This is a genomic window from Paenibacillus sp. SEL3 (genome assembly GCF_054602585.1).
Genome location: NZ_CM137725.1, coordinates 5,037,060 through 5,152,402 on the forward strand (window position 1 = coordinate 5,037,060; position 115,343 = coordinate 5,152,402).

At 44.4% G+C, this 115,343-nt stretch carries 112 protein-coding genes, 1 tRNA gene, 1 other RNA gene and 1 pseudogene (2 of these 115 cut by a window edge); 82 read left to right on the forward strand and 33 right to left on the reverse strand.

Going from position 1 to position 115,343, the window contains the following annotated elements:
* Positions 1-499, reverse strand: the 5' portion of a protein-coding gene (locus ACYCS5_RS23245) for a helix-turn-helix domain-containing protein (protein WP_459760186.1). It extends 257 nt beyond the left edge of the window; the window shows 499 of its 756 coding nt (coding positions 1-499); its start codon is at positions 497-499; the stop codon falls past the left edge of the window.
* A gap of 228 nt (positions 500-727) precedes the next feature.
* Here ACYCS5_RS23245 and ACYCS5_RS23250 point away from each other — a divergent pair, with 228 nt between their 5' ends.
* From ACYCS5_RS23250 to ACYCS5_RS23260, 3 genes are all read left to right on the forward strand, one after another.
* Positions 728-1,606 carry a radical SAM/SPASM domain-containing protein gene (locus ACYCS5_RS23250; protein WP_039269916.1) on the forward strand — a complete coding sequence of 293 codons (879 nt, stop codon included), beginning with the start codon at positions 728-730 and terminating at the stop codon, positions 1,604-1,606.
* Positions 1,607-1,844: 238 nt separating this feature from the next.
* Positions 1,845-2,396 (forward strand): hypothetical protein, encoded by a 552-nt coding sequence (locus ACYCS5_RS23255; protein WP_256026103.1) that lies wholly within the window; start codon positions 1,845-1,847, stop codon positions 2,394-2,396.
* Between the two features lie 37 nt (positions 2,397-2,433).
* Positions 2,434-2,997, forward strand: a complete 564-nt coding sequence (locus tag ACYCS5_RS23260; protein WP_459760187.1) for an ABC transporter substrate-binding protein — start codon at positions 2,434-2,436, stop codon at positions 2,995-2,997.
* A gap of 97 nt (positions 2,998-3,094) precedes the next feature.
* Here the strand turns inward: ACYCS5_RS23260 and ACYCS5_RS23265 are convergent, their stop codons facing one another.
* From ACYCS5_RS23265 to ACYCS5_RS23285, 5 genes are all read right to left on the reverse strand, one after another.
* The gene (locus ACYCS5_RS23265; protein WP_069012187.1) at positions 3,095-4,231 is read right to left on the reverse strand and encodes a hypothetical protein; all 1,137 of its coding nucleotides are present in this window, start codon (positions 4,229-4,231) and stop codon (positions 3,095-3,097) included.
* A gap of 111 nt (positions 4,232-4,342) precedes the next feature.
* Complete coding sequence (locus ACYCS5_RS23270; RefSeq protein WP_256026104.1) at positions 4,343-4,588, reverse strand: DUF4183 domain-containing protein; 246 nt, start codon at positions 4,586-4,588, stop codon at positions 4,343-4,345.
* The gene (locus ACYCS5_RS23275) at positions 4,563-4,733 is read right to left on the reverse strand and encodes a hypothetical protein (protein WP_245231557.1); all 171 of its coding nucleotides are present in this window, start codon (positions 4,731-4,733) and stop codon (positions 4,563-4,565) included. The genes ACYCS5_RS23270 and ACYCS5_RS23275 overlap by 26 nt, the downstream gene beginning before the upstream one ends.
* 88 nt (positions 4,734-4,821) lie before the next feature.
* Positions 4,822-5,634: a DNA alkylation repair protein gene (locus tag ACYCS5_RS23280; RefSeq protein WP_459760188.1), complete on the reverse strand. Its 813-nt coding sequence runs from the start codon at positions 5,632-5,634 to the stop codon at positions 4,822-4,824.
* Positions 5,635-5,710: 76 nt separating this feature from the next.
* Positions 5,711-6,385, reverse strand: coding sequence for a Crp/Fnr family transcriptional regulator (locus tag ACYCS5_RS23285; protein ID WP_459760189.1), 675 nt, complete (start codon positions 6,383-6,385; stop codon positions 5,711-5,713).
* Positions 6,386-6,591: 206 nt separating this feature from the next.
* Here ACYCS5_RS23285 and ACYCS5_RS23290 point away from each other — a divergent pair, with 206 nt between their 5' ends.
* From ACYCS5_RS23290 to ACYCS5_RS23305, 4 genes are all read left to right on the forward strand, one after another.
* The gene (locus tag ACYCS5_RS23290; protein WP_459760190.1) at positions 6,592-7,674 is read left to right on the forward strand and encodes an ankyrin repeat domain-containing protein; all 1,083 of its coding nucleotides are present in this window, start codon (positions 6,592-6,594) and stop codon (positions 7,672-7,674) included.
* A 406-nt stretch (positions 7,675-8,080) separates the two neighbouring features.
* Positions 8,081-8,827, forward strand: coding sequence for a DeoR/GlpR family DNA-binding transcription regulator (locus ACYCS5_RS23295; protein ID WP_029516644.1), 747 nt, complete (start codon positions 8,081-8,083; stop codon positions 8,825-8,827).
* 2 nt (positions 8,828-8,829) lie between these two features.
* Positions 8,830-9,741 carry a 1-phosphofructokinase gene (gene pfkB, locus ACYCS5_RS23300; RefSeq protein ID WP_029516645.1) on the forward strand — a complete coding sequence of 304 codons (912 nt, stop codon included), beginning with the start codon at positions 8,830-8,832 and terminating at the stop codon, positions 9,739-9,741.
* Positions 9,742-9,808: 67 nt separating this feature from the next.
* Positions 9,809-11,737: a PTS fructose transporter subunit IIABC gene (locus ACYCS5_RS23305; RefSeq protein ID WP_029516646.1), complete on the forward strand. Its 1,929-nt coding sequence runs from the start codon at positions 9,809-9,811 to the stop codon at positions 11,735-11,737.
* 153 nt (positions 11,738-11,890) lie between these two features.
* Here the strand turns inward: ACYCS5_RS23305 and ACYCS5_RS23310 are convergent, their stop codons facing one another.
* A complete protein-coding gene (locus ACYCS5_RS23310) occupies positions 11,891-12,766 on the reverse strand; it encodes a LysR family transcriptional regulator (RefSeq protein ID WP_459760191.1) in 876 nt (291 codons plus the stop codon).
* 111 nt (positions 12,767-12,877) lie between these two features.
* Between ACYCS5_RS23310 and ACYCS5_RS23315 the strand changes: the two genes are divergently transcribed.
* The 8 genes from ACYCS5_RS23315 to ACYCS5_RS23350 all read left to right on the forward strand — a co-directional run bounded on the left by ACYCS5_RS23315 (position 12,878) and on the right by ACYCS5_RS23350 (position 21,337).
* Positions 12,878-13,264: a tautomerase family protein gene (locus ACYCS5_RS23315; RefSeq protein WP_165145314.1), complete on the forward strand. Its 387-nt coding sequence runs from the start codon at positions 12,878-12,880 to the stop codon at positions 13,262-13,264.
* On the forward strand, positions 13,261-13,596 hold the full coding sequence (locus ACYCS5_RS23320) for a carboxymuconolactone decarboxylase family protein (protein WP_069012182.1): 336 nt from the start codon (positions 13,261-13,263) through the stop codon (positions 13,594-13,596). Before ACYCS5_RS23315 ends, ACYCS5_RS23320 begins: the two co-directional genes overlap by 4 nt.
* Before the next feature lie 247 nt (positions 13,597-13,843).
* The gene (gene licT / locus ACYCS5_RS23325) at positions 13,844-14,701 is read left to right on the forward strand and encodes a BglG family transcription antiterminator LicT (protein WP_029516650.1); all 858 of its coding nucleotides are present in this window, start codon (positions 13,844-13,846) and stop codon (positions 14,699-14,701) included.
* Positions 14,702-14,884: 183 nt separating this feature from the next.
* Positions 14,885-16,765 carry a beta-glucoside-specific PTS transporter subunit IIABC gene (locus ACYCS5_RS23330; RefSeq protein WP_459760192.1) on the forward strand — a complete coding sequence of 627 codons (1,881 nt, stop codon included), beginning with the start codon at positions 14,885-14,887 and terminating at the stop codon, positions 16,763-16,765.
* Positions 16,766-16,839: 74 nt separating this feature from the next.
* Positions 16,840-18,249, forward strand: a complete 1,410-nt coding sequence (locus ACYCS5_RS23335; RefSeq protein ID WP_459760193.1) for a glycoside hydrolase family 1 protein — start codon at positions 16,840-16,842, stop codon at positions 18,247-18,249.
* 134 nt (positions 18,250-18,383) lie between these two features.
* On the forward strand, positions 18,384-19,286 hold the full coding sequence (locus ACYCS5_RS23340; protein WP_029516653.1) for a LysR family transcriptional regulator: 903 nt from the start codon (positions 18,384-18,386) through the stop codon (positions 19,284-19,286).
* A gap of 123 nt (positions 19,287-19,409) precedes the next feature.
* Positions 19,410-20,549: a 5-methyltetrahydropteroyltriglutamate--homocysteine S-methyltransferase gene (locus ACYCS5_RS23345; protein ID WP_029516654.1), complete on the forward strand. Its 1,140-nt coding sequence runs from the start codon at positions 19,410-19,412 to the stop codon at positions 20,547-20,549.
* A gap of 302 nt (positions 20,550-20,851) precedes the next feature.
* A complete protein-coding gene (locus ACYCS5_RS23350; protein ID WP_430023919.1) occupies positions 20,852-21,337 on the forward strand; it encodes a DUF1036 domain-containing protein in 486 nt (161 codons plus the stop codon).
* Positions 21,338-21,541: 204 nt separating this feature from the next.
* On the opposite strand, the gene ACYCS5_RS23355 is transcribed toward ACYCS5_RS23350, so the two are convergent.
* Positions 21,542-21,880: a helix-turn-helix domain-containing protein gene (locus tag ACYCS5_RS23355; protein ID WP_029516656.1), complete on the reverse strand. Its 339-nt coding sequence runs from the start codon at positions 21,878-21,880 to the stop codon at positions 21,542-21,544.
* Between the two features lie 717 nt (positions 21,881-22,597).
* Here ACYCS5_RS23355 and ACYCS5_RS23360 point away from each other — a divergent pair.
* Both ACYCS5_RS23360 and ACYCS5_RS23365 read left to right on the forward strand, forming a co-directional pair.
* The gene (locus ACYCS5_RS23360; RefSeq protein WP_014599622.1) at positions 22,598-22,696 is read left to right on the forward strand and encodes a hypothetical protein; all 99 of its coding nucleotides are present in this window, start codon (positions 22,598-22,600) and stop codon (positions 22,694-22,696) included.
* Between the two features lie 222 nt (positions 22,697-22,918).
* On the forward strand, positions 22,919-23,365 hold the full coding sequence (locus ACYCS5_RS23365) for a DUF6386 family protein (protein ID WP_459760194.1): 447 nt from the start codon (positions 22,919-22,921) through the stop codon (positions 23,363-23,365).
* A gap of 138 nt (positions 23,366-23,503) precedes the next feature.
* Here ACYCS5_RS23365 and ACYCS5_RS23370 read toward each other — a convergent pair whose 3' ends face one another.
* Entirely contained in the window at positions 23,504-24,634 is a 1,131-nt protein-coding gene (locus ACYCS5_RS23370) for a phosphodiester glycosidase family protein (RefSeq protein WP_459760195.1), read from the reverse strand.
* Positions 24,635-24,767: 133 nt separating this feature from the next.
* On the opposite strand from ACYCS5_RS23370, the gene ACYCS5_RS23375 reads away from it, so the two are divergent.
* From ACYCS5_RS23375 to nspC, 7 genes are all read left to right on the forward strand, one after another.
* Positions 24,768-25,241 (forward strand): DUF7716 domain-containing protein, encoded by a 474-nt coding sequence (locus tag ACYCS5_RS23375; RefSeq protein WP_029516659.1) that lies wholly within the window; start codon positions 24,768-24,770, stop codon positions 25,239-25,241.
* A 50-nt stretch (positions 25,242-25,291) separates the two neighbouring features.
* Positions 25,292-26,605, forward strand: coding sequence for a WD40 repeat domain-containing protein (locus ACYCS5_RS23380; protein ID WP_029516660.1), 1,314 nt, complete (start codon positions 25,292-25,294; stop codon positions 26,603-26,605).
* 154 nt (positions 26,606-26,759) lie between these two features.
* A complete protein-coding gene (locus tag ACYCS5_RS23385) occupies positions 26,760-27,383 on the forward strand; it encodes an SMI1/KNR4 family protein (RefSeq protein WP_069012174.1) in 624 nt (207 codons plus the stop codon).
* Between the two features lie 180 nt (positions 27,384-27,563).
* Positions 27,564-29,444 carry a molecular chaperone HtpG gene (gene htpG, locus ACYCS5_RS23390; RefSeq protein ID WP_459760196.1) on the forward strand — a complete coding sequence of 627 codons (1,881 nt, stop codon included), beginning with the start codon at positions 27,564-27,566 and terminating at the stop codon, positions 29,442-29,444.
* A gap of 157 nt (positions 29,445-29,601) precedes the next feature.
* A complete protein-coding gene (locus ACYCS5_RS23395; protein WP_449291694.1) occupies positions 29,602-29,871 on the forward strand; it encodes a bacteriocin immunity protein in 270 nt (89 codons plus the stop codon).
* Positions 29,872-30,185: 314 nt separating this feature from the next.
* A complete protein-coding gene (locus ACYCS5_RS23400) occupies positions 30,186-31,385 on the forward strand; it encodes a saccharopine dehydrogenase family protein (RefSeq protein WP_016819676.1) in 1,200 nt (399 codons plus the stop codon).
* Between the two features lie 8 nt (positions 31,386-31,393).
* Positions 31,394-32,533: a carboxynorspermidine decarboxylase gene (nspC, locus tag ACYCS5_RS23405; protein ID WP_029516665.1), complete on the forward strand. Its 1,140-nt coding sequence runs from the start codon at positions 31,394-31,396 to the stop codon at positions 32,531-32,533.
* A 195-nt stretch (positions 32,534-32,728) separates the two neighbouring features.
* Here nspC and ACYCS5_RS23410 read toward each other — a convergent pair whose 3' ends face one another.
* Positions 32,729-33,232 carry a hypothetical protein gene (locus tag ACYCS5_RS23410; RefSeq protein ID WP_341039181.1) on the reverse strand — a complete coding sequence of 168 codons (504 nt, stop codon included), beginning with the start codon at positions 33,230-33,232 and terminating at the stop codon, positions 32,729-32,731.
* Positions 33,233-33,543: 311 nt separating this feature from the next.
* On the opposite strand from ACYCS5_RS23410, the gene ACYCS5_RS23415 reads away from it, so the two are divergent.
* Both ACYCS5_RS23415 and ACYCS5_RS23420 read left to right on the forward strand, forming a co-directional pair.
* The gene (locus tag ACYCS5_RS23415) at positions 33,544-34,059 is read left to right on the forward strand and encodes a hypothetical protein (RefSeq protein ID WP_341039182.1); all 516 of its coding nucleotides are present in this window, start codon (positions 33,544-33,546) and stop codon (positions 34,057-34,059) included.
* Between the two features lie 70 nt (positions 34,060-34,129).
* Positions 34,130-34,648, forward strand: a complete 519-nt coding sequence (locus tag ACYCS5_RS23420) for a GNAT family N-acetyltransferase (RefSeq protein WP_342446122.1) — start codon at positions 34,130-34,132, stop codon at positions 34,646-34,648.
* Positions 34,649-34,662: 14 nt separating this feature from the next.
* On the opposite strand, the gene ACYCS5_RS23425 is transcribed toward ACYCS5_RS23420, so the two are convergent.
* Positions 34,663-35,103: an N-acetyltransferase gene (locus ACYCS5_RS23425; protein WP_449291696.1), complete on the reverse strand. Its 441-nt coding sequence runs from the start codon at positions 35,101-35,103 to the stop codon at positions 34,663-34,665.
* A 376-nt stretch (positions 35,104-35,479) separates the two neighbouring features.
* Here ACYCS5_RS23425 and ACYCS5_RS23430 point away from each other — a divergent pair.
* Positions 35,480-35,564, forward strand: a tRNA-Leu gene (locus ACYCS5_RS23430).
* A 92-nt stretch (positions 35,565-35,656) separates the two neighbouring features.
* Here the strand turns inward: ACYCS5_RS23430 and ACYCS5_RS23435 are convergent.
* Entirely contained in the window at positions 35,657-36,187 is a 531-nt protein-coding gene (locus ACYCS5_RS23435) for an NAD(P)H-dependent oxidoreductase (protein ID WP_029516670.1), read from the reverse strand.
* Between the two features lie 197 nt (positions 36,188-36,384).
* Here ACYCS5_RS23435 and ACYCS5_RS23440 point away from each other — a divergent pair, with 197 nt between their 5' ends.
* Both ACYCS5_RS23440 and fabV read left to right on the forward strand, forming a co-directional pair.
* Positions 36,385-36,741 carry a winged helix-turn-helix transcriptional regulator gene (locus tag ACYCS5_RS23440; RefSeq protein WP_029516671.1) on the forward strand — a complete coding sequence of 119 codons (357 nt, stop codon included), beginning with the start codon at positions 36,385-36,387 and terminating at the stop codon, positions 36,739-36,741.
* A gap of 169 nt (positions 36,742-36,910) precedes the next feature.
* Positions 36,911-38,092, forward strand: coding sequence for an enoyl-ACP reductase FabV (gene fabV / locus ACYCS5_RS23445; protein ID WP_341071873.1), 1,182 nt, complete (start codon positions 36,911-36,913; stop codon positions 38,090-38,092).
* A gap of 112 nt (positions 38,093-38,204) precedes the next feature.
* Here fabV and ACYCS5_RS23450 read toward each other — a convergent pair whose 3' ends face one another.
* The gene (locus ACYCS5_RS23450) at positions 38,205-38,408 is read right to left on the reverse strand and encodes a hypothetical protein (RefSeq protein ID WP_069011059.1); all 204 of its coding nucleotides are present in this window, start codon (positions 38,406-38,408) and stop codon (positions 38,205-38,207) included.
* A gap of 168 nt (positions 38,409-38,576) precedes the next feature.
* Between ACYCS5_RS23450 and ACYCS5_RS23455 the strand changes: the two genes are divergently transcribed.
* The 3 genes and pseudogenes from ACYCS5_RS23455 to ACYCS5_RS23465 form a co-directional block, all read left to right on the forward strand.
* A complete protein-coding gene (locus tag ACYCS5_RS23455; RefSeq protein WP_459760197.1) occupies positions 38,577-39,728 on the forward strand; it encodes a sn-glycerol-1-phosphate dehydrogenase in 1,152 nt (383 codons plus the stop codon).
* Positions 39,729-39,925: 197 nt separating this feature from the next.
* Complete coding sequence (locus ACYCS5_RS23460) at positions 39,926-41,032, forward strand: substrate-binding domain-containing protein (protein ID WP_459761335.1); 1,107 nt, start codon at positions 39,926-39,928, stop codon at positions 41,030-41,032.
* Between the two features lie 267 nt (positions 41,033-41,299).
* Positions 41,300-41,682, forward strand: a pseudogene (locus tag ACYCS5_RS23465) (ribulokinase); the annotation flags it as partial.
* Between the two features lie 206 nt (positions 41,683-41,888).
* Here ACYCS5_RS23465 and ACYCS5_RS23470 read toward each other — a convergent pair.
* Entirely contained in the window at positions 41,889-42,473 is a 585-nt protein-coding gene (locus ACYCS5_RS23470; RefSeq protein ID WP_007429779.1) for a helix-turn-helix domain-containing protein, read from the reverse strand.
* Between the two features lie 295 nt (positions 42,474-42,768).
* On the opposite strand from ACYCS5_RS23470, the gene ACYCS5_RS23475 reads away from it, so the two are divergent.
* The 17 genes from ACYCS5_RS23475 to ACYCS5_RS23555 all read left to right on the forward strand — a co-directional run bounded on the left by ACYCS5_RS23475 (position 42,769) and on the right by ACYCS5_RS23555 (position 62,144).
* Complete coding sequence (locus tag ACYCS5_RS23475) at positions 42,769-46,005, forward strand: hypothetical protein (RefSeq protein ID WP_459760198.1); 3,237 nt, start codon at positions 42,769-42,771, stop codon at positions 46,003-46,005.
* A 71-nt stretch (positions 46,006-46,076) separates the two neighbouring features.
* Complete coding sequence (locus ACYCS5_RS23480) at positions 46,077-51,053, forward strand: RHS repeat-associated core domain-containing protein (RefSeq protein WP_459760199.1); 4,977 nt, start codon at positions 46,077-46,079, stop codon at positions 51,051-51,053.
* Between the two features lie 114 nt (positions 51,054-51,167).
* Entirely contained in the window at positions 51,168-51,818 is a 651-nt protein-coding gene (locus ACYCS5_RS23485) for a hypothetical protein (RefSeq protein WP_069011062.1), read from the forward strand.
* A gap of 194 nt (positions 51,819-52,012) precedes the next feature.
* Positions 52,013-53,446: a polymorphic toxin-type HINT domain-containing protein gene (locus tag ACYCS5_RS23490; protein ID WP_069011063.1), complete on the forward strand. Its 1,434-nt coding sequence runs from the start codon at positions 52,013-52,015 to the stop codon at positions 53,444-53,446.
* Between the two features lie 69 nt (positions 53,447-53,515).
* Positions 53,516-54,160, forward strand: coding sequence for a DUF3885 domain-containing protein (locus ACYCS5_RS23495; protein ID WP_069011064.1), 645 nt, complete (start codon positions 53,516-53,518; stop codon positions 54,158-54,160).
* Positions 54,161-54,652: 492 nt separating this feature from the next.
* Positions 54,653-55,789, forward strand: a complete 1,137-nt coding sequence (locus ACYCS5_RS23500) for a polysaccharide deacetylase (RefSeq protein WP_459760200.1) — start codon at positions 54,653-54,655, stop codon at positions 55,787-55,789.
* A 210-nt stretch (positions 55,790-55,999) separates the two neighbouring features.
* A complete protein-coding gene (locus tag ACYCS5_RS23505; protein ID WP_029516680.1) occupies positions 56,000-56,425 on the forward strand; it encodes a phage holin family protein in 426 nt (141 codons plus the stop codon).
* 80 nt (positions 56,426-56,505) lie between these two features.
* On the forward strand, positions 56,506-56,793 hold the full coding sequence (locus ACYCS5_RS23510; protein WP_013309679.1) for a Dabb family protein: 288 nt from the start codon (positions 56,506-56,508) through the stop codon (positions 56,791-56,793).
* Between the two features lie 23 nt (positions 56,794-56,816).
* On the forward strand, positions 56,817-57,257 hold the full coding sequence (locus ACYCS5_RS23515) for a DUF86 domain-containing protein (protein WP_069011066.1): 441 nt from the start codon (positions 56,817-56,819) through the stop codon (positions 57,255-57,257).
* 8 nt (positions 57,258-57,265) lie between these two features.
* Entirely contained in the window at positions 57,266-57,913 is a 648-nt protein-coding gene (locus tag ACYCS5_RS23520; RefSeq protein ID WP_029516682.1) for a helix-turn-helix transcriptional regulator, read from the forward strand.
* 96 nt (positions 57,914-58,009) lie between these two features.
* Positions 58,010-58,333, forward strand: a complete 324-nt coding sequence (locus ACYCS5_RS23525) for a YtxH domain-containing protein (protein ID WP_069011067.1) — start codon at positions 58,010-58,012, stop codon at positions 58,331-58,333.
* Between the two features lie 208 nt (positions 58,334-58,541).
* The gene (racE, locus tag ACYCS5_RS23530) at positions 58,542-59,351 is read left to right on the forward strand and encodes a glutamate racemase (protein ID WP_069011068.1); all 810 of its coding nucleotides are present in this window, start codon (positions 58,542-58,544) and stop codon (positions 59,349-59,351) included.
* A gap of 117 nt (positions 59,352-59,468) precedes the next feature.
* Positions 59,469-60,689 carry a M14 family zinc carboxypeptidase gene (locus tag ACYCS5_RS23535; protein WP_459760201.1) on the forward strand — a complete coding sequence of 407 codons (1,221 nt, stop codon included), beginning with the start codon at positions 59,469-59,471 and terminating at the stop codon, positions 60,687-60,689.
* 136 nt (positions 60,690-60,825) lie between these two features.
* A complete protein-coding gene (locus tag ACYCS5_RS23540) occupies positions 60,826-61,092 on the forward strand; it encodes a hypothetical protein (RefSeq protein ID WP_029516685.1) in 267 nt (88 codons plus the stop codon).
* A gap of 140 nt (positions 61,093-61,232) precedes the next feature.
* Complete coding sequence (locus tag ACYCS5_RS23545; RefSeq protein WP_013370462.1) at positions 61,233-61,535, forward strand: iron-sulfur cluster assembly accessory protein; 303 nt, start codon at positions 61,233-61,235, stop codon at positions 61,533-61,535.
* A 23-nt stretch (positions 61,536-61,558) separates the two neighbouring features.
* On the forward strand, positions 61,559-61,780 hold the full coding sequence (locus tag ACYCS5_RS23550; protein WP_007429791.1) for a YuzB family protein: 222 nt from the start codon (positions 61,559-61,561) through the stop codon (positions 61,778-61,780).
* A gap of 94 nt (positions 61,781-61,874) precedes the next feature.
* Positions 61,875-62,144 carry a hypothetical protein gene (locus tag ACYCS5_RS23555; RefSeq protein WP_023987992.1) on the forward strand — a complete coding sequence of 90 codons (270 nt, stop codon included), beginning with the start codon at positions 61,875-61,877 and terminating at the stop codon, positions 62,142-62,144.
* A gap of 199 nt (positions 62,145-62,343) precedes the next feature.
* Here ACYCS5_RS23555 and ACYCS5_RS23560 read toward each other — a convergent pair whose 3' ends face one another.
* Positions 62,344-64,326 (reverse strand): LTA synthase family protein, encoded by a 1,983-nt coding sequence (locus ACYCS5_RS23560; protein ID WP_459760202.1) that lies wholly within the window; start codon positions 64,324-64,326, stop codon positions 62,344-62,346.
* Positions 64,327-64,514: 188 nt separating this feature from the next.
* The gene (locus ACYCS5_RS23565; protein WP_023987994.1) at positions 64,515-65,675 is read right to left on the reverse strand and encodes a THUMP domain-containing class I SAM-dependent RNA methyltransferase; all 1,161 of its coding nucleotides are present in this window, start codon (positions 65,673-65,675) and stop codon (positions 64,515-64,517) included.
* Positions 65,676-65,832: 157 nt separating this feature from the next.
* Here ACYCS5_RS23565 and ACYCS5_RS23570 point away from each other — a divergent pair, with 157 nt between their 5' ends.
* On the forward strand, positions 65,833-66,477 hold the full coding sequence (locus tag ACYCS5_RS23570) for an O-methyltransferase (protein WP_185156353.1): 645 nt from the start codon (positions 65,833-65,835) through the stop codon (positions 66,475-66,477).
* 113 nt (positions 66,478-66,590) lie between these two features.
* Here the strand turns inward: ACYCS5_RS23570 and ACYCS5_RS23575 are convergent, their stop codons facing one another.
* Positions 66,591-67,811 (reverse strand): MFS transporter, encoded by a 1,221-nt coding sequence (locus ACYCS5_RS23575; RefSeq protein WP_029516688.1) that lies wholly within the window; start codon positions 67,809-67,811, stop codon positions 66,591-66,593.
* A 235-nt stretch (positions 67,812-68,046) separates the two neighbouring features.
* Here ACYCS5_RS23575 and hemE point away from each other — a divergent pair, with 235 nt between their 5' ends.
* The 9 genes from hemE (at position 68,047) to ACYCS5_RS23620 (ending at position 78,359) form a co-directional block, all read left to right on the forward strand.
* A complete protein-coding gene (hemE, locus tag ACYCS5_RS23580; RefSeq protein ID WP_039269982.1) occupies positions 68,047-69,093 on the forward strand; it encodes a uroporphyrinogen decarboxylase in 1,047 nt (348 codons plus the stop codon).
* A gap of 31 nt (positions 69,094-69,124) precedes the next feature.
* Entirely contained in the window at positions 69,125-70,066 is a 942-nt protein-coding gene (gene hemH / locus ACYCS5_RS23585) for a ferrochelatase (RefSeq protein ID WP_039269983.1), read from the forward strand.
* A gap of 7 nt (positions 70,067-70,073) precedes the next feature.
* Positions 70,074-71,519 carry a protoporphyrinogen oxidase gene (gene hemG / locus ACYCS5_RS23590; RefSeq protein WP_459760203.1) on the forward strand — a complete coding sequence of 482 codons (1,446 nt, stop codon included), beginning with the start codon at positions 70,074-70,076 and terminating at the stop codon, positions 71,517-71,519.
* 137 nt (positions 71,520-71,656) lie between these two features.
* A complete protein-coding gene (locus ACYCS5_RS23595) occupies positions 71,657-73,138 on the forward strand; it encodes a CapA family protein (protein ID WP_459760204.1) in 1,482 nt (493 codons plus the stop codon).
* 81 nt (positions 73,139-73,219) lie between these two features.
* On the forward strand, positions 73,220-73,990 hold the full coding sequence (locus ACYCS5_RS23600; protein WP_459760205.1) for a glycerophosphodiester phosphodiesterase: 771 nt from the start codon (positions 73,220-73,222) through the stop codon (positions 73,988-73,990).
* A 38-nt stretch (positions 73,991-74,028) separates the two neighbouring features.
* Positions 74,029-74,652: a fumarylacetoacetate hydrolase family protein gene (locus ACYCS5_RS23605; protein WP_069011075.1), complete on the forward strand. Its 624-nt coding sequence runs from the start codon at positions 74,029-74,031 to the stop codon at positions 74,650-74,652.
* Positions 74,653-74,820: 168 nt separating this feature from the next.
* Positions 74,821-75,627, forward strand: coding sequence for a DUF92 domain-containing protein (locus tag ACYCS5_RS23610; protein WP_029516695.1), 807 nt, complete (start codon positions 74,821-74,823; stop codon positions 75,625-75,627).
* Positions 75,628-75,709: 82 nt separating this feature from the next.
* On the forward strand, positions 75,710-76,288 hold the full coding sequence (locus ACYCS5_RS23615) for a TetR/AcrR family transcriptional regulator (RefSeq protein WP_029516696.1): 579 nt from the start codon (positions 75,710-75,712) through the stop codon (positions 76,286-76,288).
* Positions 76,289-76,409: 121 nt separating this feature from the next.
* Positions 76,410-78,359 carry an ABC-F family ATP-binding cassette domain-containing protein gene (locus tag ACYCS5_RS23620; protein WP_459760206.1) on the forward strand — a complete coding sequence of 650 codons (1,950 nt, stop codon included), beginning with the start codon at positions 76,410-76,412 and terminating at the stop codon, positions 78,357-78,359.
* Between the two features lie 151 nt (positions 78,360-78,510).
* Here the strand turns inward: ACYCS5_RS23620 and ACYCS5_RS23625 are convergent, their stop codons facing one another.
* From ACYCS5_RS23625 to ACYCS5_RS23645, 5 genes are all read right to left on the reverse strand, one after another.
* Complete coding sequence (locus ACYCS5_RS23625; RefSeq protein WP_029516698.1) at positions 78,511-79,548, reverse strand: M42 family metallopeptidase; 1,038 nt, start codon at positions 79,546-79,548, stop codon at positions 78,511-78,513.
* 13 nt (positions 79,549-79,561) lie between these two features.
* Complete coding sequence (locus ACYCS5_RS23630; protein WP_340931884.1) at positions 79,562-79,984, reverse strand: LapA family protein; 423 nt, start codon at positions 79,982-79,984, stop codon at positions 79,562-79,564.
* A 56-nt stretch (positions 79,985-80,040) separates the two neighbouring features.
* Positions 80,041-81,837 carry an oligoendopeptidase F gene (gene pepF / locus ACYCS5_RS23635; protein WP_029516700.1) on the reverse strand — a complete coding sequence of 599 codons (1,797 nt, stop codon included), beginning with the start codon at positions 81,835-81,837 and terminating at the stop codon, positions 80,041-80,043.
* Positions 81,838-82,036: 199 nt separating this feature from the next.
* Positions 82,037-82,225 (reverse strand): hypothetical protein, encoded by a 189-nt coding sequence (locus ACYCS5_RS23640; protein WP_025715827.1) that lies wholly within the window; start codon positions 82,223-82,225, stop codon positions 82,037-82,039.
* A 7-nt stretch (positions 82,226-82,232) separates the two neighbouring features.
* Positions 82,233-82,466 carry a hypothetical protein gene (locus ACYCS5_RS23645; protein ID WP_013309704.1) on the reverse strand — a complete coding sequence of 78 codons (234 nt, stop codon included), beginning with the start codon at positions 82,464-82,466 and terminating at the stop codon, positions 82,233-82,235.
* Between the two features lie 227 nt (positions 82,467-82,693).
* Between ACYCS5_RS23645 and ACYCS5_RS23650 the strand changes: the two genes are divergently transcribed.
* The 5 genes from ACYCS5_RS23650 to ACYCS5_RS23670 all read left to right on the forward strand — a co-directional run bounded on the left by ACYCS5_RS23650 (position 82,694) and on the right by ACYCS5_RS23670 (position 87,100).
* Complete coding sequence (locus tag ACYCS5_RS23650) at positions 82,694-82,837, forward strand: cold shock domain-containing protein (RefSeq protein ID WP_311083471.1); 144 nt, start codon at positions 82,694-82,696, stop codon at positions 82,835-82,837.
* A gap of 208 nt (positions 82,838-83,045) precedes the next feature.
* The gene (locus tag ACYCS5_RS23655) at positions 83,046-84,461 is read left to right on the forward strand and encodes an MATE family efflux transporter (RefSeq protein ID WP_459760207.1); all 1,416 of its coding nucleotides are present in this window, start codon (positions 83,046-83,048) and stop codon (positions 84,459-84,461) included.
* Positions 84,462-84,698: 237 nt separating this feature from the next.
* A complete protein-coding gene (locus tag ACYCS5_RS23660; RefSeq protein ID WP_459760208.1) occupies positions 84,699-85,778 on the forward strand; it encodes a tetraprenyl-beta-curcumene synthase family protein in 1,080 nt (359 codons plus the stop codon).
* Between the two features lie 23 nt (positions 85,779-85,801).
* Complete coding sequence (pfkA, locus tag ACYCS5_RS23665) at positions 85,802-86,773, forward strand: 6-phosphofructokinase (RefSeq protein WP_029516704.1); 972 nt, start codon at positions 85,802-85,804, stop codon at positions 86,771-86,773.
* Positions 86,774-86,890: 117 nt separating this feature from the next.
* Positions 86,891-87,100 carry a DUF3906 family protein gene (locus ACYCS5_RS23670; RefSeq protein WP_013309710.1) on the forward strand — a complete coding sequence of 70 codons (210 nt, stop codon included), beginning with the start codon at positions 86,891-86,893 and terminating at the stop codon, positions 87,098-87,100.
* On the opposite strand, the gene ACYCS5_RS23675 is transcribed toward ACYCS5_RS23670, so the two are convergent.
* The 4 genes from ACYCS5_RS23675 to ACYCS5_RS23690 all read right to left on the reverse strand — a co-directional run bounded on the left by ACYCS5_RS23675 (position 87,097) and on the right by ACYCS5_RS23690 (position 91,242).
* Positions 87,097-88,467 carry an MATE family efflux transporter gene (locus ACYCS5_RS23675; RefSeq protein ID WP_459760209.1) on the reverse strand — a complete coding sequence of 457 codons (1,371 nt, stop codon included), beginning with the start codon at positions 88,465-88,467 and terminating at the stop codon, positions 87,097-87,099. The genes ACYCS5_RS23670 and ACYCS5_RS23675 overlap by 4 nt on opposite strands.
* A 197-nt stretch (positions 88,468-88,664) precedes the next feature.
* Positions 88,665-89,843 (reverse strand): putative glycoside hydrolase, encoded by a 1,179-nt coding sequence (locus ACYCS5_RS23680; protein ID WP_340955076.1) that lies wholly within the window; start codon positions 89,841-89,843, stop codon positions 88,665-88,667.
* A 216-nt stretch (positions 89,844-90,059) separates the two neighbouring features.
* Entirely contained in the window at positions 90,060-90,248 is a 189-nt protein-coding gene (locus ACYCS5_RS23685; protein WP_080658605.1) for a hypothetical protein, read from the reverse strand.
* Positions 90,249-90,420: 172 nt separating this feature from the next.
* Positions 90,421-91,242, reverse strand: a complete 822-nt coding sequence (locus ACYCS5_RS23690; protein WP_029516708.1) for a YitT family protein — start codon at positions 91,240-91,242, stop codon at positions 90,421-90,423.
* Positions 91,243-91,567: 325 nt separating this feature from the next.
* Here ACYCS5_RS23690 and ACYCS5_RS23695 point away from each other — a divergent pair, with 325 nt between their 5' ends.
* The 4 genes from ACYCS5_RS23695 (at position 91,568) to ACYCS5_RS23710 (ending at position 94,998) form a co-directional block, all read left to right on the forward strand.
* Complete coding sequence (locus ACYCS5_RS23695; RefSeq protein ID WP_029516709.1) at positions 91,568-93,157, forward strand: DEAD/DEAH box helicase; 1,590 nt, start codon at positions 91,568-91,570, stop codon at positions 93,155-93,157.
* A gap of 223 nt (positions 93,158-93,380) precedes the next feature.
* On the forward strand, positions 93,381-94,142 hold the full coding sequence (locus ACYCS5_RS23700; protein ID WP_459760210.1) for a YesL family protein: 762 nt from the start codon (positions 93,381-93,383) through the stop codon (positions 94,140-94,142).
* 58 nt (positions 94,143-94,200) lie between these two features.
* Positions 94,201-94,395: non-coding RNA, 6S RNA (gene ssrS / locus ACYCS5_RS23705), on the forward strand.
* Positions 94,396-94,605: 210 nt separating this feature from the next.
* Positions 94,606-94,998 (forward strand): DUF1499 domain-containing protein, encoded by a 393-nt coding sequence (locus tag ACYCS5_RS23710; protein WP_013309718.1) that lies wholly within the window; start codon positions 94,606-94,608, stop codon positions 94,996-94,998.
* A gap of 92 nt (positions 94,999-95,090) precedes the next feature.
* Here the strand turns inward: ACYCS5_RS23710 and tpx are convergent, their stop codons facing one another.
* Positions 95,091-95,609, reverse strand: a complete 519-nt coding sequence (gene tpx, locus ACYCS5_RS23715) for a thiol peroxidase (protein ID WP_029516711.1) — start codon at positions 95,607-95,609, stop codon at positions 95,091-95,093.
* Between the two features lie 119 nt (positions 95,610-95,728).
* Between tpx and ACYCS5_RS23720 the strand changes: the two genes are divergently transcribed.
* Both ACYCS5_RS23720 and ACYCS5_RS23725 read left to right on the forward strand, forming a co-directional pair.
* Positions 95,729-96,352 carry a rhomboid family intramembrane serine protease gene (locus tag ACYCS5_RS23720; RefSeq protein WP_029516712.1) on the forward strand — a complete coding sequence of 208 codons (624 nt, stop codon included), beginning with the start codon at positions 95,729-95,731 and terminating at the stop codon, positions 96,350-96,352.
* A gap of 97 nt (positions 96,353-96,449) precedes the next feature.
* Positions 96,450-97,388 (forward strand): LysR family transcriptional regulator, encoded by a 939-nt coding sequence (locus ACYCS5_RS23725; RefSeq protein ID WP_459760211.1) that lies wholly within the window; start codon positions 96,450-96,452, stop codon positions 97,386-97,388.
* A 78-nt stretch (positions 97,389-97,466) separates the two neighbouring features.
* Here ACYCS5_RS23725 and ACYCS5_RS23730 read toward each other — a convergent pair whose 3' ends face one another.
* Together ACYCS5_RS23730 and ACYCS5_RS23735 are read right to left on the reverse strand one after the other, a co-directional pair.
* Entirely contained in the window at positions 97,467-98,138 is a 672-nt protein-coding gene (locus ACYCS5_RS23730) for a zinc metallopeptidase (RefSeq protein WP_023988023.1), read from the reverse strand.
* Between the two features lie 42 nt (positions 98,139-98,180).
* A complete protein-coding gene (locus tag ACYCS5_RS23735) occupies positions 98,181-98,612 on the reverse strand; it encodes a MerR family transcriptional regulator (protein ID WP_049816952.1) in 432 nt (143 codons plus the stop codon).
* 295 nt (positions 98,613-98,907) lie between these two features.
* Here ACYCS5_RS23735 and ACYCS5_RS23740 point away from each other — a divergent pair, with 295 nt between their 5' ends.
* The 4 genes from ACYCS5_RS23740 to ACYCS5_RS23755 all read left to right on the forward strand — a co-directional run bounded on the left by ACYCS5_RS23740 (position 98,908) and on the right by ACYCS5_RS23755 (position 102,993).
* Positions 98,908-100,311, forward strand: coding sequence for an ammonium transporter (locus tag ACYCS5_RS23740; protein WP_029516714.1), 1,404 nt, complete (start codon positions 98,908-98,910; stop codon positions 100,309-100,311).
* Between the two features lie 48 nt (positions 100,312-100,359).
* Positions 100,360-101,442 (forward strand): DUF294 nucleotidyltransferase-like domain-containing protein, encoded by a 1,083-nt coding sequence (locus ACYCS5_RS23745; RefSeq protein ID WP_459760212.1) that lies wholly within the window; start codon positions 100,360-100,362, stop codon positions 101,440-101,442.
* A complete protein-coding gene (locus ACYCS5_RS23750) occupies positions 101,439-102,176 on the forward strand; it encodes an exonuclease domain-containing protein (protein ID WP_029516716.1) in 738 nt (245 codons plus the stop codon). The genes ACYCS5_RS23745 and ACYCS5_RS23750 overlap by 4 nt, the downstream gene beginning before the upstream one ends.
* Before the next feature lie 172 nt (positions 102,177-102,348).
* Positions 102,349-102,993: a TlpA family protein disulfide reductase gene (locus ACYCS5_RS23755; RefSeq protein ID WP_459760213.1), complete on the forward strand. Its 645-nt coding sequence runs from the start codon at positions 102,349-102,351 to the stop codon at positions 102,991-102,993.
* Positions 102,994-103,032: 39 nt separating this feature from the next.
* Here the strand turns inward: ACYCS5_RS23755 and cimA are convergent, their stop codons facing one another.
* A complete protein-coding gene (gene cimA, locus ACYCS5_RS23760; protein ID WP_340931888.1) occupies positions 103,033-104,649 on the reverse strand; it encodes a citramalate synthase in 1,617 nt (538 codons plus the stop codon).
* Positions 104,650-104,941: 292 nt separating this feature from the next.
* On the opposite strand from cimA, the gene ACYCS5_RS23765 reads away from it, so the two are divergent.
* The 3 genes from ACYCS5_RS23765 (at position 104,942) to ACYCS5_RS23775 (ending at position 108,316) form a co-directional block, all read left to right on the forward strand.
* On the forward strand, positions 104,942-106,222 hold the full coding sequence (locus tag ACYCS5_RS23765; RefSeq protein ID WP_029516719.1) for a DNA polymerase IV: 1,281 nt from the start codon (positions 104,942-104,944) through the stop codon (positions 106,220-106,222).
* Between the two features lie 158 nt (positions 106,223-106,380).
* Positions 106,381-106,623 carry a ferredoxin gene (locus tag ACYCS5_RS23770; protein ID WP_013309730.1) on the forward strand — a complete coding sequence of 81 codons (243 nt, stop codon included), beginning with the start codon at positions 106,381-106,383 and terminating at the stop codon, positions 106,621-106,623.
* A 268-nt stretch (positions 106,624-106,891) separates the two neighbouring features.
* On the forward strand, positions 106,892-108,316 hold the full coding sequence (locus ACYCS5_RS23775) for a L,D-transpeptidase (protein ID WP_069011087.1): 1,425 nt from the start codon (positions 106,892-106,894) through the stop codon (positions 108,314-108,316).
* 27 nt (positions 108,317-108,343) lie between these two features.
* Here ACYCS5_RS23775 and ACYCS5_RS23780 read toward each other — a convergent pair whose 3' ends face one another.
* On the reverse strand, positions 108,344-108,490 hold the full coding sequence (locus ACYCS5_RS23780; protein WP_023988033.1) for a hypothetical protein: 147 nt from the start codon (positions 108,488-108,490) through the stop codon (positions 108,344-108,346).
* Positions 108,491-108,708: 218 nt separating this feature from the next.
* Here ACYCS5_RS23780 and ACYCS5_RS23785 point away from each other — a divergent pair, with 218 nt between their 5' ends.
* Genes ACYCS5_RS23785 through ACYCS5_RS23795 form a run of 3 tightly spaced genes read left to right on the forward strand, consistent with a single transcriptional unit; the run spans position 108,709 to position 111,220 of the window.
* Positions 108,709-109,803, forward strand: a complete 1,095-nt coding sequence (locus ACYCS5_RS23785; RefSeq protein WP_459760214.1) for a quinone-dependent dihydroorotate dehydrogenase — start codon at positions 108,709-108,711, stop codon at positions 109,801-109,803.
* A gap of 34 nt (positions 109,804-109,837) precedes the next feature.
* Complete coding sequence (locus tag ACYCS5_RS23790; RefSeq protein WP_023988035.1) at positions 109,838-110,650, forward strand: GTP pyrophosphokinase; 813 nt, start codon at positions 109,838-109,840, stop codon at positions 110,648-110,650.
* The gene (locus ACYCS5_RS23795; RefSeq protein ID WP_318626729.1) at positions 110,651-111,220 is read left to right on the forward strand and encodes a DUF309 domain-containing protein; all 570 of its coding nucleotides are present in this window, start codon (positions 110,651-110,653) and stop codon (positions 111,218-111,220) included.
* 85 nt (positions 111,221-111,305) lie between these two features.
* Here ACYCS5_RS23795 and ACYCS5_RS23800 read toward each other — a convergent pair whose 3' ends face one another.
* A complete protein-coding gene (locus tag ACYCS5_RS23800) occupies positions 111,306-111,833 on the reverse strand; it encodes a thioredoxin family protein (protein ID WP_029516723.1) in 528 nt (175 codons plus the stop codon).
* A 163-nt stretch (positions 111,834-111,996) separates the two neighbouring features.
* On the opposite strand from ACYCS5_RS23800, the gene ACYCS5_RS23805 reads away from it, so the two are divergent.
* Together ACYCS5_RS23805 and ACYCS5_RS23810 are read left to right on the forward strand one after the other, a co-directional pair.
* Positions 111,997-113,661, forward strand: a complete 1,665-nt coding sequence (locus ACYCS5_RS23805) for an RsmB/NOP family class I SAM-dependent RNA methyltransferase (RefSeq protein ID WP_459761336.1) — start codon at positions 111,997-111,999, stop codon at positions 113,659-113,661.
* Positions 113,658-114,440: a pseudouridine synthase gene (locus tag ACYCS5_RS23810; protein WP_069011089.1), complete on the forward strand. Its 783-nt coding sequence runs from the start codon at positions 113,658-113,660 to the stop codon at positions 114,438-114,440. The genes ACYCS5_RS23805 and ACYCS5_RS23810 overlap by 4 nt, the downstream gene beginning before the upstream one ends.
* A 125-nt stretch (positions 114,441-114,565) precedes the next feature.
* Here the strand turns inward: ACYCS5_RS23810 and ACYCS5_RS23815 are convergent, their stop codons facing one another.
* Positions 114,566-115,343, reverse strand: partial view of a GGDEF domain-containing protein gene (locus ACYCS5_RS23815; protein WP_459761337.1) — the 3' portion only. The gene runs 404 nt beyond the window's last position; only the last 778 of its 1,182 coding nucleotides appear in the window; its start codon lies off the right edge, out of view — the gene reads right to left on this strand; it ends in the stop codon at positions 114,566-114,568.

Here is a 115,343-nt window from a genome sequence, read left to right on the forward strand (position 1 = left end):
ACAAGTAATGCAGGTCATTTTCAAATAATCGAGGTGGGGCAGGGCGGTGTTCAAATAGGTTTCCGGCAGTGAACTCTTGACCATTCTCCAATGCAAACCATAGCTTTAAATGACGGGGACCTAATCGTTTGACTTGATACTCATCGCCCTGCTGGGTCCGATTATTATATTCTTCTAACACTTTGTGAATAAACTGTTCATGCATCTTTAAGTTAGCTATTTCAGCTTGTACTTTTTGCAACGAATGCTCTAAAAGCTGGTTATAATCATCGGCAGCATAGGAAGTCATACATTCTTGAATCTGACCGACAGGGACATTTAATTTACGTAGTAATAAAATATGCGATAGCTGATAAATCTCATGAAGCCCGTACATCCGATATTGATTTTCTTCAGTATGTGATGGATAGAGGATTCCCTTTTCTTCAAAATATCGCAGTTGATGTACAGATACATTCATAAGCTGAGCAAGCTGGCTGATCGTAATGTGTTCTTTCAATGAGAGGACTCCTTACTGATATTTGAATAACTCCACTATAAACCTTAGGTCAGACCTAGGGTCAATAGAAAATATCAAACAAATCTTGGATAGGCGTAGGTGTCGAGCATTTGATGCCCACACCAAGGGGGAGACTGGAGAGTTTACCTGTCGGTGATAACCCGTTATAATCATAAGATTAGTGAGCATAAACAAGATGCTCAGGATGAAGGTTAGAATGGGGAAATCATGTTGAAAACTTTTAAAAAGGTATACATTGAGATAACGAGCATTTGCAATCTCGCATGCAGCTTTTGTCCTCAAACACAGCGTGTCAAAAAATTTATTGATCCGGAAGTCTTTCGAAATGTGCTTGATCAGGTCAAACCACATACAGATTATATCTATTTGCATGTAAAAGGAGAGCCGTTGCTCCATCCGAAAATTGATCTTTTACTGGAAAGTGCTCATGAGAAAGGCTTAAAGGTCAATATTACCACTAATGGTACCTTGCTGCCGAAGACCGGACATAAGCTGCTTGGGCAACCAGCGCTGCGTCAGATGAACTTCTCTCTCCATAGTTTTGACGGACATGAAGGCTCCGTGGATCGAGAAGGATATTTGGGTAATATTTTCACGTTTGTAAGAGAAGCGGTGAAACACAATGTCATTATTTCGTTCCGTCTCTGGAACTTGACTGAAGATAATTTGACTAATGTGCAGCGTCAGCGCAATCGGGAAACACTTGAACGACTGGAGCAAGAGTTTGGACTGGACTATCGGATTGAGGAAAAGGTGATACCGGGTAGTGGGGTCAAAATCGCACCAAACGTTTATTTGAATCAGGACCACGAATTTGAATGGCCGAGCCTCAGTGCCCCGGAAGATGACGGAAAAGGCTTTTGCCATGCACTCCGTAGCCAAGCAGCGATATTGGTGGATGGAACGGTGGTCCCTTGCTGTCTGGATGGAGAAGGTGTCATTAATTTAGGTAATGTGCATGAGCAATCTTTTTCCGACATTGTGGAAGGGGAGCGTGCAAACCGTCTGTACTTCGGGTTCTCCAAAAGAGAAGCGGTAGAAGAGTTATGCCGAAAATGCGGGTACCGCAAACGATTTGGAACATAGCCATACAGGTAGAGCTTTAATCGACAGTAGAATGAATCGCAAGAAAGATAGCCCTTTTGCAGGGCTTTTTTACTTATATTTTGATATATACATACATAATTAATGGTTTTAAACTATTCAGAGGAAGTTGGATATATTCGATTGCTTGTGAGAATGATTATCAATTATAATAAATTTAATTCTGATAGGACGGAATAAGAACTGAAGGAACGGTTTGGATGGGGGCTGAGCGGTAGTAATGAAGTTGAACGATCACATTTTGCTGTGGAATCATGTTTTTATACAGGTGATGGATGTTCGTCATAGGAAGATCGAAAAAGGAGAGGAGCTTCGAGCCTATCGACTTCCTGCCAGTGCGTTCTTATATGCCGTGCGTGGAAGTCCACGGGTACGGTTGGATAACAGTATTCACAGGATAGAGCGTTTCCATGTACTGCATGGCGGAAAAGGAATGTGCCTGAGTATCCTGGCGGAGGATGTGCTTGAATATTACATCATTTTGTACAGGGCGACGTTGGCCCTGCCTGATCGCAAAGAGATAGCACAATTGCTGGAAAAGGAAAATCCCTTTCAGAATCAGTATGCTTTCGCACCACATTACCCGCTGTCCCTGTACGAGAAAGTGAAGCTGTTGGAGCAAGAATGGCGTGGAGCTTCTGGACTTGGCAAACTGCATGTTAAAGCCTTGTTTCATCAATTTGTATACGAGTTGTTGCAGCAGTTGTATTGGCAGGGCATCGAACCTCTTAAGCCCGACCTTGTATCGCAGGCTCATGCACGGAAGAGTTAAAATAACGGCCATGATGATTATGCTGTGTTTATCATTGATGCTGGGAGCTTGCTCGGCTCCGACGAATACAAATGGAAGTTCGCAAACGAAGGCTAATCATACAGCGACAACATCCAACAGCGATGGACAAGCGGCAGTGCAAGCACTGGATAAATTCCGTAGAATCAGTGAAATCTTTGGCAAGCAGAAAGAAGCCGAGCAGTGGATTACTGAATACGAGAAGAAAGCTGCAGAGGCCAGAACGAAAATTCAAGGTATCGTTAAGGACGGAGAGACGGTTTCAATTGTACAAGTCGCCAATAAATCGATATATGTTTTGGCAGCGAAAGGCGGCAATTACGGAAGTCCGACCATTTATCAGATGCTAAAGCTGCCACCTACCAAGAAGGCATTGAATATGAAAGAAGGATTTGAAAATATTTCACTTGAGGTTTTACCCGAGTATATGGGAGATCACATCTTTGTATACGGTTCAGAAGATGAAGGGGCTAATCAGATTCTGCATAGTGAGCTATGGAAAGGCCTTCAGCTGGATACCATAGTTAATCTCTTATTAGCCCACAAAAAATTAAAGGATGTACAAGTAACATCTCCTATCTAAACAAGGGGAAGCTTTTAGAATTTCAAGCTGTGATAGTCATATAGACAAAATCCGCTTAACACAAAGATTCCTAAGTGTTTGGCGGATTTTATCATGTCTATATTTCTTCTTCTCTGTATGTTTTGGTGTATCTTTGAAATTCAGATTTTTGATTATCGTAATAATCAGCTCTCGTCCAAAAAATAATTTGAGAGAATGAGTCGGAATGTTCCAAATAAGTGATTAGATATACAATTTTTACTTTATCACTCTCTACCCATACTTCGTATTGCAAGCCTTGATTCCCGTTTATATTGACCTTTACTGGTCCTGTCGAAATAATCCCTTTTCCAGACCTTTTGAGTACTAATTGAGCTGAAAACTCAGCGTAATCTTTTAATGTGATCATTGAGGATTTCTCATACGGCAGTTCAGATTTCCAATCCTTGATGATCGTCATGTATGCATCGTTTTTTTCATACCAAGCTTGAATTAGCGCATCTGGATTAAGAATTAAACCAGTCTTCCATATATAAGGGAGACGAATTTGTTGCGTGGCATCTTCACTTTTAAATGTTTTCAAAATAGTTGTTGAGCGAAGGTCTGGCTTAACTTGTGAGTCGCTTAAGACTTTCAAGGAGCTGGCTATAGTTGCAAATTCGTGATGTTGTTCTACTGCAGAGCCTCCCCTTGAATAGATTAATACTTGAAGATAGTGCTGCTTACTCTCTAACATGGCACTGAAGTAATAGACCTGTTGGCCATTGTATTTCCCGCTATAATCGGCTGTTCTGGCGGTTGTGGAATCAATCTGGATTGGGGTAGTATCCACAGCCTTAAAGTTTTCTAGGCCCAATGCGGAGATTTCTTCACGTTGCTGTACGAATTCGTCGAGCGTCATATTATTTGCAAAAGCTGACTTGGGGACACGGAAAACCAGACCTACATTCTTTTTTTCTTTGTCACAAACACTAAGCACCGAATCCAGTTGTCCCTGTTTAAATTTACGCCAGCCAGCGGGAATGGTAAGAGCCACAAGATCCTTATCCGAGGTAACGGTATGAGGCAGCGACTCTGTGACGGGTAGAACAGGCTGACTTTCTTTGTCTACAACTGTTGTACTATGAGTCGCATTGTCTACATCAGAATTTGTTTGGACTGCAGTTGCAGCATTTTTTGAGGTGCAGCTGGTAAGCATGAGCACTGCGATCAGTGCAATAACATAAAATCGGAAATGCGCAAAATTGAATTTCATGGAAATAACTCCCTCTGTTTCATATTTACAAAGGAAATTTTACCTTTTTATAAAATTATAAAAAAGAGGCGTTTGTCCTGTTTTACGTAGCTCAGTCGCTTATGGTAGTCGTTACTGAACATTGTTGACAGAGGTTGAGGAGGCACTAGAGTTGAAATTAATAACTTCAACGACTACTGTCGCGCCAACAATCAGGCCTGTATTTATAATTAGGTTTGTAGCAGAAAGCGTTGTTAAGCCGCCTCGCTGCAACGTCCCATTTACAAAAACATTGTAGTATCCGCTACTAGTCGGAACAACAAGACTGTTTGCCGAGACTGAAGTACCACTATCATTTGTAAAACTTTGTGCTGGGATGGTGAGTCACTCCACCTAATATATTACCAAGCACGACAATAGCTGTGTAACGATTAACCACTGGAGTGACATTGATACTTGTTGTGATAGCAATGTTTCCAGATACGATACTGTCTGCTTCCAGATAGATTTGAATAATAGACATAGGAATTCCTCATTCCTAATACTCCAGATAAATATAATAGTTTATGTGAATACTCTAGATATGGATTGGATGGGGAGGAGTCTTCTAATTATTTCTCTTTGTTCAAGCTTCTTTGGGCCCGGGTTACTATTCGCTTCGTTTCTTTAGTATCCGAAGCCATCAGCCATGCATTACAAACTTGAAGAACCCATTCCGGGCTGGTTTTGCTGGCATCATTCAACCAATTGCCAACGGAGTCCTGGACATATTTGACCGGATCGGACTGAACAGCCTCCAAGAGCGGAAGAGCCAACTCGGGATGTTCTTTTAGTTCAGGGATGTGCTTGGCCCAAACGCCTTGTGGTCGGGTTAATTCAATGGCAAAACGACGTATGTTAGCATCCTCATCTCGCACCCAACTGTCTAACAGGGCAAGCCCTTCAAGCAGTTGCAAGGATATGGATTCTCTCACGGCCATCCAGGCTATTTCACGTACTCCGAAATGGGAATCCGCTGCAAAGGGGCGAATGCCAGCCAATTTTTCCTCTACACTTAAACAGGGATCAACCCCGATGATGTAGGCAGCCCAGCAGCGAATGCTGTCTGAAAGATGCGAGGCCATCGCATCAAAGATGCGAATACGTTCTTCTATCGCTTGTTGCTCAAACACATGAAGCCACGCTCGCGCGATTGCGGGTATCATTTTCATGATCTTCTTTTCCTTCAGCTCATTCAATTCGGTCAGGAAGACATCGGATGATTGCTGCAAGCCAAATTCATCAAGAGTATTTTGTAATAGTACAACATGATCGACAGCCAGCCATTCGGTGAGATTCACCGTCTGAAGCCGCTCTTGCTGTAGCAGCTGAAGCACATCACTAGGAATATCTGACCCTTTGCGAGCACCTTTTCGTTGTAACATTTCATCCACTCCATATCGTAAATTGTCTGATAGGTATACGATACTTTTTTGGGTTGGAGTATAGATGTAATGTAGTTTACAACTTCACTAACTTTTCGCGATGGATGTAAATCGTCTTAAAGCCGGTTTTAATGACCTTTTCTTTGACAAGCTCCTGAAGAGCAGCTGTTACAGCCTCACGGGTGGCCCCGACCAGATTCGCAATTTCTTGATGAGAGAGAGGGAAATTGATTTTGCAATACTCATCACGGCTTTGGAGGGCGAACTGATCGGACAATTTCAGAAGAATATACAAAATTTTATCCTGTAAATTTCCCAAAGCTAAATGCTGGGCCAGACTGCTCATTCCTGAAATTCGGTCACTTAACACCTTGATCATGTTCATCATGAACCTGGGATGTTCTATTAAAAAATGCTCGAATCGGTCTTTGTCCATACGGCAGATATCGCATTCTTCTATCGTTTCTATATACATCTCCCTTGTTCCTAGTGAAATCATATCCATTTCACCAAATACATTTCCCTCGCGGAGGATATCCAAAGTAAATTGCTTCCCGTCAGCATTTAGCTTATATAGACGTACTTTGCCCTTTTTCACAAAATAAAGTCCCTCGGAAAAGGCCTCTGGAGTTTGTATAAAGTTTTTTTTCGGTATAGTCGTAATGGAGGTCATTTGATCCATTTCAATTAAATCTTCTAATGAGAGACTATGAAGCAAATTAAATTGGGACAAATATTGAATGCTATTCATATGTTCTCCTTTTCGGTTGCACAGGGTATACAGAATCATAATACAATTATAGCTTCTATAAGGTATTTTGACCTCTATTACTCACTTGTTTGCGATAGAGTGAATAATGAATTTTGGGGAATCTGTTGGATTTATATAAAAGAGAGGTTGGTATAAAATAGATATACATGATTAATAGTAGATACATAAAGAGTGAGGTAATAACCATGATTAAATTAAAAGATGTAGGCAATTTCAAGGTTCTTCCTGAGATAGCGATGCATATCGTTCAAGGCAATATATCTGCTTTACGCCAGGCGCTGACCGAAGGCTGGGATATAGAACAAGGGATCGTACTCAGCAAATATACGACATTAAGTCCACTGGATATTACACTCATCACTGGGCAAATGGAAGTCTTGAAGCTACTGGTCGATGAGGGGGTTCAACTTAATGTAAAGGATAATCCCGCATTCCTGACGGCTGTTCGCTATGGTACCGAAGAGGTTGTCCGTTATGTGGTCGCCCATGGCGCCAAGCAGGACGGTAAAAATCATGTCAAATCTGGTGCTTATGAGCAAGCCTACTACGGTAACAAAAGTAATATGCTGCTTATCCATGAGCTGGGCCTCGATATGAAGCAGCATGCTGGAGCAACACTCCGCAACGCAGTTAGTGAGCATGACTTGAAAAAAGTAGCTTTACTATTGGAACATGGCGTAGATATTAATTTCAATGCCCCTAATATGGTATATCCATATAAAGCCACGCCTTTGACAGTGGCGGCGCGCAACAACGATTTTTCGATGGTGAAGTATTTGGTTCAGCTAGGCGCTGATGTGACGCTGGCAGAAAAAGATGGAGAACGGGCATATACAATTGCACTAAGTAATAAAAACGTAGAAATGGCTGAGTATTTAAAGTCTGTAGAGCCTCCGGCATTTCATAATCTGGAAAATAAACGACATGCTTTGAAAAGCTACAAGCTTCCGAAGGATTTAATAGCCTTTCTGACAGGGAATCAACTCCGTGTGAACCTGCCAGAAAATGATCTTGATATTCAATTTGTTGAGTTCTTTTCAATTATCGATACGGTTGAGATGAAGGTAGGTCGGCAAAAGCTGTTGCGTCTGTCTCTAAACGTAGATAATTACTCGGATATTATATTGGTGTGGAATCCAAAGCAGAAGTGCCTGGGTTATTATGACGAGGAGCATCAGGAATATGCGGATGTGTGCAGCTTTGCTGAGTTTCTTGCACAGCCGGAAGATTATCTGGAGAAGATTATTGAGGGTGAATATGTATCATAACAAGGTGAGCCATGAATGCGGTATGCACGCAGTCATGGCTCTTGTTATTTTAAAATACAGCGCTAGTGTACAAGGTGCCTAATGCTCATCAGGAATGGTTACGTATGAGCTGAATGAGGTTTCAGGGAAATTGGGACGAATTGTGCGCATAATGGTAAAATAGTACTGATGGAAGCTTTAGAACGTTTTTGAACGTTTACTGCTGAATTCCTATGTAAGAAGAATGAATTTACATAAAAGTAGATGAATTTTCTTTAAAATGTAAACGCAATCATGTCGATTAGAGCGGGAATTCACCATTTTGTAAAAAAATGAAGTTGGAATGAATTTTTTTGAATATTTTTGGAGAAAAATGATTGTTTTTTATCATGTTTGTGGTACGATATAAACAGTTGGGGGAATGAAGATGCTGACGGAGGAAAGATACAAGTTAATAATACAGCGCTTACAAGAACGTGGTGTTGTAAAGTTGCAGGAATTGGCTGATCTGTTGGGAGCTTCTGAATCAACAATTCGGCGCGATTTGATAGATCTTGAGGGCCGTCAGTTGCTAAAACGGATTCATGGTGGGGCAACCTTACTGAATCAGAAAAGTCAGGAACCTGGCATGGAAGAAAAAACATTCAAAAACGTTCAACAAAAAAACGCAGTCGCCCGCATGGCAGCCAAAGAAATTTTGGATGGCGAATGTATTTATCTGGATGCGGGAACAACAACGATGGCGATGATTCCTTACATTGAAGCTAAAGACGTGACGGTCGTGACGAATGGTCTATCCCACGTAGAAGCACTGGTAAGTAAAAGAATCAGAAGCTATCTACTGGGAGGGATGATGAAAATTCATACCAAAGCCGTAATTGGCAGTATTGCCCTACAAAATTTGGACAATTTTCGATTCGACAAGTGCTTTCTAGGAACGAACGGGGTGGATATGGAAATGGGGTATACGACTCCTGATCCTGAAGAGGCGCTAATCAAGCGGCGAGCCCATCAGTTGTCAGGCAAAACGTATGTGTTGGCCGATTCCAGCAAAATTGGAGAAGTAACCTTCGCCAAACTGTTCGAGCTCAAGGAAGCTATACTTATTACCGAATCGATGCCAGAACGCTCACGCCGATCCATCGCTCAGAAAACTAAGATAATCGAGGGATAACAATGATATATACAGTAACGCTGAACCCTTCCATTGATTATATCGTGGAAGTTGACGATTTGAAGCTTGGTGATTTGAACCGGATGAAACGTGATTTGAAATTGCCAGGTGGTAAAGGAATTAATGTATCACGTGTACTAAACCAGCTGGGAGCAGATAGCACGGCGATCGGCTTTCTAGGAGGATTCACAGGCAGGTTTATCGACGATACATTGCGGGAAGAATCCATTAAAACTGATTTTGTAATGATCGAAGATGACACACGGATTAACATTAAACTCAAGCATGGCGATGAAACGGAAATTAACGGTTTGGGACCTGTGATTCGTGAGCAAGAGGCCGATGCGTTGGTGCAAAAGCTGGCCGCACTCCAGAAAAATGACATTGTCGTCTTGTCGGGAAGTATCCCGCCGTCACTTGGAGGAGACTTCTATGATCGGCTGATTAGCGTATGCCAGCAAACTGGGGCTGAATTCGTCATCGACACCACAGGTGAGGCGCTGATGAAAGCACTGGTTCATAAACCGCTGCTCATCAAGCCAAATCACCACGAGTTGGCTGAGTTGTTTGGCGTAACTATTCATTCAAAGGAGGAGATCGTCACTTACGGTCGTAAGCTGCTGGAAGCAGGTGCAAAAAATGTACTGATTTCCATGGCAGGAGAAGGGGCTTTGTTCATTACGGCAGATGAAGTGTATCACGCAAATGTACCAGCAGGAACGGTTAAAAATTCTGTAGGCGCAGGTGATTCAATGATTGCTGGATTCGTGGGTACGCTGGCTCTTCATGGCGATCCGATCGAAGCATTCCGTGCAGGAGTGGCATCCGGAAGCGCAACTGCGTTTTCCGATGATCTGGCTACTAGAGAGAAAATTGAACAATTACGGCCGCAAGTCACGATTTCAAAACGGTAATCCGGCTGCATCATGAGCTTATTATGCGTGTATCGACACGCTGACCGAACTTAGGAGAGTGTGAAAAATGAGAATAACAGACCTGATGATTAAAGAAACGATGATCATGGACCTGCAGGCGACGACAAAGGACGAAGCGATTGAGGAACTCATTGCTAGCCTTGAAGCAAGTGGACGTATTAATGACCGTGCCTTGTTTAAAGAAATGATTTACAAACGTGAAGCAGAGTCCAGCACTGGAATCGGCGGCGGCATTGCGATGCCGCATGCCAAGACCAAAGCTGTGAATGAAGCGACTGTCGTTTTCGCCAAAAGCAGTAAAGGCGTAGAATTCGAATCGTTGGACGGTGAGCCGGCAAAAGTGTTCTTTATGATTGCGGCTCCAGAGGGAGCAGCAAATACGCATCTTCGCACACTGGCAGCCCTTTCCCGGCTCTTAATTGATACCGATTTTATCGGGAACCTTATGAAAACGCAAACACCGGATGAAGTATCTGTGTTGTTTGATACCAAGCAGGCGGAAGAAGAAGCTGCCAAAAAAGCAAAAGAGGCTAAGAAAGAGGCAGCCAAAGCGCAGCAAACGCCAGACGTTATCGTTGGCAATCCGAATTCTGACGAGTTTGTGGTTGCAGTGACCGCTTGTCCTACAGGCATTGCACACACGTTTATGGCTGAAGATGCTCTTATTAAGAAAGCGAAAGAAATGGGTGTAAATATCCGTGTAGAGACGAATGGCTCGGAAGGCGCACAAAACGTACTGACAGCGGATGAAATTCGTCGTGCCAAAGGAGTAATCGTCGCAGCTGACAAGAAGGTTGAAATGGCCAGATTTGACGGTAAACCTGTATTACAAAGACCGGTAAGTGACGGTATTCGTAAATCTGAGGAACTGATCCGCAAAGCGCTGAACGGCGATGCGCCAATTTATCGTAGTGAAGGTAAAGGCAGCGCTGAAGAGTCGAAAGCGGAGAAGAGCAGCGTAGGCAGCAAAATCTACAAGGATTTAATGAACGGTATTTCTCATATGCTACCATTCGTTGTAGGCGGGGGGATCTTGCTAGCCATTTCCTTCTTGATTGAACAGGTAGCGGGAGAAGATAATGTATTCTTCCAACTGTTACAAACGATTGGCGGCGGAACAGGTGCGTTCCACTTCCTGATTCCGATACTGGCCGGATTTATCGCGATGAGTATTGGAGACCGCCCGGCACTGATGCCAGGTATGGTTGGGGGTCTGATGGCTGTAAACTCCAATGCAGGTTTCCTTGGCGGTCTGGCAGCAGGTTTTCTGGCTGGTTATGTGGTGATCTTCCTGCGTAAAGCTTTTGCAGGTCTACCAAAAACGCTGGATGGTTTAAAACCAATCTTGTTATACCCGGTATTCGGACTCCTAATTACAGGCGCGATTATGTTCTACCTGTTTGATCCAATTTTCGGTGGTATTAATACGTGGCTTGTCAACGTTCTGAACAATTTAGGAACAGGTAATGCAGTTATTTTGGGTCTGATCCTGGGCGGAATGATGTCGATTGACATGGGTGGACCTTTCAACAAGGCAGCTTACGCATTTTCGATCGGTGTCTTTACTTCCAGTGGTAACACGAACGGAGCTATGATGGCGGCTGTTATGGCGGGCGGCATGGTACCTCCGCTGGCAATCGCATTAGCTTCGACGTTCTTCAAAAATAAGTTTACTGAGCAAGAGCGCAAGTCTGGCTTGACGAACTATGTACTTGGATTGTCCTTCATTACGGAAGGAGCCATTCCATTCGCAGCTGCTGATCCTCTGCGTGTCTTAACCTCTTGTATTGTAGGTTCAGCGATTGCTGGTGGTCTGACGCAGTTCTGGCAAATCAATCTTCCAGCTCCACATGGCGGAATTTTTGTAGCAGCTCTTGCCAATCATGCTTTGCTGTTCTTGCTTGCAGTGGTGATTGGTTCCGTAATTTCCGCGCTCATTCTGGGACTGTGGAAAAAACCGCTTGAAGCGAAATAACAGGTATGACAACAAGAGTATAAAAATAAAGAGAGGGCCACATTTTCTTAGGCCTTCAAAATAGTAAAGCCGCTAAACACCAGGTTTCTGAGTGTTTAGCGGCTTTTTCTTTATGCAAAGATGATATAACTTATTAGTAGTCTTGCATAGATGCTATAGCCTGCAAAGCTCCTTAACCAGCTGTATAAATAGCTTTCGGGCCGAAGACATATACTGCTGGTGATGGTTGTTTTGTAATAGTCCAATGGCAATATTAGGGTCTGTTAACTGGAGGGGGACGGTGACCAGTTCCTCCGGCAAAGGCATTGACGATAGAACCACTCCAACTGAAGGAATCGTTTTTACGAACGTGGGGATCGACGAGATTTGACTGACAGTATAAAAAAACGGCATCGACGGGAAGTGTGAAAGCTCTTTCTCCAGTGGTATATGGTACAAGCAGTTCTTACCTCCGACGATAAGCGGATACGCGTACAGATCTTCGAGCTGAAGCTCACTTTTTGCCGCGAAGGGATGATTACGGGACACAATAAAGGCGATGTGTTCGTGATATATGGATTCAAAGTGTAAGGAAGGAATGGAGTGAGGTTCCCCAGAGATAGCAAAATCCAGCTTACCATCCACCAAAGCATGTGCGAGTGCATCCGTGTTTCCAACTGTAAAATGACACGTAATATTCGGTTTATGCTCTCGAAACTGCTGCAGAGCCAAGGGGAGTAAGGTAGCCGCTACCGTTTCAAGCACACCGATATGGAGCGTGCCGATCTCCTCCTTTTTCAGCGACTTCGCCTGGTCCATTACAAAATTCCAATGCTGAATAAGTCCGTCTATCTCCTCGGCATATAGTTTGCCCGGGGACGTTAACTCCGCATCCCAACCCCTTTTAAAAAGTTGAAATCCCAGCTCTTTTTCAAGCCTCTGGATTTGGTTCGTGACTGTAGACTGAGCGTAGTTTAATTTAACAGCAGCTTTTGAAAACGTTCCTTCTTCGATTATGGTACGAAATGTAGTTAATTCTTTCAGATCCACGCTTGCTCATCTCCATCGATGAAATTGAATATATTTATGATTATTTTCAATTATACAGATGAAGGGTAGAGGAGTACAATCATCTTATCCCAACGGATAGGAGAGATGAACATGCCATTTGTACGAGTTGGCTACATGGAGCAACAATACACAGAGCAAGAGCTGCCTGACATTAGCCGCTGTATCATGAATGCTTTGATCGAACATTTTCAGGTCCCGCCCAAGGATTACTTTCAGGTTTTTCATGCTCATAAGCAAAGCGAGTTTTATTATAGTCCCGATTATTTGAATGTATCCAGAACAGACAAGCTGCTGTACATCCAAATTACGATGGGATCGGGTAGAACTACGGAACAAAAAAAGGATTTTTACCAAAGATTAGCCGAACTCATCTCTATTGAATGTAAAGTCCGACCGGAGGATGTTTTTGTGACACTGGTAGAGACTGAATTAGAGGATTGGTCCTTTGGCAATGGACTTGCCCAGATGATTGTATGAAGCATAAATTAATCAAATCGAGTGTTCGGGAAACGATAGGTGATTTTGCACCCGCTTTTGTAACCTATACGGAGGATGTTCTTTTTGGAGATGTATGGAGAAGAAGTGAGTTGTCTCTTAGGGAACGGAGTTTTATTACAGTTGCTGCTCTGGTGGCGGGTGAGCATGTGAATCAACTTCCTTATCATCTGAACCTGGCCAAGGAAAACGGGATTTCGGAGGAAGAACTGGTTGAAGTCATTACACAGCTTGCCTTTTATGTAGGATGGCCCCGGGCAGCCTCAGCCATTCAGGTTGCCAAAGAGGTGTTTTGCAAAGAGCAAGAAAGTTAAGCATGAACCTAAAAAACTGCTAAGCACAAAGGATTCCGAGTGTTTGGCGGTTTTTTGGCATGATTGTATTGTTATTCTGCATTGAAAGCGGTATAGTAAGAGTAATTGAATGAGGGGTGAAGTGCCCTTCGGGATTGTTACTGGTGAGCAGGCGATACCCAAATAATGACTAATTGATTTAGTCGTTATTTGGTTTTTTTTTTGTTATTACAAACTTTGTCATTACATCAATGAGGTGAGCAGATAAATGATCATCCGGCAAATTTTTAACAACAATGTTATCCGAGTCGAAAATCAGGTGGGTCATGAATTTGTTGTCATAGGGAATGGTCTAGGCTTTAAAAAGAAAAATGGCCAGAGGGTCGATGAGGACAAAATAGAAAAAACCTTTGTATTAAAGTCCGATAAAATTCCACAAAAATTAATAGATCTTATTGGGGAAACATCTGTAGAGTATTTAAAGGTGGCGGATGAAATTGTAGGCAGCGCAAAAAAGGAAATGGGAGATATTTTTAGTGACAATATCTATATTTCTCTGATTGACCATATTCAATTTGCCATCTCTCGATACAGAAAATCCGTAGGACTTAAAAATTCACTGTTATGGCAAATTAAAAAATTTTACAAAAAAGAATTTATGATCGGAATGAACGCATTGGACATCATCCATGCTCAATTTGGCATCCAAATGGATGAGCATGAAGCAAGCTTTATTGCTATGCATTTTGTAAATGCAAGACAAGACGGTCAGGGAATGAAACAAACGGTTGAGATTACCGAGATTATTGATGACATTTTCAACATTGTAACCGATTACTACGAGATTACACTGGATGAAACTTCGTTCAATTATTCCCGGTTTATTACTCATTTGCAGTACTTTGCCCAACGATTGCTGAGCAATGAACAAGAACAACTAGCTTCAGGGGATAATTTCTTGTATGACCAAGTCAAAGATAAATACGAGAAGGCTTTTCAATGCACCCAATTAATCAATCAATATTTAGAGTTAAAGCATGAAAGTGCTATGTCGATTGATGAAAAAGTGTATTTGACGATTCATATACAGCGTGTAACCTCCAGAAATGATATAGCTAGTTCTTAGAAAAAAAGCTTGCAAACGATTTCTAAGTGATTTATAGTAGGCTCACAACTTAAATATAAGGATTGTTACTGGTTAAGCAGGCGATACCTAAATGAATGGCAGTGATCATTTTCTTTGATCATACAGGCCTTTCGTTTAGGTATTTTTTTGTTTCCAGGCAATCTGCCCAAGAGGAGAATGAACATGGACCATAAGAAAATGGGCGAAGACATCGTACGTCTCGTTGGAGGAGAAGAAAATATCAATGGACTTGTCCATTGTGCTACACGACTCCGATTTGACCTGAAGGATTCACGAAAAGCCGAAAGAGAAGCGCTTGAGAAGCATGAGGGAATCATTACCGTTGTTGAAAGCGGAGGACAATTCCAAGTTGTTATTGGCAGCCATGTTGCCTATGTATATGCAGAGATCATGAAAAACAGGGATTTTGGATCGAATTCCCCTGCAGCCAGTGAATCCAGTGGGAAAAAAACATCGGTCATATCCACAATCTTTGAAGTCATTTCCGGTAGTTTCTCCCCATTGATTCCAGCGATGGCGGGCTCGGGAATGATAAAAGCACTCCTGACGGTTTTGACCTTGCTAGGATGGATGTCTGCAACAAGTGATACTTATATGATCCTGTCTGCTGCAGGGAATGCTGTGTTTTACTTCTTGCCGATTTTACTAGGGATTACGCTTGGTATAAAGCTGAAGGCGAATCCTTATGTAGCTGGTGTGATCGGTGCGGCTCTCATGGAACCCAACTTTACGGGGCTGATGGACAAAGGCTCTGATGTATCGTTTTTAGGAATACCGGTGGTCATGATGAACTACTCCGCCAGTGTTTTCCCGATTTTTATATCCATTAGCATCTATGCGTTGGTAGACAAGTTTTTGAAGAAGATCATTCTTAAGGATTTACAGCTATTTTTAGTTCCGATGCTGGCTTTAATGATTATGGTTCCGCTATCTGCGATGGCTTTTGGACCTTTCGGTACAGGGGTAGGAGATTGGATTTCTTCAGGTGTGACATGGTTAATCGGTGTAAGTGGCATTTTGTCAGGGATTGTTCTTGGCGGTTTTATGACCTTTATGGTCGTCTTCGGACTTCACTGGGGTTTTACCCCGATCACGATTCAAAATATCGGTGTTGGCGGTGATCCGATTGAGGCGATGGCTGCAGCAGCTGTATTTGCTCAAATTGGGGTCGCATTTGGTATCTTCCTGAAGGCGAGAAAAGATAAAACACTTAGAACTCTTGCCGGTTCCACGAGTATTACAGGATTGCTGGCTGGTGTGACAGAGCCGATTGTGTATGGTCTGGTGCTTCGCTATAAACGTGTCATTCCAATTGTCATTATCGCAGGTGCTCTAGGCGGTGCCATCAATGGACATTTTGGAGTGAAAATGACGGCGTATGTGTTTCACAACATTTTTGCGATTCCAGTGTATACGCCAACCTTGTTATACGTGATTGCCATTGCCTGCTCATTCGCGGCAGCAACCGCACTAACCCTTATTTTTGGGTATGAAAGCAAGGTGAAGGAGGAGACCCCAGAAACAGTTGAATCCGTGAAAACAGCAGAACCAGAACCTGTTGTTACAGCAACCAAGGCTGTTGACATCAAGAAAGAAACGATCTACAGCCCGATCACAGGCAAGGCTATACCATTAAGCCAAGTGAATGATTCGGCATTTTCTACAGGGGCGATGGGAAAAGGCTTAGCCATTGAGCCGTCTGTCGGTGAGGTCGTAGCGCCTATAGATGGAGTTGTAACCTCGCTGTTTCCCACAGGACACGCCATCGGCTTGACTTCAAAGGCGGGTACGGAGATATTAATTCATATTGGAATTAATACCGTTGCGCTGAAAGGGAAGCATTTTAATCCAGTCGTTCAAGAAGGAGATATCGTAAAACAAGGGGACTTGTTAATCCAATTTGATAGGGAGCAGATTATAGAAGCAGGATACGAAATCGTGACCCCTGTCATCGTCACGCTTACAAAAAATAAAGTGGATGTGTTTGAGACAAATCAGGAGCAAATTCAAAAAAATGAAGTATTGATAACGTTGGTTGTGTGATACAGGAAAGCCTATCATCACATTCATGAATTGCAAAATCAGAAGGATATAACGATAACTGGAGGGACTATAGCATGAAACATAATCAATTGAAGGCATTTCCTGAAAATTTTTTCTGGGGAGGTTCAACCTCCGCTTATCAAGTAGAGGGTGCATGGGACGAAGATGGAAAAGGCCCCTCTGTGATTGACATGGCTAACCACGTTGAAGGGGTCACTGATTTTAAGGTAACCAGTGATCATTACCATATGTTCAAAGAAGACGTAGCTCTGATGGCTGAAATGGGCTTTAAAGCATATCGTTTCTCGATTGCTTGGACACGTATTTATCCCCTGGGGGCAGGTGAAGTGAATCAGAAGGGAATCGCGTTTTACAGCTTATTAATTGACGAACTAATTAAATACGGGATTGAACCGATTGTTACCATGTATCATTTTGATCTGCCTTATGCTCTTGAACAACAAGGCGGTTGGTCGAAAAGGGAGACGATTGATGCCTTCGAACAGTATGCCAAAACATTGTTTGAGAACTTTGGAGACAGGGTGAAATATTGGTTAACCATTAATGAGCAAAACATGCTGATTCTCCATCCCGGTTCTATTGGTACATTGGATACAAGTCTGGAAAATCCGCAAAAGGTACTGTATCAACAAAATCATCATATGTTAGTCGCACAGGCGAAGGCGATGGTATTGTGCCACGAGATGCTGCCTGACGCGAAAATTGGACCAGCACCGAATATTGGGGTTATCTATCCAGCCAGTTCCAAGCCAGAAGATACACTCGCGGCCGATAACTATGCAGCCATTCGCAACTGGCTCTATCTGGATATGGCTGTGTTTGGCCGATACAACCATATTGCCTGGAGCTATTTGGTCGAGAAAGGCTATGAGCCTGTCATTGAAGAAGGGGATATGGATATATTAGCGAAGGGGAACCCGGACTTTATCGCATTTAATTATTATACCTCTCAAACCGTAGGAGAAAGTTTAGATGACGGGAATGATTTTTCACATACAGGAGATCAGCACGAAATTGTGGGTGAACCCGGAGCATATCGAGGTTCCGTCAACCCCAACCTGCAAACGACGGAGTTTGGTTGGGAGATTGATCCGGTCGGTTTTAGATCCACGTTACGCCAAATTTATTCTCGCTACCACTTGCCTTTGATCGTGACAGAGAACGGCTTGGGCGCTTTTGACAAGCTTGAAGAAGGGGATCTAGTGAAAGACCCTTATCGTATTGACTTTTTCAAGAAACATATTGAGCAGATTCAATTTGCTATTACAGATGGTGTAGACGTATTCGGCTTCTGTCCGTGGTCTGCAATTGATCTGGTGAGTACCCATCAAGGCTCCAGCAAGCGTTACGGGTTTATCTATGTGGATCGTGAGGAGTTTGATCTCAAGGATCTGCGTCGTATTCGTAAACAAAGCTTTTATTGGTATCAAAAGCTGATTGCCACAAACGGCGAAGTCCGTTAATTAATACAGTAGTGAAAAGCACCTCCTTGAAATGGATGTTACCATTTTGAGGGGGTATTTTTTAATTCCCTTTTTCAGGAGCATGGGCATGTATTATATAATAGAAGAAACACAAACGGAAAGGACATCATGCATTGACCCTACAACAATTAAAATATGTCATTGAGGTTGCCAATCGCGGTTCCATGAATGAGGCGGCAAAGCGGTTGTTCATTTCCCAGCCCAGTCTGTCGAACGCGATTCGTGATCTGGAGGAAGAAATTCATATCACCATTTTTGAGCGTACCAATAAGGGGATTTCTTTGTCCAAGGAAGGCGTGGAATTCCTCGGTTATGCACGTCAGGTCGTTGAGCAGGCGGAGCTGCTGGAAAGTCGCTATCTGGATGCCAAGCCTACACCACAGCATTTTGCTGTGTCCACGCAGCATTACGCTTTTGCCGTAAATGCATTTGTGAATCTGGTGAATCAATATGGTCAAGAAGAGTATGAATTGGCTTTGCGAGAGACCAAAACCCATGAAATCATACAGGATGTCAAAAGCCTGCGCAGTGAGATCGGAATCCTGTATCTGAACGAATTTAACGCCAAGGTCATTAACAAGCTGCTAAAAGATGCGAATCTACAATTCAACAGCCTGTTTACGGCCAAGCCACATATTTTTATCAGTGCCAATAATCCGCTATCCCAACAGTCCATCGTGACCATTGACCAGCTTTATCCGTATCCGTATTTGTCCTTTGAGCAAGGGGAGTACAATTCCTTTCACTTTTCCGAGGAGATTCTCAGTACGTTATCGCATCCCAAAAGCATTCGCGTCCATGACCGGGCGACCCTTTTTAATCTGCTCATTGGGTTGAACGGCTATACCATTTCTACCGGAGTGATCAGTGCCGATCTGAACGGTAACGACATTATTTCCGTCCCTCTGGAATGTGATGAGTCTATTAATGTGGGATGGATTTGCCATAAAAATGCTGCGCTCTCCAAGCTGGCCACTGTCTATGTAGAAGCGCTGCATGAGGCGATAGGGGAATAAAAAGTTGGGTATAGCCCTAGGCTATAACTAGCTATAGTTTATTGGAGTTACCTTATAACTGAAAATGTATGTTATCTTTCTTACAAGAACTTCACTATAGAAGCGAAAAAGGAGATAACCCTAATGAGCAGCATCCTTGATAATGCATCCCAACGTAAAGTGACCCCTTTTAGACATGATATGGTCGGCAGCTTTTTGCGCCCGCAAGCGATTAAAGACGCCAGAATTCAATTTCAAAATAATGAAATCTCTGCGGACGAGCTGAGAAAGATTGAAGATAACGAAATTATCAAGCTAGTGGAAAAGCAAAAATCCGTAGGACTTCAAGCCGTGACGGACGGTGAATTCAGACGCTCCTGGTGGCATCTTGATTTTATGTGGGGTCTGGACGGTGTGGAAAAGGTACAGCTTTTGAACGGCTACCAATTCCAAGGTGTGGAAACAAGAGCGGAAACTGCACGCTTGTCCGGTAAAATCGGACATTCCCGTCATCCTTTCATTGAAGATTTCAAATTCCTGAAGCAAGTAGCAGGTGAGGATGCGATCGCACGCCAAACGATCCCGGCACCTGCACAGTTCCTGGCCGAGCTATTGCGCGGAGAGAATAAAGAAACAACCGATACGTATTACAGCAATCTGGATGAACTGGTGACGGATATCGCCAAAGCCTACAAATCCGTGATTCAAGCGTTGTACAATGAGGGTTGCCGCAGCTTGCAACTGGATGATTGCACATGGGGTATGCTCTGTGATAAAAACTATTGGGAAGCTAGACAGCATGCGGGTGAAAATGTGGAAGATACCAAAAAGCTGTTCGCCCGTGTGAATCAGGAAACGGTGAAGGATCTTCCAGCCGATTTGGTCGTTACGACCCATGTATGCCGTGGTAACTACCATTCCACCTGGGCATCTTCTGGCGGCTATGAGCCTGTAGCCGAAACCCTGTTCGGCATCGACAACATCGACGGCTACTATCTCGAATTCGATACCGACCGTGCAGGCGATTTCACACCGCTTAAGCATCTGAAAGATCAAAAGCAGGTCGTACTGGGTCTCGTTTCCTCCAAAACGGGTGAACTGGAAGACAAGCAGACGGTCATTAATCGCATTAAGGAAGCGACTCAATTCGTCGACATCAACCACATCTGCCTCAGCCCACAATGCGGCTTTGCTTCGACAGAAGAGGGCAATATTCTGACAGAAGAGCAGCAGTGGAAAAAGCTTGCTTTCATTAAAGAGATTGCGGACGAGATTTGGAAGTAAGGTTTGGTTTAGGATATTTAAAAGGTTCTATTAGTTAAAGATATTTTATTGAAAAACACGTCATATATGGACGTGTTTTTTGATCTTTACAAGATTAGGTGGTGGTTTTCTTTTGATTGAATTCTATAACATAAACAACATGGTCATATGGTTTCGCCAAACTGACGGCGGGAAACTCTAAAAAAGCATAATCTCTGAGTATCCTAAAAAAGGCTAAGACTCTTTTATGTTTGTCCACTTCCTATTTACAACTCTTGCATACAATGGATTGTAGAATGGTATTAAGAGGGAGTGACAAAAAAATGAGTCTTTATTTTCGAAACAGCACCAATTCTACCGTACAGGTAGCCATTTTCTATCACGCGAGTAGGTGTGGGTTTGTCTTTGTGGGACAAACTGGTATATTGTCTACCTGGTACCGTTTGGCGCCTGGTCAAACGAGGGAAGTTGTTACTGGCAACGTAGGGGATAGAACAATATATTATTACGCTGAGAGCGTATCAAGAAATCTTGTGTGGTCAGGTAGTTTCCCCATACATGTTCCTAATTATAACTTCAGTGGATGTTGGATCTGGAATATTAATGGTAATCTATGCAATAATTGCAGAAGAGTTGGTTTTAAAACACTTAACATCCAACGCGGTTTCGTGAACTTTACAGTCAACCTTATTACAAATAGTGCTCAAAGAAAAACGAAGCTAAAAAATGTTCGTATGGTATTGCCCACAAAAAGGGTAAAAAGGAAATTTAAATTGAATGACCGCAAGAAACTACCTAGAAGCCAATAATTTCATAATGGCGGGAAATCCTTTGCAATTTCGTATTCGATTCGGTTCGCGCTTTTATATAAGAAACTTGAAATTAAGATAATACTGGATATATATATGTTATTTTAATGTTCGATAGGGTATTGAACTTACGTAAAACAATAGTGCAATAGGAACTGCCTTGTTAACTAAAGGTGGCTCCTTTATTTTTGCTAAAAAATCCTTTTATTTTGTAATCTCCCGTATCACATTCCTCGCCAAGCGTACTTTCTCTGGACTCGATTTTTGGAGTATTTTTACGATTTCTTGTATATCAGTTTCATGTTTTGTAACCTTAATATCCTCATTTACATAAGCAAAAAGCTGAATCAAATTAACATCCAGTGCATTAGCAATTTTAGCTATATTTATTAAAGATACGTTTTTTTCTCCACGCTCAATCTGCCCTATGTATGAAAAATGGAATCCACCTTTTTCCCCAAGCGACTCCTGAGATAATCCTTTTTCTTTTCGCAAAGCACGTATTCTGGCACCCACTAATTTAAGAACTTCTTTATCTTCCATCGTCTACACCTCACTATTCTAAAAGTGTAGACAAGATATCCAAACGAAAACATTGAATAATGAATATAATAAATAATAATAATATCTATAAGTATTATTTTGGAGTATAATAAGACTAATATTGAAATTCTCTGGAGGAATAGATATGAAAGAAGCTCCTTCTACCTTTATTCCAAGTCCCCCTCAACCGTCCAGACCCTCACAACACCTACATAATTCAATAACGGATTTTCACACTCTATCCCAATACCACATGAAACTAGCCCAAATCCTGTACAAGCACAATCAAGTCCAATGCTGCATTATCCTATGTGACTGGGCTTTGACCTCCATGTTAAAAGCACTATATATGAAAGAAAACAACAGCCGTTTCCCTCCCGGATTCCTGTCTATGACTGACCTGCTGCACTTATTACATACCGAAACCACCCTGGATTAGATGTTGTCGTATTTATAGGTACCACTCAATTTCTTTCATCCCAGTTAGAAACCCCGCTCCTTCAAATGATGAGGCACAAGGATGTGAGCAGGCTGTTTCGCAGAACTAACGATATTCTCTGCCAGTTGTCATCCAGAGTCATTAGCGATCTATCTCAAACGTATCAGTCCATTTTTTGAGTAGCCCTTCTATGGCAATAAACTTGCCGATTCGCCCTGTCGTTATCCACTTTTCTACATACGATAAGAGTAAGCTTTAATGCAAGGAGGGATTCAGACATGGGTGAAGTAGGTTACGGTGGAGCATGGACATCCACAGGAGCGATTTTGGTATTGTTCATTTTGTTGGTAATTATTACTAAGTCTTTTCTGATCTAACAGCAGGTTAGCATCGCTTAAATCACAAATCGGCCTTCTTTCACGACATCGTGAGGGAGGGCTTTTTATGCAGAATGGGTGTTAGTCCAACATGTTGTCTGGCCCTGCAAGCATTGTTATACTTTACATACAGGGAGATTTTCCCTCAAGTATATGGCAATACGGATAGCGTATGACGTGGAAAAACAGAAATTAGCTGACCAAAATCAGGAGGATCACATGATGAATACGGCAAGCAGTCCATTTCAATTTACAACAGATACGGCGACTCTTTGCCTATTTGATACGCAAGCTCTTAAGCATCGTTTGGACGATGATCCGGATTGGTGGTCCATTGAAGAGGACGAGCTGGGCGAGTTGAACAAAGGAAATGTAGCTTTTTTGAATCTGGGAGCGGACGGGACCTATGAGGTTTTGATGACAGATCATATTGACAAGCCTACTGTGCGGCTGTTTTTGAAGGTTCCCTCAGGCAACCTGTTTATTGGAGCGGGGGAGGAAGCCACAAGTGGTGGACTGGAGCCTGAGTGTGCATGGGGAGGGACGTTCCTATCTGTGCAACCGGGACTTTATGAATGCATGGCAAGCAGAGAAGACAACCGTATTTACCTTTCTATAAAAAAAGGAAGCGAAGGCAGCAATAGCTTTACAGGTCTGATTCGACTGTAGATTGCAGAATCAATACGTGACGGCCATACATGCCGCCTGAACAGGTGGAAGCAGGAACAACCGAAGCCAGGGGAAATGGAAAAAGGCTATCCCCACAGCTTACAGATCCGTGAAGACAGCTCTTTATCATTCTATTGGCTATTGATACTTTACAATAATGGCATTGCTGATTTGGCGGCCGGGTGTGGTGAGATAGGAGCCGTTGTAATACAGCCCGCTGGAAGCACCGCCGTCCAGATTCATGGCCTGATAAGCGCCGGCCTGCTTCATCATTTGGGCGAGCTGCGGTATAGTCGCTCCGTTGGTGGTCAGGAGGATCAGCTTATGATCCCGACTCATTCCGAGTGCGCTGCGGGCGCCGCCGCCTGTTAATATTTTAGGGTCCTTGAAGCCTTCGGCTTTGACATTTAGGGAAACCTGACCGTTCGTAACCAGACGAGGCCCGGCTTGAAGGGCACCTTTAACACTGCCTTGACTTAAGCGTTGTTCAAAGGCAGAACCTGACACCAGCTCGGATAAATGGTTAGCATCGTAGGTGAAGACCGTCCGTTGGTCGCCGGAGCTCTTTTTCAACATCTTTCCATGGCTGACCAGGTAGCCGTAAGGCGTTTTGTAGGAGCTTTTGGTATAGGCATCAAAGAATGTACCGTTTATGGCTACAACCGCTTGATTACGTTTGGCGAGACTGCTTAAGTCTTCCACTTTACCAATGGTATCGCCTGCTAGAGCCACGTCTAGGCTTACCTTGGGATGGAGCATAGAGATGGTGACCACCTTAGCGGAAAAGGTACGAGACCCGACCTTGAAGCTTTTATGAGCCGTTGTAATGGGGGTAGTATTTCCGGGTAGCTTACCAGTAAGTACCGGAAGCGTGACGGACGTTGTACCCTGCTTAATGCGTACAGCTGAGGTTTCCTTTTGCCATGAGACTTGCAGGTTTAGATATTGGCTGACGAACTGCAAGGGTACATAGGTCGAACCATTATCGGTAAAAGGAGCGTTTTGCAAACGGACCGTCTGGTTATTCACTTTGGCGGTAGATTGTCCGGTGAATAATGTGATCCGGGTATTGCCTTGCGCGATCTCTATTTTTTTGTCCGCGGCAGTCATGTTGAGTGTGATCCCTTCATAGCTGTTCAGGAGACGGAGCGGGATGAAGGAGTGGTTACTTTGATCCACATAGACCAGCATAGGTGCTGGGGCAGCAGCGTAGATCGGGGTTACAAGTAATAGCAAGGACAGGATAACAAGTGCGGTGATTCTTTTCATGAATAGATCAATCTCCTTATGTAGTCTTGACACTTTACGAGGTGCTTGTAGTTATATCGGATTTTGTGAGTTGTAAATGTATGTTATACGAATGTTGAGTGTTTAACTGATATAGGAAGCGGGGTGGCTGGGGATGAGCAGGTATGAGACGAGACTTGAGGATTACCGTCGCAGAGAGCGCCCGTCTTATCGTGTGTTTGAAGGATTGCAGGAATTGGTGCATAGCGTGGGGCAACTGCATAATAACTGGTTATATGTGAATGTAGATCAATGGGATCAGGACCCTGTTCACACACCGATTTATTATTGGGATGAGCATTGGCTAGAGGAATGTGCAGAGGAGGGTACAGCCGTAACCAACGAACATGACGAGTCTATTCCCAAGTGGGTGCCAGATCGTCAGGTTCAAACCTGGTTTGAGTTGGCGACCTTCGAAAGTATTGTGGAAGTCCTTAAGGCTGCTGGACAGCCAGTGACGCTTCAGATGGTGATTATAGCGGTAAAATACTATGACAAGCACGATGCCTATCTGGACTATGAAGAGGTGAAGGCAGTGACAGACCTGTGGTCTGTGCTGACAAAGGTGAGAAACCACCTAGCAGAATGAACAAGCCTGTAGATCAAACGGGGCATACATACACTGGATGGGGGAAGCGAATGAGTTGGTTGGATCATGAAATGGCAGCAAAGTGGCGACAGGAAGGAAAAAGGTATGCTGCAGATGTGAATGAATTTGTCAGAATCGGTATGGAAAGCCAGTGGCAGCAGGAGCAGCCAGAGCCAAAGCAAGACGAACGCTCCAAACTGGCTGAAGATATTTTTCGTATGATTCAGGACGCAAATCAGGCAGAGGAAACAGAGCAGTTACGTCGGGAAATTCCGGCTGCATCCTGGCCGCTTACAGCAGCGTTTGAGGAGGCTTTGCAAGCCGTTAGGCCGATAGCTTTTATGAATGGAGGCAATGAAGTCATTCTACATGCGGGCAATCCTCGGGAATGTGGAATGATCTATGTGGCGGGAAAAGATAGAATCTTGCAAATCCCCGGACTGCATCGAGTAGGCTGTTCGCCAGACGGGACTTATTTTGCGTTGGTGGATGGACAGGGGATTCGTATTGTTCGTCAACCGGACTTAAATCTGCAAGGAGAAGAGACAGCACATTTTCAGTGGAAGGATATACAAGGACGCTTAAAAGCATCCATTCCTGATTTGGAGTGCTTGGGAGATGAAGAGCATCCAGAGGATATATTAGATGAAGTGATTCCGTTTGGCGATGGACAGCGAGTTCTGCTGGTATGCGGTTACGGCGTTTATTTGTTGGCTGGTGATCAGGTGGATTTGATCCATCCCAAGACGTCTGAACGAAGAGAACTAGAGCTGGAAGACACGATTGTGGATATGGCCCATGGAGCTGTGTCGAGGGATGGACGCTGGATCGCTTACGGTAGCCAGATGAGTGAGCATATGCTTATGGATCTGTCCGATAAGACGGTGCATACATTGGAGCCAAATTCTAGTTATCCGCATTATGCTGTATTTTCCAAAGATGATTTGAATGTCTGGTACAATGCCTGTCATTTCTACAACGGCGCCACCATTCAAGTGTCGATTGCTGAGGTGGATCAGGGTCTTGCTCAGAATAAGGAAGAGTGGCCGATGATAAATGAAGAAATGCGAGTATACGCTGCAACAGCACTGACGCAAGGATCTATTTTGGGTGATGCCTACGGTTATCTCCGTCTGATTGACAGGGAGGGGCGTGAACTTTGGCGCTATTTTGTCGGCAGTACGATATCCGGGCTGGCAGTTACACCCGATGAAGGCATGTTGGCGGTTGGAACGTATGGTGGTATGCTTCATTTGATTGATTTGCAGAGCAGCACGAAGGACGAATATAGCATTGGCACCGCTCTAATTCACGAGACAGAACGTTGGATGATCTGGCGTAACTATGAGCCGTTGCGCTGGTAATACTAATATTCCGCAAATGGTGATAAAAGCAAGTTCTGATAAGCTGAACTTAAAAGTGCAGTAACACATGAATACAATGCTATTTTCATATAGAGAGCATTTGGCATAAACCCATGATGCAAAATGCGAATAGAGAGGAAAGAGGTGTGAGGACATGGACAAGAAAGCGGATATTCGTACATCTATGAAGGAACTATTTGCACAGATGGATGAAGCCTTTTTTATGGATGTGGAAGAAAATGTACCGATTGAAATGCGTGATGGGAATGTCGACGAGGAGGGATGGATCAAGTGGAAGCCTCTCCCTTCACAGATTACTGAACAGGAAATTCGGGAGATGGAGGAAAAATACCATTTTGAGCTGCCGCCCCTGCTAAGGAGTTTTATCATGTCCTACCATTATGTATCTTTACAATTCGATAATGAATCCATTCCGGGAGTATACTGGAGCGATTGTACGTTTGTTGAGTTCCCGCGTCTGCCTGTAGGTCAAGGCTTAAAGGCATTTTATGATTTGATCGATCAATGGTCACCTCTGCTGTCAGCAGGCTACATTCCTTTTGCAATAGCAGAGGACGACCAAGGTCCCGTTTGTTTAAATGTAGGTAGCAGACATAAGGACGGCGATTATCCTATTGTTTGGTTCTTTCATGAGGACCTACAGCATTTGGATGAGGATGAGCTGCGGATCAGGAGTAATCTGCTTCCCCATGTACAAGGGCTGTTTCCCTCCTCTGTCGAAATGTTTAACGTGATGTTTAAACACATTAGACACTAGCGATTTCCTAAAATGTAATTTTACTGCTCAGCCAACCGAGATATTGACATAAAAAATGAGGAATGTTATAAAAAAGGTAGGCTAGCACTCGAAAGATGGGAGTGCTAACAAAGTAGAATCGTTTGCATAGCTCATATCTGCTGGCCTTACATAGGTTTACATCTGAAAGGAGATATCCGAATGGAGAAAAAACAGTTTCAGGCTGAGTCCAAGCGTCTGCTCGAAATGATGATTAACTCGATTTACACGCAAAAGGAAATTTTTCTAAGAGAGCTGATCTCCAATGCAAGTGATGCGATTGACAAAATTTATTATAAAGCATTGACGGATGATCAACTGGTCTTTGACAAAGAAAATTATTATATCAAAGTAACTGCCAATAAGGATAATAGAACGCTAACCCTGCGTGATACCGGGATTGGTATGACTAAGGAAGAACTAGAAAATAACCTGGGTGTTATTGCTAAAAGCGGCTCACTGGCATTCAAAAATGAAAATGAATCCAAGGATGGTCATGACATCATCGGTCAATTCGGCGTCGGCTTCTATTCAGCTTTCATGGTAGCAGATGTGGTTACAGTGACTACCAAGGCTTTGGGAAGCGATACTGCATATAAATGGGAATCCACAGGTGCGGACGGGTATACCATTGAGGCAGCTGAGAAGGACGAGGTCGGAACCGAGATTGTTCTGAAAATCAAAGCAAACACCGAAGATGAGTCCTACGACGAATATTTGGACGAGTATCGTTTAAAAGCACTGATTAAAAAATACTCCGACTTTATCCGCTATCCGATTAAAATGGATATTACAGGCAAGCGGTTGAAAGAGGGAAGCGACAACGAGTTTGAGGATTACGAGGAAGAACAGCGTATCAACAGCATGGTTCCGATCTGGAGAAAAAACAAAAGCGAGCTGACCGACGAGGATTATCAAAATTTCTATGCGGAAAAACGCTATGGCTACGACAAGCCGCTCCAGCATATCCATGTCAGCGCGGACGGCGCGGTAGTGTACCAAGCTATTCTGTTTATTCCTGAGAATATCCCGTTTGATTTCTACTCCAAGGAATATGAAAAAGGGCTGGAGTTGTATGCCAACGGTGTGCTGATTATGGAAAAATCCCCTGATCTGCTGCCGGATTATTTTAGCTTTGTCAAAGGTATGGTTGACTCCGAAAGCTTGTCACTCAACATTTCCAGAGAAATGCTGCAGCATGACCGTCAGCTGAAGCTGATTGCCAAAAATATCGAAAGCAAAATCAAAGGCCAATTGCTGACCTTGCTCAAAAATGACCGGGAGAAATATGATCAATTCTACAAATCATTTGGCAGACAATTGAAATTTGGTGTCTACAACGATTACGGCAGACATAAAGAAACTCTGCAGGATCTGCTCATGTTCTACTCTTCTACAGAGAAAAAGCAGGTTACTTTGGACGAATACGTATCACGTATGCCAGAAGATCAAAAGTATATCTATTATGCTTCCGGCGAGTCCAACGAGCGTATTGAAAAACTGCCGCAAACCGAAATGGTGGCTGACAAAGGCTACGAAATTCTGTACTTCACTGATGATATTGATGAGTTCGCTATTAAAATGCTCTTAAGCTACAAAGAGAAAGAATTCAAATCTGTATCAAGCGGCGATCTGGGCATTGAGCCTGACGAAACTGAGAAAGAAACAGAAGCAGAACAAAACGACAACAAAGAGCTGTTCGAGTACATGAAGGGCTTGCTGGAAGGCAAGGTATCCAGTGTTAAAGCCTCTAAGCGCTTGAAGACACATCCGGTATGTCTGTCCGCAGACGGCGAGGTGACGATTGAGATGGAAAAAATCTTGAACGCCATGCCTAATAACGCTGATGTCAAAGCGAATAAAGTGCTGGAAATCAACATAAACCATGCCGTGTTCAATTCTTTGAAAGAAGCTTTTGCCGAGGATAAGGAGAAAGTAAACCTCTATACGGCATTACTGTATAATCAGGCTTTGCTGATCGAAGGCTTGCCACTGGAAGATCCAGTTGAATTCACGAACGATATTTGCAAAATCATGGTTTAACAAGCTTTATTACTATATAGAGCCGTTCCCGTACTGGGAGCGGCTTTATTTATCATAAACGTTTCCTAAAGCTTCATGATAGACCATATAGCGCTTACAGAAGAAGGGATGGGCCCACACATTGCCGATCATACTCAATACAAAGGAGGGCAATTATATGAGTCTGGATCAAGCCAACCAGGAACTCCAAAATTTAGACCGTTTAGAACGAAGTGAGCTTATACAGTTAGTAGAAAAAATCATCAGAGATGAGGGAACAGAAGAGGAAATCGACAGTATGTTGACCATAGTGATGCAAAATACGCCTCATCCGGGGATCAGTAATTTGATCTACTGGGATGATCGTGATTTGAGTGCGGCAGAGATCGTAGATGAGGCATTACGCTATCAGCCCATCATTTTACCACCCCATGAATCTTCTCCATAGGATGTGGAGGGGTGGTCTTTTGTTTAGAAATAAGATAGTATTAATTCTTTAGGGCTATGAGCATTATATTCAAAAAAACTTCCGTTAAACGTGTGCTGACTTCCCTGGGGTGTATGGGGTAATAGTTGTTTTCTGTTCACTTTACGGAGTTTTATGCCTAATTTTGGGTTTTGTAAAGTTTTTGTGACATGCTCCTGTGAATTTTGACACAGCAAATTATCGTTTTTCTTGATTATTTGGTGGGATGTCTTTATAATCATTTTGTTTGCAAGAATGATTAGCGATTAGCGTATGGAATAAGGAGGTTATTTATTTTGGGAAAAGCATTGATTATTGGCGCCGGTGGCGTGGCCAGCGTTGTGGTGCATAAATGTTGCCAAAACCCAGATGTATTTGAAGAAATTTGTATCGCAAGCAGAACTGTTGAGAAATGCGATGCGCTTAAAGAGAAGCTGGGTGGAGGTCGTACGAAGATTCAAACGGCTCAGCTTGATGCTGACAACACCGACATGGTCATTGACTTGATTCGAAGCTTTCAACCGGATGTAGTTATCAATGTGGCTCTCCCTTATCAGGATTTGACGATAATGGATGCTTGCCTTGAGACAGGTGTTCATTACGTTGATACGGCGAACTATGAACCGCCGGATACGCCGAAGTTTGAATACAGCTGGCAATGGGCCTACAAAGAAAGATTCGAAAAAGCAGGAATTACAGCTCTGCTGGGCAGCGGTTTTGATCCAGGCGTGACTGGAGTATTTACGGCTTATGCTCAAAAGCACTACTTTGATGAAATTCATACGATTGATATTGTGGATGCGAATGCAGGGGACCACGGATATCCTTTTGCAACTAATTTTAATCCGGAAATCAATATTCGTGAAATTACGGCGAAGGGCCGTTACTTTGAAAACGGAGAATGGATTGAAACTGAGCCACTTTCTGAGAAAAAGGTATACGACCTTCCTGAAATTGGACCGAAAAATATATATCTTTTGTACCATGAAGAACTGGAATCTCTTGCAGTGAATATTAAAGGCGTGAAAAAAATCCGCTTCTGGATGACGTTCTCGGACAATTATCTGAATCATTTGAATGTACTTCAAAACGTAGGCATGACTTCGATCGAGCCTATTGATTACGAAGGACAACAAATCATTCCACTGCAATTCCTGAAGGCTATTTTGCCAGATCCGGCTTCTCTGGGTCCAAGAACAAAAGGCAAAACAAACATTGGTTGCATCATCCAAGGTGTGAAAGATGGAAAACCAAAAACGTATTATGTTTACAATGTTTGTGATCATGAGGAATGTTATGCAGAGGTTGGCTCCCAAGCCATTTCTTACACCACTGGTGTTCCTGCCATGATCGGCGCCATGCTTATCATCAAAGGTCTCTGGAAAAAACCAGGCGTTTACAACGTTGAGGAATTTGATCCAGATCCATTTATGGAAGCCCTAAATAAACACGGATTGCCATGGCAAGAGAACTTTACGCCAACGTTGCTTGATTGAGGTCTGCGATGAATATTGATATTACAGGACTTCCATCACCTTGTTATCTTGTTGACGAAAGACTTCTTGTCAAAAACCTTGAGGTTTTAAATTCCGTTCAAGAACGGACAGGCTGCAGTATTTTGCTCGCTCTTAAGGGATTTTCGATGTTTTCGACCTTTCCTCTGGTTGGCAAATACCTAAAAGGGGTAACCTCCAGTTCGTTGTTCGAGGCTAGACTTGGTCGCGAAAAAATGGACAAGGAAGTTCACGTATACGCACCTGCTTATGTTGACAGTGAATTTGATGAGCTATTGGAGTATGTTGACCATATTGTTTTCAACTCCTTTGATCAACTGAAACGCTACAAAAGCAGAGTGCAAGGCGTAACTTCCAAAAAAATCGACATCGGCATTCGGGTGAATCCGGAATATTCGGAAATCGAAACGCCGTTGTATGATCCTTGCTACAACAACTCCAGAATGGGTGTGACTCTGGCTAACTTTAGACCTGAGGATCTGGATGGCGTGGACGGTATTCATTTTCATACGATGTGTGAACAGAATTCAGATACGCTAGAGCGCACCATTAAAGTCGTGGATGAGAAATTCGGGCCATACATTAAGAACATGAAATGGCTTAATTTCGGCGGCGGTCACCATATTACCAGAGAAGACTATGATCTGGACACGCTGGTACGCTGTATTCAATATTTTCAGGATAAATATGGTGTGCAGGTTTATCTGGAGCCAGGCGAAGCTATTGCTTTGAATACTGGATATCTGGTGGCTACTGTATTGGATACGATGAAGAACGGAATGGATATTGCCATTCTGGATACTTCGGCTGAATGTCATATGCCTGATGTGCTGGCTATGCCTTACCGCCCGAATATCATTGATGCAGGCAAACCTGGTGAGTATGCACATACTTATAGACTTGGTGGGCTTACGTGCTTGGCCGGAGATGTAATTGGTGACTATTCCTTTAAAGAGCCATTGAAGCCGGGAGACAAGCTTGTATTCTGCGACATGGCCCATTACACGATGGTCAAAAACCACATGTTCAACGGAGTCAACCTGCCAGCCATCGCCAGCTACAACGACGAAGAAGGCATTAAGGTAATCCGTCAGTTCTCCTACGAGGACTTTAGTTCTCGTTTGTCGTAAGAAATAGATGTGATCTAAATGACTGTACCGAAGAATGAATGAACTACAAAAGCCTCGCCCCTTGAGAAAGGGGTGAGGCTTTTTGGTGTAGTTAGGATTTTTTAGTTTTTATATGTGCCTGTTGCATGTATCCAATACGACAACGGGCATTAAATAATGATTCACTACTTGAAAAGTTACATAAATTTAATTAGTCTACCTTACAGCTTCAGAAGAGACTTTATAGTCAAATATATGTCCTCCAGGTTGAAGTCCTGGAAAAACCTCGACGGCTAGGTAGTATTCTTTACCTTTTTCAAGTTCTACATCTAAAGAATATTGACCATCTCTTGAACGTTTCATTTTACTACCAGTATTATCGTAAACAGTCATCTGCAACCAGGAATCTGAATATCTGTCTCCCTGAATTGTAAAATGAGCTTTTTGTGATTCAAAAGCCTTGATTTTATATACATCGTAGGCTTCCCAGACTCCAGGCACTCCCTCTGCACCAAGTCTTCCGATAACAGCATCACCTATAAAATAGTAGTTAGCCTGTTCAAAACTATCATTTGGTTCCTGTTCATGATATTCAAGTGCAGAGGTGAGAGTTGATTCCTTTGCGGCTGGTACGGAATTTGTTTCTTCCGCTAATGCGACACCAGCAGAAGTACTTAGCATAAGTGCAAAACCTAATGAAGCCAACAACGCTTTTTTCATGAATAAGAGCCCTCTCTTTTTTGGGATTTATATTCATTTATATGAATATATTAGTAACTGTTTCTGAGTTAATTGTATATCAATCACCAGGAAATTGGAATAATAAAAAGGAATATTTATCAATAAAATAAATATAATAGAATATTTTGTTACAGAATTTCATTTTGCATGTTCACAAGTTTGTCCCAGGAGTTCCGTTTAAAGGTCACATTTCTTGGAGGAAAATATATATGGTATACTCTTTAGATTAGGAACAAACTTGGACATGACTTGGGAAATAAATTGTAACGATAGGCAGAGGTGAATTGCACATGTTCGACCCGACCGTTTTTGATAATTTAAAAGTGGCTATAGAAAATGCTGTTTACGATCTGGATAATTTGGATTCACGTATTGACATTACACAGCGGATCGACAGATTGGAAATGTCTGTGATGTCACGTGAATTTGCTGTCCAATTCAGACTGAGAGAACACCCGAGTGTGACAGCAGAGGTTCAACTAAAGGCGGATTTAAACAACTTGGCTGCGGAAATTTTGGAAATCAAAGATCAAATTCCGGGATGTGTCTTGTTGTTGAGTTTTTACATGGAAATTCGTGATATTGAGTCACAATGCAGCCGGATTGAAAATATACTGACCGAAATTTGGAAGCCCGATCTTCGACCGGTACAAACGCTTAGTCAGATTTACGGAGAGAGGACATCTACATACCAAAACAGGATTGAACTCCGATTTTCCAGACAAATTAACGAAGATCAGATGGAAGACATTCCAGAGCTGTTGGAACACATATTGCTGACGCTTATGGAATTAAACAAGGTCTAAAGGGTTAGGACCGTAATGTAAATAACATTAGTAGACCAACAAGTTAACGTTAGAGGAGTTGAAAGTATAAATGAATGAACTTGAATTCTCTCAAGTATATGCGATTATGGAGGCTTCTTTTCCTGAAACGGAATGCAGGACATTCGAGTCACAGAGGGCTCTTCTTCATCATCCGTGTTATCGTTTACTTACCAAAAAAGACGAACAAGGGCAAACAATAGCTTTTTTGGCGGGCTGGGAGTTTACAGATTTTCGGTTTGTAGAGCATATTGCCGTAGATTCGGCTATACGGGGTGGCGGGTTAGGTAAAGAGCTTATGAGCAAGTTTATTTTACAGTCCGGTAAACCGGTAGTGCTGGAAGTTGAGCCACCAGTGGATGAATGGACTCAGAGAAGAATTGGTTTTTATGAACGTTTGGGGTTTCATCTGAACCATTTTGACTATGTACAGCCCCCTTTAAGAAAAGGACAGGCTGATCTGCGGCTTCAAATTATGAGCTATCCAGGTGCGTTGGCTGAACAGGATTTTGCTCCGTGTAAAGAGATTTTATATACCGAGGTCTATGGGTTAAATAAGAAGACTATATAGCTAAAGGTACTTCATTATCGTTCATGTTTTGTCCATACCATTACCAATTCTTTCTCGTCAGTTTCGGCATCCACAGATTCTGCTTGAACGGTAAATCCATTTTTAGTATAAAAGTTAAATGCTTTCGTGTTTGACTGATACACCTTTAATTGAATTTCGTCATGCTGCTTTTTCACCCAATCTAATAGTAGCTTGCCATAGCCCTTTCTTTGAGAATCAACACGTATAAATAGAGCCGCCAAGTATCCATCCAACATGGAAACGAAGCCGCCAATGCTATGATCATCTTGTATGATAACGTAGTTTTGAGCGAGAGGAAGGTACCTGTTTTCCATCTCGGTAACTTGGGATGTCCAATACTGCGGAGCAATAAAATGATGGGCTTCTATGGAAGCATCTAGCCAGATGGCTGCCAACTCGTTGAGCTCTTCCACATTTGCGGGTCTAATCGACATCGTGTCACCTCTTCACAGTACAGTATGTAATCTTATAGATGATGTTGAAATAAAAAAGACCGTCCGAGGACGGTCTTTTTACCCGTGGCGCTTAATTAAAGCTTTGATCCGTATCCCGCGCCTCCGTCAACTCTGTAAATTAGAGAATAACGGACCGGGTAAGGGATACGCTCAACATGTGATTATTGATGTTGACGCACCTCCTTTCCTGATGAATCCATTTTACCATATTTGGTTTGTGATATCCAGTGATTTTCTTATATTTACGGGAATGATTCATAGAAAATATAAGATAAAAATAGCTTGATTTTATGTTCTATGGAAGATATAATCTAAATTACCGTGATTGAAAAACATCGGTGTGAATACATAATATGCGGTCGTGGCGGAATTGGCAGACGCGCACGGTTCAGGTCCGTGTGGGCTAACCCCCCGTGGAGGTTCGAGTCCTCTCGACCGCATCATGCCTAACATTTACAGGTTCTTGGATTGGCTGGATGCCACCAAGAGCCTGTTTTTATATGGGTAAGATGCGTGTACTATTATAACTATTTTATTTATACTGAAATATATATTTGATATAATCCTTTGCACTCTGATTAATGTCTTCGTCACTTGCTTGAAACGAGGCTCCAAAGACAGCGAAATAGGGTAATGTTATGGCGCCAACATGTACTGCGCTTGCTTTAAAAGGTGCTATAACTTCATCAACAGTGAAAGAAACGGAACCAGTAGGTAAGTAATTTTCTTTTTTATCGCCAATGGACATGGCTATCCCTAGCTTCTTTCCTTTTAACTTATCACCTTGTGAACCATAAGCCCATCCGTGAGTAAAAACATCATCGAACCACTTTTTTAATAAAGGTGGGTAACTATACCAATATAAAGGGAATTGAAATATGATATTACTATGTGTTTCAAGTAACTTTTGCTCTCTCAAAACATCAATGCTCCAGTTTGGATACTCTTTATAAATCTCATGAATAGTAATTTCATTGGTATACTGAAGTAATTCTTGTTTCCATCTTTGATTTACTCTGGAATCTTCAATATTCGGATGTGCTAAAATCACGAGAGTTTTCATCATAAATCACCTTTCTTACATAGCATCATTTGTTTTTTGTTGGTACGTCTTATTATTCTGTACGCTATAAAAAAAGTAAATACACACAATAAAGTAATATAGTTACTAGAAAGTGTGCATGGTACTTAGAGTAAATATATGGGATTATAGAATTAATCAGATCAACTTAGTTATTTTAGCGTTGAAGAGGTGGTCGTATGAAACAATATAATTTAGGCATAGAAGCAACACTTGAGATCATCGGAGGTAAGTGGAAATCCTTAATCATATGCTTACTAATGTCTGGTAGAAAGAGGACAAGTGAATTACAGCGCAGTATTCCAGGCGTTTCTCAAAAGGTTCTTATACAGCAGCTCCGTGAACTTGAGAAGGATGGCATCATTGGCAGACATGTGTATAATCAGATGCCTCCAAAAGTGGAGTATTATATAACGGAATATGGTATAACAGCAAATGAAATAATTGATTTAATGTGTTCTTGGGGAAGAGCTAATATCAAAATAAGACAACAGCAAGGAGAAGATGTGATGTTGTTAGAATATGATTCAAAATGAATAGTGGAGTAAAAAAGCGTTATAGACTACGATGTTTGCGGCGGTTTTCTTCGGCTGCCTTCAAGTGCTATGTTATATGTTGAGCCACAAGCTGATTTGCTATATAGTAATGACTGGACAACCATTCCATCCATATTAAATGAATGCCAAAGTAGGGGGACCATTTACAATGATTATTAAACCGAAAATTCGTGGTTTCATATGTACGACTGCACATCCTGCAGGATGTGCGGCTCATGTTAATCGTCAGATCAACTACATCAAAGACAGTACATCAATACAAGGAGCTAAAAAGGTACTTGTGATCGGAGCATCTACTGGATATGGGCTGGCTTCTCGTATTGCTGCGAGCTTTGGGCTGGGAGCGGATACCATAGGGGTATCCTATGAACGTCCCGCATCAGAGGGGCGCACGGCTTCAGCAGGCTGGTATAATACAGTAGCCTTTGAAAGAGCGGCCAGAGCAGCTGGCTACATAGCAGAAAGCATTAATGGAGATGCTTTTTCTCATGAAATTAAGCAGGAGACATTGAAGCTGGTAAAGGAAAAGCTGGGCAAGGTAGACCTGATTGTGTATAGTGTCGCTTCACCGCGACGGACACATCCCGATACGGGTGAAACTTTTAATTCCGTTCTCAAGCCTATCGGACAGTCTTTTTCTAATAAAACAGTGAATACGAATACAGGTGTCGTATCAGAAATTACGCTGGAACCGGCTACGCAGGAGGAAATTGAGAACACCATCACGGTAATGGGTGGCGAAGATTGGTCCTTGTGGCTAAAAGCGTTGGAAGAAGCTGATCTGCTGGCTGAAGGGGTAACCACACTGGCTTACTCGTATATTGGTCCCGAAATTACGGAGGCTATCTATCGTAAAGGAACCATTGGCCAAGCTAAAAATGATTTGGAAGCTACAGCACATACTCTAACAAAGCAACTGGAACGTTATCATGGAAAAGCCTACGTTTCTGTGAATAAAGCTTTGGTTACACAATCCAGTTCGGCTATTCCAGTCGTACCATTGTATATTTCTTTGCTGTTTAAGGTCATGAAGGAAAAGGGACTGCACGAGGGATGTATTGAGCAGGCACAACGTCTGTTCGAGACGCTATACAGTGGGTCCACGGTGGAAACGGATGAAGAAGGACGCATCCGTCTGGATAACTGGGAAATGAGAGACGATGTACAGCAGGCTGTCAAAGCAGCTTGGTCCGAAATTACTACAGAAAATGTATCTGAATTGGGCGATCTCGAACAATACCGTCTGGATTTCCTCCAATTATTTGGATTCGGGTTTGATGAAATTGATTATGAATTAGATGTTAACCCAGAGGTAGACACGACTTCATAAGTGAATATGTGTAAAATAAAAACGGGTACTCTCAAGCGATGCAATTGGCTTAAGAGGCCCGTTTTTTTATATTCTAGCAAAATACAAGTTGCACTCGTTTCATTAACAGCATTTATCGAGAATTAGACGTGGAAAGCGACTTACGGTGCAGCAAGCGAAAAACGGCAATGGTAATGATAATCCCTGCAATGCCAAAGATTGCAACAGAAGTCAGGGCCCGGTAAGCTTGCCAGCCGAACAAAAATGCAATACCACTGCCAAACGTTGTACCTGCCAGTAACCCAAGTGCGCAGGCAATATCCGTTCCAAATTTCATAAACATGTTCCTTTCGAATGTATAAATTAAAAAGTAACTTGTACTTTTTCTCTGGACTTAGACACACACTTGTGCGTACAATTAAATAGTAATCGTTTTCAAACGGAATCTATTAATCATTATGTATCATTCTTGTGCAAATTATTCCTTTTTCAGGAGGCTGATGAAATGAATATGAATGAACAGATCAAGCTGTGGAACGAAGAGGCGCAGGCTAGTAACGCTGATCATCCTCACCGAAAGGTTGAATTGTTTATTGAGGTACGAGATGGAGCATTGGAGGCTGTTGTTCCTTATTTGAACCAACAGGATTATCGTCATGTAACTCTGGTAGAAGATGAGCATACTTCGGTTGCGGCTGGAAAAAAAGTAGCTGAGCTGATCCGGGAGGCAGGTTTGACAGTTGATGTAGTCCGTTTACCTCCGAATGCTGTAGGGGATGTCATTGCTGATGAAACCTACATTATGAAGGTGCTGCTGGGTGTGGCGGATAAGAGTCAGGCTGTACTTGCTGTAGGTTCTGGCACGATTCATGATCTGGTTCGCTTCGTATGTTATAAAATGAATCGTCCCTTCTTGTCAGTACCGACGGCTGCTTCGGTGGATGGTTTTACCTCCGCAGGCGCACCACTGATTGTGGACGGCAGCAAGCAGACATTCCAAGCAGTTCCGCCAGAGGCGATCTTTGCTGATTTGTCCGTGCTGGCAAATGCGCCACAGACGATGACTGCTGCAGGTTTTGGCGATATGCTTGGTAAGTTCACCTCACTAGCGGACTGGCATGTTTCCAGAGATTTGGGAAACGAGCCGTATTCGCCCGTGGCTAATCGCATTACCGAGGAGGCTTTGCGTGCCTGTGTAGAGCATGTCGATGAGATTTCGGCAGGCAGCAAGGCTGGTGTCGAGGTATTGATGAATGCGCTGATTGCATCCGGTATTTCGATGCTGATGATAGATCATTCCCGTCCAGCGTCAGGGGGAGAGCATCATATTTCCCACCGAATTGAAATGGATTTTATTGCAGAGGGACGCAAGCAAGTTTTGCATGGTGCCAAAGTAGGCGTAGCATCCGCATTGCTGTCTGACCTGTACAGGGATTTAGCATCCAGCCAGGATGTAGAGGCTTTTAAGGTGTATCAGGCTTTGCCTACGTCGGAGCAGATGCGTGCATGGCTGGCTCAGGTCGGAGGTCCATCTACCATTACCGAGCTTGGGGTTACGGAGGAACAGCTTGCTCGTGCATTGCGCACGGCTCATACCTTGCGTGATCGCTATACTGGGCTCAAGTATATGAACGAACATCAATTGCTTCGTTCGTAATGTGCAACATCTATACAAATTGTCCTTAGATATTCGGCCAGTTATGTGTGGCAAGGAAGGGATAAGTGAATGGGTTTACATTTCCGACAGCAATACGACGATATCCTGTTCCTGTAACATTTGTATGTACAAATGAACGGTATGCTATAATCGTGGAATATGAACAGGTACACGATATTGCAAGTACGGAGGAAATTATGGCGCCCAAATATATACAAGTTAAACAGGAAATTTTGTCCTGGATTCATTCATCCAAACTGGAACCGCAAAGCCAGCTTCCATCTGAGCATGAAATGTCTGAACAATTTGCTGTTAGTCGGCAAACGGTGCGTCAGGCGCTGGGTGAACTGGTGCAGGAAGGATGGCTGTTTCGAATGCAGGGCAAGGGAACCTTTGTCGCGACACGTGACAGTAAACAGCCCGAAGATCCAAAGATTATTGGAGTCATTACAACCTATATTTCGGATTATATTTTCCCTTCCATTGTACAGGGAATTGAATCCAAATTGAGTCGCCAGGGCTACAAGATGCTGCTGTCAAGTACAGGTAATGACCCTGAGCAAGAAAGTCAGTGCCTGGAAATGCTGTTAAGTCAACCGCTGAGCGGAATTATTATTGAACCGACCAAAAGTGGAGAGCGTAACCCCAATCTGAACTATTATTTAACCGTGGAAAATCGCCAAATCCCTTATTTGATGATCAATGCGCGTTATGAGGAAATGGATGCGCCATGTCTGCGAGTAGATGATGAAAAGGGTGGTTTTTTGGCGGCCGAGCATCTGATTAAGCTGGGACATCGACGCTTGGCTGGATTTTTCAAAACCGATGATATGCAGGGGATTCTTCGTATGAAGGGATTTGTGGCCGCTCACCGCAAATACGGAGTGACATTACACCCGAACGCAGTAACGACTTACCGGACAGAAGAAAAAAATGAGATTCCGCTACAACGTGCGTCGAGGCTGCTGGCGATGGAGGCGGGAGAGCGTCCTACTGGATGGGTGACCTATAATGATGAGTTGGCTGTTCGACTCCTGGATATTGTACGTTCGGCGGGTCTGAATATACCCAATGATCTATCGCTGGTTGGGTTTGATGATTCGTTTTTGGCGACAGCAACAGAAATCAAGCTAACGACAATTCGGCATCCAAAGGAAGAATTGGGGTTACGTGCTGCCGATACCATGCTGTCGATGATTGAAGAGAAGGGGTACCATGAAGAAGATCGTCAGTTAATTCTACCGCCTGAGCTCATCGTTCGTGAATCTACAGGGCCTGTCCAGGTCATGCCTGGAGAACACTAGGCTGGGAGATCAGTCACTTTTATTACTTAACATGTAAGGACAGGTTAGTAAGTATACAGCTGTAACGCTTCATATTTGATGGGCATGGTTCTCGCCATACCGAACAGTCTGTTTTCTGGATTGCAGAAATAGACTGTTATTGTTATATCTTTTCTGAAAATAAGTACATAAATCTATCGAAAAAACATAAAAAGGTTAGCTAAGTTGTACGTACAACTATATAATGAAAGCAGAACCAAGAATAAAGGGTCAATGCAATCGGTCTGTAACCGTTCTCTGTTGGTCGACACTAACCTGACAGGGCTTATTGTCGGGTATACGTTGCTGACGTAACCGGACGGGAATTTATTTAAGGTTGCAGCTTCCACCCAAACTCCTGCGCTGGGTGCGGCCATGTTCGCAGCAGTGGCTGCGGGAGCTGAAACTGGAGGATACAATGATATCATCGAAGCAGCGCGTCATATGGCACGTGTACGGGACGAGAGCTTCAAACCGATCCCTGAGAACGCGGCCGTGTATGATAAGCTGTACGAGGAATACTGCCGTCTTCATGACTACTTTGGACGTGGAGCAACCCTGTGATGAAAAAGCTAAAGTCCATTAAGGAAGAAGCGGGACGTTCAACTGAAGCGGTAAGCATTCATTCTTAAGATACTGATAAAATATAAGCAAGAAATATTTAAATGCTCTGTTATCTAAAAAGCACAGTACACCGAGGAATCGGTAGACTGTGCTTTTTGCATTTTATATTCTGTGAAATTACATGATGTGAAAGTCTCAGCGAATGAAAGATGGTAATGCGTTCCTTTCAAAGACTTTCATGAAAATTACAACCATTTCTCTTTTACGGACATTTTTACTTTTTCAGCATGGCATCAGCAAACAAAATGGATTTTGGAATACGGAAAAACTGTTCCGCCTGATCCTGGAAGGTTTGCGAAGGAACGGTACCCTGATGCAACCATTTCCGAAATGTACCGGGGTGAACGCCAATCCAATGACTCACATCGGTCACCGAAATATCATGTACCATGCATAGACCCGCCAAAATCCGATTTTTAACCGGAGAACGAGTCACAGTCCGTTTCATAAAACGGGACGGCGCTGGTTGACAGATGAGTGGTGAACGCCGGACAACCTCTTCATTAAATAGGATATGGTGCGGATAACCAAGTGTATTACATGTCTTTTCCAGATTAGTGTTGCCGGGAATGCGACCTTCATATACCCACGCACTGACACTACGGGAGGAAATGGAAAGCTCCTCGGCAAGTTGGGACAGTTTAATGTCATTAGCCATCAAAACGGCAAGCAAAACGCGATTGCGTACTTGACAGCGTGTTGGTTTACGAAAACGTTTGACACGCACGCCTTTTCCCAAATATTTGCGATTGATCAGAGACCACGCCTGAATGGAATGTTTATCTTGTTGTTTAGGCATATACCCTCCGATTTTTTTAAACACATACTACTATACCCGAAGGGGGGTTTGCAAGTGGCTCCTCTCCTGATTTTCTTTTAATCCCATGGGCTTAACCGGTTTATGGAAAATAAGGTCCATTTGACCTATAAAAATGGAAGTTTAAGGTGTCGATATATTAAAATGTGACATTTTTAATGGAAATGGAGGTAATATGTTCTTCTCTTACGATTGTAAGGATGTACAGAGAGAAAAGTGGGTCCTTGCAGCCCAACATGCATTTTTTTGACGAGAAAAAGGGAGGTTATACAGCTAGATGATTTGTAAAAAGGTAGTGGTATGGTTTCTGACGGCGATTTTAGCGATTAACACCTTGCTGTGTCTGCCTGTTGTAGCAAGGGCAGAAAAACAAGATGCAACGGGCGGGATACAACAAGACCATGCAGGTTTGGTACAGGAGGAACAGCTTTCTGATGGAACGGTTTCTTTCAAACCGCCCACTTCTGCGACAAACAGTGTTTATGACGCACTCATGATGAGTTTGGCAGCGGTGGAGTATACGTCAATTGTTATCGAACCTGGGGAAACCTATGAATTCGAGAATACAGATACGATCAGTAAGTCCATATATAGCAACGCTTCTCAATCAAAAGGCATTTTGTACGATAGTGTAAGTTACAAAGAGGACGGAGACATCAGCACTGTCCATATGGACTATGGCATAAGCCCCATTGGTGTTCCTGGGGGAGGCACAGCGTTTATTACGAATACAGGAACAGCAGCATTAACCGTAAAAGTAACGGACGTCTTCACCTACAGTACATCGGAGGACCCGGCACTAGAGCGAGTTACGGTCTCTAAAAATGAAAGCTATCGGATTGTGAATGAAGGATGGACTGCCCGTTCGATTCAGCATGATGGGTCAAATGCAGACAATCGCCGTTTTGATTACGCAAAATACAAGGCAGACGGAACTTTATCCGCATCTGATCTTAATAGCATTGCTCATCCCTCTTTGGGTGATGGCGAGGAACTGATTATTACAGGTTCCACTGCCAATGCGGTTACCTTCGGATTTCCATACGGTAAATACAGTATAGAAAGCACCGGCGAGCCGGCTTATGCGCGGGTTACCCTAAATCAGGGGGAAAGCTACCAATTTATCAATGTGGGAACCCGATTGGATACGGTGGAAAGTGACGGTACATCTAAAGATAAACTTGATTATGTTGTTTATCTGGCAAACGGAACAGAGGCTTCACGCGGCAGTGGCACTACGGCGAAGCCGCAGATTGCTGTGGACAGATACGCGGTAATTACCCAGGTCACTGCAAACCCGGTGACATACGGGGCTCCGTATCGCAATTTTATTGCCCGTCCAGTGGGTGGAGATGCAATCAGCCGTGTGGAGCTTGAGGTAGGCAAGAGCTACATTTTCCACAACAATGGTACGCTGATGAATCCGATCTACAATAACTCCAAAAAGGTAGGAAGCTTGTTCGACTATGCTATTTACAAGCCGGATGGAACGGTAAATTCCTCTGGTTTTAACAGCCAGTCTGGTCCCATGATCCCGCCTTCGGGATATGCCATTGTGACTGTGATTGGTCCGAATCCTATTATCTTTGATTATACAGATGATTTTTCCTGGGAAACGAGTAGCCATCCTGCTTTCTTGCGGGTAACACTTTCGAAAGGTGAAAGTTATGCTTTTACCAATATTAGTGATCATTTGAGGAATCTGCACAGCACAGCCAAAACTGTTAAAGGAAAATTTGATGTGGTCCTGTATAAAGCAGATGATACAGAGCAATCCAGGCGCAATACCGGGAACTCAACCTTTTTGGTTGGCGCAGGTAAAAAGGCTAGTGTGACGGTAACCAGTGACACGCCAATCACGTTTGGGGGTATCTATCGGAGCTTTAAGGCCAGCGAAGATGATAATGGTATTGGGCAAACGACGCTGGAGCCGGGAGATTCGTACATTTTCCGCAATCATGATAGCAAATCGAATTCATTGCGGCATGACAAAAGTAGTGGAAGTGCACGCTTTGATTCGGCAAGCTATCGAGGGCTTCGTTTACTGACATCAGATCATTTCAACAATACAGTGGACCCAGAGATTGTTGCGGGCGGTGAAGCCATTGTCACCAATGTATCCGATCGGCCAATCACCTTTATTTACAGCAGTAAGGTAGAGGCTATGCTTAACGCACAGGCAGCCTTCCATCGAATTACATTGAAACGCGGTGAAAGCCGGAAATTTATAAATGTTAGCACTTTGGACAAGGCCCTTGACGTCATTTCGGTCAACGGTATGAAATGGAATTACATTAATTATAAGGCAGATGGGACAGTGTACAGCCAGGCTAAGGATACAACTCAATTGCCATTGGTACAGGCCGGAGGTTATGCCATTGTAACGACGGTTTCGGATGTGCCAGTGACTTATGGAGCTGTATTAGGAATATTCGATGTTGAGGCTGCCGAGGTGCCAACAGGCAATCAGGTTACCATCAAGCAGGGAGAAAGCTATGTATTCCATAATATTGGCTCACAGGCTTCCTCATTAACCACAGATGCTTCAGACACAAGCCGTCTCTATGACTATGCCATGTATGGAGAAGGTAGCGGTGTGAATTCCAAGGTGGATAGAGCAGGTATGAGTGTTTCATTACCTGAGATCTCACTTGGAGCAGGAGGTACACTTGTTGTAACCGTCACTTCGCCGCAAGCTGTAACCATTCATTTCAACAATGACATTAAAGCAGATCCAAGCACAGAACCAGCATTATTAAAAACGTCTTTGTCTGGCGGCAAACAGGAAGTATGGATCAATCGCGGGAACCAGGAAGCACCTGTTTTGACGAATGCGAAAGCAACGGGTGGAACATATCAGTTCACTGTTGCAGATCATGCTGGAAAAGTGATTCGTGAACATAAAGAGGCGACAGACACTCAACAGCAAGTGCCAGCTAACGGAAATATTCATCTCGCCGTAGCTGCAACTACTCCTGCTGTTAACTTTGGAGCGCCTTATCGTGTGTTTGCTGTAAAAAATAACGATGACAGCAAGCTGGACGAGCTAATTGAGCTTATAGATAAGGAAGTTGACTTTACGGTAGGCCAACAAGGGAAATATCGGTTTACACCCAAAGAAGACGGGATTTACCGTTTTGCGATGAAGGAGAAATCCAACTTTGCTGCGCAGCAGCCAATTCTAGCCTTGTTTACGGACCCTGATTTTAGTAGTCAGCTTGTCTCCTCAACTGAGCAAGCACAAATATATGGTTGGGATTACACGGTCTTAGAGTATGAGATGAAGGCAGGTCAAACGGTTTATGTGAAGCTGTCAGAAATTAATAGCGGTGCATTGCAAACTGTAATTAAGGCAGCCCATATGGCGCTTGGCAAAGATACTTCATACGAATACGGCAAAGGAAACCGACTGAATAAAGTTATCTTATTCACCGGTGATCAAATTCAATTGGATTATGATTTAAACGGAAACATCATTAAACGGACAAAAAAGGTATTTCCTTTTACAGATTAAAAGGATGTCTTGGCTTCGAAAAAATATAACAGATCATTAGATGTATAGGCATTATTAATAGGGGTGAGCGAGTGTTTAAACGTTATATTTGTAGTCTACTATGTGTGCTGATGTTACTGGGTTCATGGAGCACATGGGCATATGGAGAAGCAGGTCGTGGAGAGGCAGCAACTTCTCAATCTTCTTCGTCTTCTACTCCGCAGATTATTACCAGAGCTTGGCTTGCACAGCAAACAGGTAAGGATCAGGCGTGGGTCAATGCACAGTTATCCAAAGGCTATACCTTATATGATATTTATAAAGCATGGCAAAAAGATGGTGGAGAAAATTCATTACCAGAACAAAGTCCAAGCTTGTGGGTACAGCAGAATGGACTGACATTGAGCACAAATACAAAGGTGGAACCATCCGATGAGTCGGCTGCACTGAAGGAGGGCGAAAAGCGCGCTCAGACCACCCAGGATGAAAAGGCAACTCAACATCCACTTGATAAGGAAGAGGGTAAAGAGCCGGCTCCAGACACGACTGAGATGGTTATCCCATCTATACCCCGAGTAAATGATTCCGTATATGCTCCGACTCCAGGAGAAAGCGGACTGATCGGGCAGGATTTATTTAAACAAAGTTTGTTGCAGGTATCAGCTACAACAGATGTGTATGCTCCTTTTGATCAGGCGGCGCTTGCACAAAGCAGGTTGAGTGATGATACGTCTCGTTATGGAATGGACTATGGTGACAACAGTGTGTCCACCGCTTCAGGACAGCTCGTTGTTCAAAATACGGATTTGGTACTGCCGGGGTCATTGCCCTTTGCATTGACTCGTGTGTATAACAGTTCATTGGCAAATAATCAGATTGGTGTGCAGCAAAATGAAGGGTTGTATACAAACACAAGTGCCATCCGCGAGGAAGAAGCAGCTTCTGGTCTGGGGAGAGGCTGGAAATGGGATCTTCCTCATATGCAGAAACAGGATGGTAAACGGTATTTGTATATTCCGGGAACAGGCTCCTATGAACTGAGAGATGATTTGCAGCTAGAAGGATATGCATACAAAGATCTGAAGATCAGTACAGATCAAAGCGCAAGTGTGCAGGGAGTAAGCAGTGCATACAAAATAGCAGTGCTGAATGGAAATGACTATTATATCGATCAGGACGGTTATTTGATTTTAATCCAGGATGCGTATAAGAATCGGGTGGAGTTTGATTATACAAGTTCTGGTGGAGTAAAGCTTATTCGATCGATTCGAAACAGTGATGGCAAAGAGCTTGACTTCACTTACAATGCCGGGCAAATTGTTGTTAAAGAGCAGGGCACGGACCATCAGTACACCTATCGCCAAAGTGGCGAGGGAAGCAGCAAGGTGCTGTCAGAAGTGTTGGATTCTCTTTCCAGAAGCACAAGCTATGCGTATACATTCATGGACGCTCCTTTTAATGTGGTCGTAGATGGTGAAGGAAAGACTGGAGCCCTACAGCAAAATGCATCGGCGTTGCTTACACGAATTGTACGACCTACTTCATCGATCACAGACATTCGTTATGAAGCATTTAACAAGCAGATAGGTGTATACGGTACACAAGGCGTGTTTAAGGTGGTTTCACGCGCTGATATGTACAGTACAACCGCAGGCAATCGTTTTTTAAATAAAATTGATTTCACCTATTCCGGAGAAGATCTAGCCAACTATGGGAAAAACGCTGAATGGACGGTAGTTGCCAAAGGGACACGTACAGCGGAAACCTTCCATTTTGGTAAAGTCTTTAGAGGAGATAACGCACCGGACAAGCTTGTTCTAAACAGCTATGATCAAGAGGGTGATTCTACCGGCTATCATATAGATTACAAGTATAATGTTGCCATGGACTGGAATTTGCCTGTGCAAATGCAAGAGTCGTATACGGAGGGAGGTTCTTCGTCAGAACCTGTAACCACCTCCTATGACTACAATGAATATGGTCTTCCACTAAAAGTATCCCAAAGTACTGGATTGGAGACTGTTCATACGTATAAAACCTCTAGTGAGCCTTTTTTCTGGATTCAACCTACCCAGACGGTTACTAAAATAAGTGAAGGAAAAACTGGAACGACAGTTCGAACTTATAAAGCAGAGGGTACATTGTATGAACTGAAAAACTATGAAGGTACAGAGCAAGGGAAGCTTTTATCAGATACCTATACTTTTTACAATGCAAAAGGGAATGTAAGTGGTCAGAAAGTTCTTATTGATGACAGAAACTATACGGATGTTTCGATTGATTATAAATCTCCCTATGGTTCTCAGCTCCCAACAAGACAGCTTTTGCCTAAAGGTGTTGAGTATACGTATGATTATTATCCGACTGGGGAAATCAAGTCCCAAACAGATGCCAAGCGCAAAACAGAGTCCTACGTATATGACGCTTTGGGACGTGTAACGAAGGTTACTTATCCGGATGGAACTCAGACGGTTGTGGTGTATAAGGATGATACGAACGATGTCACCGTCACCGGACCAGATGGAGTAAGTGCTGAAAGAATGTATAATCCATTCGGACAGATGCTCCAGCAGCAGGTGGGTGATGCGATTTACGGATATGGTTATGATGATCATGGAGATATGGTAGAAAGCACGGATGCTGAACAAGCAACCACTCGCTATGCCTATGATGCCTTTGGACGACCTGTGAAGACGACCTATGCGGATGGAACCACAGATACCGTGACTTATAACGCAGTGGATCGTACTGTTACTCAGACGGATGCGCCCGGTTATCGTGTGCGTGAAGTATCAGATGCTTTAGGTCGTGTGACTTCCACACAAGAAGCTAAAAATGGATCATTTCAGCCGCTGGAATCGTTAGCTTATAATTATGCGGGTATGGTCACTAGCCGTACAGATGGTAACGGTCAACGTATGATCTATGATTACGATGCTTTGGGACAAATGACCTCGGTCACTGATCCATCCGGACAGCAGGTCAGCTATGTGTATGATCTAGCCGGAAATTTGAAGACCGTTCAGTTTCCTGATGGGCAAAAGAATGTGTATTCATACGATGAGCTGGGCAGACGTACGTTACTTGAGAAATCAAGCGGAGGAACTACGTTAAATATTTACGATACAGATGGAAACATCACCCGTATGTTGACAGGAAAATCGGAGGCCATTACCTTTCAATATAACGCTGACGGATTAGTTACCGAAGCGGCGGGTCCCGATTTTAAAACCAATTACACCTATGACAGCGCAGGACGAAGAAAAAGCATGACTGATGGTCAGGGAACGACCTCCTATGCCTATGATCCATCAGATGGAGCCTTGACTGGGCTGAAGTACCCTGATGGTACGCACATCAGCTATGAATACAACAAGCAGTCTCGTACAGGCTATGTGCTAACAGATGCTGCTGGCACGTCTATGCACGTTCAATCCAAGCTGGACAGTGTGGGCCGAGTTACCCAAATGGACATTAGCGCTGGGGCCGGTGCGGCAAATGTACAGAGTTTGGGAGAAGCGAGTGCTGCTGCGGGCGGATCATTGGATCGAATGACGTTCGATTATGCTCCTAATGGTTTGCTGAAAAGCCAGTCTTCGAGCAGAGGGCTGAGTACGCGATTCAGCTACAACGGACTGGATTTATCCGGGGTTACGGTGGAGCACGGTGGTACGTCGCTACATCAATTTGGGTATGAACGGGATGGGAATAAAAACATCATCGGACGTACACAAAACGGAACAACAGACCAGTTTGGATATGACCCGTCAAACCGTATTGCCAGCGAAGCCGCTGGTGAAAAGAATAAGACCTATGTCTACGATCCGAATGGAAACCGAAGTGCTGAAGGCAGTGGCAAAGTGTTCGGCATGAAAAACGCTGAATATACGTATGATTCTGCCAGCCGTCTGACAAAGGTGACCGGTGAAGGCAAAGAGGTAGGGTACAGCTATAACGGAGACGGTCTACTGTACGAGCGTACAGAGGGCGGCAAAACGACTCGGTATTACTATGACGAAGAAGCGAAGCTGATTGCAGAAGCCGAGGTCCAAGGTGAAACAGCCAAGATCACTTACGCTTACGTGTATGACTTGTCCGGTCAACTGTGGGCCAGACAGGACAAGGCAAGCGGGCAGTTGCAATATTATCAGCTCAACGGTCACGGTGATGTGGTAGGTCTAAGTGATAGTTCGGGCAAGGAACTGAATAGCTACAGCTACGATATTTGGGGTGGACCGGAGAAGGTCAAAGAGACCGTTCCGAACGTGTTGCGTTATGCTGGTGAGTATTGGGACGATACGACCGGGCTACAGTACCTGCGGGCTCGCTGGTACGATCCAGGCACAGCCCGTTTTATGGGCGAGGATACGTACCAGGGCGAGATCAGCGATCCGCAAAGCTTGAACTGGTATACGTATGCAAATAATAATCCGTTAAAGTATATTGATCCAAGTGGGCATAAAGTTTGGCTAGTTCACGGTACTTTTGTTGATCCAAGTACATGGGATAATAGTAAAACGTATATTAAAAATGAGCTTTTTAATGAACCGACTGATACTCCGCGATGGAGCGGTAAGAATAATGATGGAGCCCGAGTTGAAGGTGCAGAAATTGTAGCGAATCAAATTTATAATTATCACAAAGCTCATCCAACAGAACCGATACGAATCATGGGGCATAGTCACGGAGGTAATGTTTCCATCATGGCAACTAATATGTTGGCTAAACGTGGGGTACATGTAGATACTCTTATCACTATTGCAACACCAGTAAGGGAATATAGACTGAAAACGAAGGTCGGTCAACATATCAATGTATACAACCATAATGATATTATTCAAGTTAACGGAGGGTTTTGGGGTTTAGGAGAAGCAAAACGCAAATACCCTGGTGCTGAGAATGTTGAAGTTAAATTATCCCCTTATTATTTTAAACATCCAATTGAAGCTCATTCTGTAATGCACAATAATCCCAATATTTTGGATAAATACGTAAAACCACGAGTGCTGTGGCACAACTTTTCTAAAGCCAGATATGAAAGTTATAAAAAGAATCAGAGTAGGTACTAATCACTAGAAATAATTGGTTTATTATGTATTTTAGGATAAAGTTAGTATTCGAAATAGTGAAGTATCAGTTTTTGAAATGTGAGTAAACATTTCAGTGAGACTGGAGGGAAGGAAATGAAAATGCCCATTTGGTTTAAAATCATATGGATGATTCCTATTGTTATTAATATAGCGGCGTTCATATGGTTTATTTTAGGCTCAACAGGGGGCTTTCAACGTGGACATGATATCTTGGCAACTGCTACATTAGTCATATTTGGAGTCCCGTCTATTATTATTGTATTAATATCATTAACATATATATGGCAAGGATGGCCACCATTTAATGGTGTGAAATATTTAGTATCAGCAATATTGATGGGATCTTTATTATTTTGTTCTTATTATTTGGTTGACGGGACTCCTACACGTGGATGGTTGTATGATAACGTTGATAGTGATCCTGTACGGTTAACTTCAGATCAAAAATATGAATACCGTATAGATTTAATTAATCCTTTCCAGAGGAATAGTAGAGAACAATTGCACTTGAAAAATATTTCAACAGGAGAAGAAAAGAATATCCCTATTTCAATTAGAAAGGAAAATAGTGGCTACTCAGGTGGTGATGGAGATAATTGGGCTTGGGGTATTTTAAAACCAACAAAAGTACCAAATCAATACGAGTTGTCTACATTGGATGAGTATAACAACGGTATGTATGGCATGGATCCGAGAGTTTTTTTAATTGATGTAAAAGCTGGAACTGCACAAGTATTGAAGTAGAATTTGAATTATTTAACCACAATACGAGATAGTTTCGTATTGTGGTCTTTATTTATTATTAGTTCTGAACTAATAATAAATAGCTAAATATTCTCGATACTGTGCTACACGGGCTGGTTACTGAATCTGCAGGTACAAAGGATAAGACTTACAACTACGTTTCAAAAGGAAACCGAAGCTTCGAAGGTAGGGCAGTGAAGATTACATACGCTTACGTGTTGTATGACTTGTCCGGTCAACTGTGGGCCAGACAAGACAAGGCAAGCGGACAGCTACAATATTATCAGCTCAACGGTCACGGTGATGTGGTGGTCCTAAGTGATAGTTCGGGCAAGGAACTGAATAGCTATAGTTACGATATCTGGGGCGGCCCGGAGACGGTCAAAGAGACCGTTCCGAACGTGCTGCGTTATGCTGGCGAGTATTGGGATGATACGACGGGGCTCCAGTACCTGCGGGCTCGCTGGTACGATCCAGGCACAGCCCGTTTTATGGGCGAGGATACGTATCAGGGCGAGATTAGTGATCCGCAGAGTTTGAACTGGTATGCGTATGTGGCCAATAATCCACTCGGATATGTAGACCCTAGCGGGCATGAACTTATGCCTACGACTAAAGGCGGAATATTTTATACTAACCAGAAGACGATTATTCATTATCAAAGAGTAGGCATGGGGACATGCTGGAATGAGTTTAAAGCAGGAACTATTCAGGCATCCACGGCTGTAGCCAATTTCTTGATTGTAGATGATATAAACACGATACTTGATCCCAAATCGTCCGCATATGACAAAACACTTGCTCTAGCAGGATTTATACCTGTTGGTAAGTTTGTTAAAGGTGGAAAATTGATCATACAGCTGACGAGTAAGGAGGGAAGATATGTTGAACGTTCTGTTGAATTGACAGAAAAAAATCTAAAATCAGCCAAGGCACTCCCTTGTAATTGCTTTACGGCGGGGACTAAGGTTCAAACAGACGAAGGGGAGAAACCTATCGAGGAAGTCGAGGTAGGTGACAAGGTTCTAGCCAAAGACGATGAGACAGGTGAGATGGCTTATAAGGAAGTCGAATGGCTCTACCAACGTGATGTGGAAGAAACGTATAATATTACTGTTGGTGGAGAAGTCATAACGACAACTGATGAGCATCCGTTTTGGATTGTCGGCAAAGGTTGGGTCAAGTCTAAAGACCTCGAGGTGGGAGATGTTCTGACAACTTCGGATGGTAAGGAATTAGCCATTGAGAAGATTGAAGTTAAAAAGGGACATGACACTGTATACAATTTTAAGGTCAAAGATTTTCATACTTATTTTGTATCAAATTTGGGTGTGTGGACTCATAACGCTTGCGATATCCCGAATAAAACAACAAAATGGGATATAAAAATGAATGCAAAAGGAAAAGTCACTTACAAATTCCACGGAGATACAATTACAGCTTACCAAGATAACACAAAGAAAGGTTATTGGTGGGCGAAAGACACAACTGGACACGGCGGTTCAGCGTATAAGGTATTTGAAAAGAAAGGAAATTCACTTCATTGGATTACTGATGCAGATGAATATGGAAATTTCATAACAGGGAAACACAAGAGTACAACAGGTACAGTCATAAAGCTAAAATAAATATAGTTAAAAAAACGCCGTAAAGGGAACATAGATTTCCCTTTACGGCTACATGATGGGGATGATTGAATGGAACATAATCAAAATTTAAATGATTTTTTGTTGCGATACTTTGAAGGAATTTATTTAAAGAAACCTTTGTTTTATAATGCTTCAATTGCTATTAGGTTTGAAATGGGGGGAGGGACAGATACGCCTGGAAAAAGAGTAGAGCAGGTGAAACAGAGAGCGGTTGCTTTATTTGACGCATTAAATAGTTATGATGACGATGTTTACTTTGTACTATTCGTAGATAAATGGAGTAATGAGTCAATTAATGCCATTGAGAATGATGTCTTTAAAGAATTCAATAATTATATTAGTAAGATAGATTTTGGACATGTATTTAAACAAGAACAGGAGTACCGATATAAAGATTCCGACGAAACTGATGATATAGTAACTATTAGATATTGTATAAATGTGAAATCCCAAGATTTGAAGATTGATAGTCTGATAGAGGCGATTGCCAATCGAACACTTGGTTTAGAACCTAGTGTAGATGGTGACATATATTTAATAAATGACACGAACAAAACAATTTTTCATCTTTATGACGATAGAGGCTTGGATATTGTAGCGGAAAACAAGGAGACTCTAAGGATTGTTTATGAGCAGTATAATCATTGGATATTGGATTATGACCGAAATAAAATCGATGAAATATTTTCTTGAATGATCTTGAGGGCTGCAATCCCAAGGTCTTTCTTTATATTAATACCTAGTACCAAGTAAATGGTTGAATGACAATCCCATAGTCAATTAGAAACCCAAAATCTTCAGATACCACTGTATCTTGCTCAAAAGTACCTCATCTTCATTTTCTTCCGGTAGGTTCTAGTTCCGCCAAAAGAATCTACTACCCGCTTGTACCCTTCTTAACTCCTACTAATTTATTCACAACTTTGTAACTTTCTCTGGCAGGGGGGTTGCGAGATTGTTTTCAAATTGTTTTACTATATTTACCTACTATAGTCTGGTAATCTATTAATATATATAGGGGGAACGAAAAGACGTCCGGTTCAGTCGGTTTATATGCGTTTATGTTCTATATGTTGAGTGAATGTCTATATTGCCATGTCTATATCGTCATGTCTGTATAACTTCATAGACAAGCTAGAGATAGCTCCCGCACATTATAAAATACAGCACAGGATGGTGTAATGAATGAAGCTTTTAAAAGTAAAATGGATGGCTGTATGCTTGATGGTAATCTGTTGTTTGGGTTTGCTAGGTATACATACGAATACGGCGAGTGCACAAGCGAAGGCTCCTTTGCTGGGGGTCAATGATGTGTTACTAGATTCGAATACAATTCAGCCGGTAATGAAAAATGATAAGTTGTATGTTCCTATCGTTACATTAGGGCAAAAGATGGGGATTTCTACTTCTGCCAATGGAAATACATTGGTGCTGACTGGACATAATCGCAGCTTTACGCTGGATTTGAACAAGGGGGATGTGTTCGAGCGTGGAGGACGCACGATGGTGCCAATTCGCACTTTGACCAATGCATTCGGCTTCACTATTACGGTTCCTACAAGTAATCTGTATCGAATTCAGAATGCAAACGCTAGTTTGTCTGATGCTCAGTTCTTGAATACATTCGAGGCAAAAATTAAACAGTACGCGGCTGTTAAGCTAGGCAAAGCTAGCAATACAGGCAACAAGGGAACTGCCTCATCATCCAGCCGTACGATTTATTTGAGCTTCGATGATGGTCCTACAGCGCATACGTCGCAGCTGCTGGATATTTTGGACAAATATAATGCCAAGGCTACGTTCTTCATGCTGGGACCTGAAATTCGCCAACATAGCACAGTGATGAAGAGAATGGTAGACGCAGGGCATGGTTTGGGCTTGCATGGGATGACGCATCAGGTGAAGAAAATCTATGCATCTCCGGCAGCAGCATTGGCAGAGATGAATCAGGATAACGACATTTTATTTAAGGCCACAGGGAAACGCACTTCTTTGATTCGTACACCTTATGGCAGCAAACCGTATTTGAAGAAAGCATACCGCGATCAACTGACGGGTGCAGGCTATCATATTTGGGACTGGAACATCGATTCCAATGATTGGCGTTATACTAAAAATCCACAGCATTTTGTACAGACTGTCCTAAGTGATATAAAGAGATTGAAAAAGCAAGGCAGAACACCAGTCGTTCTTATGCATGATAAACCATCTACGATCAAGGTGCTTCCACAAATCATGGCTGCTTTGCAGAAAGAAGGCTATTCGTTCGAGCCGTTGAATGATAACATGACTCCGCTTAATTTTTGGAATGATCATCGTTAATTGAATAGCATGAAAGAAAAAAGACACCTTTTCAACCATTTATATAGTGGTTTGGAAGGTGTCTTTTTGTTGTATTTGCTCAAAAATGTGAAGTTTGCAGCATGGTTTATATGAATCTATGAATTCATGTCTATGCACAGGTCATACGACTTTACGGGTTACCACGTCGCTGCATATATTACAGTAACCGCCTCGAGAGGAGGAGCAGGTATGAATATTAATCCGAGTATGTTTAGTATGATTTGCGCTACCGCAGGAGCCTTTATTACGTTTGCATTTGGCGGCTGGAATCAGCTAATGGTGCTATTCACGGTTGCAATGGCTGTCGATTATGTGACTGGAGTCGCCGCAGCAATTAAGACTGGGCAAGGTTTAAGCAGTAAAGCCGGCTTTTGGGGGTTGGCGAGAAAGGCTTTAATGCTAATGGTAATTTCTTTGGCGCATCATGTGGACCTCCTGATGGGTACCGAAATCATGAAAGGGGCGGCAACGTATTTTTATTTATCCAATGAATTGATCTCTATTACGGAAAACTGTTCACGAATGGGTCTACCGCTCCCACCGAAGCTCAAGAATTTTTTTGCCCTATTAAAGGACAAGGAGTCTGATGGTAAAAATGGTGGAAAAGATCGCTAGAATTACAAAGTTTCTTTCCGTATGTGGGGCGTTATGATAAAATTTTCAAGAGAACATTTTAAGATAAGGAGCCTATACGCATGATTAAACATATTGTTTTGTTCAAATTGAAAGACCGCTCCCCCGAAAGCATTGAGCACACAGCATCCATTTTGCGCAGCATGAACGGCAAAATCAAAGAGCTGCTGTCACTCGAAGTAGGTACGGATGTGATTCGTTCGGAACGTTCTTATGATATTTCCCTTACCGCTGTTGTCGAAACACTGGAGGATTTGCAAACGTATCAGGTACACCCTGTGCACCAGGAAATTATTGTACACATGAATGAAGTGAAGGATGTATCTATCGCAGTTGATTATGAAATCTAAAGCGGTACTGGAGGTGCAGGACCTTGTATTATGTCAACCGGGAACAAATTGAGCTTCGACTAGGGGCTGTTCCCGACATTGTCGCCGGACTTCGCCAGACTTCTGCTTCCTGGAACGGCGATCTGTTGCAGGGGCTAGTGCAGGAGCGCTGTCTTCATCTGGCCATTGAGACGGTAACGGACGTAGGAAGCTATATCATCGACGGATTTATTATGCGTGACGCCAGTAGCTATGAGGATATTATCGGTATCATTCATGAGGAAGGTGTACTGGATGATACCGTATTTCATTCGCTAGTAGAGCTGGTAGGCTTACGTAAACCCTTAGTGCAGGAGTATTTCCATTGGGACCGGACAAGCCTTCACCCGCTTACAACAAAGCTGCCTGGGTTGCTGGAGCTTTTTGCATCTAACGTGCATGATTATTTAAATAAGGAATTGGGTCCCCAGCCCGAGGGAGTGTAAAGGCAAAAGTGACGGATAAGTATATCGTACCCGAAATGCCCACTAGGCGCATGATCATGACACTATTGAAAACCCAGGGACCTGTGGGCGTCGGAAGCTTGGCAGCTCAATTAGGCATTACCGAAATGGGAGTGCGTAGGCATCTCAAATTGATGGAGCAGGATGGCCTGATCGTGGCTACAATCGTGAGACAGGCTATGGGACGCCCGACGTTTTTGTACAGCCTGAGCGAGCAGGGAAGCGAGCAGTTTCCACGTAATTATGATCATTTGTTACTGGAACTGTTAGAGGAACTCGATGAAGAACAGGGAATGGAAGCTGTTTACTCGCTGTTTGATGGTAGAAAACGTAAAATGATGAAGCGATACGCCCCTCATATAGAGGGGGAGACTACACTGGCTTCACGTGTGGAAAAGCTTTCGGGCATCCAGAATGCTTCCGGATATATGGCAGAGTGGCGCGAGGAAGAGGATGGTAGCTACTCTATTGTGGAATACAATTGTCCTATCTCTCAAATTGCAGGCCGTTACCGCAAGGCTTGTGAATGCGAGCAGCAAATGTTTGAGGAGCTACTTGATGCCGAGGTTGTTCGTGAGGATTGTTTGGCAGATGGGGGCCGTTGTTGCCTGTATCGTATCCGCTCTAAAAAAAAGTGAAACTTTTCAGGCTTGTTTTCTGTGTCATGACAAGCTCCCCATGCTTATAATGCACTAACAGATGGGCATTCGCCCGGGCACAAGGGAGAGATGATGATGAAGGAGAACTGCAAAAGTTTTATCCGAGGCGCGTTGGCAGGCAGCATTGTTGGTTCGGTTGCTGCTTTATTATTTGCCCCTAAGTCAGGTCGTGAGCTGCGTCAGAATATTACAGATCAGGCGCGCAACGTAAGTGATAAGGGACAGGAGCTAGCGGGGAAAATTTCAGACACTTCAATTGAGTATACTGACAAAATTAAGGAGACAGCCTCAGCCGTCATTCATGAAATTGGGCAATGGCGTAAAAAGAGTGAAATGATTCCTGAGGTTAGTATTTCATCAGCGACTGCTCAAGAAGATACGGAAAAAGATGCGCTGTAACGGTCTGTAAAAAATAGGTGAAACACTGAATACAGTTTGAATTCGTGGCTTCTCCCGTTGGGATGGAGCCTTTTTATTGATCACTTCCTCGTTTTAGGGTAATCTTTTGGGGTACCTTTTACACTGATACGACATAAGGTATGTAGCAACGGATAGCTTTCCGAGATGAAATAACTCATATTTGAACAAAAAAGGAAGCGGTGTGTACGTGCAGCAAGCGATTGCAATATTGGATTCCGGTGTAGGAGGTTTGACGGTTGTTAAAGAAGTCATGCGTCAGCTTCCACGGGAAAAAATCATTTATTTTGGAGACACTGCGCGCACTCCGTATGGCCCCCGACCATCGGAAGAGGTTAAAAAATTTACAGAGCAAATGGTTGACTTTCTGATTCAATTTGATCCGAAAGTCATTATTATTGCTTGTAACACGGCTACTGCCGCGGCATTGGACTATATAAGCCAAAAGGTATCCATTCCGGTGATCGGAGTTATTCACCCCGGGGCTCGTGCTGCGATTAGCGCGACTGCTACCGGGCATGTCGGGGTGATTGGGACTGTCGGTACGATTCGAAGCGGAGCGTATACAGCTGCGCTCAAGCAATTGTCTCCTTACGTAGACGTGGTGAGCCATGCGTGTCCTGCGCTTGTTCCATTGGTGGAGCAAGGGTTATTTCGCTCTAAGACGACATCGCAGGTTGTGGAGGAGACATTGAGACCTATTCAAACGTATCCGATTGATTGTCTGATTCTTGGTTGTACGCATTATCCTTTTTTGAAGGAAACGATTCAAGAAGTCATGGGGCCTGCAGTAAAGCTCATTAGCTCGGCAGATGAAACGGCGCGTGAGACGAGTACCATTTTGTATAACAAAGACAAGTTGGAAGCTGGGGACGAAACGCCGGTACATCAGCTTTTTTGTTCCGGCGATCCTGAATTGTTCCAGCGCATTGCCGCACAGTGGCTCGGGGAGCAAATTCGCCAAACGCCTGTCGTCTGGCAAGTCACCAATTTGGATTAACGAGACAGCCGACTTTTTGTCATTGGACAAAAGAAGTCGGCTGTTTTGCTTTTCACTACATCAAGACACGCCGCGTTTGCATAACATGCAGTAAGGCAGATGGAAGGGGCGTAGAAGATGAGGGAATATATCGTTCAAAAAGGAGATACATTGCACCGGGTCGCCTCGGCTTTTAAACTATCGGCGGATACTTTGATCGTGGATAATCCGTGGGCCGCCACACAACCCTATCTGATTAGTGGTCAAGTGTTATATATTCGTCCGTCTACGGATCGTAAATACGTTATTCAGCCTGGTGAGTATGCAAGACAGATTGCCAAGCAGTTTGGTGTGGAGCTTGATGAGTTACGGCTAGCCAACCCCGGACTTGCGGAGCATGATTTTATGGAAGGAAAAACTATTGTTATTCCTGAGGAGCATCAGGATCAGATTGTACGATTACGTGGAGAATATGGATACGAAGATTTAAAGGAAGACCTAGCGGCCTTGGCCCGCAGATATCCGTTTATTGAAGTTGGTAGCATTGGAACCAGTGTCATGGGGAAGGATATTCCTTATGTACGTATTGGGCAAGGAACGCGTAAAATTCACGCCAATGCTTCAGTTCATGCTAATGAATGGCTGACGACGCCTTGTTTGCTGCGTTTTATAGAGCAATATGCACAAGGGATCGGTGGGACTGAAGAACATGTAGGGGCCACTCAATGGGTGTATGGAGGTTCTCCGCGGGATTTGCTGGAGCATACATCCTTATGGGTGGTTCCGATGGTCAACCCGGATGGGGTAGAGCTGGTGCAACAAGGTATACTCCCAACTCATCCGTTGTATCATGACCTCAAAAAGTGGAATGAAGGACGTGCTGATTATCGCGGTTGGAAGGCCAATATTCGTGGTGTCGACCTCAACGATCAATTTCCGGCATATTGGGAAGAAGAGGTGCGCAGACGCGGTAAAACAGGTCCGTCTCGACGAGACTATGCAGGGCCTGCACCTTTGTCTGAACCAGAGTCTAAGGCGCTTGCCGATCTAACGGAGCGCGAACAGTTCGACATGGTGTTATCCATACACAGTCAGGGACAGGAGATCTATTGGAATTATCGGGATCTAGAGCCTAAGGAGAGCCGAGATTGGGCCTTACGGCTAGCTGCCGCAACAGGTTACCGGGCGGTAAAGCTGGGTGGGAGCGATGCAGGGTACAAGGATTGGTTTATACAGCGATTTGGTAAACCGGGGTTTACCGTTGAAGTCGGTCTAGGCGTAAATCCGCTGCCCATGCGTGATTACGATGATATTGCAGCAGAAGTGAGCATGTTAATGGCAACAGTGCTGTCATGGTAAAAAATTCGGCCTACTGAAACGTATTGAATCATTTGCACGTATTAGGAGGAACACGTTTTTTATAAGTGTTCCTCTTTACATGTCCCTTCAATGGGGTATATATACTTAGGAGCATTGGAAATGGAGTGAACAACCTATGAAGTGGAAAAGATTACTATCTCTCCGTCAATGGTCACATGTATTTCGTCGTATGCCCCGACTGATTACTTCATCAAGGATTCCGCTGGGAGAAAAATTACTCTTTGCGGTGCCTGTGTTGCTCTATTGGGTATTACCTGATGTCATGCCATTTATGCCCATCGACGATATTGGTGTGACGTTATTGCTTATGAATTGGTTTGTGACCCGTGCCGAACGAAAATATCCAGATGTGCTTGAAAAGCAACATGTACGTGTTCGGTAGATAAGTTTATGAATTTCGTGATTGCGATTTTTCACGATTTTCTTTACAATAGGAATATTGCCTTTTGCTATGCTAAACATAATTGTGATTTATCCAATAAACCACATTTCATTTAATGAATATGAAGGAGATGAAGTTTGATGAACTGCAAAATTACTCGTAACGCAGCTAAAGTATTGAAACTTGAACTGGATAAGGAAGAGAACCAAGGGAAGAGCCTGCGCGTTGTTATTACTCATGCTCATGGAGATCATGCTCATTACGGGCTGGATTTGGACACGCCTAAAGAAACAGATACTGTCGTATCTACAGATAAAGGCATTGACGTAATTTTGGAAAGCGGCCAGCCGCTGCTGGATGGTGTGAAAATTGATTACTTGTACTTCCCCGAAGAAGGATTTGTCATTACTAACCCTTCCCAAGGTAATCACGGCGACCACTAAGCCGGAGCTCGGAGGGATGACAGATGGCCAACGATATTCGCGTATGTGATGAATGCAATCATATTCGCTTGAAAACAATCTTGCCCAAGTTGCAAAAGATGGCACCAGATGCCGAGATCAAAATCGGCTGCAAATCGTATTGCGGTCCTTGTGGGAAACGGGCGTTTGTGTATGTGAACGGACGTTATGTGAGTGCGGCTACGGAGGATGAAGTATTGGAGAAGGCTGCGCGCTTTATCAAATAGTTCCAGTACGCAGCATTCGCAATTTTTGAATAGTTCCCCTTCTTCTGATCCATGCTAATGGATGTAGACCACTGCCCAGAAGGAGGAGTGACTCATGGCCCAATATGATTCCAATCTCGACAATCACAGTGTTGAGGCTCAAACACAAAACTCGGTGGACAGGCTCCACAATGCCGTCTCTCAGGCATTGTCACATCCAGCTGAGCAACTGATTGAACAGGCGGAGCAGTCTCGCACTCATGCTGAACATGCCATACAGCAGGCGAAGGATAGCCTTGGTGACGACTCAGTAGAAGTTGCGGAGGATATGCTTGGTGAAGAGGTACAACGGCTTGAACAGGCCAAAAAAACGTTGCGTTCCTAAGCATTTGTGACTGGTAACAACGAGCGCAGTCGAGTGACAATCCATAAAAAAGCACGATCCACAGCACTTACAAGCCGATGGATCGTGCTTTTTTGTTATATACAGAGTAGTTATGCGGCGACATCGTTAAAGGGGTTTGGGAAGATGCTATATCAGCAACCTCCCACATAAAGTCTATTAGATACAGATACAGAAGGAGTTACTTCTTTGTTTGTGGTTCCCATTCGCGAATAAGATCGTATGTGATAACCTGATCGGATATGTTCAACCGATTGAGAGCTTCGGTATATCCCGGTCCGCAGGCGTTTACGTCTGTAGGCTGGCCTGTACTCAGGTTGTAACAGGTCCCTTTGGAGAATGTACCGTCCTCAGATGGAATGTAGTACACTCGTCCATCCGTGAAAGCACCAGTACGTAGCACAACCATACGAGGCTTCCCGCTAAACAGATCGTTTCCCATAAAATGATATGGTTTTGTAGAAATCCCAAGTAGGTGCATTACGGAAGGAGTCAGATCCAACTGACCTGCCGGTTCTGTATACGTGCCCGCCTGACTTCCGTCAGGAAGATGCACAAGCAATGGCACCTGATTCATGATTTTCTGCATGTCCAGATCCGTAAGTGGCTTGCCTAAAAATTTCTCATACAGTGCTTTGTCTTTAATAGAATTATCATGATCCCCATAAAACATCAGGATCGTATCATCCCACAGTCCGTCTTTCTTCATCTGATCTACCAATTCGCCTAGTGCTTCATCTACATAATGGACAGATTTTAGATAGTCTCCGAACATGGTACCTTCAAACTCGCCAACGTCTAAATCTACCGCGTCAGGTGACAGGTTGTACGGATGATGGCTCGAGATACCGACCATATAGGCATAGAACGGCTGCTTAACTTCGGTAGTGAGATCATTGAGCGTTTGACGGAAAAAGGATTTGTCTCCCAGGGACCAGCCCAATGGCTCATCAATTTTAAAATCTTTTTTACTGTAGAACTTGTCATAGTTCATTGCCTTATACATAGTGTAGCGGTTCCAGAAGCTGCTGTCATACACGTGAAACGCATTGGGACTATATCCAGTATCCTTCAAAATGGAAGGTAGCGTATCGAATTTATGGTCCGCATAACGGATAAATACAGAGCCTGTAGGGAGCGGATGCAGCGAAGCATGTGTAGAGAAGTCCGCGTCCGAAGTACGGCCCTGCGCAGTCTGGTGAAAATAATTGTTGAAATACATGCTTTCCTTCGTCAGTTTGTCAAAGTTAGGCGTAATCGCTGCACCGTTGATCTGTTTGCCGATAAAAAAGTTCATGAACGCTTCAGCTTGAATGACCATCACGTTTTTGCCCTTATACTTGCCAGATAGATCATTTTTTACCTGAAGCAACTTTTGGTGCTGATTAAACCATTCCTTATCCTTATCGGATTCCGCTTGAGCCAATGTAGGCTGAGGACCAAGGTGATCCTGACCATAGCGGTAGATGTCATATCCATGAAATCCGATCAACCCTGTTACATTGTACAAGGCCATCGACCACCAGTTGCCGACAAATATGCCAGTTGCCCACGTGGAGGTATAATATTTGATCGGCCCAAATGTTAATACATAGCCAATCAGGAAGGCCAATGCTCCTTTGGAGAAGCGAAGCAGGAACCTCTTTGTGAAGGAGCTTCGGGATGCTTTTAAATAAGTATCATTCGTGGTAAGTCGACGTCGTAAGGAAGCCACAAATATGACATACGGAATGAATAGAATCCAGTCTGCAAAAAAGAGAATGTCCCCCCAGTACATAAGGGATGCGATACTTCCGCCCAGAGAATCAACTTGTCCGGCTTGAAGTAAGACGGGAATCGTAATGAAATCCTGGAAATACCGATAATAAACCATGTCGGAATAAATGAGCGCGGTGAGCAACATATCGAGCACCACAAGAGCAATCAAACGTCCGCGACGTGGCAGCCATAAGGTCCAGAAGCTCACAAGTAAAAGCGAACCAATAGCGATGACATAATCCAGCGGATTCATGTCAATATTTTGGGCATGCAAGTTATAGTGAATCAGTACGAGCTTGCCGATCATAAGCACAAAAAACAGACCTAGTCCAAAATATCGAGACAGCAGCATTCTGCTGAACGTGTTACCAGTGCGACTTGCACTGGACGTGCGAATAACCAACACTTTACCCCCTCTGGCAGAAATGTTCGGCTAGTATAAATTACATATTAACGTAATGTTAAAACCGAAATGCCTTTAATTATTATAGCGCTCATCTCGCGCATTTCAATGATTAAGTAAAGAAAATACAGCACAAATCAGGCCAGAACAACGAACGGAGAGTTCGTTTCCTGGCCTAGGCTTCATCTTATTTAAGGCTGCAACGGCGAAGTATCTTTGCGGCGCGGAGGCAGAGGGCCTAGATACTGATAGTATTGGCATTCGATCCGGCCGTTAAACAACTTCCGGCGCTTGTCTGCTTTACGGCCCCAATAATGCTCAAATTGCTTGGTGGAGCTGATGGCAAAGAAGGACCAGGTCTTCATTTCGGCTGCCGTGCGTGCGAGTGAACGGATCAGCTTTTCCACCTCGGATTGTTCGCTCAGTCTCTCGCCATAAGGTGGGTTTGTAATCATCACACCATATTGTCCTTCGAGTCTGACTTTAGTTACAGGCATCACCTTAAGAGGGATGTCTTTAGCAAAGCCTGCTGCTTTTACAGCTGCCTCAGCAACTTGTATGGCATTTGGATCGATATCGCTACCTGCAATTTCAAAAGGAATGTCATCGCGGGTCAAATCCATCGCCTCGTCGCGAGCCTGATCCCATAATTCTCTGCCAATGACAGGCCAGTCTTCCGAGTTAAAGGTACGTCTCAGTCCTGGCGCAATATTCCAGGCTTGCATGGCAGCTTCGACCAATAAAGTACCGGAACCGCAGCATGGGTCATAGAAGGGGCGGTCCGGGCTCCAGCGACTAAGCTGAATAAGAGCAGAAGCCATCGTTTCTTTGAGGGGCGCCTCTGTAACGAGCTTACGGTAGCCGCGTTTGTGCAGTCCTGGACCGGTTGTATCAAGCGTCAGCAACGCACGATCATTCAATAGAATGACCTCAATGACGTAACGAGGGCCATCTTCAGCAAACCAATCTGTGTGGTAGGTTTCCTTGAGCTTCTCTACAATCGCCTTCTTGACGATTCCTTGACTGGCTGGTACGCTACTAAGCTGTGATTTGTGCGAACGTCCCTCTACGGGGAATTCACCATCTACAGGAATCCAATCCTGCCAGGGTAATGCTTTGGTACCCTCGAACAGCTCATCGAAGGTTGTTGCAGCAAATTCACCCATTTTAATAAGTACGCGGTCTGATGTGCGAAGCCACAGGTTACACCGGCATATATCCATATAATCTCCGGTAAAAACGACGCGGCCGTTTTCGACGGTTAGATCTTCGTACCCGAGTTCTCTGAGTTCTCGGGCCACGACGGCCTCAAGTCCCATTGGCGCAGTCGCAATTAGTTGCAGTTGAGTCATTAAACGTATTCACTCCGTCCCCATAATCATGTAAGCTTGGTTCAATCCCTATAGTATAGGTCATTGTACTCGAAGAGACAAATCATTAAGGTAAAAAATTTACGAAGGACACCACGTCCTACCTGCGTTATGATTAAGTAATAAGGAGAGATGAACCGTGGAAATTACACCCAATATGACGCCTGAACAATATGTAGACCAGCTGGTACAAGAGGATGAAGCACTTCGCAGTATTAGGGAGGCTATCGTTAAAGAAGGTATGCCGGAAGTATCCGTTGCCCATCCTTATGGAAAACTGTTGACCTTTCTAATTGAAGTATCTGGCGCACAGCATGTACTGGAAATCGGCGCATTAGGCGGCTACAGTGGATTATGTCTGGCCCGTGGGTTGGGAGAAAAGGGCCGTATTGTGTCACTGGAGCTGAAAGAAGCGTACGCAGCGCTGGCACATCGACATATGGAAAAAAATGGCTACGGTGACCGTGTCGAATATCGTATTGGACCCGCAGCGGACAGCTTGAAAGAACTTCAGGAAGAGGGAAGAACTTTCGATTTTTTCTTCATTGATGCAGATAAGGAAAATTACCCAGTATATCTGGAGTATGCGATTGCTCTGGCGAATCCAGGTGCCATTATTGCGGGAGACAACTGTTTCCTTCGCGGACGGACGCTGAATACGGATAAGAACGGCCCTGCCGTCCAGGCCGTGAGACGTTTTAACGAAACGATAGCAACAGATCCGCGGCTGGTCAGCACGCTTTTGCCAGCTTACGATGGATTGGCGCTAGCTCGAGTTAAATAGCGTTCATTCCCCATGTATAGCTATCTATACAAAAAAAGAACCTCCTTGTCCACTATAGCGTGAACAAGGAGGTTCTTGTCTGTTAAGGTGGGCTTGTCTTACCTGAAGGTTTCTTACCTGAAATCAGGCGTAGCCTTACGATCAAAAAGCTTCATGCGTACCCAGAATATGTTGACGATTAACAGGACACCTGACATGATAAACAGTCCTTCGATGCCGATAAACCCGGATAGCACCCCGCCAATGACAGCACCCAGCATATTCCCAAGCGCGAGCGAGCTGGTATTGAAGCCGAAAGAACGACTTTCCATTCCTTCCGGTGTATACGTGCGAATCAGCGCATTTACGCTTGGTAGCAGACCGCCCATAAATACACCCATGAAAAAACGGATAATGACAAGTTGCCACACTTCATTGACAAAAGCCTGCGGAATGAGCATAACCGCCGTTCCGAGCAGTGCAATGGTCAAGATCTTGTGCGCTCCTATCTTGTCACTCAATCTTCCAAGGAGTGGTGCAGCAATCATATTGGATACGCCTGTTATAGCTGTAACGAACCCGGCAATCAGTGCAATTCCTTCTGCCGACCCATATAGTTTTTGCACATATAACGGCAGCAGAGATACCGTACTGATCATGGCAAATTGGAGCAGAAACGTTACGGTGAACAAAGCCGGAAGCTGGGGCGTATGGCTTAGCTCCTTTAATCCGGCAAGAACCGAAATTTGCGGTGTGCGTGCGGCTTCCGCTTTACTGAAATTTTCTTTAACCAGAAACATTGCAATGAGCGAGGCTATAAAAATCAGAGCGCCTGTAATATAAAAGATCGGTCTGAATCCGACCCAATCAGCCAAAAATCCGCCTAGCAGAGGACCGAGAATCGTGCCGGCCATCTGACCGGATTGCATAATCCCCATAGCGAATCCGGTTCGCTCTTTGGGAGTGGTGCCCGATACTAGGGAAATCGATGCCGGATTGAAACCCGAAATCGTACCGTTCAGCAGGCGAAGCGCCAGCAGTTGCCACGGATGGGTGACCAAACCCATACATCCGATGACCAAAGCCATACCAAAGCCTGAGCGAAGCAGCATGACTTTACGTCCATATCGGTCAGCCAGCTTGCCCCACAAAGGCTGGAACATAAATGAGGTCAAAAAGTTAGCGGCAAAAATAACTCCAGCCCATAGACCAATATCGTGCTCTCCCTTCACATGAAGGTCCTGAGCCAGATACAGGGCGAGGAACGGAGTAATCATCGTAATACCCGCATTGACCAGAAACTGACCGAACCAAAGCACAATGAGATTGATTTTCCACGTCTCCCACGTTTTCAATGTGCTTTCACTTCCTTTCTGCCCATTCTCATCCTGTTGTAAATCCTACGTATCAACGCATAACTTCTCCGGAGCTTTAAAAAAAGCCATTTCTCTAGTATAGCACACTTCATTGAAACTTTATCCAAATGTCATGGGTTTGTCATGGTTTGTTCGAGAGCTACGGTTGTTACGACTCTTGAAAAAGGGCATAATTAAAATATAGTATTTATGATTCGAACTGGAGGCTGAAGTCATGACCTACAATGATACTTTTATCCGCGCTTGCCGCAAGCAAGCTGTGGATCATATTCCCGTATGGTACATGCGGCAGGCCGGAAGGTATGACCCTGAGTATCGCAAAATTAAAGAAAAATACACGTTGCTTGAGATATGCCGCCAGCCCGAGTTGGCCGCAGAAGTGACTTTAATGCCCGTGCGCAAGCTCGGGGTGGACGCTGCAATTTTATATTCTGATATTATGAATCCGGTGGCCTCGCTAGGGGTTGATTTTGATATTGTCAAAAATATTGGACCGGTTATTGATAATCCGATCCGGTCAGCTGCAGACGTAGACAAGTTGCGTCCAATTGATGTGGAACGCGATTTGGGCCATATTTTGGAAACGATCCGCATTTTGGACCGTGAACTGAAAGTGCCATTGATTACGTTCGCTGGAGCGCCTTTTACCATTGCAAGCTATTTAATAGAAGGAAGACCCTCCAAAGGATATATTCGCACCAAAGCGATGATGTATGGAGAGCCTGAGTTGTGGCATCGCCTGATGGATAAGCTAGGGGACATGGTTATTACATACGTGCGAGCTCATATCGCTAATGGCGGTAAGGCTTTTCAATTGTTTGATAGTTGGGTAGGTGCGCTCTCGCCCTATGATTTTCAAACTTTTGTGCTGCCGACTATCACACGTATTTTTCATGAATTATCTGATCTGGATGTACCTAAAATTTATTTTCCGGGCGTAAGCTCTGGTGAATTGCTCCCACACTTGAATGGGTTAAAAGCCGATGTGATTGGACTGGACTGGCGGGTAAGTATACCTGAAGGACGTCGTCGCTTGGGCAACGGTTTTGGTGTACAGGGAAATCTGGATCCTTATGTGCTTACTGCGCCAATAGATGTTATCAAGCAGTATGCGAAAACCATTGTAGATGAAGGTATCTTGGAGCCGGGTTACATTTTCAATCTCGGTCACGGTTTATTTCCTGAAGCCTCGCTAGATAAGCTAAGAGAGCTTACTGATTATGTACATGAGTATTCCCACTCGATTTTGTCAAAGAATTAAACCATTAGAAATGTTAAGAGGTGATCTGCTAATGAAAACCAAAGTGGGTGTACTGGTTATGTCCTACGGGACGCCAGAAAGTCTGGATCAGGTGGAAGCCTACTATACACATATCCGTCGCGGTAATGCTCCCTCGCCGGGACAGCTAAAGGAATTAAAGGATCGTTATGAAGCTATTGTGGGCGGTGTGTTTCCGCTGCGTCAGAATACGGATCGGCAGGTTCAAAACCTGCAGGAAACCCTAAATCGGGAAAATCGCAACCCGGACATTGAATTTGCCTGTTATCAGGGACTCAAACATGCGAAACCGTTTATTGAGGACGGTGTGGAAGCCATGGTGCAAGATGGCATTCGTGCTGCGGTGGGTGTCGTGCTGGCTCCGCATTATTCCGTTATGAGTGTAGGCACTTATATTAAGCGCGCACAGGCTAAGGCACAGGAACTGGATCTGGCCATATCATTTGTGGAGAGCTATTATCTTCATCCAAAGTTGATTAAGACGCTAACTGAGCGTGTGAACGCCAAGCTGGCGCTTTTTGAAGAAGCTGGAGCCAAGCGGGATGAGGTTCGTGTTCTATTTAGTGCGCACAGCTTGCCTGAGCGGATTTTGGCTATGGGTGATCCTTATGTAGAGCAATTAATGGCTACTTCGCAGGCTGTTGCGGATAAGGTGGGGATTACCAACTGGCAGTTTACGTGGCAAAGCGCCGGTCGTACAGCAGAACCATGGCTGGGGCCAGACATTTTGGATACCATGCACAGTCTTAAAGAGGAGCAAGTGGAGTATGTGCTGGCTGCACCAGTTGGCTTTGTTTCTGATCACTTAGAGGTGTTATACGATCTGGATATTGAAGCACAGGCGTTGGCGAAGGAATTGGATATGCGTTTTCAGCGTATTGATTCACTCAACAGTGATCCACTGTATATGGAGACGCTTAGTGATGTCATCATAGACCAATGGAAAAAGGGATGAGGACATAATGGAGCAAAGGTTACGTAATATTGTAATTGTAGGCGGAGGCTTGACCGGGCTTAGCACTGCTTTTTATACACGAAAAATGTACAAAGAAGCTGGCTACACACCTCGAATTACGCTGGTGGAGAAAGCATCCGTGCTGGGTGGAAAAATTGAAACACTGCATAAAGATGGTTTTGTGATTGAAAAGGGGCCAGATTCCTTTCTGGCCCGTAAAACGGCCATGATAGACCTGGCAAAAGAGCTGGAGTTGGATCATGAACTGGTGAGCACGAATCCTGAGGCTAAAAAGACATACATTTTGCATGAAGGACAGCTTCATCCGATGCCCCCTGGACTGGTGCTGGGGATTCCAACGGAGCTGAAACCCTTTTTGCGCAGCGGCTTGATCTCTTTAGGCGGGAAAATGCGGGCTATGATGGATTTTGTCATTCCGCCTCGCCGTGTACCGGGAGATGAGGCGTTGGGTGATTTTATTGAACGCCGACTTGGCAAAGAAGTGCTAGAAAATGTAACCGAACCACTATTGGCAGGGATTTATGCTGCCAACATGAAGACACTAAGTTTGCAAGCGACCTTCCCACAATTTGCTGAGGTAGAGAAGCAATACGGAAGTCTCATTCACGGAATGATGACAGGTCGAAAACCAGCTGAAACACATACGGGTACGAAAAAAAGCGCCTTTTTGACCTTCCGTCAAGGCTTGCAAAGTTTGGTGCATGCGTTACTGAATGATTTGTATGACTGTGATTTACGCACCGGTATTGCTGTTACAGAATTCACAAAGACACCGCCAAGTGAAGGCAGCCCATATCGCGTTATGCTGGACAATGGAGAGATGCTGGAGGCGGATGATATTTTTGTAACGACTCCCAACTTTGCTGCTGCGCCGCTATTGCGAGATCATGTCAATGTGGCTGCACTGGAAGCTGTTAATTACGTCTCCGTAGCAAACGTGGTCCTAGCCTTCGATAAAACAGATATTGAGAACGTCTTTGACGGTTCTGGTTTTCTGGTTCCTCGTAAAGAAGGACGCAGCGTGACCGCTTGCACATGGACGTCTGCCAAGTGGCTTCATACCAGCCCGGATGATAAGGTGCTGTTGCGCTGTTATGTAGGGCGAGCAGGAGCTGAAGACACTGTAGAGTTACCGGATGATGAGTTGATTGGACTGGTACGTAAGGATCTGAAAGAGATGATGGGAGTTACAGCGACTCCGTTGTTCACGGAAATTACACGTCTTCGCAATTCCATGCCGCAATATCCGGTAGGGCACCCGCAGGCTATAGCTGATTTGCGTGAAGAGTTACGCACTGAGATGCCGGGAGTGTATGTGTTGGGCGCTGGCTATGATGCAATTGGCTTACCGGATTGCATCCGTCAGGCTAAGGAATGGGCCTCCAATGCCGTCCAAACGACACAACAGGAAGCAGTCAAGGTACAGGTGTAAATGTTCGATAATGAACCCTTCGCGATCCAGGCGAGGGGTTCTATTTATATTGAAATTTGATATATAATGGAGAAGGTGTAAAGTTCGCCAGCTAATAAAGAAGTTATGCAAATGCAATAGCATAGAAGGAGTGAAGAATGTACCCTCCCAGATCACAGCGAAATGAAGGTCGCAAAAAAGCAAGAAAACCAAAAATAGGCAAGGCTTGGATCATTACAAATCTGGTCCTACTGCTTATGATTGTAGGTCTTTTCGGTTATTATTACATATTTGAACACGACAACAGTGGCTCTCTTGCGGAAAATGCCGGGTATTCGCAAACGGAGAAGAAAATCCAAACAGGATCTGCTAGTGAAGATCGGTCTACTCCCTCGGTCAGTGAAAATGTTACAGCCTTGTCAAATAAACAGCTGGATGAAGGCCCCCATGCAGAAAAGAAATTTGCTGACGATGAAACAAAGCAATCTGCTGCTTCAGACACAAGCAATCGTCCCGCGACAACGTCTGACACAGATGCTCCCGAAGGCAGTTCCACAGGAGCAAAATTGTCCTCGGGGAAAGACGGGCAAGCACAGAACGATACGTCCAATAAGGATATATACGACGGTAATCCATCCACCGATAAGGGAGGAACGGAGGATATAAAGAAATCCAAAACAGACGGTGCAGACTCTCCGACAGTCACGCTTCACTTTGTAGGGGATGTGCAGTTTTCCGGTAAAGTTGAGCAGCGTTTGGAGCAGAATGGGTTTGATTTTCCGTATCAATATCTCGGAAACTTGTTTCATAAAGACGATTTGACGATTGCCAATCTGGAAACGCCCGTGACAACGAATGGTGTGGGTGCGTTAAATAAAACGTATGTGTATAAATCTTCGCCCAAAGCGTTAACTGCGTTGGCTGCGGCAGGGATAGACGCTGTCAATTTGGCCAACAATCACATTTTGGATCAGGGCACAGGCGGATTACTGGATACACTGAAATACCTGGATGAAAAGGGTATAGCCCATGCTGGAGCCGGACGTAATGCAAAAGAAGCATATGCACCGCATTATTTTGAACGTAAAGGGATCAAAATTGCCTTGTTGGGGACTACACGTGTTATGCCTGAAGCCAACTGGAATGCGGGCGCCAAACAGCCCGGTGTAGCAGGAGCCTATGATTCGACCGCTATCGTAAAGTCTATCCGTGAGGCACGAATGCAGGCCGATCTGGTGATTGTCATTACCCATTGGGGGAAGGAGCGCGCAACTGCACTTGAGCCCCATCAAACCGAGTTATCGCACGCTTTTATTGATGCTGGAGCTGATCTTGTCATTGGCGGTCATCCACATGTGCTTCAAGGGATGGAGCAATATAAAGGTAAATGGATTGCATACAGCACAGGCAATTTTATTTTTTCTAAATCAACGGTGCCAGCCACTTGGGATACAGCGATATTTCAGGCAACCTGTACCCGTAATGGGGCTTGCGAGATGAAGCTGACCCCTTATCGGGCGGAGCTGGGTCAGCCGATCCCATTGAAGGATACGGAGGCCAGCAAAATTTTGCAGAGAGTGGCGGCACTGTCACCGGGAAATGTCTCGATTGGGACGGATGGTACAGTAAGTGCTCAATAGAATTTCGAAAGAAATTGTTAATATAAGAATTGACGGAATGAACGTATGAGGGACTCCTTTGTGGATGGAGGTCATAACAAGATGAATAATTTGTGTGTGGCTCACCGCGGTTTTTCGGGGATTGCTCCTGAGAACACGATGGCAGCCTTTCAGCTTGCGTTGGAGCAACCATTTGTACACTGGATTGAGCTGGATGTACAGCTGTCAAAGGACGGTGTTCCGGTGGTAATTCATGATTTTACGCTGGAGCGAACGACGAATGGTACAGGGAGAGTAAAGGATTCGGACTGGAAAGCATTGCAACAACTTGATGCTGGTAGCTGGAAAAGTGCAGAATACCGTGGAGAAATAATCCCCTCCCTCGCACAGGTACTGGATTTATGTCGTGGCCGCGTATCGCTCAATATTGAGCTTAAAACAGCGGGAGATATGTATCCAGGACTGGAGAAAGCCGTACTCCGTGAAATTGCGATGAGAGGGATGGAGGGAGAGGTGGTATTAACCTCTTTTGAGCGTGCTGCATTACGCCGGGCTAAGGAGCTGTGTCCTGAGATCCGTAGCGGATTGATTATTGACGCGCGTCCAGATGACTTGGCAAAGCAACTGGAACAGCTACAATGCACTTTTTTATCTATAGGCTATCCGCGTTTGGATCGAAACTCGATGAAAGATCTCACTGGACGCGGTATTACTGTCATGGCGTGGACGGTGGATGACCGCCGTATAATGCGGAAATTGGCCTCATTGCATCCTGAATTGATGATTTGCACCAATTGGCCGGATCGCTGGGAACGGGTTTTTTTGCTTTCCAAGCATCGGATGTGGCACTATATACGTAAACTTATACATTAATAATTGGACTACATACGCGGGAAGGGTGAAGGGTCGTAATGAACGTGGAAATTCGTAATGTTTACTGTGTTGGGCGCAATTATAAACTGCATGCGGAGGAGCTGGGTAATGAGGTTCCCGCAGAACCAATGATTTTTTTGAAGCCGTCTCATGCGGTTGTGCCGCTGGATGGCGCCACGCTGGAGCTTCCGCAGGGGCAGGGAGATATTCATTTTGAGACTGAGCTGGTTGTAGCTGTAGGACGTAAATACGAACCGGGCATGTCCGCAGATACGTGTCTGAACGCATTTGCATTCGGCATCGATTTTACCCTGCGTGATGTACAAAGTGCTCTCAAGAAAAAAGGCCATCCATGGACCGCCGCCAAAGGCTTTAAATCGTCTGCTCCCGTGACACCATTCCTGCCTTTAGAACAATTGGACATGCTGGAGCTGCAGGATTTTTCCTTGCTCAAAAATGGACAGGAAGTGCAGCGTGGACATGTCAAAAATATGATTTTTTCTATCCAGCACATCGTTGAATATATAGCGACTCATTATGGACTGGGCGAGGGAGATATTATTTTTACAGGTACTCCAGCAGGAGTAGGGCCTACAGCAAGCGGGGATCGCTTTGAGCTTTTCTGGGGGAGTGAGCGTCAGGGAAGCTTCACCATCGCATAAATTTGTGAACGGAATCCACAGAAGAGGATTAAAAAAGGGAATGTTTTGAAGGCCGTGTCCTGTGCCAAAGCATGGGACACGGCTTTTATATAAGCGTGGAGCGTTGTACAATAATATACAGAACGAATAAAGAAAAACGGAGATTCATTTCAAAAGCGGGGGTATATCATGGACTGGATCATCGGATTGCTTTGTGCTGCTGTGGTGGCGGGAGCTGCATTTTATAAAAAATCCTTAACCTTATCTGGCTTTGCTGCGGCTGTACTGATGGGAACCGTATATTATGGGGCGGGTAACCTGTTCTGGTTCGGCACATTGCTCTTGTTCTTTATCACGTCAACCCTCCTGTCGAGGTTCAAAAAGGAGCGCAAGGCTGAGCTGGAAAAATCGTATGCCAAAACCGGCAACCGGGATGCAGGCCAAGTATGGGCTAATGGGGGATTAGGTATGCTGTTATGCCTGGGTTATGCGATATGGCCCCATGTTACGTGGCAGCTGGCTTTTGTCGGTGTCATGGCTACGGTCACTTCCGATACGTGGGCAACGGAATTTGGCAGTCTGAGTCGTAAGCCACCCCGTTCAGTGCTTAACGGGAAGGTGCTGGCACCTGGAACCTCAGGCGGAGTATCTGTATTGGGAACGGCTGCGGCCTTGGCTGGGGGTGTACTGATTGGCATAGGTGCATGGGGCTTTGGACACGCCATAGGAACGCCGAGCTTGCCGTTATGGCTGTGGGCACTGGTTGGAGGTATCTCCGGTAGCGCCGGAGCCTTTGCTGATTCCTATCTTGGTGCTACGGTGCAAATGATGCGTTCCTGCACGGTTTGTGGACGGGAAGTAGAAGTAGACTCACATTGTGGACAAACGACAGTCTATGTACGAGGCTGGCGTTGGATGAGTAATGATCGGGTGAATAGCATTAGTTCTATTTTCGGAGGATTGGTCGCTCTTGCAGGTATTTTTCTTATACTCTGAACACGGAGCTGGGGATCGTTACAAGGGAATAATTATTATAAGAATTGACGGTGTTTCGATCCTTGTATAAGGAGGTGCTAAGATGGGCGATATACACGGAGATAAATATGAAGCCATTTTGGACGCCGCTTACACAGTCTTTGGCACCAAAGGCTTTTATGAAAGCAAAATTTCCGAGATTGCAGAACAAGCGGGAGTTGCCAAAGGCACAGTATACTTGTACTTTAAAAGCAAAGAGCAGCTATTTACAGCAGTCACACGTAGAGATTGCGAGCAATACCTAGCCGAAATGCAAGGCGCATTAATCAATCGTACTTTGGGAGAAGGTCTGCTGCGGATGGCAAATTTGCATCTGCACTACTATTTCAAGCGCAAGCAGCATACGAAATTATTTTTTATGACCCCCAACAGTGACCCCGATCTAATGGAGTTTATGCGGGGATTTATTCAGGACTATACTGATTTGGTCAAAAATAAACTGGCGTCAGAGGGTGTACAGCAGTCCGAGTTTCATGCGAAGGCATTCATTGGGATGTTGGAGCGCCTAAAAATGGATATTTTATTAAATAAAGATTTCCGAGAATGTGACGTGGATCAGACGGCTGAACTAGCAGCGAACTTATTTATGCATGGCTGTAAAGCCGGAATACAAAAATCCTGACATCTTATTGCTAAGAAACCGTACTGAATTCATTCAGATAACGGTTTTTTTAATCATTGGCTGTGTCTGTGTTAAAATAAACAGGATGCATCACAAAATTGGGGAAGAGTAGGGAATCCGTATGAATATTATGACCGTTGAACATATAACGAAAAGCTATGGCGAGAAAATGTTGTTTGAGGATGCTTCCTTTGGTATGGATGAACGTGACAAAATAGGGGTCGTTGGTGTAAATGGCACCGGTAAATCAACATTTTTACGCGTGATTTCCGGCTTAGAGCCGCCGGATGATGGCAATATTGCAGTGAACAACGATGTGCGAATTCAGTATCTAGCACAAAATCCGGAGTTTGATCCTGAAATGAAGGTACTCCAGCATATTTTTCATGGCAGTCAGCCTGAGATGAAAGCGGTCCGTGAATACACAGAAACCATGGAGTTGTTGGAATTAAATCCGGGTAGCGAGGAGCTTCAAAAACGTCTATTGCGAGCAAGTCAGCAAATGGATACGTTCCAGGCATGGCAGCTGGAGAGTGAGGCCAAAAATATACTTACCCGACTGGGGATCACCCAGTTTGAGTCTCGTATGGGCGTTCTATCCGGTGGGCAACGTAAGCGGGTGGCTTTGGCGGCGGCTTTGATCCAACCCTGCGAGCTGCTCATTCTGGACGAGCCCACAAACCATATTGATAATGAGTCCGTTGAATGGTTGGAGCAGTATTTGCAAAAAAGACGTGGTGCGTTGTTAATGATCACGCATGATCGCTATTTTCTGGATAGAGTTGCAAATGTCATGCTGGAGCTCGATCATGGTCGCCTTTTCCGTTATGAGGCTAACTATACCCGTTTTCTGGAGCTGAAGGCAGAACGCGAGGAGCGGGAAGCGTCTACGGAACAAAAAAGGAAGAACCTGCTGCGTAATGAGCTGGCTTGGATCCGCCGTGGAGCAAAGGCTCGTTCCACCAAGCAGAAAGCGCGTATTGACCGATATGAGCAGCTTAGGGATCAGCAACCGGAAGCTCGTTCTGGATCTGTAGATATGTCCGTCGCCTCCACACGTCTGGGTAAAAAAATATTGGAGATCGAGCATCTTTCCAAATCGGTAGATTCTCGTAAGCTAATACAGGATTTGAGCTACATTGCGGTTCCTGGTGATCGTGTTGGTATCCTAGGTCCTAACGGTAGTGGGAAATCCACTTTGCTCCAAATGATTGCCCAGCATATAGAACCGGATTCCGGCAACGTTGTGCTGGGACCGACGGTGAAGCTTGGCTATTTTACTCAGGAACATCAGGAAATGAACGAGTCTTTACGTGTTATTGAATATATTAAGGAAGAAGCCGAAGTGATTCGTACAGCAGACGGTTCGACGATTACAGCTGCACAAATGCTGGAGCGTTTCCTGTTCGCACCAAGCGCGCAATGGACGGTTATTTCCAGGCTGTCCGGGGGTGAAAAACGGCGCTTGTATCTGCTTCGTGTTCTGATGTCGGCACCGAATGTGCTATTGCTGGATGAACCAACAAATGATCTGGATATTCAAACCCTTTCCGTTTTGGAAGACTATCTGGATGAATTCCCGGGCGTGGTGTTTATTGTTTCTCATGATCGCTATTTCCTGGATCGAACAGTGGACAAAATACTGGCGTTTGAAGGGGATGGACAGGTACGTGTACATGTAGGCGACTATAGCGAGTATGCAGAATGGATTAGTAAAAATGCTCAATCTTCTGTGAATACGTCTGTCTCGACGAGTACGGCTTCCTCGAATCGCTCTTCCACGCCTAAGTCTGCGGGTCCTTCCGAGTCAGTCAAGGAGACAAGTAAAACCAAGCTTAAATTCACCTTTAAGGAACAGCGGGAATATGAGCAAATTGATGAGCTGATTGAACAAGCCGAACAGAAGTTGGCCGACATTCAGCGGCAGATGGAAGAGTCTTTTAGTGATTCAGCACGACTACAGGAGCTCATGGCTGAGCAAGCGAAGGCAGAACAGCATTTGGAGCACCAAATGGAACGCTGGACCTACCTTAATGAGCTGGCCGAGCAGATTGAACAAAGTAAATCTTAAGCAATGATAAAGCCACATTAATAGCATTCTGCCAGAGCTATTTCTTCATGTTGCTCAGACTAAAAAAGCAAGTATCCGAAAAACCGGAAGACTTGCTTTTTTATTTACTGATCTATTCGACGATGTAACAGGCTGATTGTCGTTATTCGAATTAAACTGTCACATAAGCTGCAAGCAGATGGGCAGTGTTCACCACGGCCTGCTTGTGCGTGCGCTCCATAGCATGGGAGGCGTGTACGCCAGGGCCGATCAACGCAGCACGGATGTTATTACCTGCTCGTAGTGCAGCCGAAGCGTCCGAACCGTAGTGTGGATAAATATCTACCGCATGCGGAATATTCAGCTCTTTGGCCAGCTCAATTAGACGGGTTGTCATAGTATAGTCGTAAGGCCCGGAGGAATCTTTGGCACAGATAGAAACATCCGTTTCCTTGCAGCTCAGATCTTCACCCATACAGCCCATATCGACAGCTATCATCTCACTGATTCCTTCAGGTATGTAAGCCGCTCCGTGCCCCACTTCCTCGTAGTTAGAAATGAGCAATTTAACGGTATGTCGAGGCTTCCAGTTTCCATGTACAGCAGATTCCAGTAAACCAAACAGCGCAGCTACACTAGCTTTATCATCCAGATGCCGTGACTTGATAAATCCACTTGGTGTTACGACTGGACGCGCATCGAACGAAATAAAATCGCCCACTGCAATACCGAGCTGAAGCACGTCTTCTTTTGACTCGACAAGCTCGTCAATCCGTACCTCCATATGGCTCTCCTTGCGCTCAAAGCTCCGTGCATCATCATAGACGTGCACAGATGGATGGCTGGACAGAATAGTGCCTGTATACGTTTGTCCGCTTCTGGTATGAATAAGGCAGTATTCATTCTCAATACTGTTCATCATGAAGCCGCCGACGGATGTCAGACGTAGGGTGCCTTGTGCTGTAATGGAACGCACCATTGCGCCCAATGTATCCACATGTGCGCTCAGCGCCACCGTATGGTCCGTTTCCTGACCTTCCAGAGTCAAGATGGCACCGCCTTTTGCATTCCATTCGATTTGTACCCCGAGGCTTTCCGCTTCTTGACGAATCAGCTCCATCACATGGTGTGTATATCCACTGGGACTGGGTGTGTTCAGTAGCTGATTTAAAAAGTTCATCATATAATTCTCATTTAATTGAATCGTCATTTGTTGCTCCTCCTCATTTGGACAACCGATCAGAGTTAGAGGACGGTTGCTCTATATCTTGGTCGGATGTAGACCCTGTGCTGGAAGAACCAGTCGTGTCATAGATCACATCCGCGTTTGCTTCTACCGTGGATGTGTGCTCTTCTTGTAGTGTATGAAGCTGAGTCGTCAGACGTTTAATCTCCCTCTGAAGCCTATATTGGCGGAAAATACCGAAAGAACCGACAATAAGTCCACCTAGAAGAGTGCAACCGAGAATAAGCAGAATCAAAGGAATGCTGACCATACTGAATAGAAGGTTCACTTGAACCGAATTCACATTAATAACAGCAAATACAGCTGTTAACAAAGCAATAACAAGAGCTGCGATCAAAGACCATTGTGTTTTCAAAATGCCACCTCCTTCCGTTACATTATAAAATCCCTTGCCCGCCATGGACAAGGGATTTATCCGTGCATCATTTCAATGCTGGATTTTAAGTGCGCACGGTTTTACTTTCCTTCAGTTAGCTTTTCCATTTCTGTGATGACTTCTTCGAATACGCTCATCGCTTCGCGAATCGGCTGCGGAGAGGACATGTCAACGCCAGCTTTTTTCAAAATATTGATTGAATAATCACTGCCACCGCTCTTCAAGAAGCCCAAGTAACGGTCAACGGCTGGCTGGCCTTCTTCCAGAATCTGTTTCGAGAAACTGGTTGCTGCCGAGAAGCCAGTAGCATATTTGTAGACATAAAAACTGTTATAAAAATGGGGGATTCGTGCCCATTCCATTTCAATGTCTTTATCTACCTTCATGCCTGGTCCGTGGTATTTCACATTCAGATCATAGTAAATCTCTGATAAAAGCTGCGGTGTGAGGGATTCCCCCTGTTCAGCGCGTTCATGTACAATTTTCTCAAATTCCGCAAACATGGTTTGACGGAATACCGTTGTGCGGAATTGATCTGCATAGTAGGTGAGAAGGTACATTTTCTCTTTTGGATCGGTTGATTTGTTCAGCAGGTAGTCCATTAGCAACGCTTCATTGGTTGTGGATGCCACTTCAGCCAGGAAAATGGTGTACTGTGCATCTCTATACTTCAATGCGTTGTCTGAATAGTACGAATGCAACGCATGCCCCATTTCATGAGCAAGTGTGAACATGCTGTTCAGGTTATTTTTATGATTCAGCAACACATAGGGGTGGGTACCATAAGCTCCCCAACTGTATGCACCCGTACGTTTGTTTTCATTCTCGTATACGTCGATCCAGCGCTCATCATAGCCTTTTTGCAACGAAGCCAGATAGTCCGCGCCCAGTGGCTTAAGGCCTTCCTTTGTTTGCTTTTTGGCGTCTTCATACGTAATGTCCATCTTGTATTCGTCCACAAGTGGAGCGAACAAATCATACATATGGAGCTCATCCACACCTAACAACTTCTTACGCAACTTCATGTAACGATGGAGCAGGGGCAAGCTTTCATGAATGGTGTCAATGAGATTCGTATACACTTCCTTCGGAATATTGTCACCGTATAGTGACATTTCCAGTACAGAAGGGTATTTGCGAACACGAGAATAAAAAATATTTTTGTTCACATTGGCACTTAGTGTAGAAGCAATTGTATTTTTATTTTTGGCATACGTGTCATACACCGCTTTAAAAGCACGTTCGCGTACTTCGCGGTGTGGACTTTCGAGGAATTGAATGTAGCTGCCATGAGTCAGCTCAACCTCTTTGCCGTTCTCATCCTTAATTTTTGGAAACTTCAGATCAGCATTGTTGAGCATGCCGAAAATCGTTTGCGGGGCTTGAGCCAGATTGCCAACCTGAGCGAGCAGCGCTTCTTCTGTCTTGCCCAAAATATGTGCTTTTTCCCGCTTCATTTCTTGAAGGGTGAACCGATAATCTGCAAGCTTCGGATCTTCAATGAAGGCATCGAGCTGATGATCTGGCAGTGCCAAAATTTCAGGTGTCACAAAAGAAAGAGACTCGCTAACCTCAACGCCTAATTTTTTGGCTTTTTGCGAAAGACCCTGGTATGTAGGTTCAGCTGTATCCTCATCATGATGCAGATGTGCGTACACATATACACGCTCGGTTTTGAGCGACAATTCATCTTCCAATTTAAAGCAGTTGCCAATCGATTCTGCTGAATTGAGCTTGCCTTGGAATTGTTCAGCCTTTTTGGCTAGTTGTTTGACTTCTTCGTATTCTTGATCCCATGCTTTGCGGTTGGGAAACAGATCTTCCAATTTCCATGTATTTTCCACTGGCGCATCAGCGCGTTTTACAATTTCACTCATGGAGAGCCTCCTCTGATCGAACGTAATGTGGGGTAGGGCTGCGGCAGTAAGGGACGGATGCCAAAACGAAGAAACCGCCACGCTTACCGTAAGCAGCAGGGCAAGAGGTTTTACAGGATGCATGTAACGGCAGATCCTCCTTATACCATGGCTTGTTATGCCATAGTATGACCTCTTACGCCCGAAAGTATAATTTTCCTTACTGTGGGTTGGAACCTATATTTAATAAGCTGTATACAATGAGATAAAAGGCAAGGCAAACCATGATTACAGCAGTGAGGGCCATCCACTTTTTGAGAGGAGTCGGTATCGTATCACGCTTCATGATCAGCACTCCGCCCAGCGTGAAGGCCAGAATAATGAAGATGAGATAGCTGTTGGACACCATGAATAGGCTAGACCTGTTTGAAAGCGTTCATGATCCGCTGCCACTCTTCCTCATTATCTTGAAAGGACTGCTTGGGAAACCGATTTTGAGCCCAATGCATCAGCGCCGGGCGGCTTAAAAACGTGTGGGCTTCCTCGCCCCAATCATCGGATATTTCCCGTAGAACGATGTAACGGCCCTGCACCTCGACAGTCATCATGTTCCAATTGTCTTTTTTGTATATTTCGTGTTTTTTCATCATATGCATGTCTCCGATTTTATAGATGTTTTGGTTCATGATACCGCAGTTTCCGCCGCAAAAGCAAATCATTCCAGCCCAAAAAACCCGGAAAAACATCAATTGCATTGTGAAAAAGCATGAAGTATAATATGGATATTCGCCATAGATGGCGGTATTTTTAGGAGGTTGTTCACTTGAAAGGTACAGTTAAATGGTTTAACGCAGAAAAAGGTTATGGCTTCATTCAAATGGATGGTGGCGAGGACGTATTCGTACATTTCTCCGCAATCCAAGGCGACGGCTTTAAAACTTTGGAAGAAGGTCAAGCGGTTGAATTCGAAATTACTGAAGGTAACCGTGGACCCCAAGCAGCTAACGTAATCAAACTGTAAGTGTAACTGAATTGTAAGAATGGTTCCGTTTCTACGGATGTCTTATATATTACGGTTAAACTATGAATTGAGAGCGCAGTTCCTTTATTTTAAGGGACTGCGCTTTTTTGCGTAAATACGTTTATGATATGAGAAGATTGAGCAGGAATAGGGTATTATACGTAATAAAACTAGGCAGAAGACATTATAGATTGAAGGAGTTGAGAAAATGAGTGCAGCAGAGGCTAGTCGTAAGCCTTGCTTGATTGAAGGTCCTATTGCTAAAACGCTGTTTATGTTCTCTTTGCCGATGCTGTTCGGCAACATTCTGCAGTCCCTGAATGGAACGATTAATTCGATCTGGGTTGGGAAATTTCTGGGGGAGGCCGCCTTGACTGCCGCTTCCAACGGAAATATTATAATGTTTTTTCTTATCAGTTCGATTTTTGGCGTCACCATGGCTGCCAGTATTATGATTGGACAAAATATCGGAGCAGGAGACGTAGCTGAAACCAAGCGTGTAGTAGGTACAAGTGCAGTCTTTTTTCTGGTGCTCGCTTTTGCTATAGGTATTATCGGATTTTTGAGTGCGCCTTGGATACTTCATGTACTCAATACCCCTGCTGAATCGGTAGATATGGCGATCACGTATACGCGTATTATTTTCGCAGGCATGCCCTTTTTGTACGGCTATAATTACATCATGACTGTAATGAGAGGGGCTGGAGATTCCAAAACACCATTTTATTTTCTGATCGTTTCCGTCGTACTGGATGTACTACTCAACCCGCTGTTCATATTCGGATGGGGACCGATTCCTGCTATGGGCATTGGAGGTTCCGCTACTGCTACCCTGATTGCTCAAGGGATCAGCTTTGTGTTGATTCTCATTTATCTATATCGTGTAAAATATTTTTTGCGCATTACATCTTCAGAGCTTCACTTACTTAGATTTGATTGGAAGATTATTTGGACCCTAGTCCGTAAGGGAGTGCCGATGGGGTTGCAAATGATTGCTGTCTCTACCAGTGCGATTGCTTTAATGAATCTGATTAACGGCTACGGGACAGTTGCAGCTGCAGCTTATACAGCAGCCAATAATTTGTCCAGCTATGTGCAGATGCCGGCAATGGCGTTAGGTGCAGCTGTTTCTTCCTTTGCCGCTCAAAATATCGGAGCCGGACGTTGGGATCGAGTGCGCACAACAACCTGGATTGGGATTGTGTATAATTTTGTGTTGACTGGTGGAGCAGTGGTATTGATTTACATGTTTAACCGTCAGGCCTTGCTCATGTTCCTTCCTTCTACGGGGGGTGCATTGGAATTGGGTATGCGGATTAATCTGATCACCTTGTGGTCTTTTGTTATATTCGGTATTACCAATGTCATTACAGGTGTTGTTCGATCAACGGGTTCCGTAATGGTACCGCTTTTAATTACCATTATTTCATTATGGGGCATTCGTATACCTCTGGCCTATGCATTTGTCGATGAGTATGGTCTAGATGCTGTATGGTGGAGCTTTCCTGTTGGTTTTGCTATCTCTGCCGTTGCAGTCATCTTCTATTATGCTTTCGGGAAATGGAAGCAGGCAAGCATGGGGGAGGGAATCCAAAACGTGAAGCCAACAGAGGACAAGGGTTAGGTAGGCCATTTATACTATTTGCGAATAAAGTCTTATAAGGATAGATTTTGTGTATCTCCTATTTTTGACTAATGAAACATTACAGGTGTAAAGTCTTTTTGTAAGAACAGCTCATTTTTCTTGAATTTTAAAGAAAAAAGTGAGGTTGTTCATTTGTGCTAAAAGGACGATCATATTATAATGAATATGGTTTGGATAGGTATAATTACGTAGACAACAATGTGGAGGCACCGTCATTTGAGTTATGTTGAGCAAGGACGTTATCAAGTACCGAGAGGCCCCATAGGTCTAATGAGCCGAATGTACAAGCACATTCTCCCTGAAACGAAACAAGAATTGAGTAACTGGAAGAGCAAGGCCGAACAAATTCCGGACCCGGAGCTGCGAAGCCAGGCGCTTGCGAGCATAGCGGATAAAACGTTTCACTGCGTGGGTGGGGCGGTTTATGCCGCAGCCAATATGTCTGCTCGGCAGACGCTAATTCCGCTGATCGTAGCGTATCAGACCATTAGTGATTATTTGGACAACCTGTGTGATCGCAGTACGTCCATGGACCCGGATGATTTCAGGCTGCTGCATCAGGCTATGCTGGATGCGGTTAATCCGAAGGCTATGCCAGTGAATTATTATGAGTTGCGTCGTGAGCAGGAGGATGGCGGTTATTTGACCGGGCTGGTGACAACCTGTCAGTCTTGTATAAGCAGGCTTCCGGGCTATGAGGCGGCAATGCCTTACGTTCAGGATTTGGCGCGATTATACACGGATTTGCAAGTATACAAGCATATTAAACCCGAGCTGCGGGAACAAGCGCTTTTGGACTGGTGGTCGCTTCATAAAGACCGTACACCAGAGTTGCGCTGGAATGAGTTTGCTGCGGCTACCGGTTCAACTCTGGGGGTCTTTATGCTGTTTCTTGCTGCCAGCGACCAGCATCTGACAGATGCGGGGGCTGCCTCAATACATGCATCGTATTTTCCACATGTGTGCAGTCTTCATATTTTGCTGGATTATCTAATCGATCAAGACGAAGACCGGAAGGGCGGAGATCTTAACTTTTGCAATTATTATGAAGATACCGACATGATGCTAAACCGGATCGCCTACGTTGTGAATCGGGCGCGGGCTGATATTGCAGATGTCCCTGCCAGCTCCTTTCACCGGATGATTATCGAGGGATTGCTGGCTTTATATTTATCCGACCCTAAAGTTAGCGAGCAGCAAGACGTTCGCGCTGTTTCGAGACGTTTAATGAAAAATAGTCCGCTCATGCGTTTGTTTTTCTTATTAAACAGTCGATGGATAAGAAGGCTTATATGATTATTTTGAGGAGGTCATAAACCATGACAGCAGTTAAGAAAATTGCAGTATTAACAAGTGGTGGAGATTCACAAGGGATGAACGCGGCAGTTCGCGCCGTCGTACGTAGCGGATTGTATTTTGGACTGGAAGTATTCGGAATTCAACGTGGTTATCAAGGCCTTTTGAACGACGATATTTTTCCAATGGATCTGAGAAGCGTCGGAGATATTATCCAACGTGGGGGTACTGTACTTCAATCTGCAAGATGCCTGGAATTTACGACTGAAGAAGGGCAGAAAAAAGGCGCGCAAATTTTGCGTGACCGTGGGATTGACGGCGTAGTCGTGATTGGTGGAGACGGTTCCTACCAAGGAGCTAACAAACTGACCAAGCAAGGCATTAAAACCATGTGTCTTCCGGGTACGATTGACAATGACATTTCCTTCACGGACTACACGATTGGTTTTGATACAGCGGTTAGTATCGTAGTGGACGCAATCAACAAGCTGCGGGATACAATGTCATCTCATGAACGTTCTTCCATTGTGGAAGTTATGGGACGTCATTGTGGTGATATTGCTCTGCATGCGGGTCTGGCTTCTGGCGCAGAAACAATTTTGGTGCCTGAGGTAGAATTTGACCTGAACGAAGTATCTGATCGTATGAAACAAAATTTCAAGCATGGCAAGCGCCACAGTATTATTATCGTTGCGGAAGGCGTAGGCAAAGGCGAAAATGTAGCAAAGGTAATCCAAGAAAACTGTCCGGATTATGAGCCTCGTGTTACAGTGCTTGGACACATCCAACGTGGAGGCACACCAACCGCGTTTGACCGCAACCTGGCGAGCCGTTTGGGTGACTTTGCTGTTCGCCAATTGATCGAGGGCATATCTGATAAGGCTTGCGGAACGATCGACGGTAAGTTGGTAGCTACAGATATTGACAAGGTTGTAAATACTAAAAAAGATTTCAACATGGAGCTTTATGAACTTGCTTTGCGTTTGTCCCAATAATAAGAGCCTTCTACGTACAGTAGATCGGTTCTGATATTGGAAAAGATCAAAATTATGCGGATGACCCGAGTCATCCGCTATTTTTTAGCTTTGAGTCCTATCAGGAGGTAGTCATACATGTACCTATTCAAAATCGAAGTGGATAGTTCGGAAGGAGCGCTGACTGTCATTCTCGCTGCTGAAAATGAAGAACAGGCATTTGAAGAGATTGAACAACATGTGGAGAGACACTTTCTATATCCTCCCAAGCTGAACGAAGTGGCTATTGTGGAGAAAAAACGAATAACTTTAGGCGCAGCATATGTAATCGAGACACGCAAAGGCTAAATAACCTCTGCGTGTTGTTTTTTTTCGGAGAAACGACGTTGTACTTTCACCAGACGCCAGAGAAGTAAAATAGCGCCTACTGCCAACCCTGTAATCAAACCGATCCAGTAGCCGTAGGGCCCCAATGAAGTCCAGCGTGCCAGTATATATCCTACAGGAAGCCCAATGACCCAATAGGAGAGGAATGTGAGCAAAAAGGCTGGATTGACGTCTTTATACCCGCGTAGCGCTCCTTGTGTAGGTGTAGCGACAGCATCAGATATCTGAAAGAAAATCGCATAGATTAGAAAATGCTGTGCCAACTGAATGACCTGCAGATCGGTGGAGTAAAGTCGAGCGACCTGTTCACTCCAGATAAGCAGTACAATAGCTGTAATCAGTGATAGACCTACTGCGCTGCTGATGCCCATTACACTATAAGCTTTGGCATCCCGCGGGCGAGTAGCTCCTGTTTCATAGCCAACCAGAATCGTAAGTGCCATACAAATGCTGAGTGGAATCATATATAACGTAGATGCAAAGTTCATCGCGGCCTGATGTGCGGCTATGGTAGCTGTATTATAGCTACTCATGAAGAGAGTGACGGCTGAAAAGACGGCAGTCTCAAAAAATATTGCAAATCCAATCGGTACTCCAATCTTGATGAGCTCTTTCAAAGCACTAGCAGCAATCCCGTATATTTTGCTGAAGATTCGGTATTCGGCAAATATTTTTCCCCGATGCGCAGTGATACCAGCGACCAGCATAATGATCCAGTAGGTGGTTGCCGTTGCCACCCCGGAGCCTACACCTCCCAGACGCGGAAAACCCCAGTTCCCATAAATAAGTAGATAGTTCAACAAGACATTGATGGGTAACGACATGAGCGTGATTAACATCGTAAAGCGGGTTTGTCCCAATGCATCCATAAAGCTTCGGAGCACCGTATAGGCAAATAGAGGCACAATACCGAAGGCCATCGCACAAAGGTAGTACAGAGCTACATTATGAACTCTCCATTCAAGATTCATACCATTTAGAATAGGCTTGACCAAAATGATGCCAGCAATCAAAACGACCATGGATAGGGCAAGAGAGAGCCAAAGTGCTTGAATGACATAGTAGGAGACTTTATCTTTGCGCTGTGCTCCCACTAATTGAGATACAATAGGTGTGATAGCCATAAGTATTCCGTTAAGGCCTGTTTGTACAGGAATCCACAGACTTACTCCGATGGCTACTCCAGCCAGATCGGCAGGGGAAAAGTGTCCCGACATATTCGTATCGAAAAAAGTCATGGCAGATAGTGCAAGCTGGGTAATCAGGATAGGGAGCAAAATGTATAAAAGCTGCTTCCATTTCTGCCCCGTTGTTGAAGTCAATTGCATTTTTGTTTTCCTCATTTACTAGGGATTGAATATTCGTATGTATCATAACATGTAAGTATTTATTGTAAGGGATACCGCCACATTTGAACAGTAATAAAAAAGACTGCACCCGTTCGCCAAACAACGGGACAGCCTTCGAAAAAAATTATATAATTTCTAAATTTCGTATTAGATAACGAGAAGTCCAGAGGGATAAATTATTTGTAAGTTACTCCGCTTGAATAGCGGTTTGTGGCATTCCAGAGTAAATATTCATCCACTTTCATATCCTTAAGCGCTCGAATTTGGTCCTCTACTTGAGTTTTTCCATACTTAGCATAATGTCCGCTTCCTAACCAACTTGCAGTAAAATCCTGGATCCAAGGACGAATAATTGGCTTTAGCTTGCCTGTCGGATCTAGCTTTTTGTGTGTATCGACCATGGAGCCTTTAATCGTCTGGTAGGGATTCTTATCAGGGTCTTTTACACCGAACCAGCCTGTGGTGTAGTGACTTGGATAAACCATGGGTGAAATGACATCCACATTTTCGGAAATTTTAGTGAAATCCTGTCCGATTCCCTCCGCAGCAGGAACGGATGCGGCATATCCAAAAATATCTACGGATACTCGTACACCTAATGGAGCAAGCTCTCTGCGGGCATATTGTACGAATTCAGCGACTGCATCCGAGCGGGATTGATCTGATTTGGTATATTTCAGCTTGTCTGCTCTTTTCTCAAAGCCTTCAGGGAAACGTACATAGTCAAATTGAATTTCCTTAAAACCAAGTTTGGCTGCTTCCTTAGCGATGGCTATATTATAATCCCATACTTCTTTATTATAGGGATTGACGAACCCGTCTCCCTTGCCGTTTTTCCAGACAGAGCCGTCAGGATTACGGAAAGACATCTCGGGATTTTTGTTGGCCAGTACCGTATCTTTAAATACGACAATACGAGCAATCGGGTAAACATTATGCTTTTTCAATCGGTCCATCAAACCGGAAATATCCCGAATGAATTTTTGCGGCTTGCCCAATTTGAGCAGCTCGGGATTGGACGTTGGATAAGTGATATAACCTGCATCGTCTTTAATATCAATAACCATGGAATTGAGCTCTGTCTTATCAAGCAGTTCAAGCAGCTGGGTCATACGCGAACCGCCTGCGCTATAAGCTGTGACATAGATGCCCTTGATAGCAGGAGTCGTCGGTTGTGGGTCAATTTTAACCGGAGGATTGGAGGCATCCACCTTCATCTTATTGTGCTGAGCCTGAATCATGGCGCTGCTAATTGTTGTTGCCACCGTATCTTTTACATTTGGAGTGTTGGCTGACTGGTCCCCGTTTCCGCCTATCCCCATCGCCAATAGCATAATTGCCCAAATCATATTCATTTCCTAACTCTCTCCCTTATGGATGTCGCTTACCTGATTATACGTAAAGTTATGTATCGAAAAACAACACGCTTGTAACCAATACTGGAATCATCAGGCACAGTCTTACATGATTAACCCAACTTATGTTTATTGAATCCATAAAAATGCATAAATAATGCCGCTCTCTTCGCAGTTGTAGATGCAACCGGAAGAAGCGGCACTTGGTAAAGAAATTTATTGAAGATAATTATTGTCTTGATGCTCGCAAATACTGTACTGAATAATTTCTAGCGCATCCGTTGGCTTGAGTATGGACATCCCGTCCCGAAGCACAATCATCGAGTTCAGCTCATCCTTTTTGAGAGAAGGGAGCATTTCCGGATACCATCTTAAGACAATGTCGGACAGTTTTACCGTTTCCATTTCCACAAAAATCACCCTTTCCTGCTCGGAATCATTCCAAAAGAATCATTCAATACGATTCGGAAAAGCAAAGTGCCTGTGAAATAGCAGGTAAAGCTGGTCTTTATATACTATGGGAACAGCGCACATATAGTGTACCACAGAAACTGTATTTTGACACTTGGGTTTGTGCTTATCTTCGGCGAAATGAACCCATCACCCCAACCGTTTCCACAATATTGACAAAAGCAGAAGGGTCCACTTCTTTAATGATCCGTTTTAATTCAACTAGCTCGTAGCGTGTCGTGACAGTCATCAGCATGTCTTTTTCAGTATGTGAAAATGCGCCTTCAATTTTTATTTTGCTAACACCGCGTGGTGTGGTTAACATCCGCTCCAGTAGCTTGTCGGTGTGTTCTGTAATAATGTAGACGGTAATCTTCGTGTGACTGACATAGATTTGATCTAACACTTTGCCAGTCACAAAAATAGATAGCATCGACGCAAGTGCAATATTCCAATCATCGTTCAAATATCCTGCTGCAAGAATGACCAGTCCATTCATGCCAACAAGTACAGTTCCTACGGGGAAGTCACGATAACGAGTGACGATGGAACCGATAATGTCAAAACCGCCCGTAGATCCCCCTACCCGAAAGGAAATTCCTGCTCCAACGCCGATCATCACTCCTCCAAAAACGGAGGCTAGCAGGGGGTCCGACACGACAGATCGCACCGGCACCAAGGCCAAAATCCATGTTGTAACGACAACGGATAAAATGCTCAGGCTAATAAAACGCTTGCCTAAAATAAACCAGCCTGTAATAAGCATCGGGATATTGATAATAAAATACATCGCGCTGATATCAAATTTTGTGAAGTAGCCGATTAACATGGAAAGCCCAGCTACTCCTCCGCTCAGCAAGTGGTGTGGCACGAGAAACAGATTAAAACCGCATGCAATGGCAGCGGCTCCAAGAATGACAGTTAAGCAGTTTAACACCATTTTTAACAACTTATTTTCACCTCATTTAAATTATACGGGAAGCAACTTGCTGGTATTCATGAATTGTTCTGTGCTATAATGCGATGTGGATATTCTTGAGTAGGGACCTATGTCCAGAGAAACACTTAAAATTTAAACTGTTTTAAAAAGGATAAATTCGTTTAAGATGTATCGGATAGGTTCCCCAAATTCATTACAGAAAGTTGCAGTTATAGGTCTAAATAAACTGTCACTGTATTGGGGAAAACTTATACAATAATATCGCTACTTAAGAATACAGACAACATTGTGGATTGTCCACCACATCCACCATTAAGAAGGAGTTTGAATAAATTTGACGACATTTGCAGAATTTGATCTTGAACCGAAAGTAATTCAGGCGATTACAGAACTGGGTTTTGAAGAAGCAACACCAATTCAATCGCAATCCATCCCGATTGCACTACAAGGCAGAGACATGATTGGCCAAGCCCAAACAGGTACTGGTAAAACTGCTGCGTTTGGTATTCCGCTGATCAACAAAATTTCTAGAAGCGACGAAAAAATCAGAGCTCTGATCATGGCACCAACACGTGAGCTTGCTATCCAGGTAGCTGAAGAAATCGAAAAACTCTCCCGTTTCAAAGGTCTTCGTACTTTGCCAATCTATGGTGGACAAGATATCGTACGCCAGATTCGCGCTTTGAAAAAGAAACCTCAAATTATTATTGGTACGCCAGGACGCTTGCTTGACCATATTAATCGTAAAACCATCAAGCTGGAAGATGTAAACACAGTTGTTTTGGATGAAGCAGATGAAATGTTGGATATGGGTTTTATGGAAGATATTCAATCCATTCTGAAGCAAGTTCCAGACGAGCGTCAAACGATGCTTTTCTCGGCTACAATGCCTCCTAATATTAAAAGATTGGCTGAACAATTCCTCAAAAATCCTGAGCATGTTTCAGTTATTCCTAAACAAGTTAGTGCTCCACTGATTGATCAGGCCTATATCGAAGTTCCTGAGCGTCAAAAATTCGAAGCATTGAGCCGTTTGATCGACATGGAATCCCCAGAACTTGCTATCGTATTTGGTCGTACCAAGCGTCGGGTAGACGAGCTGGCTGAAGCTCTGCAAAAACGCGGATATTCTGCAGACGGTTTGCATGGTGACTTGTCTCAAAACCAACGTGATGCTGTAATGCGTAAATTCCGTGACGGAAGCATCGATGTGCTCGTAGCGACTGATGTAGCTGCCCGTGGCTTGGACGTTTCCGGTGTAACTCACGTTGTGAACTTTGACCTTCCGCAAGATCCAGAAAGCTATGTTCACCGTATTGGACGTACTGGACGTGCAGGTAAAGAAGGGGAAGCTTGGTCTTTCGTAACGCCTCGTGAAATTGACCATTTGCACTTTATCGAACGTGTAACTCGTCACCGCATTCCACGCAAGCCGCTTCCAACGTTGGCTGAAGCTCTGGAAGGCAAACAACGTATCATTGCTGAACGTCTCCTAGAGGCTGTAGAAAGCGGCGAGCTGAACGAGTACAAAGGTTTGGCTATTCAAATGCTGGAGCAATATGATTCTGTGCAACTTCTCTCCGCAGCTCTGAAACTAATGACTGGTGAGAAGAGAGAAGCATCGATTGAGCTGACTCCAGAAGATCCGATCCGTGCAAAACGTCGTAAACCAGACGTGCGTTCTGGCGGTCGCAAGCCTTCCAACTACAGCGGTCGCAGCAACGGTGGTTACAATTCCAACCGTTCCGGTGGTAGCGGCGGAAGTGGCAGCAAAGGTGGATATGGCGGTTACAACCGTGGCAAAGAAGGCGGTGGCTACAACCGTGATTCCGGAAGCCGGTACAGTGGAGATCGCAAACCACGCCCGAGCAGCAATGGGGAAACTCGTCGTCCTGCAAGACGTGAAGATTCCTCTTCCGAATAAGAAATGAAATAATGAAAAGTCGAAGCAGATGAAGCTTCGGCTTTTTTGTTATGATTGAATCAGTATGTATGAACCTTTTAGCAATCTGCTTTAATGAGGCACTTATTGATTTCACTGGCGCATTAGGGCTGAAATACGGTATGATATAGCCAAGAGCCGGAATTTATAGGCATAGCAACATGAGTCTTGGAACTGCCAAGGCTTGCGGAGGGAGAGACTGACATTGGAGTTTAAAGGAGCTATGGGTGGTATTTACCGCCTGACCGAGTGGATTACCCGACTGGCGGCTACAAATTTGTTATGGGTGTTATGTTCGTCGCCTTTTGTGTTCTGCCTCATACTGAAATTACTTGTAATGAATCAGAATTTGGCTAATGAATCTTTACAAATGAATTGGGCGATGGCTGTTTTGGCACCGCTTACTTTATTTCCATCCACATCGGCTATGTTCACAGTGGTTCGCAAATGGGTAATGGGGGATACCGATACAGGCGTGTTTCGTACCTTTTTTAAAGGGTACAAAGAGAACTATAAGCAGAGTCTAATCGGGGGTATCTTTTACACGTTACTGTTTGTCATCATGTATGTGGATTATACCGTATATATGACACAACTCAGCAACTTGCAAATGGTGGGCGTAATTATGCTCATTCTTATCATTATTTTGCTTGTGTCTATGTTTAACTTCTTTTCGATGGTGGCTCATTATCATATGTCTACCGGACAAATTATCAAAAATGCGGTTTTACTGACGCTGATTCGACCATTCCGTGTATTTTCCACCATGCTCGGTAGCGCCGTTGTTATATTTATTGGAGTCAAATATCCTGTGCTTTTCTTATTCTTCATCGGTAGTGTAGTTGCCTGGTTCGCTTTCTTTAATTTTTATGGAACATTCCTTAAAATGCAGGATCAAATGGAAAAGATGAAGCAGAAAGATGAAGATACGGCAAGCATTGAAGACAAGAAAAGTGATAACCTCTAAAAATAAAACATATTTCTCCTAGCATTTACTTTCTGAGTGAGAAGCGCTATAATAAGGTCACATCCTGCGATGCACGTTACGGTCATTTGTTGTTTTGAACCAATGACAATGTCTAGGGAGATCTATACGGATGAATAGCTGAAAAGCCCTGTCAATTCCTGACAAGGGGACTTCAAAAGTTTATTCTGCGGTCACCCACCTGCTAAAGCAGGTTCAGAAGACGCTATGGTCGGACGGCATCGGCGGGTACTCCAAAGATAATGAATACACTCTGTTCATGCTTCTTGCAGAAACAGGGTGTTTTTTGTATGCAACAATGTTAAACTAAGACATGAGGTACTAAGGTCGCATACCACAGGTATGGTCGGTTAACTTTTTGTTGTTTAACGTTTTATAAAGCGCTTGCAGCAAAAAAACCGATGTGCTGCATTATGGCAACGATTATCGTGAAGGAGGAAATGTCTTGTCGTTGAAGAGGACTCTGGTAGGGATTGTGCGCAGCCAAGAAGGTACAAGCGACCGGGTCAAGGACCCCCAAATGAAGACACGCTATTATAACTTATCGAGAGACAAGGCTTGGGAAGAAGTATCATCTATTCTAAAAAAAATTCCTGGCTACAAGGTTCTTCATGAGGTAGCATCCGTAGGTGAAATTACGTTAGAGAAGCGAACGGCGTTCGGTAGAACCGTCGACATTACCGTTTCCATATTGTCTGTCTCACCAGTTCGGAGTGCGGTGGATATTTATTCTGCTTCACGCGGATCGCTAGGGGACTTGGGCGCGAATTACCGCATCATTTTGCAACTGTTCGCTGTGATTGACAAGAAGCTGTCTGCTCATAAGGTTGTGCAGTGATTGTAGATGTGTGAGCAGTGATGTGGCAGACAAACGTCAAAAAAAGCGAGGAAGGCAACCCTTCACTCGCTTTTTTAATATGCAGTCTTGATTTAGACGAGTTTTTTCACTGCTGCAATCGCTTGGTCATAGTCAGGGTGTTCGGACATTTCGCTCAAGTATTCTACGTAAGCAATTTTGTCATTTTGATCAATCACAAAAATAGCTCTATGATCCAAATGGAATTCCTTAATGAACACACCATAAGCTTCGCCAAAGGAATGATCCTTATAGTCGGACAGTGTTAATACGCGGTCAATACCGGCAGCACCGCACCAACGAGCTTGAGCGAAAGGCAGATCGACGCTGACAGTTAGCACCACGACTTGATCCCCAAGGGAATCAGCTTCCTGGTTAAAACGTCGAGTCTGTGCGTCACACACACCTGTATCCAAAGAAGGAACAACACTGATCAGTTTGACTTTGCCTGCAAAGTCTTGGAGCGTAGCTGCTTCTAACAGGTTTTTCTGTAATTTGAAATCAGGTGCCTGATCTCCAACCTTCAGTTCAGGACCTAAGAGTGTCAAAGCATTGCCTTTAAAAGTAGCAGCTCCTGTACGTTCTTGTGCCATATGTAATAGCCTCCTTGGTTTTTAGCATTGGTTATCGTTGCCGAAATCTATTATAATCTTTTATAAAAGACATTGTCCAATTTGAATAAGGTGGAGACACCCATGAAGGAAGGATTGCCTTGATTTTTTTACGTTATGAGAACTGGAAAAGTTATTTGCGGTTTTACCCAGTAACCTGTCTGATTTTGCTCATCAATATTGTGATGTTTATTGTACTCACCGTACAGGGTGGATCGGAAAATAGTTTGACGCTGATCCGATATGGAGCTTTGATTAATGAGGCGCCATTCACCGATCAACTGTGGCGATATGTATCAGCCATGTTTTTACATGCAGGGTTTGATCATCTTCTGTTCAATTCCTTTGCCATACTCGTCTTCGCTCCTCCGCTGGAGCGTTTGCTGGGGTCCTTCCGCTATGTGTTGTTGTATCTGGTCACGGGTATTGTAGGGAACATACTGTCCATTGCCCATTACAACATGGTGGCGGAAACGACAGTCTCTGTAGGGGCCTCAGGAGCGATTTATGGCATCTATGGGGCGTTTCTGTACGTTGCCTTGTTCCAACGTTCCTTGATGGATGATGCTTCGCGCAAAACGCTGTACACGCTGCTTGGGTTTGGCATTCTGTTTTCTTTTGCTGTAGCGAACATTAATTGGACCGCTCACTTTGGGGGATTACTCAGTGGATTTTTCATGTATGGATTATTGATTAGATTGACTGGCCAGCGCAAACGCCACTAAAGACAGTTTTACCGTAAGTTAGCAGGGAAGAAAGAGGATGATGTTCGATTGACGTCTTCTTCCGGATGTTGAAAAACAGATTGGAGCGAATATCGGAGTGGAATTACGACAGTTACAATACTTCATGAAGGTAGCGCAAAAAGAACATGTCACTCAGGCAGCCGAGGAGCTACATGTGGCGCAATCTGCGGTAAGTCGGCAAATTCATCAGCTTGAAGAGGAGCTGGGAGTTAATCTTTTTATGCAAAAGGGTCGCAATTTGCAGCTTACGCCAGTGGGACAGCTATTTTGCAAACGGGTTGAGACGATAATAAAAGATCTAGAGCGAGCTGTTTTGGAGGTTCATGAGTTTTTGGATCCTGAGGGGGGCGAAATCCGCATCGGTTTTCCGCACAGTTTGGGGATTCATCTTATTCCTACGGTAGTGGCTGAATTCCGAAAGCGGTATCCCAATGTTAAATTTAGATTTAAACAGGGGATGTATCCGAGTTTAATTCGTGATGTGTTAGCGGGTGAGGTGGACTTGGCTTTTGTATCTCCTTTTCCCGATCGTCATGATCATGTGGAGGGGGATGTGGTGCTGACCGAGGAGTTGTTTGCTGTTCTCCCGCCCAATCATCCTTTAGCCACGGCCAAACATATCACGCTGAGTCAGCTTAAGGGAGAAAAATTTATTCTGTTCAGAGATGGATATTCGTTACGTCCGATTGTCTGGCAGGCTTGTCTGGAGGCAGGATTTACGCCGGATATCGCTTTTGAAGGTGAAGAGACAGATACGATACGCGGATTAGTTGCGGCTGGCATGGGAGTCAGTCTTTTGCCTGAAATGGCGTTGTTTCAGACCAACCCGCTTCAACCTGCAAGAGTGTCAATTGTTGATCCAGAAGTCACGCGAACTATTGGCTTGATTCATCGTAGAGATGATAAACTGCCATTAGTTGCAAAGTCATTCCGAACTTTCTTGTTGCAATATTTTGGTCTTAAAGGTAATGTTGCTACTCCGAACGGAAGTGCAAAAGCGGATTTAGGACAGTGAGTATAGTTTAGATAAAGAAAAAGGTTGTTCTCTACCGTTAACTTGGTAGAGGAACAACCTTTTTTGCAACACAAGCAATTAATCCCGGCTGTTGAAGATACCGATTAAGCGGATTAGTTCCAACAAGGAGACAAGAGCTGCAGCCACATAAGTTAATGCAGCAGCATTTAATACTTTGGCTATACCCCGTTCTTCATCACTACGGATAAACCCTTCGGAAACCATAATTTCTCGGGCCCGGTTGGAAGCATTAAATTCAACTGGTAATGTAATTAATTGAAAAGCAACAGTAGCCGAGAAAAAGATAATACCCAAGCCAATCAGGTTCGTGTAGCTGAATAAGAAACCGGCAATCAGCAGAAACGGTGCAATCCCAGAAGCGAAGTTTACGATCGGAAAGATCCGGTGACGGAGTGCCAGCATGGGATAATGCTCTTTATGCTGAATGGCATGACCAACCTCGTGACAAGCTACGGCAACTGCGGAAATGGATTTTTCATAATAAACTGGCTCGGACAGCCGTACGACTCTTTGCATTGGATCATAATGGTCAGATAACGCACCAGGTACTGGTTCAATAGGCACATCATGCAAACCATTGCGATCTAGCATATGCCGAGCTGCATCATAACCGGTCAACCCATTTTCATTTGGGACATCAGACCATTTATTAAAAGTACCTTTTACACGGAATTGCGCCCATAAGGATAATCCGAACGCAAGAATAATCAATATATACATACCCATCATAAAGCAACCCTCCAATATTGTTCATCATACTAGCCCAGGTATCTACATCATAGAACTATGTTCCAGCAGATACTTCAGAGCTTCGATACAAGCGGCGCTTTGTGGTAGTAGACCAGTAAGCAACTTGCGTGCTTGAACGGGCTTGAGCTGCCCCAAGAGAGGTTGTAGTTCATTGACTTCACGCTCTAGACGCTGCATGTGCATCTCCAGACTCGTTAGTTTGTCAGTGACGTGCTCTTCCCCCGCAACCGAGTTCCATTTAATCAGTGTCTGTCTGATTTCCTCTAGGCTATACTTCTCTTGTTTCATTTGGTTAATACGTTCAAGCCTGTTTAAGGTTTCATCATTATAGAGCCGATAATTTTTCAATGATCGTTCTTCAGGTGTGATCAAACCAAGCTTTGTGTAATAATCAATAGTTCGTTCGCTGACACCAGCCGTCTTGGCTAGCTCACCAATTCGATACAGCTTCATATCCCCATCTGTCTTCACCTCGCGCTCTTCGTTCAACCTTCAATATTAGCATTTGCAAACGGAGTGTTTATAAAGAATATTTTACATGATTCCCAACCATACAGTCAAACGTTATGCTTTTTTTTGAACAGAAACAAGCTACTTTTATAGTTAGTAAATATGACATGGAGTGTTTGGAACCATATTTTTTTAACATAATAAAAAAAATCTTGTCAACTTTCATGTATTCTGATTATAATGACAATAAGAATTTCACGAAATGTAAAGAAACTTAACATTCGAGGGAGTGGGCTTCATGAGAAAAAAGTGGTTAGTTGTATTATTGGCCATGCTGACAGTATTAGCTTTTCCGGTAGGTGCGTTTGCTGCTGACGGTCCGACAAATATTCAACTTCAAGCCGGGCTAAACACGGCCTTTACGTTCTTGGCATTTATACTTGTATTTTTTATGCAAGCGGGATTTGCATTGCTGGAGGCAGGCTCGACTCGAATGAAGAATGCGGGTCATGTCGCTGGTAAAACGATTCTCACCACGGGTGTTGCGGCTTTGTCCTTCTGGGCACTTGGATTTGGATTCGGCTTTGGTAATGATGGCGGAAACGGATTTATGGGACTGACGGGTTTCTTCATGAGTGGTACGGATGCGGCTGCATCGTTTGATGCTCTCTCAGGTCTGGATGTTCCGATTACAATTATGTTTTTGTTCCACTTTGCTTTCGCTGCGGTATCACTTTCTATTGCATGTGGGGGGATGGCAGAGCGTGCAAAATTAAGTGTATACATTATTTTCGGTATTTTGTTCTCCATCGTGATTTATCCGGTTGTAGCTCACTGGGTGTGGGGCGGTGGATGGCTTGGTAAGTTGGGGATGCAGGATTATGCCGGTTCGACGGTAGTCCATTTGACAGGCGCTACGGCAGCACTCGTCGCTACCCTGCTGCTCAAACCGCGTCTGGGCAAGTTTAATAAAGATGGCAAGCCGAACATTATCCCTGGTCATAACCAGGTGTACTCTATCTTGGGTGTTATTATTCTCTGGTTTGGTTGGTTTGGGTTTAACCCGGGTAGTGCTGTATCAGCTATGAACGACGGATTCTTTGGATATGTGGCCTTGACTACCAATATTGCTGCTGCGGCAGGTGGGGTTTTCGCTTTGCTCGTATCCTGGATGGTATATGGAAAAGCAGATATTCCTGCCATGCTAAACGGTGTGCTGGCGGCTTTGGTTGCTATTACTGGTTCTTGTGCCTTTGTAGCACCTTGGGCGGCATTGGTCATTGGTGCAGTTGCAGGGATCGTTACTTTCTTCACAGCGCAATGGTTCGAGCGTGCAAGAGTAGACGACCCGGTATATGCTTTCTCCGTGCACGGTGTTGCAGGGATGTGGGGCGCAGTGTCCACAGGGTTCTTCGCTACTCCTGAGCTTGTAAAAATAACTGGTGTAGGTCAAGCGGGTCTGTTCTATGGTGGTGGATTTACCCAATTAGGAGTACAGTTGCTTGGACTGATTGGCACTTTGGCTTTCGTGTTTGTCATTTCCTTCATTATTCTGGGTGCGATGAAAGCGATTATGGGTATTCGCGTTACAGAAGAGGAAGAAACAATGGGATTGGATATCAGTGAACACGGTACGTACGGCTATCCTGAGCAAATGAAGTTGGTTGCTGAGGCTGAAAAGCGTTCTGGAATTGTGAACTAATATGTAAAATATAAAGAACCAGTATGGATGAGCGGAGGAGATGGAAGTATGGAACTGCAAAATATGGCCCCTTGGGTGAGTTCCGCCGAAGCGATTGATCATGCAGATACACCTGAATCGCTAAGGCGGGCCAGGGTCGACTCTCAAAAATGGTTGCTGGCTTCTCAAGCCTCCGCTCCGTTATCAGACTGGTTACAAACGGCGAATGAAATGCATGACCGCATCGCGGCCAGAGCTGTACAAATGTGCGAAAAAGGGATGGTTGAGGATGGCTTCGGCCCTCCTCCCGTCCCTTACGCATTTATAGCCTTCGGAAGCATGGGGCGCTCGGAATCAACGCTGTGGAGTGACCAGGATAACGGTATGATTATCAGTGACACGATATCTGCCGACAAAGAATTATATTTTAGAGAGTTTGGTCGCAAAGTGTCTGCGATGTTAGAGTATTTGGGATATCCCAAATGTGAGGGGAAAGTAATGTGCTCGGAGCCGTTGTGGCGTCAAACATTATCTGAATGGCAAAAACAGCTAACAAAATGGTCGGACGATTTTGCTTGGGAGCCGATCCGTTATCTGATTATCTCGTCTGATATGAGGCATATCGCTGGAGATGAACGACTATCTGCAAACTGGAAACGAAGTTTTTATGAGTTGTTCCGAATACATCCTGATTTACCCTCGGCGGTACTTAGGAACACGGTGAGGCATAAAGCGACACTTAACATTTTAGGTCAGGTTGTTACCGAGCGCTTCGGTGAGCATGCGGGCGATTTTGATGTGAAATACGGGTTGTACATTCCGCTGGTGAACGCAGTCCGTTTTTTGGCGTTGCAACATGGTGTAGAGGAAACCTCCACCTTCAAAAGGCTCAGTCGTCTCGCATCACTGGAAGCGGCACCGTTGCCTTTACTCGATGCTTGCGAGCGTGCCTTTCGGATTGCGCTTCAGCTACGAATGGCTACACTAGTGAAGGAGAATGATGGATTGCTGGTCAGCAATGGCTACCTGGCTGTAAAGCCGCTGAAACAAGGTAAAGGCTGGCATGAGTTGCGCGAGGCGCTTTCGACGGTACGACGGTTGCATCGTGCGTTGCAAAGGCAGTTGCGATTTATGGAAGGGAGAAGGTCATGAAGGAACCAGCGCAGGGAAGTGGCTTCTGGAGCGCTCTCCGCAGAGGAGGAGTGCCGTCTGCGATCGCATCTGTAATGGGGGCTCCTACGGCTCAACAGATGGCGTTTATTCGCTCCTTAACCCGGGAGCAACGGCGTTCTGAAGTATTGCGGACCCCGCTGGATCGTTTGGAGACGGTAGTTTTTGATCTGGAGACAACGGGATTTTCAGCACAGCATGGAGATGAGATTTTATCATTCGGGGCGATTCGGGTTGTCGGGGACATGATTATGGAAAAAGAGCAGTTTTATACGCTTGTTAATCCACGGACTGTGATTCCTGAGTACATTACCGAACTAACTGGGATTACCCGGGAAATGACGGATGAAGCTCCACCACTTATGAATGGACTGCACGACTTTATGTCCTTTGTAGGTGGGCGAGTACTTGTAGCACATGCTAGCGCTCATGATAAGGCCTTTTTGAATGCTGCGTTATGGAAAACATCTAAAGTTCAATTGACTCATCGTGTTCTGGATACGATGATGCTTGCCAAATGGCTTGAGCCACAGCAACATCAAACCTACAGTTTGGATGAATTGTTGACCTATCAATCCATTCCGATTGAAGGGCGGCACCATGCGTTAGAGGATGCGAAAATGACGGCTAAGCTGTGGGTTGCTTATGTTCAGGAAATGTTGAAGCGTAATGTGACCAATTTGGCAGATGTCTACGCGCATTTAAGTCATGCCTGATTCAGTACAAGGCATAGCATTCATATACACATCAAAACAGCAAGTTCGCGATTTCGTGGGTTTGCTGTTTTTTTTGCGTCCTGTTCAGATTTAGAAGGTTAGAGGTGGGAACAGTATGGGCATCCTATGGAGAAGGTAAGGGCCATTCAGATGAAAGACAGGTGATAAGACTGTGAAAAAATTTCTTTTCATCAGAGCGATAATTATACTGGTTGTGGTTGGGGCTTCATGGGGAGTTATTGCAAACACAACTTATGCAGCAACCCTGTCCATGGAAAATGCACTATTAAAAGAGGGGAATGGTAGAGAAAAACTTGAAGCTAAGAAAGAGGTAGAGGCTGAAACACATGCGGTAGAGGTATTGAAAAAGCTAAAGCCTGGTCAACGGCTTCCTTCTATGATTTTAAAGGGGTTAAACGGCAAGACCTACGATGTAGGGGCCCCGCGCAATAAGGCTTTGGTTATTAGCTTTTGGGCTTCATGGTGCGATCCGTGCCGATTAGAAGCGCCTATGCTGAATGAGTTGTATAGTAAGTACAAAGATGATGTAGATGTGTATGGTATCAATGTAACTCGTTATGATCGATTGGAGGATGTACAGAAGTTTTCCCGCTCTTTGGATCTCCAGTTTCCCATTTTACTTGATGAGCAAGGAGCATTGTTTGAACGAGTTGGAGGGGTGGCTTTTCCGACTCATGTAATGGTTGATCCTCATGGACAGGTCAGCGAAATCATCATCGGCATGCTCAGTGAGCAGGAGTTGGAACGCAAAATAGAAACTCTTCAAAAAAAGAAGGTGTCTTTGGGAGCCGAGTAGACCGCCAAAGGCACCTTATAAGCTCATACGAGCAACTGATTAATGATTAACTAATCCATGATGAGTAAGCTCTGACTGATCGTTTGTTGGAGTTGGTGCTTCCAACAATGCGTAACGGAAGCTGTCCAAGAGAGCTTCCCAGCTGGCTTCAATTACATTTTCGGATACGCCTACGTTACTCCAGACGTCCTCGTAATTTTTAGACTCAATGAGCACACGTACCTTGGCGGCGGTGGCATCCTTTTCGTCAAGCACACGTACCTTGTAGTCGGCCAAATGCATGTCCCGCAAAGCAGGGAAATATTGAGAAAGAGCCTTGCGGAGTGCGTTATCGAGCGCGTTGACAGGACCGTTGCCTTCAGCTGCAGTATAGACACTCGTCCCTGCGACATTCAGTTTCAAGAATGCCTCGGATACGACCGGGCGGCCGGCTGTTTTCTCTACCAGCACTTTGAAGGACTCAAAAGAGAACATTTCCTTCACTTCACCACCTGCTTCACGAATGAGCAGTTCCAGCGAAGCATCCGCGCCTTCAAATTGGTATCCCTGATGCTCCAGTTCCTTGATGCGGCTAATTACGCCACGTGCCTCATCACTGGATGGGTCAAGGGTGATGCCCAGCTCTTGCGCTTTGGATACTACGTTGCTTTGCCCGGCCAGTTCGGAGACCAAGACTCGCTGCTTGTTCCCCACAAGTTCAGGAGCGATGTGCTCATAAGTTCGCGAGTCGCGCAGAATGGCTGACACATGGATGCCCCCCTTATGGGCAAAAGCTGCATTGCCAACATAAGGCTGGTTCACAGGCATATTGACGTTGGCGACTTCACTCACAAAGCGGGCTGTATTGTGGAGTTGACTTAACTTCTCGGTATCTAGACAGTCGTAGCCCAGCTTAAGCTGCAAATTAGGAATGACGGAGCACAGGTTAGCGTTACCGCACCGTTCACCGTATCCGTTGATAGTACCCTGAACCTGCCTTGCGCCTGCTTGTACAGCACTTAGAGAGTTCGCTACTGCCAATTCGCAGTCATTGTGTGTATGAATACCCAACTGTGACCTCGTTATCTGGCTTTGCAGCATAGTGACAATATCCTGAATCTCATGCGGCAGGGTACCGCCGTTTGTATCGCACATCACGAGCCAATCCGCGCCTGCTTCTTCAGCTTTTTTCATAACGGCCATTGCATACTCGGGATTGTTTTTATATCCGTCAAAAAAATGTTCGGCATCAAAAATAACCTCCATGCCCCCTTGCTTTAAAAAGGCGATGGAGTCGTAAATCATAGACAGATTTTCCTCCAGTGTCGTCTGTAAGGCAGTGTGTACATGAAAATCCCATGATTTACCCACAAGTGTAGCAGCCTGAGCGCCGGATTCCAGAATTCGTTGCAGATTGACATCCTGTGCTGCGATGCTATCTTTGCGGCGCGTGCTGCCGAAGGCGACAATCTTTGCCTGAAGGCCCAGTTCTTGTACCCGTTTGAAAAATTCGATATCCTTGCTGTTGCTTCCGGGAATCCCGCCTTCAATATAATGAACACCGAGATCATCGAGTTTTTTGGCGATTTTCAATTTGTCATCAGCAGACAAGCTAATTCCTTCTCCTTGAGTGCCGTCTCGCAGCGTTGTGTCAAAGATAGAAATAGCGGTGGACATGAGGGACTCCTCCTTTGCGGATTGCTCAGATTGGTGATATTCTGCTTTTTTAAGCACATTAATTTAGTTGTTTAACGCTTAAAAACAGGAAAGCGTTAGTTTGTCGTGTTCGTATGTTAGTCGATTATATCAACTTATGACTTCAATTGTAATATATAATTATCATTTTTAGCCGCAAAACCTTTATTTTTTATGTAAAATAGAAATGGTACTTAAGGGTATCTCAAGTGTAAAATTAAAACACATATTCCCGCGATGACGGGTGAATTTACAGTTAAAAGAAGGGTTGAGCATGAAAGATGTCAGTGCTTATTATCCGGTTGGCGGGCGAGTTATTCTGCATGTGGATATGAACGCATTTTATTGTTCCGTTCATGCCGCGGAGGAGCCGGAGAAATATGAGGGACTACCTACCGCGGTGGCAGGCAGTAGTGAGTTGCGCAAAGGTGTAATTGTAACCTGCTCTTATGAAGCCCGACGATTGGGCATTTCAACAGGAATGGTCGTTCAGCAGGCTCGCCGGATCTGTCCACAGCTCATCGTAATACAGCCTGATTTTCACTTGTATCGTCGTTATTCCAAAGCATTTATGAGCATTGCATATTCGTATACGCCTATGCTGGAAGCAACTTCAATTGATGAGTGTTATCTGGATATTTCTGGATCCAAACAGTTTGGAACACCTATGGAAATTGCTGAGGAAATCCAGCGCAGAGTAGAAGACGAACTGGGTCTGCCCTGTTCAATTGGAGTTGCTCCCAACAAGTTGCTGGCCAAAATGGCCTCTGATCTGAAAAAACCACGTGGGATCTCTGTTCTACGTTTGCGTGATGTACCCAACATTTTGTGGAACCTACCTTGTGGTCAATTGTTTGGTGTGGGCCGCAAAACGGCAGATAAGCTTCTACAAATGAACATTCGCACCATTGGGCAACTGGCTAAGGCTGATGAACATATGCTGGTTGGCGTATTTGGTGTGACGGGTTCGTGGTTAAAATTGGCTGCTAACGGGATTAATCATTCTCCAGTCAGCACTGAGCGGGAGCCAAACAAGTCTATCGGCCACACGACCACCTTACCTATGGATGTGGTCAAACTGGAAGAAGCCCAACGGGTACTTCTTAACATTAGTGATCAGGTAGCCCGGCGGCTTCGACGACACGGTATGCTGGCAGGAGGTATACAATTGACGATTCGGACGCCGGATATGAAGACCTTTACGCGTTCTCAAGTCAGGAGCACTCCTACGGAAAGTGCAGAGGACATATATAAGGAAGCTTGTGCGTTATATCGTCGCCATTGGGGAGAAGATAAGCCTGTGCGCTTGCTGGGGATTACGCTACAGCAGCTTATTCCAAAGGAGGAAGCGGCCGTTCAAATGGATCTATTTGAATACCAGGATCAGCCCAAGAAAGAAAGCTTATTGAAGACGATGGATGCACTTCGCGACAAGTTTGGTGAAAATGCAATTTTGACCGCTGGGATGCTGGGAGATGATCCTTCGGTACTTCTTCGCAACTCCAAGTTGCGCGGAACTTCGCTGCAAAAAGACAATCTACCAACTCCGGAGTGAACTTTTGGATAGATTAGTGCAAGCAGAAGCTTACGTTATAAGCATTTTTTGCATGAAGGATAAAGGAAAATAATTTGTAATAATATTGGGTTTGTATTAATATGTGAATAGAATGCAAAAGCTGGTTTGTTTGATTGTATAGGAGGAAGAGAAAAGTTATGGCTAAATACACTTGGGTAGAAAAAGATACATGCATTGCATGCGGAGCCTGTGGCGCTACAGCACCAGACATTTATGATTATGATGATGAAGGTTTGGCTGAAGTGATCTTTGAAGGGGATGCCAACCAAGGCATCAAGGCGATCTCAGAAGACCTGTTTGATGATATGCAGGATGCTTGTGACGGTTGCCCTACGGATTCCATTAAAGTAGCAGACGAGCCGTTCAATAAAGAAGGTTAAGCGTAGGCTTCTTTGATAGGCACAGCACCGACAGTTCCCTTCGCCGTATAACGGTGAAAGTAAGCTGTTGGTGCTGTTTTTTTAGGTTATAGAATGGTTCAGCGGAGGCTGAACCATTCTATAACCGCAAGAAAAACTTCTGCCAAGCGCGGTCTGGCTTCTGTGAAAGTACGTCGATAGACGTTTTTCTTATGTGCTGTCCATCAAGTCTATTTTTACCGATATACATAATAGGAAGTATGCAAGATTACACGATCAGGAGGATCCGATGAACCATTCGCCTCATCTTAAATCGTATGTGAAAAAACACCCTGATAACAAAATGGCCTGGTATTTACTCGGCAAAGAGTATGAGAGCAGCGGTCAGGAGGGCAAAGCAAATTATTGCTTTAATCGCGCAGGAGAAGTGTTCGAAGCCTTCGAGCATAAACAGATTCCGGCAGACGTATGGATGGAATATCAGGATAAACTGGTTCAGATGTCCAAGGAGAAGGAGCGAAGAACGGCTCGAACACGTCACCTGTTAACTGCGTTAATGGTACTACTGCTCATATGGGTTCCTTCAGCTAATTCACCGAGACCTTCAAATGAGAATACATTTGATCCATCTGGAACTGAGCAGGCAGCAATTGATAATATTGAAGTTACGAAAGTGGCCACTGCTGATCCGAAGGAGACGGCCCAGATCGGTGTGGTTGGTGGTGTGTTTACGGCTCAAGCTCGAAAAGGGAGTGAAGCTGGAACGGGGCTTACTGATATGTTGGCTAAGACTAGCCGACTGCCATCCAGGACTACGGTGTTGGGCATGGAGCAAGGGGGCTCGTGGCTGCTCTGGAGAGAGGGCATGAAACCATTACTTAGTGTACAGAACAAAGGAAACGGCGGATTAGCTGTTCAGTCTTACGACGCAGCTGCGTGTGCTTGTAAGCCGTCAGACAGTGAAAATCTTCGCAAAGCAGGTCTAAAATGGGCTGCTGGACAGGAGGAATTAGCTGTGCTGAATAGCTCCATGCGTGCTTTTCGCTCACAGCATCAACGTCTTCCCCAGAGTCTTGATGAACTGACTCGAGACTTTCCCGCTAACACGATGTATGGTACGACAGACGGGATGAAGAAGGCTTTTACACCTATGCGTAATTTACTTGCTTCACCAGGAAAGGGAACAGGGAAGGCAGTAGATTTAGACGCTGACTCGTTGGCCGGAAGCAGTCCATTACTGGCATCGTCATTGCACGGAAGGCCTTTTCTGGGGCAACCGCTGCGAATTGTGGTGGACAAATCTAAGCATAGGCTCGCCCTGGTAAGTGGCAATGTACTTATTCGAAATTATCCTATCGGTTTGGGTGGAGAAAGAACACCAGAAGGGAAATTTGTGGTTACCGATAAAGTAGTAAATCCGAACGGAAAATCCAACGGTGAGTTTGGCAGCCGTGGAATGCAACTGTCTGCAACGAATTATGCCATTCATGGCACGAACGAGCCGGACAGCATTGGCAAAAATGAGTCTTTGGGTTGCGTCCGAATGGGTAAAGAGGATGTGGAGGAATTGTTTGCACTCGTACCTTCGGGTACGGAGGTAGTCATTGGTAACGGGGGATTGCCTGATCAAGTGCTTGTGCCTGGTTCTCGATTTACAAGTGAGCCGCAGCATGACCAGACGAATCCCCGCAAAACCTATCACTGGCTAAATTAAAATTTTGATGCTATTGCTACTTGGTGTTTAACGATTTCCTGCTTGTGCTAAAACAATGACCAGAATAATTACAATGATGAGGAGAACAAAGCTGACGGCGGTCCATACAATCGCTTTCTTGTTCACCTCATCCTTTTTCTTTTGCAGACTGGGCGGCTTGCGCTTGGTCTTCATATCAGCAATCCCTCTTTTCTAACGAGCTAAGGTCTTGTCTTACTATGTCCATTGTAAATGGTTTGATTATACATTTTCAATGACATCTCCATGACAACTGAATTGTTCTGATGTTGCACCTCGCAAATTACTTTCTTTTTGGTATGGAAAAAGCTAAACTATTTTGTAGAGATGTTTTTTTAGGATTGTGCAAGGGCATAGAACGGAGTGGATGAATCGTGTTGTATCGAAGGATTGCGAAACCTGTTTTTTTTAAAATGAGTCCAGAGACGGCCCATCATGTAGTCATTGACGGTTTAAAACATGCGGGCTCACTTCCTGGTGGAGCAGCGACACTGCGAGGAATGTACGGAGTCAAGGAAACGGAGGATCTTGCCGTTGATCTGTTTGGCATTCATTTTCCCAACCCGATTGGACTGGCTGCAGGACTGGATAAAAATGCAGAAGCGGTTACTGGTTTTTCTTCCATCGGGTTTGGATTTATGGAAGTGGGAACGGTGACACCTGTGGGACAGCCCGGTAACGATCGGCCACGTTTGTTCCGACTGCCTCCCGATGAGGCATTAGTCAATCGGATGGGCTTTAACAATCTGGGTGCTGAGAGCATGGCCAAGCGTCTGGCTGCACTCAAACATCGACCTGTTCCGGTCGCAGTTAATATCGGCAAAAATAAAATCACGCCCAATGAGGATGCTCATAAGGACTATGAAATGTGTATTTCCGCACTGTATCCGTATGCGGACTTCTTTGTAGTGAATATTAGCTCGCCGAATACGCCGGATTTACGAAAGCTCCAGCATGGTGATGAACTGAAGTCGTTATTGGAAGCGGTTCGGGCAGAGATGGGAGTCCAGGCGAAAAAGTATGGCAATGCCAAGTCTGTACTGGTTAAAATTGCGCCAGATGTATCGGATGAGGAATTGGAATATATGACAGATGCGATTGCTGCCAGTGGAGTAGACGGCATTATTGCGACCAATACAACGATATCCAGAGCTGGTTTAACGCACCGAAATGCGAGTGAAACAGGAGGGCTTAGTGGTAAGCCGCTGCGTGACCGTTCCACAGAGGTCATCGGACGGGTGTATCGCCAGACGGAAGGTAAGCTTCCTATTATCGGATCAGGCGGTATATTCACGAGCCGTGATGCCTATGACAAAATTAAAGCAGGCGCAAGTCTGATTGAAATTTATACAGCATTGATCTACGAAGGGCCGGAAGTAAATAGAGCTATACATGCTGGCCTGCGTGAGCTGCTTCGAAAGGACGGCTTTAGACACATTACCGAGGCTGTTGGTGCAGATCACAGATAAAAAAGTGTTGTCGGAAGAGACAGGAGGTACGGGGATGGACGGAAGAGACTGGGGAACATTTTTACTGCCATACGATCAGGCGGTGGAAGAGCTTAAGGTCAAGTTCAAAACAATGCGTGCGGAGCTGAAAAAGCGCGAGGAATACGCTCCTATCGAATTCGTAACCGGACGGGTTAAAAAAATATCAAGCATCCTCGATAAGGCGAAGAGATTACAGGTTCCTTCTGATCAGCTGGAGACGGGAATCGAGGATATTGCAGGTATTCGCATTATGTGTCAATTTGTAGAGGATATTCGGCGGGTGGCCGAATATATCAGAAGACGTAAGGATTTGACCGTACTGTATGAAAAGGACTATATCACCAATTATAAAGACAGTGGCTATCGCAGCTTTCATATGATTGTGGAGTATCCGGTTCAGACAGCAGTCGGGCTGAAAATCGTGCTGGCAGAAATTCAAATCCGTACTTTGGCTATGAATTTTTGGGCAACCATAGAGCATTCTCTTAGCTATAAGTATCGTGAAAGCTTGCCTGATAATATGCGTACACGGTTGAAAAAGGCAGCTGAGGCAGCCTTTGTATTGGATAATGAGATGTCTTCCATGCGTCTTGAAATATTGGAAGCGCAGAAAAAATTCGAGGATGAAGCCAATATCGTTTCCAAAGTGCTAACAGGCATGCATCGGCTGTATTTCTACCATAAGATCAGTGAAACGATTGATGCGCAGCGCAGATTCAATGAACTGTGGGAACGGCACGACATGGAAGGAATCAAGCTGCTTCACGATGAGGTCAAGGAGATGCTAGAAGCCTCTACCAAGGAAGAAGACAGGGATGAGTATTAAATGGCACACCATTCCTACGAACCGCTATACGTGACTTATTTGGTATACTTCAATCGTGATCGGGATTACTTTGAATGTCATGAGGTACTGGAAGAGCTGTGGCTTAAGCTGGACCGTGACCCTGTATATAAAGGTTTGCTGCAAGTTGCTGTAGGGCTGTATCATTTTCGGAATGGTAACTATCGTGGTGGACATATGATGCTGGATAGTGCGGTCCACCGGTTGGAGCATGCTCCTTCGCAGGCGCTGGGCATTAATATGGTGAAGCTGGTGGAAGAGGCGCGCATTTGCGCTCGTCAGCTTGCTGAAGCTGTTATGACCGGCACGGAAGAGCTTCAGCAAGAACCGCCGGTTTATCGGGATATGACGATTGAAATCGTCGAGCCCGGGTTGCGCCGGGCCGTGGAGAAGGCATCGTCGTCTATTCCGGTCAACATTCCGCAGCAAAGAGGTCCTCGGCGTGGGGAAAAGCATGAGCAGCGTCAGCAGGCGCTGGAAGCTTCTATTAGGCGAAGACAGGCCGCTGGCGGCTCAGGTTCTGTCTCAGCGGAAACGAAGGATGCACCTTGAGTTTGAAGCGCATGATAAGCAAGCAGCCCGATCCGTTTCATGAGGATCGGGCTGCTTTATCGTTTTCAGGTCTGTGAAGGTTTGCTTAGGAGGTTACGTTCTTTTTATATTTCTCAAAGAAGGCTTTGAAATCGTCGAGTGTGTATCCATTGTCCGAAGGATTTTCCTTCAACCCGCCTACCATACGTTCCTTTTCCACGCCTTTTTCGTAATAAATGAGCGTAGGGGTATACTCAATCTTATACTTGTCCCAGCCATCCTCATACTCACGCAGGTTAAATTCGTGCATCGTGATGTTCTCCTGCTTGCTCAAAGGCAAGAGCTTGGGAGTAGTGGCGCGGCAATGCACACAGTCGGAGGCGAAATGATAGACGAAAAAGTTTTCCTTTTTGTCAATTTTGCTCTGTAAATCTTCCGGCTTAATAATTTGCTGATAGTTCGGGTCATTCAGCAGCTCTTGAGTAGCAGGATTTAACGAGGCTGTGGAAACGCCATACAGCTTGTTTTTAGTGCCTGAATTTAAAGCGAGCAGCACACCAATCAAAATGACCAGCACAACAAAAAAGCCGATGACGGGTATAAGCTTTTTTTTGTTGGAATTTTGTGCGTTCAATGCAATCTCTCCTATCAAAATTCAAAATATGCAGCTATGAATCTTATTATTATACAACATTACATCTTGTAGTGAAAGTTTGTAAATCACACGGATATTGCGGGATAACAGGTTGAATATGGTACAATAAAATTTATTTTAAAAGGACAGGATGATTACGATTATGGGTGTACAGCTCCCCACAGCATTTGTAAAGCGCATGGAGCAATTGCTCGGCGAAGAATTTGAAGCATTTATGACTGCCTATGACCACACGCCCCATGCCGGGATTCGCGTCAATACATTAAAAATTCCGGTAGAGGACTTTAAGAAATGTTCTCCGTTCGAACTGCGGCCGATTCCGTGGTGTGCCACGGGTTTTTATATTCCGCACGGTACAAAGCCGGGATTACACCCTTACTACCATGCGGGGCTGTACTATGTACAGGAACCGAGTGCAATGTCTCCGGTTGAGCTGCTCAATGTAGCTCAGGACGAAGCTGTATTGGACTTATGCGCTGCACCGGGCGGGAAATCGACCCAAATAGCTGCCAAACTACAAGGAAGCGGCGTATTGGTGACAAATGATATTAGCGCGGACCGAACCAAAGCGTTGGCTAAAAATGTGGAATTGTACGGTGTGCGTAATGCCGTGGTACTGAATGAAAGCCCGGATCGAATCGCCGATGCCTTTCCACATTTTTTTGACAAGATACTAATTGACGCACCTTGCTCGGGAGAAGGTATGTTCCGCAAGGATGAGGACATGGTAAAACAATGGGAAACGCATTCGGTAGATAAATGTGTAGTCATGCAACGGGACATTTTGCGTGTAGCGGCCTCAATGCTGAGCGCAGGAGGGAGAATTGTCTATTCGACCTGCACCTTTGCGCCAGAAGAAAATGAAGGAATGATCGCAGAATTTCTGGAGGCTCACCCCGATTTTGACGTAGTCCCTGTTTCATCAGAAGCAGGCTTTGCACCAGGCCACCCGGAATGGATGAGTGAAGAGGTCGCGTCAGCATACCCCGAGCTGCGGGGAACAGCACGCCTTTGGCCGCATCTCGTAGAGGGAGAAGGCCATTATATCGCTGTATTGCAGCATCAGGGGGGGCATGCCGCTGCGATAGAAGATCACACTGAATCGGAGGATTTGACTCCATTTGAGGACAAAGATGATAGGGCATTGAACATAGATGAAGCGTATCCACGGAAGAAGCCGTTTTTGTCCGTCAGGGAAGCGCAGACGCCAAGCCGTCAAGGAAGACATGGAACTGGTGAGCCTAAACGAAGTGGAAGAGGAGTGGACGGGAAATCCGGTAAAGGAAAGTCCGGGCGCGGCTTGGGTGGCATTAAGTCCCGATCTGGCAAAGAGAATGTAAAATCCGCTGTACGCTCCCCACAGGATGTGCTGGAATCCTATCACCAATTTGTGAAGGAGCAGCTGGAAGTGTCTTTTACAGGCTATACGGTGGTTTATGGAGATCGCATTTATCAGTCGCCACTGGCATCACATCGTTTGGACGGCCTTAAAGTGGTGCGACCAGGCTGGTTTATGGGTACTGACAAGAATGGTCGCTTTGTGCCTTCACACCCGCTGGCGGTGGCATTACGCTCTTCAGAGGCGGTTAGAAGCATCAATCTCTCCAGTTCAGATGCTGAGGCCATCCGGTATTTAAAAGGGGAGACCTTGTCCATCCCCGTTGAGAGAATGGCACTGCGGAACGAAGTCCAGCCCAAAGGCCATACTCTCGTGTGCATTGATGGTTATTCGGCTGGGTGGGGCAAATGGCAGGATGGCATGCTCAAAAATGAATACCCTACAGGCTGGAGGTGGACATCGGTATGAGTGGAAAAGGGAGACAAACGCAACGTTTGGATAAAGTTTTAACCCATATGGGATATGGCACCCGTAGTGATATCAAGCGACAGGTGAAGCAAGGGATAATCACGGTAAACGGGAAGACCACCAAGGATAGCGGCTTACAGGTTCATCCATACCAGGATCAGATTGAAGTGAACGGGGAACGTGTTGTTTTTCGGGAGTATATTTATATCATGCTGCATAAGCCACCAGGTGTCATCTCTGCAACTGAAGATACAAGGGAGCGGACGGTACTGGATTTGCTGAGTGCGGAGGAACGACATTTTGAGCCTTTTCCAGTAGGACGTTTAGATAAAGATACAGAAGGATTATTGCTATTGACCAACGACGGTAAACTAGCGCATGAGCTACTTTCTCCACGGCGGCATGTTCCTAAAACGTATGAAGCTACCGTGTCGGGTCATGTCACGGAGGAGGATATTCTTCAATTTACAGCAGGAGTGGAACTGGATGATGGGTATGTTACCCTTCCCGCACAGTTGACTATTCTTCGCCACGAACATCCGTACCAGGCAGATGGAGAAGTCATTTCCTATATTTCGCTTGTCATCCATGAGGGTAAATTTCATCAAGTGAAGCGTATGTTCGAGGCGGTTGGTAAAAAGGTGACCTATTTGAAAAGAACGGCCATGGGACCATTGAAGCTGGATGAACAGCTTCCACTGGGCAGCTATCGAGAGCTGACTAGTGAAGAGCTGGCATGGATCGGCCGGGATATAGCGTCTGCAACGTCAGAAGTTTGATGAGCAGATTAAATATAAATGACGCACAGGCTCTTATAAGATTCCTGTGCGTCATTTTAGGGTATAGACAACCAGACAGAGAATTATTCAAACTCAACTTTTAACAACGAATCGCAGTTTACAAATTATTGTGCGCGTGCTGCCCGACTTTTTTTCACTTCGGCTGCCTTATAAGCTGTAACCTTGTTTTTACCTGTCGTTTTGGATATGTACATCGCTTGATCGGCCTGTTTGACCAGTTCATCCGGGTTCATTTCCTTCTTCACTGTACTGTGTCCGACACTGATCGTGACAATGCTTTCTTCCGCGACCCGTTCGCGGATACGTTCTGCGACATGTCCAACCTTGGCCCGTCGATCCACAACCATTGCGACCAGTTCCTCGCCACCATATCGTCCGGTCAGTCCGATTTCATCCAGTTCATCCTCCATAATCTGTGCCACCTGTTTGAGTACTTCATCGGCACGAGCATGACCCTGCGTATCATTCAACTTTTTGAAATTGTCAATATCGCAAAAAATGACCGACACGCGGATTCCCTGGTCCATATATCGCCGTAGTCGCCCCGAAAAATATTTACGGTTATATAGCCCGGTCAGGCCATCGGTGATGGAAGAACGGTAAATCCTTTGGAGCAGCTCCACAATTCGTTCAAATAGAATGATGAATAACGTAGTGTAGTACAACAATGGTAAAAATGACATATATAAGACTGTGTTTGATTTGCCAGCTTCTTCAGGGATGTCATTTCGCAGCCATAAATAGCCGAGCCAGAGCGAATACATGAATAAGCCCGCCACATACTTCTTTGGCTGCCCGATTCGTGGGGTGATAAACACAAGGCTCAGTATAAGCACCAGTACTCGATAAAATAGAGTGAACCCAACCAGTTTCGCTGCGCTG

Bases quoted from the DNA above. Each gene is read 5' to 3' on its own strand.
- ACYCS5_RS23250 (WP_039269916.1), top strand. From the start codon at position 728: ATGTTGAAAACTTTTAAAAAGGTATACATTGAGATAACGAGCATTTGC.
- ACYCS5_RS23255 (WP_256026103.1), top strand. From the start codon at position 1,845: ATGAAGTTGAACGATCACATTTTGCTGTGGAATCATGTTTTTATACAG.
- ACYCS5_RS23260 (WP_459760187.1), top strand. From the start codon at position 2,434: ATGCTGGGAGCTTGCTCGGCTCCGACGAATACAAATGGAAGTTCGCAA.
- ACYCS5_RS23265 (WP_069012187.1), bottom strand. From the start codon at position 4,231: ATGAAATTCAATTTTGCGCATTTCCGATTTTATGTTATTGCACTGATC.
- ACYCS5_RS23275 (WP_245231557.1), bottom strand. From the start codon at position 4,733: ATGTCTATTATTCAAATCTATCTGGAAGCAGACAGTATCGTATCTGGA.
- ACYCS5_RS23280 (WP_459760188.1), bottom strand. From the start codon at position 5,634: ATGTTACAACGAAAAGGTGCTCGCAAAGGGTCAGATATTCCTAGTGAT.
- ACYCS5_RS23285 (WP_459760189.1), bottom strand. From the start codon at position 6,385: ATGAATAGCATTCAATATTTGTCCCAATTTAATTTGCTTCATAGTCTC.
- ACYCS5_RS23290 (WP_459760190.1), top strand. From the start codon at position 6,592: ATGATTAAATTAAAAGATGTAGGCAATTTCAAGGTTCTTCCTGAGATA.
- ACYCS5_RS23295 (WP_029516644.1), top strand. From the start codon at position 8,081: ATGCTGACGGAGGAAAGATACAAGTTAATAATACAGCGCTTACAAGAA.
- pfkB (WP_029516645.1), top strand. From the start codon at position 8,830: ATGATATATACAGTAACGCTGAACCCTTCCATTGATTATATCGTGGAA.
- ACYCS5_RS23305 (WP_029516646.1), top strand. From the start codon at position 9,809: ATGAGAATAACAGACCTGATGATTAAAGAAACGATGATCATGGACCTG.
- ACYCS5_RS23315 (WP_165145314.1), top strand. From the start codon at position 12,878: ATGCCATTTGTACGAGTTGGCTACATGGAGCAACAATACACAGAGCAA.
- ACYCS5_RS23320 (WP_069012182.1), top strand. From the start codon at position 13,261: ATGAAGCATAAATTAATCAAATCGAGTGTTCGGGAAACGATAGGTGAT.
- licT (WP_029516650.1), top strand. From the start codon at position 13,844: ATGATCATCCGGCAAATTTTTAACAACAATGTTATCCGAGTCGAAAAT.
- ACYCS5_RS23330 (WP_459760192.1), top strand. From the start codon at position 14,885: ATGGACCATAAGAAAATGGGCGAAGACATCGTACGTCTCGTTGGAGGA.
- ACYCS5_RS23335 (WP_459760193.1), top strand. From the start codon at position 16,840: ATGAAACATAATCAATTGAAGGCATTTCCTGAAAATTTTTTCTGGGGA.
- ACYCS5_RS23345 (WP_029516654.1), top strand. From the start codon at position 19,410: ATGAGCAGCATCCTTGATAATGCATCCCAACGTAAAGTGACCCCTTTT.
- ACYCS5_RS23350 (WP_430023919.1), top strand. From the start codon at position 20,852: ATGAGTCTTTATTTTCGAAACAGCACCAATTCTACCGTACAGGTAGCC.
- ACYCS5_RS23355 (WP_029516656.1), bottom strand. From the start codon at position 21,880: ATGGAAGATAAAGAAGTTCTTAAATTAGTGGGTGCCAGAATACGTGCT.
- ACYCS5_RS23360 (WP_014599622.1), top strand. From the start codon at position 22,598: ATGGGTGAAGTAGGTTACGGTGGAGCATGGACATCCACAGGAGCGATT.
- ACYCS5_RS23365 (WP_459760194.1), top strand. From the start codon at position 22,919: ATGAATACGGCAAGCAGTCCATTTCAATTTACAACAGATACGGCGACT.
- ACYCS5_RS23370 (WP_459760195.1), bottom strand. From the start codon at position 24,634: ATGAAAAGAATCACCGCACTTGTTATCCTGTCCTTGCTATTACTTGTA.
- ACYCS5_RS23375 (WP_029516659.1), top strand. From the start codon at position 24,768: ATGAGCAGGTATGAGACGAGACTTGAGGATTACCGTCGCAGAGAGCGC.
- ACYCS5_RS23380 (WP_029516660.1), top strand. From the start codon at position 25,292: ATGAGTTGGTTGGATCATGAAATGGCAGCAAAGTGGCGACAGGAAGGA.
- ACYCS5_RS23385 (WP_069012174.1), top strand. From the start codon at position 26,760: ATGGACAAGAAAGCGGATATTCGTACATCTATGAAGGAACTATTTGCA.
- htpG (WP_459760196.1), top strand. From the start codon at position 27,564: ATGGAGAAAAAACAGTTTCAGGCTGAGTCCAAGCGTCTGCTCGAAATG.
- ACYCS5_RS23395 (WP_449291694.1), top strand. From the start codon at position 29,602: ATGAGTCTGGATCAAGCCAACCAGGAACTCCAAAATTTAGACCGTTTA.
- nspC (WP_029516665.1), top strand. From the start codon at position 31,394: ATGAATATTGATATTACAGGACTTCCATCACCTTGTTATCTTGTTGAC.
- ACYCS5_RS23410 (WP_341039181.1), bottom strand. From the start codon at position 33,232: ATGAAAAAAGCGTTGTTGGCTTCATTAGGTTTTGCACTTATGCTAAGT.
- ACYCS5_RS23415 (WP_341039182.1), top strand. From the start codon at position 33,544: ATGTTCGACCCGACCGTTTTTGATAATTTAAAAGTGGCTATAGAAAAT.
- ACYCS5_RS23420 (WP_342446122.1), top strand. From the start codon at position 34,130: ATGAATGAACTTGAATTCTCTCAAGTATATGCGATTATGGAGGCTTCT.
- ACYCS5_RS23425 (WP_449291696.1), bottom strand. From the start codon at position 35,103: ATGTCGATTAGACCCGCAAATGTGGAAGAGCTCAACGAGTTGGCAGCC.
- ACYCS5_RS23435 (WP_029516670.1), bottom strand. From the start codon at position 36,187: ATGAAAACTCTCGTGATTTTAGCACATCCGAATATTGAAGATTCCAGA.
- ACYCS5_RS23440 (WP_029516671.1), top strand. From the start codon at position 36,385: ATGAAACAATATAATTTAGGCATAGAAGCAACACTTGAGATCATCGGA.
- fabV (WP_341071873.1), top strand. From the start codon at position 36,911: ATGATTATTAAACCGAAAATTCGTGGTTTCATATGTACGACTGCACAT.
- ACYCS5_RS23450 (WP_069011059.1), bottom strand. From the start codon at position 38,408: ATGAAATTTGGAACGGATATTGCCTGCGCACTTGGGTTACTGGCAGGT.
- ACYCS5_RS23455 (WP_459760197.1), top strand. From the start codon at position 38,577: ATGAATATGAATGAACAGATCAAGCTGTGGAACGAAGAGGCGCAGGCT.
- ACYCS5_RS23460 (WP_459761335.1), top strand. From the start codon at position 39,926: ATGGCGCCCAAATATATACAAGTTAAACAGGAAATTTTGTCCTGGATT.
- ACYCS5_RS23470 (WP_007429779.1), bottom strand. From the start codon at position 42,473: ATGCCTAAACAACAAGATAAACATTCCATTCAGGCGTGGTCTCTGATC.
- ACYCS5_RS23475 (WP_459760198.1), top strand. From the start codon at position 42,769: ATGATTTGTAAAAAGGTAGTGGTATGGTTTCTGACGGCGATTTTAGCG.
- ACYCS5_RS23485 (WP_069011062.1), top strand. From the start codon at position 51,168: ATGAAAATGCCCATTTGGTTTAAAATCATATGGATGATTCCTATTGTT.
- ACYCS5_RS23495 (WP_069011064.1), top strand. From the start codon at position 53,516: ATGGAACATAATCAAAATTTAAATGATTTTTTGTTGCGATACTTTGAA.
- ACYCS5_RS23500 (WP_459760200.1), top strand. From the start codon at position 54,653: ATGAAGCTTTTAAAAGTAAAATGGATGGCTGTATGCTTGATGGTAATC.
- ACYCS5_RS23505 (WP_029516680.1), top strand. From the start codon at position 56,000: ATGAATATTAATCCGAGTATGTTTAGTATGATTTGCGCTACCGCAGGA.
- ACYCS5_RS23510 (WP_013309679.1), top strand. From the start codon at position 56,506: ATGATTAAACATATTGTTTTGTTCAAATTGAAAGACCGCTCCCCCGAA.
- ACYCS5_RS23525 (WP_069011067.1), top strand. From the start codon at position 58,010: ATGAAGGAGAACTGCAAAAGTTTTATCCGAGGCGCGTTGGCAGGCAGC.
- ACYCS5_RS23535 (WP_459760201.1), top strand. From the start codon at position 59,469: ATGAGGGAATATATCGTTCAAAAAGGAGATACATTGCACCGGGTCGCC.
- ACYCS5_RS23540 (WP_029516685.1), top strand. From the start codon at position 60,826: ATGAAGTGGAAAAGATTACTATCTCTCCGTCAATGGTCACATGTATTT.
- ACYCS5_RS23545 (WP_013370462.1), top strand. From the start codon at position 61,233: ATGAACTGCAAAATTACTCGTAACGCAGCTAAAGTATTGAAACTTGAA.
- ACYCS5_RS23550 (WP_007429791.1), top strand. From the start codon at position 61,559: ATGGCCAACGATATTCGCGTATGTGATGAATGCAATCATATTCGCTTG.
- ACYCS5_RS23555 (WP_023987992.1), top strand. From the start codon at position 61,875: ATGGCCCAATATGATTCCAATCTCGACAATCACAGTGTTGAGGCTCAA.
- ACYCS5_RS23565 (WP_023987994.1), bottom strand. From the start codon at position 65,675: ATGACTCAACTGCAACTAATTGCGACTGCGCCAATGGGACTTGAGGCC.
- hemE (WP_039269982.1), top strand. From the start codon at position 68,047: ATGACCTACAATGATACTTTTATCCGCGCTTGCCGCAAGCAAGCTGTG.
- hemH (WP_039269983.1), top strand. From the start codon at position 69,125: ATGAAAACCAAAGTGGGTGTACTGGTTATGTCCTACGGGACGCCAGAA.
- hemG (WP_459760203.1), top strand. From the start codon at position 70,074: ATGGAGCAAAGGTTACGTAATATTGTAATTGTAGGCGGAGGCTTGACC.
- ACYCS5_RS23595 (WP_459760204.1), top strand. From the start codon at position 71,657: ATGTACCCTCCCAGATCACAGCGAAATGAAGGTCGCAAAAAAGCAAGA.
- ACYCS5_RS23600 (WP_459760205.1), top strand. From the start codon at position 73,220: ATGAATAATTTGTGTGTGGCTCACCGCGGTTTTTCGGGGATTGCTCCT.
- ACYCS5_RS23605 (WP_069011075.1), top strand. From the start codon at position 74,029: ATGAACGTGGAAATTCGTAATGTTTACTGTGTTGGGCGCAATTATAAA.
- ACYCS5_RS23610 (WP_029516695.1), top strand. From the start codon at position 74,821: ATGGACTGGATCATCGGATTGCTTTGTGCTGCTGTGGTGGCGGGAGCT.
- ACYCS5_RS23615 (WP_029516696.1), top strand. From the start codon at position 75,710: ATGGGCGATATACACGGAGATAAATATGAAGCCATTTTGGACGCCGCT.
- ACYCS5_RS23620 (WP_459760206.1), top strand. From the start codon at position 76,410: ATGAATATTATGACCGTTGAACATATAACGAAAAGCTATGGCGAGAAA.
- ACYCS5_RS23625 (WP_029516698.1), bottom strand. From the start codon at position 79,548: ATGACGATTCAATTAAATGAGAATTATATGATGAACTTTTTAAATCAG.
- ACYCS5_RS23630 (WP_340931884.1), bottom strand. From the start codon at position 79,984: ATGGCGGGCAAGGGATTTTATAATGTAACGGAAGGAGGTGGCATTTTG.
- pepF (WP_029516700.1), bottom strand. From the start codon at position 81,837: ATGAGTGAAATTGTAAAACGCGCTGATGCGCCAGTGGAAAATACATGG.
- ACYCS5_RS23640 (WP_025715827.1), bottom strand. From the start codon at position 82,225: ATGGTGTCCAACAGCTATCTCATCTTCATTATTCTGGCCTTCACGCTG.
- ACYCS5_RS23645 (WP_013309704.1), bottom strand. From the start codon at position 82,466: ATGATGAAAAAACACGAAATATACAAAAAAGACAATTGGAACATGATG.
- ACYCS5_RS23650 (WP_311083471.1), top strand. From the start codon at position 82,694: ATGGATGGTGGCGAGGACGTATTCGTACATTTCTCCGCAATCCAAGGC.
- ACYCS5_RS23655 (WP_459760207.1), top strand. From the start codon at position 83,046: ATGAGTGCAGCAGAGGCTAGTCGTAAGCCTTGCTTGATTGAAGGTCCT.
- pfkA (WP_029516704.1), top strand. From the start codon at position 85,802: ATGACAGCAGTTAAGAAAATTGCAGTATTAACAAGTGGTGGAGATTCA.
- ACYCS5_RS23670 (WP_013309710.1), top strand. From the start codon at position 86,891: ATGTACCTATTCAAAATCGAAGTGGATAGTTCGGAAGGAGCGCTGACT.
- ACYCS5_RS23675 (WP_459760209.1), bottom strand. From the start codon at position 88,467: ATGCAATTGACTTCAACAACGGGGCAGAAATGGAAGCAGCTTTTATAC.
- ACYCS5_RS23680 (WP_340955076.1), bottom strand. From the start codon at position 89,843: ATGAATATGATTTGGGCAATTATGCTATTGGCGATGGGGATAGGCGGA.
- ACYCS5_RS23685 (WP_080658605.1), bottom strand. From the start codon at position 90,248: ATGGAAACGGTAAAACTGTCCGACATTGTCTTAAGATGGTATCCGGAA.
- tpx (WP_029516711.1), bottom strand. From the start codon at position 95,609: ATGGCACAAGAACGTACAGGAGCTGCTACTTTTAAAGGCAATGCTTTG.
- ACYCS5_RS23730 (WP_023988023.1), bottom strand. From the start codon at position 98,138: ATGATGGGTATGTATATATTGATTATTCTTGCGTTCGGATTATCCTTA.
- ACYCS5_RS23735 (WP_049816952.1), bottom strand. From the start codon at position 98,612: ATGAAGCTGTATCGAATTGGTGAGCTAGCCAAGACGGCTGGTGTCAGC.
- ACYCS5_RS23740 (WP_029516714.1), top strand. From the start codon at position 98,908: ATGAGAAAAAAGTGGTTAGTTGTATTATTGGCCATGCTGACAGTATTA.
- ACYCS5_RS23745 (WP_459760212.1), top strand. From the start codon at position 100,360: ATGGAACTGCAAAATATGGCCCCTTGGGTGAGTTCCGCCGAAGCGATT.
- ACYCS5_RS23750 (WP_029516716.1), top strand. From the start codon at position 101,439: ATGAAGGAACCAGCGCAGGGAAGTGGCTTCTGGAGCGCTCTCCGCAGA.
- cimA (WP_340931888.1), bottom strand. From the start codon at position 104,649: ATGTCCACCGCTATTTCTATCTTTGACACAACGCTGCGAGACGGCACT.
- ACYCS5_RS23765 (WP_029516719.1), top strand. From the start codon at position 104,942: ATGAAAGATGTCAGTGCTTATTATCCGGTTGGCGGGCGAGTTATTCTG.
- ACYCS5_RS23770 (WP_013309730.1), top strand. From the start codon at position 106,381: ATGGCTAAATACACTTGGGTAGAAAAAGATACATGCATTGCATGCGGA.
- ACYCS5_RS23775 (WP_069011087.1), top strand. From the start codon at position 106,892: ATGAACCATTCGCCTCATCTTAAATCGTATGTGAAAAAACACCCTGAT.
- ACYCS5_RS23780 (WP_023988033.1), bottom strand. From the start codon at position 108,490: ATGAAGACCAAGCGCAAGCCGCCCAGTCTGCAAAAGAAAAAGGATGAG.
- ACYCS5_RS23790 (WP_023988035.1), top strand. From the start codon at position 109,838: ATGGACGGAAGAGACTGGGGAACATTTTTACTGCCATACGATCAGGCG.
- ACYCS5_RS23795 (WP_318626729.1), top strand. From the start codon at position 110,651: ATGGCACACCATTCCTACGAACCGCTATACGTGACTTATTTGGTATAC.
- ACYCS5_RS23805 (WP_459761336.1), top strand. From the start codon at position 111,997: ATGGGTGTACAGCTCCCCACAGCATTTGTAAAGCGCATGGAGCAATTG.
- ACYCS5_RS23810 (WP_069011089.1), top strand. From the start codon at position 113,658: ATGAGTGGAAAAGGGAGACAAACGCAACGTTTGGATAAAGTTTTAACC.